We start from the raw sequence: 114190 nt of genomic DNA on the forward strand, positions 1-114190 counted from the left end.
GCACCCCCAACCCACCACGGATCCAGCGCAATGCCGCAGGCGAGCCGATCGGCCCCATGAAGCGCTCTGCTCCACGACGGGTCCGGAGCGCGAGCCGATCGGCCCTATCAAGCGCTCTGCTCCACGACGGGTCCGGAGCGCGAGCCGATCGGCCCTATCAAGCGCTCTGCTCCACGACGGGTCCGGAGCGCGAGCCCGACCGCGCCCCATCAAGCGCTCCGCTCCACCACGGACCGGGTCGCAATGCCGCAGGCGAGCCGAAATCCCGCTACTCCACCAACGCAGCCCTCGTAATCCGATGCAACGGAATCCGCGTAACCCCCTCCGTATCCGGATCCGTCCCCTCCAACACCCCACCCCCGATCCGCTGCGGCCGCAACAACCGCTCACTAGCAACCCCGTTCGCGTCCACCATCCCCACCCACACCGTCTGCTGCGCCCGCACCGCCCCCTGCAACAACGCCAACGTGTCCGCCGTGTTCGCAGGCACAGTCGGCCGACTCCGCTTGCTGTCAGCCGCCCGGTCCCCAGCCCGCATGCTCTGCACGATGTCGATCAACTGGTCGTCATCCGGCCCCTTAGGCGCCACCCGCCGCACCGCCCGGACCGCCGCCTGCACCCGCCGCCCACTAGGCCGTAGATCGACAACCTGCCCTTCACTGTCCTCAGCAGCAGGCGTGAACCCAGCCGCCCGCAGTTCGTCGAGGATCTCCACCAGTGCCACCGGACTCACCAACACCGTCGGCGCGATCTTCCGCAACCGCAATGCAGCCGCGACCGGGCTAGCAGCGACCTCAGCGATCAACGCCGGGTCGTCGCACCGCAAGAACGCCGCAGTGGCGCCGCCGCGCAACCGACCGTGCCGCCGCGCGACGTCGTCGATCATGTAGGTCAGGGATTGCGGCACGGGCGTTCGGGAGCTGGTCCGGAACAGCTCGTGCAGGTCGCTGGCCGACTGCCCGCCGTCTAGTGCGCGGCGCAGCGAGGTTTCGCTCACCCGGTACACCGTGGCGCTGCCCGCCGATTCCACGTCCGCCACTTCGTTGATCTGCATGGCCAGGTGCGGTTCGAGCGGGCCGGGCGCGACCACGGTCAGGTCTGCCTGCACCAGCACGTGGTCGATCGGCTCGGGCATCACCTCGGCCATGCGCTTCGCCGCGGCCGCGGTGCCCTCCTCGAGCAGCGTGCGACCGGGCCCGGTCAGGGCTCCGTGGGCCACGATCCCCAGCGCCGTCGCCTCCTGCAGCGTCCAGCGGACGATCTCGTCGCGCAGCCGTCCACCCCGCCGAGGCGCGCGCCACGCCAGCAGGGCCGCCAGCTCGTCCGGGTCGACGATTCCGGTGCTGGCCTTCAGGTCCGCCAGCGCGCGCAGTACCCGCACCCGCTCCAACGGCGCGACCGGGCGGCGGAGGTCTTCGGACAGCGGCGCCAGCAACCGCTCCTTGGCGTCGCGCATCCCGCCGATGCCTGGGAGCCGCGGCAGGTCCAGCCAGGCGGCGGCCAGGGTGGCCCACTGGTTGGCGGGGCTCGCGGTCAGCCAGGTGTCGCTGTGGTGGGTCGGTACGTACTCCGGGGTCGCGGCCTCGTTGTCCACCACGAGCGACGCGGCGACCGCCACCTCGACGAGCAGCACCCCGTCGCGCTCGCCGATGTCGAGCACCTTGGTGAGTTTGCGCAGGTCCCGGCTGCCGAGCCCGCCTGCCTTCAGCACCGGCACCGGTTCTTCCGACCACGACCGCAGCAGGGTCTTGGTGTACCGCAAGAACTCCAGCGCAGCCCCGGCCGCGGTCGAGTCGACGGCCTTGTGCGCCTTGGTCTTCGGCTTCGGCTCGTCGACGACGACCGCCGATTCCGGCCGCACGACCAGCCCGACCTGCCTGGGCAGCTCGACGGTGGTGGCGTCGACGCGGGTCAGCAGTCCCCGCGCCAGCAACCGCTGGATCGGGGTCTTGGCCTGCTCCAACGCAACGATGGCCGCAGCGTCCCGAGTGCTGCCTATAGGCCCGTTGCTCGCCAACCGGGTCAGGACGTCCTGTTCGTCAGTAGGCAGCTCTGCCACTGCCTTGGCGATGTCGACGTCCTCCAGCGCGGGGGAGGGGCGACCCAAGCCGGTCGGGAACAGCCCACCGGCCTCCCGAGCCGCGGGCACCAACGAGATCCCGTCGTCGTCGCCCCAGGCCACGGCGAGTTCGCGCAGCTGCTTCGCGGCCGCCCGCACCCGCTGCGCCGACACGTCGAGGTCGACCACGGTCAGCGGTACCGGCTCCCGATCGGCCCCCGCCGCGAGCAGCGCGTCGAGCACCGCGAGGGTGAAGGTGTCGAGCCCTTCGGCGACCCGGGTGACCGAGGCCCTCGTGGCCGCGCGGGCGGCGAGCACCCCGGTATTGGCCGGTCGCGGCGTGGCCAGGTCGGGCCTGGCCCGCAACACGGCCGCGAGCGCCTCGTCGCCCCGCGCGCGGAGCCAGTCGGTGAGCGTGGTGCCGGACACCCTGACCACGGTATACGCCACCGCCGTCCAGTAGCCTCAGCAGGCGAGCACTTCGTTGAGAAGAGGAGTCCCACCGTGGCCAAAGCAGCCAAGCCCGCCCGCGTAGACCCCACTTGGGCGGGCGACGACGACAACGGCTCGCACCCCGTCACCGAGCTGACCTCCGACCGCCAGGGTGCCCTCTCGCCCTTCGGCGACGTGACCTTCCCGCTCGACACCATCCCCTACGTCCACCCGGTCACCGAGATCAACCGGTAGACCGAGGACCCCTCGCCGGAGGGGGTCTCCTGCGGGCAACTCCTGTCCCCCGGACGAGCGAACCCGATCCGGGTGCGGACAACCCTCGACGAACGAAGCACAGGCCCAGGGCTAGGCTCACCCCGATTCTGTGAATGTCGTCGCACCTGGAGTGAGCTCATGCCCGTCCCCGGCCCCGGCTACTCGATCACCGTCCGGGTCGAAGCGCCACCGAGCGCGAGCGCGGCGGGGGACCTGACCAGCGCGGTCGGCCGGGTGGGCGGCGTGATCACGGCGTTCGACGTGGTCGAGTCGCACAGCGACCGGGTCGTGGTGGACATCACCTGCAACGCGATGTCGGCCAACCACGCCAGGGACATCACCGACGCGATCGAGGCGCTGCCGGGGGTGGCGGTCCGCAAGGTCAGCGACCGGACCTTCCTGATGCACCTCGGCGGCAAGATCGAGGTCACCGCCAAGGTCGCGCTGCGCAACCGCGACGACCTCTCCCGCGCCTACACCCCCGGTGTCGCGCGGATCTGCCAGGCCATCGCCGAGAACCCCGACGACGCGCGGCGGTTGACCATCAAGCGCAACACCGTGGCCGTGGTGACCGACGGGTCGGCGGTGCTCGGGTTGGGCAACCTGGGGCCCGCGGCGGCGCTGCCGGTGATGGAGGGCAAGGCGGCGCTGTTCAAGAAGTTCGCCGGGGTCGACGCGTGGCCGGTGTGCCTGGACACCCAGGACACCGAGGAGATCATCCGGGCGGTCGAGCTCATCGCGCCCGTCTACGGCGGCATCAACCTGGAGGACATCGCCGCGCCGAGGTGCTTCGAGATCGAGGCCCGGCTGCGCGACAAGCTCGACATCCCCGTGTTCCACGACGACCAGCACGGCACGGCGATCTGCGTGGTCGCGGCGTTGCGCAACGCGCTGCGCGTTGTCGGCAAGGACCTCGCGGACTGCAAGGTCGTCGTGTGCGGCGTCGGTGCGGCGGGTTCGGCGATCATCCGGCTCCTGTTGCAGCGCGGACCGCGGGACGTGGTCGCCGTCGACATCGCGGGCATCGTCACCCGGGAGCGGCCCGACATGGACGCGAACCTCGCGTGGGTCGCCCAGAACACCAACAAGGCCGACCAGTCCGGCACGTTGCATGACGCCCTCGTCGACGCCGACGTGTTCATCGGCGTGTCCGCGCCCAACCTGTTCGGCGCCGAGCAGGTCGCCACCATGGCCAAGGGCGCTGTCGTGTTCGCGCTGGCCAACCCGGACCCGGAGATCGACCCGGTCGAGGCGCACCAGCACGCCGCCGTGGTGGCCACCGGCCGCTCCGACTACCCGAACCAGATCAACAACGTGCTCGCCTTCCCCGGCGTGTTCCGCGGCCTGCTCGACGCCCAGGCGAAGACGATCACCGACGCGATGCTGCTCGCCGCGGCCGACGCGATCGCCGACACCGTCGACGGCGACCGGCTCAACCCGTCGTTCATCGTGCCGAGCGTGTTCGACGCGGCCGTGGCACCCACGGTGGCCGACGCGGTCCGCAAGGCGGCCCAGGCTTAGTCGCCGCGGGCTGACTAGCATCGGCCAGGTGGGCGAACTCAGCCATGTTGATTCCTCGGGTGCCGCGCGGATGGTCGACGTCTCCGCCAAACCGGTGACCGCGCGCACTGCGGTGGCCAGCGGCGTGGTCCGCACGACCGAGGAGGTCATCGCCCTGCTGCGCCGCGACGGCCTGCCCAAGGGCGACGCGCTGGCCACCGCGCGCATCGCGGGCATCATGGGCGCCAAGCGCACCCCGGAGTTGATCCCGCTGTGCCACCCGCTGCCGCTCTCCGGTGTCCGCGTGGACCTCGACCTCGGCGACCGCGAGGTCACCATCACCGCCACCGTGCGCACCACCGGCCGCACCGGCGTGGAGATGGAGGCGCTGACCGCGGTCGCGGTGACGGGCCTGACCCTGCACGACATGATCAAGGCCGTCGACCCGTCCGCCGTGCTCGACGCGGTCCGCCTCGACCACAAGGACGGCGGCAAGTCCGGCACCTGGAACAGGGGGACGCCATGACCGACCGCACGGCCCGGGTGATCACCGCCTCCAACCGCGCCTCGGCCGGGGTCTACGAGGACCGCACCGGCCCGCTCATCGCGACCTGGCTGCGCGAACACGGCTACCAAACCCCCGCCCCGGTCGTCGTCCCCGACGGCGACCCGGTCGAGCAGGCGTTGCGCGCCGCCATCGGCGAGGTCGACGTAGTGATCACCACCGGCGGCACCGGCATCAGCCCCACCGACCGCACCCCCGAGGCCACCCGCGCCGTCATCGACCACGAGGTCCCCGGCCTAGCCGACGCCATCCGCGCCGCAGGCCTGCCGAAGGTGCCAACCGCCGTCCTGTCCCGGGGCATCGCAGGCGTTGCAGGCCGCACCCTGATCATCAACCTCCCCGGCTCCCCCGGCGGCACCCGCGACGGCCTAGCCGTCCTGGAGCCCGTCCTCAACCACGCCATAGACCAACTCCACGGCAGCGACCACCCCCGCCCAGCCGCCCAGGGCCCCGGCGTGCACAGCCACGCCGCCGATCAACCCCACGGCGGCGACCACCCCCGCCCGGCCCCCCAGGCCCCCGGTGCCAAGGTCCTGCGCGCCGACATCTCCGACGCTGAGATCTCTGTCGCCGAGCACGGTGACCTGGTGGCCCACGACGCGGCGGGGGCGGTCGTCACCTTCGGCGGTGTGGTGCGCGACCACGACGGTGGCCGGAGTGTGCGCAGCCTTGCCTACGAGGGCCACCCCAGCGCCAAGGAGATCATCGCCGAGGTTGCCGCCGAGGTCGCGCGCGCCGAGGGTGTGCACGCCGTCGCCGTGACGCATCGGGTTGGCGAGCTCGGCATCGGGGATGTCGCGCTGGCCTGCGCGGTTGCCGCTGAGCACCGGGCGCAGGCGTTCGGCGCGTGCGCGCGGTTGGTCGACGAGGTGAAGGCGCGGTTGCCGATCTGGAAGCACCAGCGGTTCACCGACGGCACAGACGAGTGGGTCAACTGTCCTTAGTGGACTACCTGGCCCACAGGCAGAACGGGTGCCCCGCCGGGTCGAGGTAGATCCGGACGTCGGGCTGCGGTTGGACTCCGGCGAGCACCGCGCCAGCGGCCACGGCGTGTGCCCCAGCTGAAGCCAAGTCGGCCACCTCGATGTCCAGGTGCGACATCATCTGCTGCGCGCCGGGCCGCGACGGCCAGGTGGGGCGCTGGTAGTGCGGTTCGCTCTGGAACGACAGGCCGGTGCCGCCGCCGGGTGGCCGCAGCGTCACCCACTCCGACTCGTCGGCGCCCTTGGGCCAGCCGAGCAGCCGCTGGTAGAACGCCGCCAGTTCCCGGGCGTCCGGCGCGTCGAGCACGGTCGCGGTCACGGTCATCCACGGTCTTGATCCCATGAGACCAGGCTAGGCCGACTCACGCGGTCGGGCCCCCGTCGCGCGTGGCGGCGGGGGCCCGTACCGGGTACAGCGGACTTACTTGGTGGCGATCTTCTGGCCGACCAGGATCAGGTCGGGGTCGCCGATGAAGTCCTTGTTCTTCTCGTGCAGCGCCTGCCAGCCGCCGCTCACGCCCTGCGTGGTGGCGATCTTCGACAGGGTGTCGCCCGCGACGACGGTGTAGTCGCCGTTGGGGTTGGACGCGGTCACGGCCGCGGCCGCCGGGGCGGCGGTGGTCACCGGCGCGGTCGCCTTGGGGGCGGCCTTCGGCGCGGTCTTGGTGACCTTCTTGGCGGTGCTCTTCGGCGCGGCGGCCTTCGGTGCGGCGGCGGACTTGGCGCCCGACTTCTTGCCGCACACCGGCCACGCGCCGATGCCCTGGGACTTGAGCACGTTCTCGGCCACGCGGATCTGCTCCTCGCGGCTGGCGTTGTGGGCGCTGCCGGAGCCGCCGTTGGCGCGCCACGTGCTCGGGGAGAACTGCAAGCCGCCGTAGTACCCGTTGCCGGTGTTGATGCTCCAGTTGCCGCCGCTCTCGCACTGGGCGATCGCGTCCCAGTTGACCGGGTCGGCAGAGGCGGGTGACGCGGCGATCGCCATCGGGGCGCCGACCGCGACTCCTGCGACGAGGACGCGGGCGATGGTGCGCTGGGTGGCGGTCTGCTTGCGGTGCTTGCCTCGGTACGACATGTGGGTCTCTCCTCCCGCGCCTGCGCTCGTCGCGCTGCGGGTGCGGGTCCTGGTGGACCCGACCGGGCCTTGGTGGGCCTGGCCGCCACGCCTGGCGCTTGTCGCGCTCGTCGTGGCCCCTCGCCCCTGTCCGGGAGTTCGCTTTCGCTCGGGGTTGGTTCCCAAGAGCCCGCCGGACAGGGTTCGGCACTACGAACTCTCGGGTCATGCACGGCTGGTCGGGGCCAGCCGGAAGCGACGGTACGTAACCGCGAGACGAATCGAAAACTCCAAGGTGCGTGACCGTCGTCACAGTAACGCCCCGCTACCTCGGGCGATCATCGCGTTTTCGCTGGTCAGCGCCGCGAACCTGGGCGTTACTTGGCCGTGTCCTGGCCGAGATAATTCACCGTCGGTGAGGTCTGCCTCACGTTGAAAACCGCCGCTGGGCCATCCGGGAGCGGTCGGTCAGCCGCCCGCGAAGGGCGGGAGGACGTCGAGGGCGGCGCCCTCGGGGAGCCGGGCGGCCCTGTCCCGGACGGCTACCCCGTCGAGCAAGAAGCTCGCCGATCGCAAGACCCGCGCCAGCGCCTCCCCGCGAAGAGCCTCGATGGCCGTAAGAGCGTCTTGGACGCTCGCGCCCTCCGGCAGCTCCACCTTCTCTTCGTGCACGCCCGCGGACGCGCGCGCGCCCGCGAAATACCGCACGGTCACCAAACCCATTCGAGCTACCCCCCGATCGCACTCATCGGCCGCAGCGGCTGCGCGAACCCGGCCTCGTTGATGGCGTGGCCGGCGAGCTTGGTCCACATCGCCCCGCGCCACAAGTCGGCGATCTCCTCGTCGCCCGCGCCCGCGCGCACCGGGGCGCGCAGGTCGGTCTCCGTCTGGCTGAACAGGCACGAGCGGAGCTGGCCGTCGGCGGTGAGCCGGGTGCGGTCGCAATCACCGCAAAAGGGACGCGTGACCGACGCGATGACACCAACTTCCCCCGGCCCGCCGTCGACCCGCCACCGCTCGGCAGGCGCCGCGCCACGCGGTACGGGACTTGGAGTTAGGTCGAACTCCGCCCGCAGCGCGGTGAGGATCTCTTGCGCGGTAACCATGTCCGCCCGGTTCCAGCCGTGTTGCGCGTCGAGCGGCATCTGCTCGATGAACCGCAACTGGTACCCCTGCGCCAGGCAGTACCGCAGCAGCGCGGCCGCTTCGTCGTCGTTGCGCCCGCGGACGAGCACCGCGTTGACCTTCACCGGGGTCAACCCGGCATCCCGTGCCGCGGCAAGGCCTTCGAGCACGTCGTCGAGCCGGTCGCGGCGGGTGAGCGCGGTGAACCTGTCCGGCACCAGGGTGTCGAGCGAGACGTTGATCCGGTCAAGTCCGGCGTCCTTGAGCCGCCGCGCGCGGGTGGCGAGCCCGATCGCGTTGGTGGTCATGGAGATCCGCGGCCGCGGGTCGAGCGCGGCGGTCTCCGCGATGATCGATTCGAGGCCCTTGCGCAGCGTCGGCTCACCGCCGGTGAACCGCACGTTGGTCACCCCGAGGTGCTCGACCGCGATCCGGATGACCCGCGCCAGCTCCCCGTCCGAGAGCATCTGCCCGCGCGGCATCCAGTCCAGGCCCTCGGCGGGCATGCAGTAGGTGCAGCGCAGGTTGCAGCGGTCGGTCAGCGAGACCCGCAGATCGGTCGCGACCCGGCCGAACCGGTCGATGAGCCGGGCGTCGTCGGGGCGGTCCGCGCCGGGGTCGGCCACCCGGAGCCGGGGGAAGCCCAGGTGGACCGGTGGGGAATCCCGTGCCGCCGTCACCCGTTCCAGGGTAGTCGCTGTCACCGGACCGGGGGCCATTCGGCGCAGCCGTCACCACACTGTCGCCGATCTGTCCACATCGGGCGACATCGTCCGGCGGACCCGCAGCCGCGGCTGCGGGGATATCGTCGGTGCCATGCCGTATTTCAGGGTCGTCGAGGCGGCCAGGCTGCTCGGGGTCAGCGATGACACCGTCCGCCGCTGGATCGACCAGGGCCACCTCCCCGCCGATGCCGACACCGCGGGCCGCAAGGTCGTCGACGGTGTCGTGCTCGCCGCGTTCGCCAAGGCCCAGGCCACCGAGATCCCCGACCCCAGCGACATCGCCCGCTCCGCCCGCAACCGCTTCGTCGGCCTGGTCACCGACGTCGTCACCGACACCGTGATGGCCCAGGTCGAGCTCCAGTGCGGCCCGCACAGGGTGGTGTCGCTGATGAGCGCCGAGGCGGTGCGCGAGATGGGCCTGACCCCGGGCGTGCTCGCGGTCGCCCTGGTCAAGGCGACCCAGGTCATCGTCGAGACGCCTGGGTAGCCTCTCGCCATGACCGTGCTTGTGCTGACGAACAAGTCGATCTACGATCCGGGTGATCTGCGGCCCCTCGCCGCGCACCGGCCTCGACGTGCCGGAAAGCGCCATGCCTCCCACAGCCACCCCCGCGCTCGGCGCGCCGCTGGCACCGCGTACATCATCCGCAAGGCCGGTGTTACCCCCGCGCTGCACGAGGTCGGCCACGTGCCCACCGACCGCGCCCCGGACCGCGTGGCACTGGGCGAGACCCGCACCTACCCCCATCGACCGACCCGGGTGATCGGGTCGGTCGCCGACCTGGTCGGCCGCACAGCCGATCCGTTTCCAGAGCTCTAGCTCGTGAGAGTGGAAGGTGGTCACGGTGAGCCGTCGTCGCCGGTCACGGTTACCGATCGCTGCGCGTCGCCGGGGTGGCTCCCCTAGGGTCGTGGCTGTGGAGAAGGAGAGGGCGACCTACGTCGTCGGCGACATCCACGGCCACCGCGCGGAGCTGACCGCCGCCCTGCGCGCCGAGGGCCTCGTCACCGCCGCTGGTGACTGGTCGGGCGGCCACGACCACCTGTGGTTCCTCGGCGACTTCGTCGACCGCGGCCCCGACGGCATCGGCGTCATCGACCTGGTCCGCACCCTGGCCGAGCAGGCCGCGGCGGCGGGCGGTCGGGTCGAGACGCTGCTGGGCAACCACGAGATCCTGCTGCTGGGCATGCACCGCTTCGGCGACGAGCCGATCCCCTCGGAGTTCGGGCCGCGCAGCTTCGCCCGCAGCTGGAGCATGAACGGCGGCGTGGACACCGACCAGGAGGCCATCACCGACGAGCACATCGAGTGGCTCACCACCCGGCCGGTCGTCGAGCTGGTCGACGACCACCTGCTCATGCACTCCGACACCACGCAGTACCTCTTGTGGGGCGAGGACATCCCCACCATCAACGAGGCCGTCCAGGATGTCCTGCACTCCGACGACGCCGCCGAGTGGTGGGAGGTGTGGCGGCGCATGACCACCCGATACGCCTTCCGCGGCCCCGAGGGCGAGCTGGCCGCGGACGAGCTGCTGACCACCCTGGGCGGCAAGCAGGTCGTACACGGCCACAGCGTCATCGCCGACCAGCTAGGCGTCCTCCCGACGCAGATCGAAGGCCCGCACCTCTACGCGAACGGCAAAGCCCTAGGCGTGGACGCGGGCCTCTTCGTCGGCGGCCCCTGCTTGGTCGTGCGGCTGCCTTGGAGCGGCACAGCGGACTAAGAGGTCGGCACGATCCTGGAGCCGAGGGGGATCAGGGACACCGGGATCATCTTGAAGTTGGCGATGCCCAGCGGGATGCCGATGATCGTGACGCACAGGGCGATGCCGGTGACGATGTGGCCGATGGCCAGCCACCAGCCCGCGAAGACGATCCAGATGACGTTGCCGATCGCGGACGCCGCCCCCGCATCGCGGCGCGGCTCGATGGTGCGGCCGAACGGCCAGAGCGCGTAGTTGGCGATGCGGAACGAGGCCAGGCCGAACGGGATCGTGATGATCAGGATGCAGCAGATGATGCCCGCGATCACGTACCCGATGGCCATCCAGAAGCCGCAGAGCACCAACCAGATCAGGTTCAGCAGAAGTCGCACACCACCCAGTCTGTCGTACGGATCGATCAGCGGGTGTCCGGATCGGGCCCACCGGGGCAAGATGGTGACCTTGCCCACAGCGCGGAGGAGTGTCATGGCATTGCCGAGCTACACGTCCGGGACCTCGACCGCGCCCCTGCTCGGCGACACCATCGGCGAGAACCTGGCTTGCACCGTCGCTGCTCATGGTGCCCGGGACGCCCTGGTCGACAGAGCCTCCGGCAGACGGTGGACCTACCGCGAACTGGCCGCGGAGGTGGACGCCGTCGCGCGGGGCCTAGCGGCGCTCGGCGTGGTCAAGGGCGACCGGGTGGGGATCTGGGCGCCGAACTGCGCCGAGTGGGTCTTCGTGCAGTACGCCACCGCGCAGCTCGGGGCCGTTCTCGTGAACATCAACCCCGCGTACCGGGTCCACGAACTGAAGTACGTCCTCGACCACGCGGGTGTGCGCACTTTGGTCGCCGCGCCCAGCTTCAAGACGTCCGACTACGCGGCCATGATCGAGGAGGTCGGCCCGCAGTGCTCCGCGCTGCGTGACGTCATCCTCATCGGTCGCCAGTCCTGGACCGACCTCGTCTCCTCCGACCACGCCTTGCCCGTAGTGGCGTTGTCGCCGGATGACCCCATCAACATCCAGTACACCTCTGGGACCACAGGCTTCCCTAAAGGCGCCACGTTGTCCCACCACAACATCCTCAACAACGGCTTCTTCGTAGGCGAGTTGTGCTCTTACACCGAGCAGGACCGCATATGCCTGCCCGTGCCCCTGTACCACTGCTTTGGCCTAGTGATGGGAAATCTCGCTGCTACCTCGCACGGCGCTTGCATCGTTCTCCCGGCACCTGGGTTCGATCCGGTGGCGACTCTTAGCGCGGTAGTAGAGGAGCGGTGCACGTCCCTCTATGGCGTGCCAACGATGTTCATCGCGATGCTCGCCGAGGCAGGCGACCTGGACCTGAGCTCTTTGCGCACCGGCATCATGGCCGGGTCGCCGTGCCCGGTCGAGGTCATGAAGCAGGTCATCGACCGACTCGGCATGGAGGAGGTCACCATCTGCTACGGCATGACCGAGACCTCCCCGGTCTCAACACAAACCCGCGCCGACGACTCCCTGGACCTACGCGTGTCCACGGTCGGCCGAGTACACCCGCACCTGGAGATCAAGGTCGTCGACCCGGACACCGGGCTCACGGTCCCGCGCGGCACACCCGGCGAGTTCTGCACCAGGGGCTACTCGGTGATGCTGGGGTACTGGAACGAGCCGGACAAGACGACGGAGGTCATCGACAGCGCGCGGTGGATGCACACCGGCGACCTGGCGGTGATGACCGACGACGGCTACCTGATGATCACCGGCCGGATCAAGGACATGGTCATCCGCGGCGGCGAGAACATCTACCCGCGGGAGGTGGAGGAGTTCCTCTACACCCACCCCGACATCCTCGACGCGCAGGTCATCGGCGTGCCGGACGAGCGGTACGGGGAGGAGTTGATGGCGTGGATCCGGATGCGCGAGGGCGCGCCCCCGCTCGACGCCGACGCCATCCGCCTCTTCTGCACCGGCAAGCTCGCCCACTACAAGATCCCCCGCTACGTCCACGTGGTCGCCGAGTTCCCCATGACGGTGACCGGCAAGGTCCGCAAGGTAGAGATGCGCGCCGCTGCGCGAGAGCTCCTCAAGTAGCGTGACCCTGTGCCTTTAGCGGTTGGCTTCGACCTGGACATGACCCTCATAGACCCCCGCCCCGGCATGGTCGCCGCAATGACCGCCCTAGCCGACGAAACCGGCTTAGCGTTGGACGGCGAGTACTTCGCCGCCAACCTCGGCCCACCCCTCGACATGATCTTCCGCGGCTTCGAGGCCCCGGAAGAGCGCATCCCCTGGCTGGTCGACCGCTTCCGCGCCCTCTACCCAGAGATAGTCATCCCCGCCACCGTCGCCCTCCCCGGCGCAGGCGAGGCGTTGGAAGCGGTCCGCGAAGCAGGCGGCCGCACCCTGGTAGTCACCGGCAAGTACGGCCCCAACGCCGCCAAACACCTAGCCCAATTCGGCTGGACCGTGGACGCCTTGGTGGGCGAACTCTGGTCCACCGCCAAGGCCGAAGCGTTGCTGGAGTACGGCGCCACCATCTACGTAGGCGACCACGAGGGCGACGTGAAGGGGGCTCACGCGGCCGGAGCACTGGCTGTTGGCGTACCCACAGGCCCCCGCACAGCGGAGGAACTAACGGCCGCAGGCGCGGATGTCGTCCTAGCCGACCTAACCGAGTTCCCCGCCTGGCTCAAGTCCCACTTGGCCCGCTGACACTCGGCCTGGTTGTCCACAACTTCCCCACCAGTCCACAGCCTTTTCGCGCCCCTTCCCCCACCTCTGAGGGCCGATAGAATGGCATCGGGGCGACCCCCCGGAGAGGGTGGGGGCTGGGCCGCGCGTGGGGGTGCGCACATGCGGGCGCGATCTGTCCTGCCCACTCTGAGTGCCCTCGCGAGCTGCTCCAGCCCTGCTCGCGCGCTCCGCGAGCGGAGATCCGCCCTGCCCATGAGCCAGTTCCCGACCCGCCCGTCGACTGTGTCTCCCGTGCCCCACATCAGCTGACGCCCGTTGTGCCCGCCATCCACTACGAACAGGCGACCCATTCCGATCCGGCCTCTCAGAAGCCGCCCCCCGAGCCCCCAGTTGTCATGGCCACCGCGCGCCCACTGAGGGCTACCTCCGTCCAGCGCGAGCTGCCCCTGCCCGCGAGTCCTTAGCCCGCCAGTTCCCGGCACGCTGGCGTCGCCTTCGCCGGGCTGTCCGCTTTGCGTGATCGCTCTGCGCGAACTGCCTCTGCTCGCGAGTCCTTAGCGCGTCCGTTCTGGCCTGCTGGTGTCGCCTTCGCGGGCTGCCCGCTTTACTCGATTGCTTTGCGGGAACTGCTCCCTGCTCGCACGCCCTGAGTGACCTGGTATCCGGCCCGCGCACTCACCCACTCGCGAGCCCACACCCGGCCCGACTATCCACAACCTCCCCGCCGGTCCACAGCTTCTTCGCGCCCCTTCCCCCGCCTCTGAGGGCCGATAGAATGGCATCGGGGCGACCCCCGGAGAGGGTGGGGGCTGGCCCGCGCGTGTGTGCGCGATAAGAGGGCGAGAGTTAGCGCCTGCGGATCACGTGGACCACGGCGAGCGCCAGGCCCGCGGGGAAAGCCATGGACACGGCCCACAGCCACGGGGCAGTGTGTCCCAGCGCGGCCAGGACGAAGATGGCGACTACCGCGAGTAGCCCCACGCCGAACAGCAGGAACGCGACGTGGAGGGTGCGGGTGGGGTGGGATCGGGCCGCCATGGGAACAGGATAGGTGGTCCATCCGTTGGGTCCTCAGCAGTAACGCTCGGGCGGGGCTGGGGCGACCTAACGGCTGGCTTAGGCTTGGGGGACGCGTCCAGGGTGAGCCCGGGGCGCGTTCGTCTTGCGCGGACCCGGACGAGATCCGACGGGGCGCGCTGGGGCGGACTGACGAACTAGGGAACGGTGAGATCTGTGCCGACCGGCAAGGTCAAGTGGTACGACTCGGAGAAGGGCTTCGGGTTCGTCACGCAGGACGGCGGTGAGGACGTGTACGTCCGCGCTTCCGCCCTGCCCGCTGGCGTCCCCGGCCTCAAGGCCGGGCAGCGCATCGAGTTCGGCGTGGCGGACGGGCGGCGCGGGCCGCAGGCCCTGTCGGTCCGGCTCATCGATGCGCCGCCGTCGGTGGTCGAGGCCAGGCGCAGGCCTGCCGAGGAGCTGCACGGGCTGGTCGAGGACATGATCAAGATGCTGGAGTCGACCGTCCAGCCGGACCTGCAGCGCGGCCGCTACCCCGACCGCAAGGTCACCAAGCGCATCGCCGAGGTCGTCCGGGCGGTGGCGCGGGAACTCGACCCGTAGGTCACTGCCGCGCTTCGGTGCCAAGTGCCCACACCCCGGACTGGACCAGTTTTCCCCGCACGACCTGCAGCTTCTGCACTTCGACGTAGACCAGCCGCTCGGCTTCGGGTGGCGGCGTCAGCGTGTACGACAGGTCCTTCGTGATCAGCGTGCTGCTCGCCGCCATCTGCTTGCCGTCTTTGTCGATGTAGGAGAACACCACGCCCCACGGGCTGTCGGCGACGCCGGACGACACGGAGATCTGCACGGTCTGGCCCTTGCGCGTCGGCAGGGTCGCCACCGCGTGCAGGTCTTGGAGGCATTTCTCCTTGCCGACCTCGCACAGCCAGATCGGGCCCGCGTTGACGCTCGAGCCGTCGGTGTAGAAGGTGACGTCGGGCGGCGGGGGTGCTGAGCAACCGGCGAGGACGATGGTGGCACCGGCGAGTGTCGCGGTGATGGCTCTGCGCACGCCAGCGACCCTACGTGTCGTGCCTGCTCGACCTCGGCGCGGGGCGGAACCGGCGTACCGCGGCGGCCATCTTCTCGCTGGCGCGCTGCCCGGCGAACCCGGGGATGAGGCTGCCGCCCTTGCGGGTGAGCAGGGTTTGCGCGAGGCCCAGGGCCAGCATCACCGACACGACCAGGAAGCCGACCCACCAGATCGGCGGTAGGAGCACCCCGACCGCGCCGCCGAAGACCCAGCCCAACTGGAGGACGGTCTCGGACCGGCCGAAGGCGGACGCGCGGGACTCCTCGGGCAGGTCGTCTTGGATGACCGCGTCGAGGCTGTTCTTAGCCAGCGCGCTGGCTATAGCGCCGACAAGACCCACGATCGTCGCCGCGAAGATGCTCGCTGTGAGGGTGGCCACCACGGTCGTCGCCAAGGCGGCGATCAGGCACCCCAGCACCACCTGCTCGTGGTTACCGATGTGGATGCGCGCGCCTACGGCGTTCCCGGCGAAGCTGCCAATACCCGCCGCGCCCGCGATCAGGCCCAAGAGCAGCAACTGCTGGAATGGCTCGGCTTCGTTCTGGGCTCGCACGGCGAAAGCCGCGAACATCATCAGGAAGCCCGTAAGCACGCGGATTGACCCGTTGCCCCACAGCGACACCACCACGTGTCGGCCCATAGGCGTTCGTTTTGTGGTCGGCAGCGGCATCTTGGCGCTGATAGAGGCCGGAACTTCGCCCTCGGTCACCTCTACCCACGCCGGGATCCGTAGTGCCTGCGCGGCACCCACTGCGCAGATCAACACCGTGAACCACAACGCGCCTGGTGACCCGAAGAGGTTCGCGAAGAGGGCGGCAAGCCCTCCGGCCACCGCGCCTGCCGCTAGGCCGAAGACGGTCAACCGCGCGTTGGTCTTCGCGAGCGTGATCTCCGGCGGTAGGACTCTTGGTGTGATCGCGGCTTTGAGCACGGTGAACGACTTGGACAGGACCATCTTCCCCAGCGCCGCCGGGTAGAGCATCCAGTCGTCGAAGTGCATCGCCATGATCACGCACATCAGGGCCTGACCGGCCGACGCGACGCACATGGCCAGCCTGCGGCCGCGCTGCAGCCGGTCCAGCATCGGCCCGATGACCGGCGCGAGCAGGGCGAACGGGGCCACGGTGATCAGCAGGTACAGGGCGACCTTGCCCTTGCTCTCCCCGCTCGCCGCGGAGAAGAACAGCGTGTTCGCCAGGGCGACCGCCATCGCCGCGTCGCCCGCGTAGTTGAGCATCGTGGCGTAGGTCAGCGACGTTAGGCCGGACTTGTCGGCACCGTCGGCGTTCGCGGCCTTACGGAAAGCGGTCATCGCCTGTGCCGTCAGCTGTCTACTGCGCATCGCGGCGACCCGGGTCACGGTCAGCTTCTTCGGGTACCCGGGCGGAGGGCCTTCTCGGCGCTCTATCTCCGTCGGCGGCTCTTCCTCGTACCGCGTGCCGGTGTCCCTATAGCGCGGCTGCGGCGGGTAGTCGTCCCGGTACTCGGGCTCCCTGTGTGGCGGGCGGCCGTACCTCTCGGGGTCGCGATCGCCGTAGGTCTCGTACCTCGGCTCCTCCGGCTCTATAGGCCGAGTGGTGCGCGGCGGAGGCAGTGGATCGCGGCGGTGCGGTGCGTGTGGGGGCAGCTGTGGGTTCTGCCGGGGGATGCCGGTGGTGGGCGGTTCGGGGGTCCGCCAGCTCGGCTGTTGGACATCCGCCCAGCCCCGCTTCGCCTTCCGGCCCGAGCGGCGGCCGGACGGCGGCTGATCAGCGGGGCCGTTGCGAATCACGTGTTCCATCCTGCCGTACCGGGGGCTGATCCGGGGCACGGTTGGCCTGCCGGTTCATGGTCAAGTGGACAGTCTCGGGCACCTAGCCCGCGGCCGCGAACCGGACCCGGAACAGCTTCGGCCACAGCTTGCCCGTCACGAGGAACTCATCGGTCCCCGGCACCGCGGCGATACCGTTGAGCACGTCCGCGCCGGTGCGTTCACCCTCAGGCAGTAACCCCGTGAGGTCCACAACCGCGGTGACCGCGCCGGTGGCCGGGTCGATCCGCACGATCCGGTCGGTCTCCCAGACGTTCGCGTAGACGGCCCCGTCGACGCACTCGAGCTCGTTGAGCTTGACCACGGGCCCCTGGGAGTCGCGGACCCGCACCTCGCCCGTCGCCGCGAAGGTCGCCGGATCGCGGAAGGTGAGCTTGTCGGTCCCGTCGCTCATCACGAGCCTGCTGCCGTCGTGGCAGATGCCCCAACCTTCACCCTCATAGGTGACCTGGCGCTTCTCGGCGAGGGTGTCGCGGTCGCGCTCTATGGCCACGCCGTTCTGCCAGGTGATCTGCCAGATCCGGTCGCCGACGACCGTGATCCCCTCACCGAAGAACTCGTCCGGCAGCTCCACCCGCTCCCGCACGGACCCGGTAGCCGGATCCGTCGCCCGCATCTGCGACCGCCCCTCCAGGCCGGTGCCCTCGTAGAGGACCCCGTCGACCAACTCCAGGCCCTGGGTGAACGCGGTCCCGTCGTGGGGGACCTCGGCGAGCACCTGCGGCTTGAGCGTCGGGACCCCGGAATTGGTCGGGATCGCGGCGGTCGTCGACGGCCGGGGCTCTGACGTGCCGGAACAGCCTGTGGCGAGGCAGGCGACGACAGCGACGAGGGCGGTCAGACGGGCGCGCACCCCACTAGCGTGACACGGCTGTGTCACCCGCTTCGGGCGTGGGGCACAATCACCGGTGATGACCTCGACGCCTGCACCAGAAGCCGTGACCGACCCCGCGCTGCTCGCGGCGGTCGAGTTCGCGCGCGCCGCCGCGCGGGAGCAGGCCGGGTCCGAAGTCGGCGCGCACGTTGCGGTGCGGGCCGAGGACTCGGCGTCGGCGACCCACCTCTTCGAGGCGGACAAACCCGGATACCGGGGCTGGCGGTGGGCGGTCACCGTCGCCGCCGCGACCTCGGGGGACGAGGTGACCGTCAGCGAGGTCGTGCTGCTGCCCGGTCCCGACGCCCTCGTGGCCCCCGCCTGGATCCCCTGGCAGGACCGCGTCCGCGCCGGTGACCTCGGCGTCGGCGACCTCCTGCCGGTCGACCCGGACGACCCCCGCCTGGTCCCGGCCTACGTCGAGTCGGACGACCCCGAGGTCGAGGCGCTGGCGATGGAGGTCGGCCTCGGCCGGGTCCGCGTCCTGTCGCGCTTCGGTCGCGTCGACGCCGCCGACCGCTGGAAGGTCGGCGAGTTCGGCCCGGGTTCGGACATGGCGCGCGGCGCCCCTGCGGCTTGCGGCACCTGTGGCTTCTACCTGCCCGTCGCGGGCTCTCTCGGCGCTGCCTTCGGTGTGTGCGGCAACGAGATCTCGCCCGCGGACGGCCGGGCTGTGCACGCGGGCTACGGCTGCGGTGCGCACTCCGAGAACGAGGTCGAGCAGATCTCCCCGGTGCTCGTGGCGGACCTGATCTACGACGACGCCCGCCTCGACATCGAGGTCACCCCCGTGGCCGAGGAGCCCGCTGGCGAACCTGAGACCGATGAGCCTGCCGCCGACGAGGCGCAGGCGTCGGTGGACGAGCCGCCCGCGGTCGAGCAGCCCAGCCCGGAGTCGGTCGAGCAGGCAGTTGACGCTGTGGCCCAGGGTGAGCAGGTAGCCGAACCGTCCGGTCAGCCCGAGTCCGACTCGCGCGGGTGAGCACCGCCGATCCCTTCGGCACTGCCGCGCTGCGTGCAGCGGTGCTCAGTGCCTGGACCGCGTCCCCGACCCGGTTCCGCGAAGACGCCAACGCCGAGGAAGACCTCTACCTAGGTGGTTACCGCGACCGCCTATTGGTCGAACTCGCGCAGAACGCCGCGGACGCCGCCGACGGCACAGGAACGCTGCGACTGTCATTGGTCGACGGCGAACTGCGCGCCGCCAACACCGGCCGACCGCTAGATGCCGACGGGGTCGCCGCGCTGGCCTCCTTACGCGCCTCGGCTAAGAGCGCCGCACAGGGCGTTGGCCAGTTCGGTGTTGGTTTCGCCGCTGTGCTTGCTGTGACTGACTCCCCGCGCGTGCTGTCGCTCAACGGCGGTGTTGCCTTCTCCGCCGAGGACACTCGCGCTGCTCTTGCCGATCACCCCGATCTAGCCGCTAGAGCCGCTAAGCGTGGCGGGCGTGTTCCCGTCCTGCGCATGGTCTGGCCCGTTGACGCTGAGGTCCCGGCCGGGTTCGCCACCGAGGTGCGCCTACCGCTGCGCGCGGACGTCGATGGCCGCAAGCTGCTGGCCGACTTCGCCGCGCAGGCCGCTGATCTGCTTCTTGCTCTACCCGGCCTGGACCGCATAGAGATCGGTGACGACGCCTGGTGGCGTGTCGACCAGGGATCCCGCGTTGAGGTGCACGGCCCGGACGGTGTCGTGTCCTGGCTCGTGCATCGCGTTGACGGCAGCCTCGCCGACGACTTGGTCGAGCACCTAGGCGTCGAAGCTCGCCAACGGCGGCAGTGGAGTGTCTGCTGGGCCGCGCGCGTCGACTCTGACGGCGTTCCGCTCCCTCTAGGCGACGACGTCCTGCACGCTCCTACGCCGACAGACGAGCGGCTGTCGCTACCGGCCCGCTTGATCGCGACCCTGCCTATAGAGCCGAGCAGGCGCAGGCTGCACTCCAGTGCTGCCGCCGAGGCTGTGCTGGCTGAAGCGGCCCGCGTGTACCCGGAACTGATCCGCCTGGCACCCGAGGAGCACCGGACCGCGTTGGTCCCGCTGGCCGGGTTCCCGCTCTCCGAGGTCGACGAGCGGCTGCGTGAACTGCTGGTCAGCGCCCTGCGCAAGGACACCTGGCTGCCTGCGGCCGAGGGTGACGACCTGGCCCCCGCCCGCACTCAGGTCCTCGACGCCGAGGCCGAGGGCTTGGCGGAGTTGCTGGCCGAGATCGTGCCGAACCTGGGCGCCGGGTGGCTGTCGGCGCAGCGGCACGCGGGCGCGCTGGCCGCGCTGGACGTGCCCCGCCTCGGCCTTGCCGATGTGGTCGAGATGATCACCGGTCGCGCCCGCCCGCCGCAGTGGTGGCACGACCTGTACACGACGCTCGCCCCGGTCGTGGAGACCGACGGGACCGCCCGGCTGGAGCTGGGTGCCCTGCCGGTCCCGCTCGCCGACGGCCGCACGCTGCCCGGTCCGGCCGGGGTCGTGCTGGTCGAGGACGCCGAGCTGTTGGAACTGCTCGCGCACGCCGAGGTCGGGGTGCTGCACGTGGTGCACGCCGAGGCCGCGCACCCGGTGCTGGAGCGGCTCGGCGCGCACCGGGGTGGACCGGTCGACCTGCTCGACGCGGGTGGCCTGCAGGACGCGGTCGAGCGCAGTCTGGACGACGTCGAGTCCGGTGTGGACATCAGCGGTCTCGTGTCGGTCGTGCTGCGGCTGGCCAGGGACGCCGGGGTGCGCACGGGGGAGCGGCCGTGGCTGGGCGCGTTGGCGCTCAAGGATTCCGTGGGGGACTGGCGGCGCGCCGACGAGTTGGCGCTGCCCGGTTCGCCGTTGCTGGATGTGCTCGACGAGGACGCGCCGGTTGGCGTGCTCTCTGCCGAGGTCGCCGCCGAGTGGCCGGACCACGTGCTGGCCGCTGTGGGCGTGTTGGACGCGTTCGCCCTGGTCGCGGATGAGGCCCCGACCGGCCCGGACCACGCGCTCGCCGACGAGGCGGAGTGGTGGGACAGCCGGGTCGAGCCGCCTGCCAGGGTCTTGGCCGTCCGCGACCTCGATCTGGTCACCGACGACGCCTGGCCCCGCGCGCTGGCCCTGCTGGCGGCCGACCCGGACACCTGGCGGGCCCTGCTGGAGCCCGACGGGTACACGGGCTGGTGGATCGCCCGCCACGCCGTCATCGCGGGTGCCGCCCCGTCGGACTGGCGCCTCCCGGACGCTGATGACCTGGAAGGTCTCTACGACATCGTCCCCGACATCGGCGTGGACCTGCGGGTCCTGGCCGCGATCGGTGTGCGCTCCGGCCTGCGGGTCGAGAACGCGGATGACGCGGAAGACCTGCTGATCCGCCTGGGTGACCCGGATCGTGGTCTGCACCCCGGCGCGGTCCTGCGCACCCACGCGGTGCTCGCCGAAGCGGCGGCCGACGAGCTGTTCGACCCGGCCGACGTTCGGCTCCCGGAAACGACGCGGACGTTGGCGGGCACGGTCGCGCCTGACTGCGTCGTGCTGGATGCCCCCTGGTTGTTGACTGTCTTGCCCGAAGACCAGGTTGTGTCCGCGGGGCCTGATTTCGCGCTTGCTGAGCCATTGGCCGAACTGTTGGACCTACCGCTGGCGACAGAGGAAACCGGTGGGGAGATCGTTTCCGCTGCTGAGCCTGTGCCGTGGTCTGAGCTCGGTGCCGTCGCTGCGGCCTGTGAGTTGTTGGACGTGCCGATCCCGTTCGGCAGCCTCTTGGTGCACGACAAGCTGTTGGTGCGCACGCCCACCGGTGACCACAACGTGCCGTGGTGGGTCATCGATGGCGTAGTGCACTGCGAGGACACCCCGGAGGCTTTGGCCCGGGCACTCGCGTGGACTACGGACTGCTGGACGGATCGCCACACGTTCACGGCTCTTATCGAAGAGCCCGCGCACTACCTGACCTAGTCGATGCGCTGCGCGGCCTTAGAGCCGCGCTTACCCGCCTGTCGCTGCCACACCATGATGAGCGCGCCGATGATCCCGAGCCCACCGCCGGACCAGGCCGTCCACATGTAGATGGACCCCCGGTCGACGAACGTCAGCACCACCGCGACGACGAACCAGATCGCCGTGCCGATGTAGACGATCGGCCCCATGGCCAGAAGCGAAGGCGGCAGGGGCGGGGTCTGGCGCTGGGACATGCCCGCAAGGCTAGCGCGCCCCCGCGAACTCCTCCCGAGCCTGCTTGATCAGCCGCTCGAGGGCGCCGAGCGCGTCTTCGTCGACCACGAGCCGCAGGGGCGCGGTCGGGTCGCCGAGCTTGAGGGCCACCTGGTGCGGGTCGAGCCGGTCGACCTCGGCGGTGGGGTTGCGGTCGATCCACACCCAGACCTCCGGGGTGATGCCGCCGTTGTTGACGTAGGTCATGTGAGGTGCCTCCGAGCTGTTGTGGGATAAATGCGGCCTCAGGAAGGGATGATAATGGCCGTTGAGTCGCACAGTAGCGAGCGCGCAGCGCGAGTCGCAATACGCGTTCGGGTGATGGTCGTTGGTCCGTTCGGATCGCTAGGGTGACCGCCATGCCGCCCGAGCAGACCCGACGCAAGCGCATGGTGGGCCGCTACATGGAGGCCCTCCGCAAGCGGCACGACCCGACCCTGATCCCCGAACGAGCCGCCGCCCTGGCGGACACCTCGAGGACGACGATCTCCAGACTGGAGAACGGCCAGCAGCTACCGAACAAGCACCTGTTCGCCGCCCTGTTGACGGTCTACGGCGCCACGGACGAGGAGCGCGCCGAGGCCATGGCCCTCTGGACCCACGCCAGACAGGCCACCTTGGCGATCAAGGATGTCGACGACACGCCCGCGAAGTACATCGCCTTCCGGCGGGACGAAGCCGATGCGGTTGCCGAGTTGACAATCAACTACATCGCGCTGCCCGGTCTGCTGCAGACGAATGCCTACGCCAGGGCGGCATCCAGTGGCGACCCGTTCGACACCATTGACGAGGTTCTTCGCGAACGTCGAGCAGCCGAGCGCGAGAGGCGTCGCCAGCTGCTGGAAATGGACAAGCCCCTGGCCCTGCACGCCATTGTCAGCGAGGCCGTGCTGCGCATGCACGTGGGGGGCCCGGGCATCATGGCGGACCAGCTTCGCCACCTGCTTGTCATGGCCGCCAAGGACAATGTCACCATTCAGGTGATGCCGTTCGCCGCCGGATCGTTCGGGCCGATGAACGGCCCGGTTGTGCTACTCCGCTTCGATGACGACCCGGTTCACTCGCACACGGTGTATCTCGAGTACCCCCTTGGGGGAGAGACAGTCGATCGAAAGGCGACTGTCGCTGTCTTCCTCGAAATTTTCGAGGCAATCTGCGTGCGAGCGATGTCGCCCGAGGATTCGATATCGTTCATGCGTAGCGTGTTGAGCGACCTTGAGGAGATGCTGTGATCTCTGGGATCTGGCGCAAGAGTTCCCGCAGCGGGAACATGAACGCTTGCGTTGAGCTTGCCGTGCGTGTCGAGGTGGTCGGAGTTCGCGACTCCAAGAACCCCGCCGCCAGTGCCCTTGGCTTCAGCCGGGGCGCCTTCGACGCGATGCTCATCGCGATCAAGGCCCGGTAGGGCCGCCATGAACAGCACTGCATGGCGCAAGAGTTCCCGCAGCACGCCCGACAACGCCTGTGTTGAGCTGCGGGTTCAGGTCGAGGCGGTGGGTGTGCGGGACTCCAAGAACCCGGCCGCCGGAGCCCTCGGCTTCGACCGCCCGGCCTTCGGCACCTTCCTCTCCGCCGTCAAAGCCCGCTAGAGCTCCCGCACGTACCGCAACTCCCGCAGCGGCGGCGACTCCCGCTCGTCGTCCATGACCTCGCCGTCCGGTGACCAGCCGCGGTTGGCGTAGAACCTGATCGCGCGCTGGTTGCCGTCGGCGACCCACAGGTACGCCTGCGCGTACCCCAACGTCCGCAGCTCGTCCTGCAGCCGCTCCAGCATCGCCGTGCCCGCGCCGGTGCCCCAGGCGTCCGGGTGCACGTTGATCATGTGCACCTCTCCGGCCGCCACCGGCTGCCTGGGCGGTCCGGCCGAGCCGATCGCCACGATCTGCCGGTCGCGCTCGACCACGAAGTTGCGGACCTCGCCGGGGCTGGTCACGATCGACTCCCAGCGCCGCCCGAAGGTGCGCTCCGAGAGCCCGGCCAACCGGTCGTCGCCCATGATCCCCTGGTAGCCGGCCCGCCAGGCGGCGACGTGCACCCGGCCCATCCCGTGGCCGTCCCCCGGTCGCGCGCGGCGCACCTGCATAGATCAACAGTAGCGCGGGTCCAAGTTCGTCGACCGACGATTGCTTAGTAAGGTATGCTAAACATTATGTCCGAGTCCGAGCGCGCGTTGACCAGCCGGTTGCGGCTGGCGGTGGTGCGGCTCAACCGCAGGCTCCGGGCGCAGCGCACCAACGCCGCGATCACCCTCACCCAGCTGTCCGCCCTGTCCTGCGTGCACAAGTGCGGCCCGCTGACCCCGGGGGAGCTCGCCGCCAAGGAGGGCGTCCAGCCGCCGTCGATGACCAGGGTCATCACGGCGCTGGAGGAGTTGGGGTACGTGACCCGCAGCCCGCACCCGAGCGACGGCAGGCAGGCCATCGTGGCGCTGACCGACGAGGGCCGGGTCTACATCCAGGCGGACATCTCCGCCAGGGAGGCGTGGCTGGACAAGCGACTGGCGGAGCTGACCGACGAGGAACGGACCGTCCTCGCCAGGGCCGCCGAGATCATCGACAGGATGGCGGGGAACCAGAACTAGGATGCCGACGTACGCGGGTGGTACCCGAGAGCAGCTGACCGAACGCACCTCGACGACCCCGCCGCCGCCGTCCCCGCCGGATCCCAAGCCCGGCATGTTCTCCTCGCTGCGGGTGCGCAACTACCGCCTGTTCGCGACCGGGCAGGTCGTGTCCAATGTGGGCACCTGGATGCAGCGGATCGCCCAGGACTGGCTGGTCCTGGTGCTCACCGACAACAACCCGGTCGCCCTCGGCATCGCCGCGGCGCTGCAGTTCCTCCCGACGTTGATCTTCTCGCTGTGGGCCGGGGTGCTGGCCGACCGGCTGGACAAGCGCAAGCTGCTGATCGGCGTCCAAATAGGACTCGCGTTGTGCGCGCTCGTGCTCGGTGTGCTCGACGTGACCGGGATCGTGCAGGTGTGGCACGTCTACGCGCTGTGCTTCGTGCTCGGCGCGTTCGCCGCGGTCGAGGTGCCGGTCCGCCAGTCGTTCGTCGCCGAGATCGTCGGGCGCGACCAGGTGGCCAACGCGGTCGCGATCAACTCGACCAGCTTCAACCTGGCGCGCATCGTCGGCCCGGCCATCGCCGGCGTCATGATCATCCTGATCGGCACCGGCTGGCTGTTCCTCGGCAACGCCGTGTGCACGGTCGCGGTGATCGTCGGCCTGCTGCGGATGGACCCGGCGAAGCTGATCCGCGGCCCCAAGGTCCCGCGCGCCAAGGGCCAACTGCGCGAGGGCCTGCGCTACGTCCGCCGCCGCGCCGACATCCTCACCGTCATGGTCCTGGTGTTCTTCGTCAGCACCTTCGGCATGACCTTCTTCGTCACCCTCGCCGTAGTAGCCGCCACCGTCTTCCACCGCGACGCCGACGGCTACGGCCTCCTGTCCACCACCCTCGCCATCGGCACCCTCGCCGGCTCGGTCCTCGCCGTCCGCCGCAGCTCCCGCGGCCGCCCCCGCACCCGGCTGCTACTGGGTTCGGCGCTCGCCTTCGGCATCCTCGAAGTCGTAGTCGGCCTGATGCCGTCCTACTCGACCTTCGCCATAGCCCTGATCCCGGTGGGCCTGTGCCTCATGACCTTCATGACCACAGCCAACTCCACCGTCCAACTGGCCGTCAGCCCCGAGATGCGAGGCCGCGTAATGGGCCTCTACATGCTCGTCTTCGTAGGCGGCAACCCACTGGGCGCCCCCATGGTCGGCTGGATGGCGGACCAGTGGGGAGCCCGCTCCCCCTTCATCATCGGCGGTGCGGTGGCCGCCCTAACCGCCATCCTCTGCGGTGCAGTGCTCCTGGTGCGCGGCGGCATCAAACGCCCCACCACCGGCTGGAGCCGTCTGCTGCTGCGCAAACCAGGCTTCGAGCGCTAGCCCTCCTCAGCCACCCGCCACTCAACACAGGTGGGCCGGGCCCGCGTAGCGAGAAACTCCGCCAGCGCCTGGTAAGCGACCTCCACCGGCACCTCCGCCCCCGGCGGCACTGAAGTCTCGTCGAGGCCAGCCAGGAAATACGACTTCCAGTCGGCGTTGGTCCCGTTGCGGGGAACCGACCTCTGGTCACCCGCGATCCAGTCCAGCACGCCGGTGTCGCCGTTCACCCCGACTCCCAGTTCGGCGTGTTCGCCCGACACGAAGTCGGTGGAGCCCGTTGCGATCACCCAGAGGCTGGGGATGTCGAAATCCACTTCGCGCAGTGCCGCCACCAGGTCGAAGCCGGGTGGGAGTTGGTCCACGTGCAGCCAACCGTGGCGCAGGAGATCGTCCGTCATCGCGTTGCCTTGCCCTTGTAGGTGCGGGAGAAGGGTTCGCCTCGCGCATCGGTGCCCAGCACGGTGAGGCTGCTGCCCTCGGGGATGAAGTCCGGCAGAACAGAGTGGCACCCTATCCACGCACCCGGCTCGGAGCCGCACGGCGCGTGGTTGATGATGACTCTCGCCTGCCTGCCGCGTGTGCGCACCATGACTGCCACGGCCTTCATCTCGACGTGGTTGGCCACGCGGTCGGCCCGCCTTGCCAGGCCGAGTTGGCGGATCCTTGCCCGCGACTCCGCCGTCCAGTCGTCCTGCGGTGTCGCGGTCAGTTCGCCGAAGGACTGGCCGTCGACCTCGAGGATGGCGACGATCGGCGCGTTGCGGCGGCCTTGACGGACCCGGGGCGGCAAGACGTCCTGGTAGGGCGTCGCTTCTGGCGGGTACCGGTCGCCGTGTCGGTTGGTGACGCCTGGTTGGGGAGTCGACGCCGGTGCAGGCGGATCCGCGCGGGCCAGCACCACGGCGAGCAGGGCCTCGATCTCACCTATCGTCGCCGCCAAGCGCAGCAGGTAGTCGTTGGCGGCGACCACGGCGAGGGCAGGGGCGGTGAAGGTGTTCGTGCCCCACAGCACCTGGTGCACGGTCCGGCGCACATCGTCGAGCTGGGATTGCACGGCCAGCACCGCGAACTTCAGCCGACTGAGCCGTTCGGTCGCGGCCCTGAGCTGCCGATACTTCTCGTCGAGGGGCACGGATCAAGTCGTACACCGTACCCACGACAAGCCGGGAAGACAGGGCTTGCGGGGTCTGAGAGGTTAGGCTAACCTAACTCTCGTCCGCTTCGTGGTGGGAGCGGCAGTCAGTTCGGGAACGGCGAGACCCCCCGCACCAAGCGTCCGGTGCGGGGGGTCTCGCTTTTGTTCGGCGGGAGGCTTGTCGGAGCATCCTGCCGAAGTTCCTCAGCCCTGGGGGGCGGGCGGCCGCAGGCCGTTGACGCCTGCGAGGGCGGCCTCGAACCGGGCGGTGACGTCGGCCCAGTTGACGATGTTCCAGAGCTTGTCGATGTAGTCGACCTTCACGTTCTTGTACTGCAGGTAGTACGCGTGCTCCCAGGTGTCGAACACCAGCAGCGGCGTGGTGGCGATCGACAGGTTCGAGTGGTGGTCCTTGATCTGCTGGGTGATCAGCCGCGAGCCGATCGGGTCCCACGCGAGCACGCCCCAGCCGGAGCCCTGGATGGTGCCGGACACGGCGTTGAGCTGGGCGCGCAGACCGTCGAACGAGCCGAAGTGCTCGTCGATGGCGGCGGCGAGCTCGCCGGTCGGCTTGTCGCCGCCATCCGGGCTGAGGTTCTTCCACCACTGGTTGTGCAGCGTGTGGCCCGCGAGGTTGAAGGCCAGCGTGGTCTCCAGGCCGACGATCGAGCCGAAGTCACCGGCGTCGCGGGCGGCGGCGATCTTCTCCAACGTGTCGTTGGTGCCCTTGACGTACGCGGCGTGGTGCTTGCTGTGGTGGAGTTCGTTGATGTCGCCGATGATCACCGGCGTGAGTTGCCCGTAGTCGTAGTCGAGGTCGGGCAGGACGTACGGAGCCACGTGCTCTCCTCGTGTTGATGCCAGTCAGTTCTAACTGCAACATACTGGCAACTGGACCGGTGCGTTGGACGGGTCCACCCTTCGGTCAGACCTCCCAGGTGTGAACCGGCTCACCCGCCGCGCTCAGTTCGATGTACCGCCGCAGCATCGCCACCAGCGCCGCGTCCCGGTCCAACCCCCGTGACTCCAGGTCGGACACGACCGCCCGCTGCCAGGTCGACCCGGTGCGCCGCGCCACGCACCGCTCCTCGATCACGCCGAGGTACCGCTCGCGCGACTCGTCGGACACCCCGCAGTCGCGCAGGCCCTCGTGCGCCATCGGCAGCAGTACCCGCAGCACCAGTTCGTCCGGCGGCACCCAGCCGATCCCGGGCCAGTACAACTGCGCGTCGAACGCGTGCCGTGCGCCCGCGTGCAGGTTCTCCTCCGCCGCCTGGAACGACATGCGCGTCCACAGTGGACGCTCCTCGGCGGTCAACGCCCTTTGCGCGCCGTAGAAGAAGGCGGCGTTGGCGATCAGGTCGACCACCGTCGGACCCGCTGGCAGCACCCGGTTCTCCACCCGCAGGTGCGGCACGTCGTCGGCGATGTCGTAGACCGGCCGGTTCCAGCGCCAGATGGTTCCGTTGTGCAGCCGCAATTCCGCCAACCGCGGCGCCCGGCCGGAGTCGAGGGCCTCGAACGGGTCCTCGTCGTCGACCTCGGGCAGCAGGCCGGGGAAGTAGCGCACGTTCTCCTCGAACAGGTCGAAGATCGAGGTGATCCACCGCTCGCCGAACCACACCCTCGGCCGCACGCCCTGGTTCTTCAGCTCCTGCGGGCGGGTGTCGGTCGCCTGCAGGAACAACGGGATCCTGGTCTCGTGCCACAACGCCTTGCGCAGCAGGAACGGCGAGTTGGCCGCGATCGCGACCTGCACGCCTGCCAGGCACTGCGCGGCGTTCCAGTTCGCGGCGAACTTCTCCGGCGGCACCTGCAGGTGCAGTTGCGCCGAGGTGCACGCCGACTCGGCCAGGATCGAGTTCTGCAGGCAGCGCAACCGTTCCGCGCGCTGACCGGGCAGCGGGATGCCCTCCATGTGCAACAGCATCTCCTCGCCGCGGATGGCGAAGATCTGGTCGTTGAGCTTCTGGTAGCGCGGGTTCTGCGTCAGCCAGCGGATGTCGAAGTGCTCGCTGCGCAGCGTCGGCAGCGACCCGATCATCACCAGCGTCGCGCCAGCGTCCTGCGCCTTGTGGCCCGCGTGGGCCAGCGAGTGGCGCAGTTCGTGCTCCAGGTCTATGGACTGCTCGTCGCGCAGCGGCCGGGGTCGCACGTTGAGCTCGAGGTTGTGCTGGCCCAGTTCGGTCGTGTAGCACGGGTCATCGATCTTCTCCAGGACCGTGCGGTTGAGCATGGCGGGTGCCAGCGCGTCGTCGACCAGGTTGAGTTCGATCTCCAGGCCCATTCTCGGGTGCTCGTCGGCGAAACCACCCTCGGCCAGCATGCGCTCGAGCGCGTCCAGGCACCGGCGCACCTTCTGGCGGTAGCGTTGCCGGTCTTCTCGGCTGAAAGCGTCGATTTTCACGTCTTGCCCCATGCCGCCCTCCCGTCTGGCCGGATCGGCGTCCGGCGCACGCGCGGGAGGCCAACGTTCGCACAGCCAACCCGGTTGGGCTAGCGCCCAAACTGGTGCAGCGCGTTATCGCCCCGTGACACAGAGCGAGCGGCGGGTCGTGGCGCTACCCGTTCGCCGCAGACGTGCGAGACTGCCCCCGTGGCGCAGGTGATCGAGGTGAGCGACCCGGCGGACCCACGGCTGGACGACTTCCGCGACCTGTCGACCGCCGACCGCCGCCCGGACCGTCCGGGTGGCCGTGGCCTGGTCATCGCCGAGGGAGTGGTGGTCGTGCGGCGGCTGCTCGCCTCCGCGTACCCGGTCCGCGCCCTGCTCGGGGTTCGTCGACGCGTGGAGGAACTCCAACCCGAGCTCGCCGGTCTCGACGTGCCCGCCTACGTGGCCTCCGCCGAGGTCATGGCCGAGGCCGTGGGGTTCCACCTCAACCGCGGGATCCTGGCGACCGCCGACCGCGCACCCGCGCCGTCCCCCCAGGACCTCGCCGAGAACGCCCGCACGCTGGCGGTATTGGAAGGTGTCGGCGACCACGAGAACCTCGGCGCGCTGTTCCGCAACGCCGCCGCACTGGGGGTTGACGGTGTTCTCCTAGGCCCCGGCTGCAGTGATCCGCTGTACCGGCGCAGCGTCCGGGTGTCGATGGGCCACGTGCTCGCCGTGCCGTTCACCGAGGTCGAGCCCTGGCCGGACGGGCTGAAGTGGTTGCGCGACAGCGGGTTCCGGGTGCTCGCACTCACCCCGGCCGCCGATGCGGTACCGCTGTCCGAGGCCGTGCGCGCCGACGAACGGGTGGCGGTGCTGCTCGGCTCGGAGGGGCCGGGGCTCACCGACGAGGCGATCGCCGCGGCCGATGCCGCCGTGCGCATCCCGATGTCGCGCGCGGTCGACTCGCTCAACGTGGCCACCGCCGCCGCGGTCGCCTTCTACGCGCTCGCGGAAAGGGGTTCCGGTGCAACTGCGCGCCAAGGATGACCGCGCCGTCCTCATCGGTGACGACGGGACGGGGGAGCGCGAGGTCGACCCGCACACCCTCGCCATCGGCGGCGACCTGTCGACCGCGCTGCACGAGTGGGCCAAGGTCGTCTCGGCCGTGCGCCGCGGCGACCAGGACGACCAAGCGGCGGACCTGGTGAGCAGGCGCGGGCACCAGCTCGCCGAACGCCTCGCCGCCGTCATGGGCACGCCTGTCAGCTACGTGGATCCGCTCTCCGGAGAGGTGTCGATCGTGCAACCACCCGAGGTCGTCGAAGCCCCGGTCGCCGAGGACGTTGTCGTGGAGCCGACCCCGTGGGGGGTCGGCCTGCTGGTCGCGGGCTTCACCGGGGCGCTGGTGCTGTTCGCGATCATCACCCTGGCGGTGACCCTGTACGAGACGACGCCGCTGCTGGCCGTCGCGTCGAACCTGGTCGTCAGCGCGGGATTGCTGCCGTCGGTGTGGTTGGCGCGCAAGGTGCCGACCTGGCGTTGGGTGGCTGTGGGGGTCGCGGGCGGCATCGCGCTCGGTTGGCTGACACTGCCCTTCATCGTCTTCAGCTGAGCCGTTTCCCGGCTCAGGCGAGCGAGTCGCGCCAGGCGGTGTGCAGCGCGGCGAAGTGGCCGTCCCCGCAGATCAGCTCCTGGGGGTGGCCGTCCTCGGTGACCCGGCCATCGGTGACCACCAAGACCCGGTCGGCGATCAGCACCGTGGACAGCCGGTGCGCGATGATCAGCGCCGTCCGGTCGGCGAGCACCGACTCCAACGCCCGCTGCACCACGCGTTCCGTTGGCAGGTCGAGGCTCGAGGTCGCCTCGTCCAGCACCAGCACGGCCGGGTCGGCGAGGAACGCGCGGGCGAAGGCGATCACCTGGCGCTGACCTGCCGAGAGCCTGCCGCCGCGCTTGCGGACGTCGGTGTCGTAGCCCTCCGGCAGCGCGGTGATGAACTCGTGCGCGCCCACCGCGCGAGCGGCCGACTCGACCTCGGCGCGGGTCGCCCCCGGTTTGCCCAGCAGGATGTTGTCCGCGACCGACCCGGAGAACAGGAAGTTCTCCTGCGTCACCATCACAACCGATCCGCGCAGCTCCACATCGGACACATCGCGGACGTCGACGCCCGCGAGCCGGACCGTGCCGCCGGTCGGGTCGTAGAAGCGCGCCACGAGCTTCGCGATCGTCGACTTGCCCGCTCCGGTCGGGCCGACCAGCGCGACCGTCTGCCCCGCCGGGATCGTCAAGTCCAGTGGCGGCAGCACGACCGGGGTGTCCGGTCGGTACCGGAACTCGGTGTCCCGGAACTCGATCGGCAGGCCGCCGTAGTGGCGCGGCAGCGGTGTCGGCCGCTGCGGCTCGGGGACGTCCGGCTCCTCTTCGAGAAGTCCGGAGATCTTCTCCAGTGCGGCGATCGCCGACGAGTACGAGTTGGCGAACATCGCGATGTCGTCGAGCGGCTCGTAGAACCGGCGCAGGTACAGGGTGAACGCGGTCAGCACACCCAGCTCCAGCGTCCCGTCAGCGACCCGGAAAGCACCGAATGCCAACACGATCGCCAGCGACAGGTTGCCGACCATGCGCACCGACATGGTGAACGTCGCGACCACGTCGAGCGAGTCGCGCGCCGCCGAGCGCAGCCGGGTGTTCAAACCGTCCATGATGGACCGGTTGCGGCCCTCGCGCCGGTACGCCTGCACCGCGCGCATGCCGTTCATGGTCTCGACGTAGTGCACGATCACCGTCGCCGTCCGACCGCTGACGCCCCGGTACGCCTGGTTGGAGGTGCGCAGGAACCAGCGGGTCACGAAGAACAGCGGCAGCGCGGTGGCCAGTGTCAGCGCGGCGAGGTCGAGATCGAGCGTCAGCAACAGGATCGTGATACCCACAATGGACAGCGCGGAGGTCAGCAGGTCGTCGATGCCGCCTTCGAGCAGCTCGGTGAACGAGTCGATGTCGCTGGTCTGCCGCGAGATCACCTTGCCGGAGGTGTAGGACTCGTGGAAGGACAACGACAACCGCTGCGAGTGCCGGAACATCCGCTGGCGCAGGTCGAGCACCAGGTCCTGCCCGATGCGACCGGAGAGGTTGAGGAACGTCGCCCACAGTCCCGCCGAGGCGACACTGCACGCCGCGTACGCGACCACGCACCACGCCACCACGGTCAGGTCGCCGCGGATCGCGTTCGGGATGCCGGTGTCGATCACCACCGCGATCAGCAGCGGCCCGGCCAGCCGGGCCGCGTTCTCCAAGAGGACCAGGACCAGCCCGGCGACGGCCCAGCGCAGGTGCGGTCGCAGCAAGGTGCCGAGCAGTGCCCGCGACCGGCGCTTGAGCTTGAGCCCGACCTGCCGGTCGATGTCCTCGGTGTCCTCGGCGGCGACCCCGCGCCACTGCTCGTCCGAAACCGTACTCACGACGCCACCTCAGCGGGCTCATCGTCCAGAGTGGATAGTTGATCGCGGTAGGCGGCGCTGGTCTTGAGCAGCTGCTCGTGCGTGCCGATCGCCACGATCCGACCCCCGTCGAGCAGCGCGACCCGGTCCGCGAGCCGTACCGTGCTGGGCCGGTGCGCCACGACCAGCGCGGTGACGTCCGACAGCACGCTGCGCAGGGCCCGTTCCACCTCCGCCTCGGTGTGCACGTCCAACGCCGACAACGGGTCGTCGAGCACCAGCACCTTCGGCTTGCCGACCACCGCGCGCGCGAGGGCCAAGCGCTGCCGTTGCCCGCCGGACAGCGACAGGCCCTCCTCGCCGATCCGGGTGTCGAGCCCCCACGGCAACCGGTCCACGAACTCCTCCGCCTGCGCCACCCGCAACGCCTCGCGCACCTGCTCGTCGGTGACCCCCTCGGCACCGAGCGCGACGTTCTCCCGCACACTGGCCGAGAACAGCACCGGGTCCTCGAACGCCATCGCGACCACCGAACGCAGGTCCGCCAACCGCAGGTCCCGCACGTCAACGCCGTCAACGGTGACCCGACCGCCGGTGATGTCGGCCAAGCGGGGAACCAGCATCGTCAAGGTCGACTTGCCGGACCCGGTCGCACCGACGAGCGCCACCGTTTCGCCCGGCCGCAGGTCGATGTCCACACCGGACAAGATCTCCCGATCGCTTCCCTGGTGGGCGAACCGAACCCCTTCGAACCGAACCGCGCCAACACCATCGGCAGGCAAGTCCTTGGGCCGCACCGGATCGGTGATGGTCACCTCGGCGTCGCGCACCTCCCAGTACCGCGCAGCCGCCGTCGCGGCCTGGTTCGTCTCGGCCAGCAACCAGCCGATCGAATCGGTCGGCCAGCGCAGGTAGGTCGCCACGGTGACGCCCGCGACCAATGTGCCGACGGTCAGCGAACCGTCCGCGACCCCGAGCGAGCCGAACAGCAGTTGGGCGGAGATGCCCAACTCGGGCAGCAGGATGATCGCGCCCCAGAGCAGTGCCAGCAGTCGCATCTTGGCCAGCTCGGTCGTGCGCAGCTCCCTGGCCTGCCTGGCGAACCGCTTCGCCAGGTGCGGGCCGCGGCCGAACGCCTTGAGCACCCGGATCCCGAGCACCGACTCCTCGACGACGGTCGCCAGGTCCCCCACCTGGTCCTGCGACCGCCGGGTCAAACCCGCGTACTTCGACTCGTACTGCGTCGAGATGAACACCAGCGGGGCCGCGCAGATCAGCGTGATCACGCCGAGCACCGGCGCCAGGAAGAACAGCAGGACCAGCCCCATGACCAGGGTCAGGACGTTCACGACCAGGAAGATCCCCGCGAACGCGATGAACCGGCGCAACGTGGCCAGGTCGCCGACCGCCCGCGAGAGGAGCTGGCCCGACTGCCATCGGTCGTGGAAGGAGATCGGCAACCGCTGCAGGTGGCTGAAGAGGTCGGCCCGCATCCGAGCCTCAACCAACGTGCACGGCCCGGCGACGAGCTTGCGCCGCACGTAGAACATCAGCGCTTCGACCACGCCGAGCACCGCCACCGCGATGATCAGCAGCGGGAGCGGCCCGGTCTCCTTGCGCGCAATGGGCCCGTCGAGGATCTGCTGGAGGACCAGCGGGATCGTCAGCCCGCAGATCATGGAACACAGCACAGCCGCCCCGGCCAGGACAAGCCTGCCCCGGACCGGTTTGAGATAGGGGAGCAGCCTGCGCAGCGCCCCCAAAGTCGATGTCTGGTCCATCCCGCCCCCCAAAGTCGCGCCCGACGGTAGCGACCAGAAGCCCCCCGAGCACCCGAGTTTCCCGCCGCTCTCTGTTGAGAGCACCGCTCCCAAAAGAGAGCACCGCTCTCCTTTGTGGGCAGTGCTCGCGACACAGACGGCCACATTGAGCACTGCTCCGAAACGAGAGCACCGCTCTCCCTTGCCTGGGCATCCGCCAGAGAGCACTGCTCTCGCTTGCGAGCGGCGCTCGCGACACCGGGCGGTCGCAACACCAGGTAGGGGTCAAAGTTGAGCAGTGCTCTAAAGAGAGAGCACTGCTCACAACAGGGTGCAGTGCTCTCCTCCGCCTGCGGACTCGCCAGAGAGCGCTGCTCTCGCCCGCGAGCGACGCTTGCGACACCGGGCATCGCTCTCGATGCCGAGCGGTCACGGCCGCGAGCGGGCTGGGACCGCTGCCGCGCTGAGGCTCGCCCTAGGTGAGAGCGCTGCTCGCAAAGGAGAGCACTGCTCTCTGCCGCTGGCAAGCTCGCGAGAGAGCACTGCTCTCGCCTATGAGCGGCGCTCTTGCTTGTGGGTGGTGGTCGCAAGGCTGAGGGCGCTCCGAAGTGAGAGCGGTGCTCTCGTTTGCGAGCAGTGCGCGCGACGCGGGTGCTCATCGCCGAGGCGATGTCCGAGGCGAGAGCACTGCTCGCGCTGGAGAGCGCTGCTCTTTGTTGCTGGCGGGCCCATGGGAGAGCGGTGTTCTCGTTTGCGGGCGGTGCTCTCGACGCCAGGTGGCTGCGGCCGTGGTGGTGTCCTAAAGCGAGAGCGCTGCTCTTTGTTGCTGGCGGGCTCACGAGAGAGCAGTGCTCTCGAAGTGGAGCACCGCTCTTCAGTGCACATGCGAGAGTGGTGCACCCCGTGCTGGGGTGCACCGCTCTGGCGGACTGCTGTGGCGGGGTTAGCCGCGGTTGGAGCGGGTGCCCAGGAGCACGTCTTCCCACGACGGGACGATGGGGCGGGCCTTTTTCGCCTTGGTGGGGCGTCGGGCGGGTTCTGGTTTGCGGGCGGGTTCCTCGATCAGGGCGTCCTGCTCGGGGACCTCCGCCACCGGCTCGTCCGCTGCCGTCTCCAGGTCTTCGACCTCTACCTCGACCTCCGGCTCCGGGGTCAGCTCGAAGTCCGCCACGAAGTCCGGCTCCTCAACGACCGGCGCGGGCGCAGGCGCGGGCACCGGCGCTACCGGCGGTGCGAACACCGCCGCGTCCAGCTCCGGGTCCGGCTCGGCCTCCGCGACCTCCACCGCCCGCGGCTGCTCCAGGTTCAGCGCCGCCTGGGCCAGTTCCGTCACCGGCCGCACCGTGCGCAGGGGCCGGTTGGGCTGCGGGTCGAGCAGGTCGTGCGCGTGTTCGTCCATCGGCGACACCGTGCCGCCGTGGGCGCCGGGGTGGAAGGACCAGTGGGCGCGGTTGAGGGAGCGGCCCGCGGTCCACGACAGCTGGACCACCCACTTGCCGTCCTCGCCGCGCCACGAGTCCCAGGCCGCGGCCGCGTAGTCCTGGCCGCGCAGGCCGAAGGCGTGCGCGACGACCTCGCCGAGGGTTTGCAGGTCCGGCCCGTCCTCGCGCACCGGGTGCGCCCGTTGCGCGAGTTCCGCGGTGCGCGAGCGCTCCAGCAGCACCGGGTAGGCGAAGCGCTCCACCTTGTGCGCGGGGATGCCCGCTGCCTCGCTCACCTGCTCGACGGACTCACCCGCGCGGATGCGGGTCTGGATCTCCCGAGGACGCATCTGGCTCTCCAGCTCGATCTCGATCTGGCCGAGTCGGGTGACGTCACCGCGCGCGGCCGCGCGCAGGCGCTCGTCGGCGGGGAGCGTGAAGCGCTCGCCACGTGCCGGGTCCTCGCAGATGACGGTCTTGCCGTCATCCGAGAGCCCGACGACCCGCAGCGCGCGCATCGCGAACCTCCCCTGCGACCTGAGCGGACTTCACTCGCCAGCGTCCCACGGTAGATCGGCGGTGCCGCGAAACGCGCTAGGCGCGCCGCGATCCCCGTGACATCTGACCGTGATCTTGCCGTATCCACCGCACCGCGCGCGACCGAGTTGGTACAGCGTTCACCCATTCGCGCAAATGTGGACCCTCGAAAGTGACGCTGCCGAAGCGAACGATTACGCAGCGGGTGCGTTCACGGAGAACGCACCCGCCACCGCGATCAAAGTCGCTCGACGATCCAGTCAATCGCGCCGGTCAGCGCGGTCACGTCCGACGGCTCGATGGCCGGGAACATCGCCACCCGCAGCTGGTTGCGGCCCAGCTTGCGGTAGGGCTCCACGTCGACGATGCCGTTCGCGCGCAGCGCCTTGGCCACCGCGGCCGCGTCCACGTCGTCGCTGAAGTCGATCGTGCCGACGACCTGGGAGCGGTGCGCCGGGTCGGCGACGAACGGCGAGGTGTAGGCCGTCTTCTCCGCCCACGAGTACAGCCGGTCCGAGGAGTCCTTCGTGCGCGCGACAGTCCACTCCAGACCGCCGTTGCCGTTCATCCAGTCGAGCTGCTCGGCGAGCAGGACCAGCGTGGAGATCGCGGGCGTGTTGTAGGTCTGGTCCTTGAGCGAGTTGTCCAGCGCGGTCGGCAGCGACAGGAACTCCGGCACCCACCGGTCCGACGCGCCGATCTCGTTGATCCGCTCCACCGCCGCCGGGCTCACCAGCGCCAGCCACAGCCCGCCCTCAGCGGCGAACGACTTCTGCGGCGCGAAGTAGTACACGTCGAAGTCCTCGGCGCGCACCGGCAGGCCGCCGGCACCCGAGGTCGCGTCGATCGCCACCAGTGCGCCCTCGGACCCGGCTGGCCGGACCACCGGTACCGCGACACCGGTCGAGGTCTCGTTGTGCGCCCAGCCCACGAGGTCGGCGCCCGCCTGGTAGGCGATCTCCGGCGCGCTGCCCGGCTCGGCCGTGACCACGATCGGGTCTTCGAGGAACGGGGCCTTCTTGTTCACCGTGGCGAACTTCGCGGAGAACTCGCCGTAGGTGAACAGCTGCGCGCGCGAGCGCACCAGGCCGAACGCAGCGGCGTCCCAGAACGCGGTGGTTCCGCCGTTGCCGAGCATGACCTCGTAGCCCTCGGGTAGCGAGAACAGCTCGCGCAGACCAGAGCGGACCCGGCCGACCAGGGACTTGACCGGCTTCTGCCGGTGCGAGGTGCCCAGCAGCGCGGCACCCGGTCCGGCCAGCGCGGCGACCTGCTCGGCCCGCACCTTGGACGGTCCACAACCGAAGCGGCCGTCGGAGGGCTTGAGGGCGGCGGGCAGTTCCAGCGTGCTCGGATCGGCGGTCTGCGTCATGTCGTGGGGCGCCTTTCTCCGGGAGGGGTGACTGGGGACGACACCGGCGGCGTTGGCGGGGCGTGCGTCCCCAGTCTGGCACCCGTCAGCTCCCGGCGGTGCGCCAACCCCGCTCGTCGACCCCACCTGGGATCGATTCAGGTACACCGTACGGCTCGCGTGTGAAGACGAACGTCGCGAGGTCCAGGTGGGTCACCGCGCCGGTCGTGTCGCGGTGCGCGCGCAGCGTCTCGCCCGAGTAGTACCCGTCGAGGCCGGTCCAGCAGTCCTGGCCGTCCGGGCGGAACCGGGACTGCCGCCCGCGCCCGCTCACCGGCGTCAGGCTGACCCAGCTGTCGGGCAGCAGCTTGAGCACGTACGGGGTCGGACCCCAGTGCCACTGACCGGTCAGCGCCAGCAGGACCGGGTCGGCCTCGCCCATCGGCTCCCACTCGCCGGGCAGCGCGGGCTCGTGCTGCTCGGTCAGCTCGATCAGGTCCGCGGCCACCCCGCCGATGTTCACCCCGCCGGTCGAGTTGGCCATGATCACCCCGCCGGTGCCGGTCTTCGGGTCGACCAGGTTCATCGCCAGGAAGCCGGGCATCGACCCGCCGTGGCCGACCAGCCTGCGGCCGTTGATCTTCAGCACCTGCAGGCCCAGGCCGTAGGCCGACGCCCAGTGCGCGTCGTCGTCGATGTGCGCCGGTTCGCGCATCTCGGCGACGGTGTCGGGGTTGAGCACGTCGCCGGTGTCGCCGCCGACGAACCGGTTCCACCGCGCCAGGTCCAGCACGCTGCACCAGAGCTGTCCGGCGGGCGCCATCGCCACCGCGTCCGGGGTCGGCTCGTACATCAGCACGTCGGCGTAGGGGTGCACGGCCCAGCCGGTCGCCGCCGGGGTCACCGGGTGCGGCGTGGTCCGGTTGAGCTCCAGCGGCTTGAGGATCTCGGCCTCCAGCACCTGCAGCCAGCTCGCCCCGCGCAGCCGGGCGACCAGCTCGCCGAGCACGCCGTAGCCGACGTTGCTGTAGTGGAACCGGGCGCCGGGCCGGTGCCGCAGCGCGTCGGTGGCCAGGCTCTTGTCGAGCGCGGCGAAGTCGGCGCCCTCCGCGCGCTCCCACCAGGTGCCCGGCGACTCCGAGGTCAGGCCGCTGGTGTGCGCGAGCAGCTGGGCGATGGTGACCGCGCCGATCGCGGTGCCCGGCACGTGCTTGTCCAGCGGGTCGTTGAGGTCGAGCCTGCCCTCGTCGCGCAGGCGCATGACGAGCGCGGCGACGAAGCTCTTGGTGATCGACCCGATTCGGTACTGGGTCTCGGTCGTGGGGGTCGTCCCGTCGACCTTGCCCCGCGCGCCGGTCCAGCCGAGCTCGTTGCCCCGGACGACGGCCGCCACGAGCGATGGCGCCCGGCTCTCGGCCTGTTCGACCGCGATCCGGCGCAGCAGCGCGTTCTCAGTGGTGTGCAGCATGAAGGAAATTGTGCGTCATAACTCAACCCAATAAGCCTCGGGCCATGGCCGTCGTGACCGCCGCCGTGCGGTCGGATACGTCGAGTTTCGTGAATGCACGCAACAGGTGGGTTTTCACCGTTGCCTCGCTGATGTGCAGGGATGCCCCGATCTCGGCGTTGGTACGGCCTTTTGCCACCAATCCGAGTACCTCGATCTCCCTACCGGAAAGCGCCTGTTTGGCGGGTTGACGAACCTGTCGGACCAATCTTCCGGCTACGGAGGGTGCGAGAACCGTCTCGCCCCGGTTCGCCGCCCGAACCGCACCGGCCAATTCCGCACGGGAGGCGTCTTTCAGCAAATAGCCCGAAGCGCCCGCTTCGACCGCGCGCAGGATGTCCGAGTCGGTCTCGTAGGTCGTGAGCACCACGACCTTGCTGGCCGCCCCACCCCCCACGATCCGCGCGGTGGCCCCCACCCCGTCGAGCCCCGGCATCCGCAGATCCATCAACACCACATCCGGCGCCAGCGCCGCCACCACCGCGACCGCCTCATCCCCGGACCCGGCCTCGCCGACGACCCGCAGATCCGGCTCGGCCTCGAGCATCCCCCGCAGTCCTTCCCGGACCACCGGGTGGTCATCCACCAGCACGATGCTGATCACGCCAACCTCCACGATCAACCCCCTCCGGCCGGGCCGCGGGCTGAGGTGCCGACCCACTTCGCTGGGCCCGGCGACCCGCAGATCCGAGCATCCCCACTGTCCCTCACGGACCACCGGGCAGGCGTTCAGCACGGTGCTGATCACGTCGGCACCTCCACCGTCACCGTCGTCCCCCGGCCCACAGCGCTGCGGACATCCACCGTTCCCGCCACCTGTTCCGCCCGCGCCCGCATCCCCCGCAAACCGTAGCCGCGCGCCGGAGCGGCCGGGTCGAACCCGACCCCGTCGTCGGTCACTGTCAGCGTGACCCCGGTCGGCGCGTGGCACAGGTCCACGGTCACCGACGAGGCGCCAGCGTGTTTGCCGACGTTCGCCAGGGCCTCCTGGGCCGCGCGCAGCAGCACCACCTCAACCCCGGTCGGCAGCCCCGACGGATCGCCGACCGTGTGGAAGGTGGTGTCCACTCCGGTCTCGGCGCTGTGTCGTTCGACCAGGCGTTGCAGGGCTTCGGTCAGCGTCGCCTCGTCTAAGGCGCTCGGTGTGAGCGCGGCGACCAGGGCCCGTGCCTCGGCGAGGTTCTCCCGCGCGGTGCGCGCGGCCAAGTCCAGTGCGTGCCGCACTTTCGCGCTGTCGCGGTCCACTTCGGACTCGGCGGCTTGTACGAGGGTCACGATGCTGGTGAACCCCTGGGCGAGCGTGTCGTGGATCTCGCCTGCCAGCCTGGCCCGTTCCTGGGCCACGCCCGCCTCGTGCGACAGTGCCGCGACCCTGGCTCGGCTGGCCTCCAGTTCGGTGATCAACGCGGCCCGCTCGTGGCTCTGCGCCACCACCCGGTGCACGTAGGTCCCGATCAACAGTGACAGCGCCACCCCGAGGAAGGAGGTCGGCAGCTGCGCGTACCAGCCCTCCATCGACCCGTCGTGCAGGCTGCCCAGTACCGGCGGCACGATGTTGAGCAGCACCACCAGCGGCGCCGAGATCGGCAGCGGCAGCGCCATGAAGATCAACGGGCACATGACGAACAGCAGGTAGGTGCTGTTGCCGACGAACCAGACGGCGGTCAGGAACAGCGCCGTCGCGCCAACGGCGAACACGGCGGTGTGCGTGCGGCGCTCCCGCAGGATCGCGTGCCGCCTGCCGTAGCAGGCGTAGAACACCGCGAGCGCCGCCATGGCGAGCACGGCGGCGATCCGGTCGTTGAGCGGGACGCGGGAGAGCAGGACCAGCACCGTGACGAACACGTACCCGATGGCGAAGTACAGGTCCCAGGTCCAGTAGTTCTTGATGGAGGCCTCCGCCTCCCGCGCCGCGCTCACCGCGCTCAGCCCGCCTTGCGCTCGGTCCACCGGAACGTCGCCAGGCACAGCACCAGGCCGACCACGCACCACGCGCCCAGCACCAGCGCCACCACCGGCAGTTCCCACGATCCCGCCACCTCTCCCGCGGCCATGCCGTCCGGCAGGAACACCGAGCGGAAGCCCTGCCCCATCCAGCGGACCGGGAAGAACGCCGCCACCTTGACCATGGCCTCCGGCAGCGAGCTTATGGCGACGAAGACGCCCGAGGTGAACTGCAGTGCGATCACCGGGAGGTTGAGCACGGTCGCGGCGTTCTTGCCGGATTTCGCCAACCCGCTCGCGGCGATCCCGACCAGGGTGCAGGCCACGACCGACAGCAGCAGGATCCAGGCCAGCGTCAGCCACTTCGCCGGGTCGGTGGGCAGCTGCAGGTCGAACACGACCACGCCGACGGCCAGCAGCAGCGCGACCTCGGCCAGGGTGGCCACCGCGACCAGGATGATCTTGCCGATGAAGTACGCGCTCGCGGTGATCGGCGTGCCGCGCAGGCGCTTGAGGGTGCCGTCCTCGCGGTCGGCCGCGATGCCGACGCCCACGCTGGTGAACGCGGTGTTGAGGATGCCGTAGGCGATCATGCTCGCCGCGAAGACCTGGCTCATCGACGCCCCGCCGGGCATGTCCTCGCCGGTGTCGAAGATGGACCCGAGCAGCAGCAGCACGAACGCGGGGAAGGAGAAGGTGAAGATCACCGCTTCCTTGGAGCGGAAGAACATCTTGAGCTCCGCGGCACCCCTGGCCAGGCCGTTGCTCAGCGTCGAGGGCAGCGGGGCCTGCGGGCGGGACGGGATCGCCCGGCGGGCGGCACCCTGGGTCGTGGTGGTCATGCCTTCGCTCCGATCAGGTCCAGGTAGACGTCCTCCAGGCTGGGTTGGCGCACCTGCAGCTCGCTGACCCGGCCGCGGGCGGCGAGCTCGGTCACCGCGCGCACCGGGTCGGTGGTGCGCAGCTCGTGCGGGCCGCCCGCGTCCACCCAGGACACCGTCGCCGGTGCCCGGTCGCGGCCGCCGACCGTGCGCGGCGTCCCCTCGGCCACGATCCGGCCCGCGGCGATCACGGCCAGCCGGTCCGCCAAGGCCTCCGCCTCGTCCAGGTAGTGGGTGGTGAGCAGGATCGTGGTGCCCTCGTTCGCCAGCGACCGGACCAGGTCCCAGAACTGCCTGCGCACCTCGGGGTCGAAGCCGGTGGTCGGCTCGTCCAGGAACAGCAGCCGGGGGCGGCCGATGATGCCCAGCGCCACGTCCACCCGGCGCCGCTGCCCACCGGAGAGCGAGCTGATCCGCGCGCCCGCCTTGGCGGTCAGCCCGCACACGTCGATGACCTCCTCGACGCCGCGCGGGTCCGGGTAGTAGCCGGCGAACTGGCCGATCGTCTCCCGCACGGTCAGGTCGGCCGCGTCGGTGGCGGTCTGCAGGACGATCCCGATGTCGGCGCGCCACCGCCTGCCCGCGGCGGCCGGGTCGACCCCGAGCACCGCCACCTCGCCGCCGTCGCGGTCCCGGTAGCCCTCCAGGATCTCCGTCGTCGTGGTCTTGCCCGCCCCGTTGGGGCCCAGCAGGGCGAACACCTCGCCCTCGCCGACCGCCAGGTCGACCCCGGCGACGGCGTGGTTGGCGCCGTAGCTCTTGCGCAATCCGCGCACTTCGATCGCGTTCATGCCAGTAATGCTGCGCTGACCTGGGCGCGCGCACGACGATCGAGCAGTTGAACCCGGGTGTCCACCGAACGGTGGACCCGGTGTCCTACGACTGGGTGTTCGCCGCCGGTGACGTGCTGGTCTCAGCGGGCTCGGGCTCGGGCTTGGGCTCGAACCGGAACCGCCAGAACGAGGGCACCCAGGCGACCGTAGCCACGGTCAGCACGATGACCAGCAGCCCGCCGACCGTCGCCGCCGCCGCGGTGCCGAACGCCGCCGCGCCCCAGCCGTGCGCCAGGTCGGCGATGCGCGGCCCACCGGCCACCACCACGGTGAACACGCCCTGCATCCGGCCGCGCATCTCGTCGGTCGCCTCGGTCTGCAGCATGGAGCTGCGGTGCACGGCGCTGATCAGGTCGGCCCCGCCGCCGATGGCCAGGAAGACCACCGCCAGCGTGAGCGAGCCGGTCAGCCCGAACGCGGCCATCGCCAGGCCCCAGCCGATGATCGACATCGTGATCACCGCGCCCTGCCTGCGGATGCGCGCGAAGGCCCCGGAGAACAGGCCGAACACCGCCGACCCGATCGGGATCGCCGCGTACAGCCAGCCCAGCGCGACCCCGCCGCCGGGCGGGTCGCCGAAGGTGCGCTCGGCCATCTCCGGGAACAGCGCGCGCGGCATCCCGGCCACCATCGCGATGATGTCGACGAGGAAGGACACCAGCAGCAGCTTCTTGAGCGACAGGTAGCGGAACCCGTCGGCGATGTCGCGCAGCCCCGCCGTGCGCGAGGACCCGGCGCCCGGCGCGATCGGCGGCAGGAACCACACCGAGGTGAACGCCACGAACAGCGCCACGGTGTCGATCAGGTACAAAGTGGACAGACCGAGCACCGGGATCAGCGCCCCGGCCATCAGCGGCCCGAACACCATGCCGAAGGTGAACGTGGTGAAGCTGAGCGCGTTGGCAGGCGGCAGCAGCTCAGGCGGCACGACCCTGGCGACGGCGGCGCTGCGCGCGGGCATGTTCACCGCGACGAACGCCTGCTGCAACCCGAGCAGCACCAGCACCACGGCGACCGACTTGAGGCCGGTGAACGCCTGCAGCCACAGCAGCCCGGAGGTCACCGCGACGCCCAGGTTGCTGTAGAGCATGACCTTGCGCCGGTCGATGGCGTCGGCGATCGCCCCGCCCCACAGGCCGAACACCAGCAGCGGGACCAGCCCGACCGCGCCGGTCAGGCCGACGTAGCCGGAGGACCCGGTCAGGTCGTACACCTGCTTGGGCACCGCGACCGCCGTGAGCTGGCTGCCCACCGCGGTGACCACGGTGGACACCCACAGCCTGCGGTAGTCGCGGATGCGCAGCGGCCGGGTGTCGATGACGACCTTGCCGAGCAGGCCGCGGACCCGTCCGCGCGGCGGCTCGGTACTGCTCGGGGTCTCGGTGCTCACGAGTCGTTAGCTTAGGCTTGCTAAGGACCTGTCTGCCTGTGATTTACCACGGCCTCACGGGCCGAGCCGCTCGACCTTCCAGCCGTCGCGGCCGAGCTTGAACCGCAGCCGGTCGTGCATCCGGTCCCGGCGCCCCTGCCAGAACTCCACGACCTCCGGCTGGATCCGCCAGCCACCCCAGTGCGGCGGTACCGGCACCGTCTCCGCGTCGGCGAACTGGCGCTCCACATTGGCCAGTGCCGACTCCAGCGTGTTGCGCCCGCTCACCACGATCGACTGCGGCGAGGCCCACGCCCCCAGTTGCGACCCGCGCGGGCGCTTGGCCCAGTACGCGGCGGTCTCGGCCTGGCTCACCTTCTCCACGGTCCCGCGCACGGTCGCCTGCCGGTGCAGCCCGTACCAGGGGAAGGTCGCTGAGGCGGCCCTGGTCGCCATCAGGTCGTGGCTCTTGGCCGAGGTGTAGTTGGTGAAGAAGACCAGCCCCCGCGCGTCGAGGCCCTTGGCCAGGACGGTCCGCGACGACGGGTAGCCGTCGGCGCCCGCGGTGGCCAGCACCATGGCGTTGGGCTCGGCGAGACCGGCGCTCTTGGCCTCGTCGAGCCAGATCTGCAGCTGGTCGTGCCAGGTCGCGGCGAGGTCGCTCTCATGCAGGTCGCCGTGCTCGTAGGACACCCGCATGGTCGGAAGGTCCAAGACGATCTCGCCGTCAGCCATACCGCATCTCTCCTCACCGAGGGCGTGGGGGCCACTTGACGGTACGGGGAATCCAGGTGAACGGAAACCGCCCGCACGGTGACAGCCGACACCCGGGAGAGCGCAATGGAGTCCACCGACAATCTGGATCGTTTCACTGGATCGTGACCGAAGACACCGGGGTGAACGATTGCTAACCCCCGGCGGCAGGAGCATCGTGTGCGAAAAGCCGTGCGGTGGTGCCCGGCGTGGGCGATCTGCCTCGAAAGTGCCGCTGCCGACGCGAAACCCGCGAGACCCGTCGTGGACATGGCGTGAAAGGCGAGGCACATGCACAACGCGGTGCAGGACATCCAGCAGAGCTCACCGGTCGCCGAACCGGACGACGGGTTCCGACCGGGGTTGGAAGGCGTCGTCGCGTTCCGCACCGAGATCGCCGAGCCCGACCGCGACGGGGGTGCGTTGCGCTACCGCGGGGTGGACATCGAAGACCTCGTCGGCCGCGTCACCTTCGGCGACGTCTGGGCCCTGTTGGTCGACGGCCGCTTCGGCTCCGGCCTGCCGCCCGCCGAGCCCTTCCCGCTGCCCGTGCACTCCGGTGACGTCCGGGTGGACGTGCAGGCCGGTCTCGCCATGCTCGCCCCCATCTGGGGCTACCGCCCGCTGCTCGACATCTCCGACGACGAGGCCCGCGAGCAGTTGGCCCGCGCCTCGGTCATGGCGCTGTCCTATGTGGCCCAGTCCGCGCGCGGCATCCACCAGCCCGCCGTGCCGCAGCGCCGCATCGACGAGTGCGGCACCATCACCGAGCGCTTCATGACCCGCTGGCGCGGCGAACCCGACCCCGCCCACGTCGCCGCCGTCGACGCCTACTGGGTCTCGGCCGCCGAACACGGCCTCAACGCCTCCACCTTCACCGCCAGGGTCATCGCCTCCACCGGCGCCGACGTGGCCGCCTCCCTCTCCGGCGCCATCGGCGCGATGTCCGGCCCCCTGCACGGCGGCGCGCCCGCCCGGGTGCTCCCGATGATCGCCGAGGTCGAGCGCACCGGCGACGCTGCGGGCGTGGTGCGCGGGATCCTGGACCGCAAGGAACGCCTGATGGGCTTCGGCCACCGGGTCTACCGAGCCGAAGACCCCCGCGCCCGAGTCCTCCGCCGCACGTGCAAGGCCCTCGGCGCCGAGCGCTACGAGGTGGCCGCGGCCCTGGAACAGGCCGCGTTGGCCGAACTGCGCGAACGCCGCCCCGACCGCGCGATCGAAACCAACGTCGAGTTCTGGGCGGCCGTGATCCTGGACTTCGCCCAGGTACCGCCGCACATGATGCCCGCCATGTTCACCTGCGCCAGGACCGCAGGCTGGTGCGCCCACGTCATGGAACAGAAGCGCACCGGCCGCCTGGTCCGCCCCGCCGCCAAGTACATCGGCCCCGCCCCCCGCAAGCCGGAGGACGTCGAGGGCTGGTCTCTGATCGCCTGAGTCTCGCTTCGGAAGGTGGGTCCGCGCTTCGCGGGCCCACCTTTCTCATGTCTACTGGCCGACCATCCACATCAGACTGATCATTTCTTCAGCAGGTCTTGTCGCCCAACACTTGCGCGGCAACATCTTCGCCGCTACCAGTACTCCAGCACGAACCGCGTCCGCTGGTGGCACCGCCGGTCTCGCCGTGCTCATGCCCACGACATCACTACTCGGGCTGATCATGGTTGCCGGAATCCGCAGCAGCAGAACGGTCTTCCGCTTCTTCCGTGTCGCCGAGCCCGGCCTTCTGTCGCCACCGGGCGATCGCCTTGCGAGTCATCTCAGTGTCGGGGTGGTCGACCCCGAGTACCCGGATCGTGTCGACCAGGAGTTCGGCATGTGCGTGAGCTGCTGCTGCGGGTTCGCCTGCTTCGCCGATCCATTCGGCCAGATTGCTGCGGGTGCGGAGTGTGTCGGGGTGGTCGGGTCCGAGGATGCGGATTCGGTCGGCTAGAAGTTGGGTGTATTCCTGTGCTGCTGTCGATGGCTCACCGGTTTCGCCGGTCGAGTGGGCGAGGTTGTTGCGGGTGGTGAGTGTGTCGGGGTGGTCGGGTCCGAGGGTGCGGAGTTGGTCTTCGAGTAGTTGGGTGTAGGCCTGTTTTGCTGCTGCGGCGTCGCCGGTTTGGCCGGTCCAGCGGGCGAGGTTGTTGCGGGTGATGAGTGTGTTGGGGTGGTCGGGTCCGAGGGTGCGGAGTTGGTCTTCGAGTAGTTGGGTGTAGGCCTGTTTTGCTGCTGCGGCGTCGCCGGTTTCGCCGGTCCAGTGGGCGAGGTTGCTGCGGGTGCGGAGTGTGTCGGGGTGGTCGGGTCCGAGGATGCGGATTCGGTCGGCTAGAAGTTGGGTGTATTCCTGTGCTGCTGTCGATGGCTCACCGGTTTCGCCGGTCCAGTGGGCGAGGTTGTTGCGGGTGATGAGTGTGTTGGGGTGGTCGGGTCCGAGGGTGCGGAGTTGGTCTTCGAGTAGTTGGGTGTAGGCCTGTTTTGCTGCTGCAGCGTCGCCGTTATGGCCGGTCCAGTGGGCGAGGTTGCTGCGGGTGCGGAGTGTGTCGGGATGGTCGGGTCCGAGGTGTCGATTCGCGGAGGCAAGAAACGCGTGGTGGTAGGTGACTGCTGCGTGTACCTGTCCAGCTTCGCCAAGGCTGGTGCCTGCGCGGAAAAGCATGGAATGACAATCTGGGTGCCAGAGATGTGCGCCAGCGTGGCCCGCTAGAACACCAGCGTTGAATCTCAACATTGCCCCAAGAGCGGTGTCCCGTTCTACTTCTGGCCAGGCGCGCCTCAGCGCATCTGCGGCTACGTGGCTCAATACGGGAAGTCGGTCGCCGGATAGTTGGTCCCGGGTTACCTTCTGCACCAACGAGTGCACATAGACCTGATCTGCGTCGAAGGCGATCAGGTTCAGTCGACTTAGGTTCGCCAGCGCTTCTGCCGCATCGTCTTCCTCCACCTCCTGGGAGCAACCAGAAGACAGGTAGTCCAAGACCGGCTCCGAGGTGAGCACCGACAACGGAATGCCGTTGGGATCCAGCAACGACATCACCGCGAGCATCGGCCGGGCCAGACCGGCCGGTTCCAGGAGGTCGGCGGCCTCAATGGAGATCCCCCATGTGGTCGCCACAGTGTCGCGCCGACCGTCGACGCCAGCCCAGGCCGGGAACATCTTCGTGAGGGAACTCCGCTGCCACTTGGCCGCGTACTTGAAGCAGTCCATGCCGGGGGTCCGCTTCACGTACGCCGCAGCCTGGCTGATCGCCAGCGGCAGGTACCCGAGCAGCGCAGCCAACTCCGGGATCCCCTCTACCTCCCCCAACACCCCACGCAGGTAAGCGTGCGACTCCGAAGCCGTGAACACCCCCACCTGTGCCAGCTCACTGGTATCCGACGCCAACGCCCACGGCTCGTTCCGCCGCGTGGTGACCACCAACCGCCCATCCGGACCCTGCGGCCACAGCCCCGCCAACTCGCCCGGATCCGCTACGTCGTCGAACACGACTAACCACGAATGGGTGGTGCACCAGGTCAGGAACTGGCGGGCCGCGTCCTCATCATCTCCAGCGTCGGACACCACGCGGCCCAAAGCAGCCAGGCCGCTGACCACGCTGGTCTGGGTCGAAGCGGTGACCCATCCGACCAGGTCCACTGACCACTGCCGTCGGGCGTACTCGGCGGCTGCCTGGGTCTTGCCGACACCCCCCAGGCCCGACAGCACGACACCGCCGCTGACCAGCGATTCCAGCTCGGGAACCGACCGGGGCTGGAAGTCCCGCACCACCGGCGGCACTCCGCCGGACCGGAACGGCAGCCGCTTCGGCGGACCGCCGCCCACCGTCACCGGCCCGTACACCGCCCCGATCTGTGCGGCCGCCCCCGACACGTCGCCGGTCAGTCGGTTGTCGCTCATGGGGACATCATCCCGTACGGGTTACCGCCGAGAGGTCTGATGTTTCGAACTCCCCACCTGAGGAAACGTGAGCGGGCATGACCACCCAGGAGAGTGCGCAGCCCGAGTTGAAGCGGGTCATCGGGCCCGGGCTGTTGCTGCTGTTCGTCGTCGGGGACATCATCGGGACGGGGGTTTACGCGCTCACCGGGACGGTCGCGGGCAAGATCGGGGGTGCGCTGTGGTTGCCGTTCCTGCTGGCGTTCGCCGTGGCCTTCCTGACCGCGTTCAGCTACCTGGAGCTGGTCGGCAAGTACCCGAGGGCGGCGGGGGCCGCGCTGTACGCCAACCGGGCGTTCAAGATCCAGTTCTTGACCTTCATGGTCGCCTTCGCGGTGATGTCGTCCGGCATCACCTCGGCCGCCTCCGCCGCGCAGGCGTTCGGCAACACCTACCTCAAGAAGCTGATGGGGGACTCGCTGGTCGTGCCGACCGTGTGGATCGCGGTCGCGTTCATCGTGCTGCTGGCCGCGGTGAACTTCCGCGGGGTCGCGGAATCCTTGTGGGCCAACGTGGTGCTGACCGCGATCGAGCTGTCCGGGTTGCTCATCATCATCGTGGTCGGCGTCTACGCCATCGGGTCGGGGCAGGGTGACCCGGGCAGGCTCGTCGAGATCGACACCACCGGGCAGAGCCCGCTCATCGCCATCAGCTCCGCGACCGCGCTGGCCTTCTTCGCGATGGTCGGCTTCGAGGACTCGGTGAACATGGCCGAGGAGTGCCGCGAGCCGGTCAAGATCTTCCCTCGGGCCATGCTCATCGGCATGGGCATCGCTGCGGTGATCTACGTGCTCGTGGCGGTCACGTCGTCGCTGCTGGTGCCCGCGCACGACCTCGCGGGCGCCAAGAGCGACGCGTTGCTCAAGGTGCTTTCCGTTGGCGCACCTGGCTTTCCGCTGTGGGTGTTCGCGCTCATCGGGCTGCTCGCGGTCATCAACTCGGCGCTGATCAACATGCTGATGGCGAGTCGGCTCGTCTACGGCATGGCCAACGAGAAGATCATCCCGAAGGTGTTCGGCGCCGTGCACCCGCTGCGCCGCACGCCCTGGGTGTCCATTGTGTTCACCAGTGTGATCGCGGTCGTTCTGGTGGCCACTGTGGACATCAACCTGCTCGGTGGCACCACGTCGCTACTGCTGCTCATCGTGTTCACCGTGGTCAACATCGCGGTTCTGGTGCTGCGCAAGGACAAGGTCGACCACGAGCACTTTCGCGCCCCGACAGCGCTGCCGGTCATCGGCGCCATCACCTGCGCCTACCTGGCCAGCCCGCTGTCGGGGCGCCCCGCGCGCGAGTACGGGATCGCCGCGATCCTGCTCGGCGTCGGTGTCGTCCTGTGGCTGCTCAACCGGTTCGCGCACGGCCGGGTCGAGGTCGACGCGGAGAAGCTTAGCGCGTGAACGGGGCGAGTTCCGCCGCGTCGTGCGCCGAGAAGATCTTCACCTCGTCGCGGTGGGAGCGGAGCATGGTCCGCAGGCGCTCCTGGTTGGCCTTGCGGGCCTTGCCCTCCACCTGCATCAACGACTGGAACACGCGCAACCCCGGCGGGCACGACGGCGTCGGCGCCATCTCGGCGGCGTTGAAGTAGGAGTCACCGGCGTGCAGCAGCCAGCCGTCGTCGGAGTGCACCGCGACGCCGACGTGGCCGCGGGTGTGGCCGGCCAGCGGCACCAACCGGAAGTCGTCAGACAGGCCCGTCAACCCGCGCACGGACTCCAGGCCCATCCACCGGTCCCCGCCGCCGCTCTCGTGCACCTCCCACTTCGGCCCGTGCGCCCAGTGCGCCTTCCGGTAGCGCTGCCGCTCGGCTGAGGTCGCGGGCGTGAGGGCCGCACGCAGCTCCGGTCCGTGGACGTGCACCCGCGCGTCCGGGAAGTCGACCAGACCGCCCGCGTGGTCGAGGTCCAGGTGGGTCAGGATGATGTGCCGCACATCGGCCGGGTTGTACCCGAGCGCGGCGACCTGGCGCACCGCCGCCTGCGCCACGTCGAACTCCGGCCGCACCAGGGCCACGAACGGGCCGGGCAGGGTGGCCTTGGGCGTGGTGAGGTCTCGCACCCCGAAACCGGTGTCCACCAGCACAAGGCCGTCGTCGGACTCCACCAGCAGCACGTGGCACACCATGTGCGCGAACCGCAGCAGCCCCGGCGCGCCGTCGACGAACCCGCCGCCCGGCGGGTGCATCGAACCGCAGTCCAAGTGGTGAACCCGCATGGTCATGCTCCTTTCAACAGCGGCGCGAGCATCGTGGCGACCGTGTGCAGCGGGGCGACGTCCCGCTGGCTGCGGGCGACGAGTTGCGCGCCTTCGAGTGCGGCCAACACCGCTGTGGCCAATGAGTCCGGTTCGGACAGTCCGTGTCGCGCGAGGTGCCCGCTGATCGTGGCGTGCCACGAGGAGAACGCGGCCGCGCAGGCCTCGCGGACGCGCTCCGAGTCGCCTGCGTCGTGCGCGACCGTACCAATAGGACAGCCGAGCCGGTAGTCGGAGTCGACCAGGCCCGCCGCCAGCGTCTCGGTGATCACCGACAGCGCGGTGGCCGGGTTCGGCGTCTGGCTGAACGCGACGTCCACCCAGCCGCACACCTCGGCCGCGGCCAGCTCCACCGCTTCCGCTGCCAGTTGTTCCTTGCCCTCGGGGAAGTGGAAGTACAGGGATCCCTTGGGCAGCTTGCCCTCGCTGATCACCTGGTTCATGCCGGTGCCGTGGTAGCCGCGGGCGCGGAAGAGGTCGACCGCGGTGCGCAGCGTGCGGTCGCGGGTGTCGGTTCGACGGGGCATGACGGTTACTATACAGACCGGTCTACAAAAAGCCAGGACCGCCGATCCGCCGTAGGCTCGCGTCATGGAGATCCAGATCAGCTCCGGCGCCACCACCGCGGCCATCACCACGACCGGTGCCACCCTGCGCGCCTTCGAGGTCGACGGCGTCCCCTACCTGGAGACATTCCCCGCGGGCGAGCCCGCGCCGATGGGCTCCGGCGCGATCCTGGTGCCTTGGCCCAACCGGGTCGCCGGTGCGAAGTGGACCCACGGCGGCCAGGTGCTCGAACTCGACGTCACCGAACCCGCGCGCGGCAACGCCAGCCACGGCCTGGTCCGCCGCGAGACCTGGGACGTCGTCGAGACCTCGGACGCCTCCGCCACCCTCGCGGTCACCATCGACGGCCGCCCCGGCTGGCCCTTCCCCTTCCGCGCCACCATGACCTACGCCGTCAGCGCCGACGGCCTCACCGTCACCCACGGCGTCACCAACCTGGGCACCGAACCCATGCCCTTCGGCGTCGGCGCCCACCCGTACCCGCGCCCCGGCCGCGCCGAGGTCGACGACTGCGTGCTCACCCTCGCCGCCACCACCCACCTCCCGCTCGACCCGGAGCGCATGGTCCCGTCCGGCCCGCCGACCCCGATCGCCCGCTTCGCCCGCCTGGTCCGGGAAGTCACCCTCGACGACGCCTTCGGCGGCTGCGAACCCGGTGACGACGGCCTGGTCCACCACACCCTGCGCGGCCCCGGCGGCGGCGTCGACCTGTGGGCCGACCCGGTGTTCCGCTGGGTGCAGGTCTACACGCCGGACTCGTTCCCGGGCCGCGAAGGCGGCGCGATCGCCGTCGAACCCATGACCTGCCCGCCGGACGCGCTGAACTCGGGCGTGGACCTGCTCACCGTCGACCCCGGCCGGCAGTGGACCGCGTCCTGGGGCATTACACCGATGGCGAAGACCCGCTGACCGTCGCCCTTACCTTGGACCCACCCGCCCGCCCCAAAACTGGACTGTGTTCACCAAGCCGAGTACCTATCCCGCGGATAGGGTTCGCGGCGTGAGAATCGCGGTCACTGGTGGGTATGTCGTCCCGGTAGAAGGTCCCCCGATCGAGGGTGGCACGGTCCTGTTCGAGAACGGGAAGATCCTCGCGGTCGGGTCGCCGCACGAGGTCGAGATCCCCGACGGCACCGAGGTCGTCGACGCGTCCGGGTCCTGGGTGCTGCCCGGTTTCGTCGAGGCGCACGGCCACCTCGGCGTGCACGAGGAGGCCGAGGGCTGGGCTGGCCAGGACACCAACGAGATGACCGACCCGAACACGGCCAGGGTCAAGGCGATCGACGCCATCAACCCGGCCGACGAGGCGTTCCGCGACGCGCTCGCTGGCGGTGTCACCACCGTGGTGATCAAGCCCGGCTCGGGTAACGTCATCGGCGGCCAGACGGTCGCGGTGAAGGTCTGGGGCCGCACGGTCGACGAGATGCTGCTGCGCGACCCGGTGTCGATGAAGAGCGCGCTCGGCGAGAACCCCAAGCGGGTCTACGGCGACAAGAAGGTCATGCCCTCGACCAGACTCGGTGTCGCCGCGATCATCCGCGAGGCGCTGACCAAGGCGCAGGACTACCGGGCCCGCCGCGACCACGCCCGCGCCGAGGGCCAGCCCTTCGAGCGCGACCTCACCAACGAGGCACTAGCCAAGGTGCTCGACGGCGAGCTGCCCTGGTGCCAGCACGCGCACCGCGCCGACGACATCGCCACCGCGCTGCGGCTGGCCGACGAGTTCGGCTACCAGTTGGTGCTCAACCACGGCACCGAGGCGCACCTGCTGGCCGACCTGATCGCCGAGCGGGACGTTCCCGTGGTCATCGGCCCGCTGTTCACCAGCCGGGTGAAGGTCGAGCTGCGCCAGCGGACCCTGCGCAACCCGGGCATCCTCGCCCGCGCAGGCGTGCGGATCGCGATCACCACCGACCACCCGGTCGTGCCGATCAACTTCCTGGTGCACCAGGTCACCCTGGCGGTCAAGGAGGGCCTGGACGCCGAGACCGGACTGCGGTCCATCACGGTGAACCCGGCGGAGATGATGGGGCTCGGCGACCGGGTCGGCGCCCTCAAGCCCGGCCTCGACGCCGATGTCGTGATCTGGTCGGGCGATCCGCTCGACGTGATGAGCCGGGCGACCCGGGTGTTCGTCAACGGCCGCCAGGTCTACGCGTTCAACGAGGCGACCGGGCTCGGCGAGACCGAGAACCCGTACTACCAGGGGTAGTCCGCGCGGGTACCGGCCACCGCGCGGTGGCCGGTATCACGGCATCGCCGACGCGGAGAGGATGTCGTCGACCGTGCTTTCCGGGTTTTGTCCACAAGCGTAGAGGGTGCGCGCCACGATATACGGCTCGTCGGCGCGCCGCGTTTCGCCGCGCTTTTCATAGGCGCGGGCCAGTAAATCGCGCTGCTCCGGTTCTTGCAGCGCCCAGAATGTGCGGCACGGCGTGGTGCCGTCCAGTTCCGCTTCTTCGGCCAGGGCCAGGAACAGCGCCCGGCCGCCGAGCACCAGCGCGATCGCCGCCACCGCGGCGCCCGCCCCGATCAGCACCCGCTTGGACGGCCTCGGGTCCCTCGGTGCGACCTTCTCCGGCACCGGGGGTGCCCCGGCTGCCGCCGCGAGCGAGGCCACCGCGTCGCGGAACCCGACATCGGTGGCGAACTCGTGGTTGAGCAGGTCGACCAGGGTGCGCCGGTGCGCGGGGGCGTTCGGGTCGGCCTCGAACACCTCGAACGCCGAGGCGCGCCGGATCCGGCGCAGCCTGCCGACGACCGCGTCGAGCAGGGTGTCGGCCGCGCGCCGGTCCGCGCCGTCGACGCGGTGGGTCACCAGCCGGGCGAGGATGTCCGCGACGTGCTCGGCAAGGATCGGCTGGCTCATCGATCACCCTCGTCCACGCGGTCGGCTGCGGTTCCCCACTGAGGGGGAATCGTCCGCAGACGGTAAAGCGTGATGGGGTGATCCGCGCGGGTTTTCGCCGTTTTCCCACCGGACGTTATTCCCACCCGGTGGTTTCCCACCGGGTGGGCGATTCAGGCGTCGCGCAGTTGCCTGGCGATCACCACGCGTTGGATCTGGTTGGTCCCTTCGAAGATTTGCGGGACTTTGGCCTCTCGCAGGTACCGCTCGACCGGGAAGTCCCTGGTGTACCCGGCGCCGCCGAGGACCTGCACCGCGTCGGTGGTCACCTTCATCGCCGCGTCGGTGGCCACCAGCTTGGCGATCGAGGCCTGCCGGACGAACGGCAACCCCCGGTCCCGCCGCCGCGCCGCCTCCAGGTACGTCGCCCGCGCCGACTCGACCGCGGCGGCCATGTCGGCCAGCAGGAACTCCACGCCCTGGAACTCAACGATCGACCTGCCGAACTGGACCCGCTGCTTGGCGTAGGCCACCGCCTCGTCCAGCGCCGCCTGGGCCAGGCCCACCGCGCACGCGGCGATGCCGAGCCTGCCCGAGTTCAGCGCGGTCAACGCGATCTTGAGGCCCTGGCCCTCGGTGCCGAGCAGCCGGTCGGCGCCGACCCTGGCGCCCTCGAACAGGACCTGGGTCGTGGTCGACCCGGTGAGCCCCATCTTCCGCTCCGGCGCCGCGAACCCCAGGCCGGGCGTGTCCGCGTCCACCAGCAGGCAGCTGATGCCCCTGCCGCCGTCGTCGGAGGTGCGCACCATCGTGGTGTAGAAGTCCGCCTGGCCGCCGTGTGTGATCCACGCCTTTGTGCCGTTCACCACGTAGTCGTCGCCGTCGCGGCGGGCGCGGGTGCTCAGCGCGGCCGCGTCCGACCCGGCGTGGCTCTCCGAGAGCGCGTAGGCACCCAGCAGCTCACCGCCGAGCATGTCCGGCAGCCAGCGCCCGCGCTGCTCGTCGGTGCCGTGCTCGGCGAGCGCGTAGCAGGACATCGTGTGCACCGACAGGCCGACGCCGACCGACATCCACGCGGTCGCCACCTCCTCCAGTACCTGCAGGTACACCTCGTACGGCAGCGCGGCGCCACCCCAGCGCTCCGGGTACGGCAGCCCCAGCAGGCCGCTGCGGCCCAGCAGCCGGAACTGCTCCCTCGGGAACCTCTCCTGCTCCTCGTACTCCGAGGCCAGCGGCGCGAGCTCGTCGCGGGCGATTTCGCGGGTCAGCTTGAGCAGGTCCTCGGCCTCGGTCGAGGGCAGCAGGCGCTCGGCAGGCATGGTCAGACCCTCCGGTGTACCAGAACCAGTACTACAGGACGGCTCAGAGTACTGCTTTGGGTCCTGAGCTGTCGATACGCTGAGTAGGTACACCGGGAACGTGCCCAGGCCGGGCGCCGAGAGCAGGGGGTGAGCGCGTGGTACGGCGTAACCCCACGGCGCGGCAGGCGGCACTGCTGGAACAGCTGCTGGCGATCTTCCTCGCCGACGGCTTCGCCGAATCCACCCTCGACGACTTCGCCGCCCGGCTGCGCTGCTCCAAGTCCACCTTGTACGCGTTGGCGCCGAGCAAGGAGCAATTGGCCCGCAAGGTCGTCGGGCACTTCTTCCGCGGCGCCACCGAACGGGTCGAGAAACGCGTGGCGCTGGCCACCGACGCCCGCGCCAGCATCGCCGCCTACCTCGAGGGCGCCGCGGCCGAAATGGCCGTCGCCTCGCCGGTGTTCATCGCCGACGTCGCCGCGTTCGCCCCCACCAGGGCGGTCTACGAGCGCAACGCCAAAGCCGCCGCCGAGCGGATCCGCGAGTTCATCCGGGAGGGTGTCGCCGAGGGCCTCTTCCGCGACGTGCACGCCCAGTTGGTCGCCGAGATGGCCGGGTGGCTCATCGAGGGCATCCAGACGGGGGTGCTCGGGCAGCGCGCCGGGGTGTCCGACGGGGAGGCCTTCACCGCGCTCGCCGACCTGCTGCTCGACGGTCTCAACCGGCCGTCGATTCGGTGAAAAGCCAGCTGCGCCTGTGATACGTGTCCCAACCGCGCTGGCGGCCCCCGGCCACGGCTGTCCGTAATGCGCCCGGAGCACTAGCGTAGGGGGCTCAGGACCCCAATGGGGCGGTGCTGCGCATGATCGCACTCCGACCAGGGCCGTTCCGGCTCGGCCGTACCGCCGCCCTGCCCGAGTGTGAGAGGTACTTGCATGCCCGACGGGACCGCTGTGCCCACCGGCACCGAGCAGACCGCCGCCCTCCGTTACCCCGGCGGCGAGCACGAGATGGCGATCGAGGCCGCAACCGAAGGCACATCAGGCGTCGACCTGGGCAAGCTGCTGGCCAAGACCGGGTTGGTCACCCTCGACCCCGGCTTCGTCAACACCGCTTCGTGCTCGTCGGCCATCACCTACATCGACGGTGACGCGGGCATCCTGCGCTACCGCGGCTACCCGATCGAGCAGCTCGCCGAACGCTCCACCTTCATCGAGGTCAGCTACCTGCTCATCTACGGCGAGCTGCCCAGCCAGGCCGAGCTCGACGACTTCGCGCACAAGATCAGCAGGCACACGCTGCTGCACGAGGACCTCAAGCGCTTCTTCGACGGCTTCCCGCGCGACGCGCACCCGATGCCGGTGCTGTCGTCGGCGGTGTCGGCGCTGTCCACCTTCTACCAGGACAGCCTCAAGCCCTTCGACTCCCACCACGTGGAGATCTCGACCATCCGCCTGCTGGCCAAGCTGCCGACCATCGCGGCCTACGCCTACAAGAAGTCCGTGGGCCAGCCGTTCCTCTACCCGGACAACTCCCTTGGCCTGGTGGAGAACTTCCTGCGGATGACCTTCGGGTTCCCCGCCGAGAACTACGACCTCGACCCGGCACTGGTACGCGCGCTCGACCTGCTGTTCATCCTGCACGCCGACCACGAGCAGAACTGCTCCACCTCCACGGTCCGCCTCGTCGGCTCCTCCGAGGCCAACCTGTTCGCCAGCGTGTCGGCGGGCATCAACGCCCTGTTCGGCCCGCTGCACGGCGGCGCCAACAGCGCGGTGCTGGAGATGCTCGAGGGCATCCGCGACTCCGGCGGCGACGTCGACTCGTTCGTCAAGAAGGTCAAGAACAAAGAAGACGGCGTGAAGCTCATGGGCTTCGGGCACCGGGTCTACAAGAACTACGACCCGCGCGCCGCCATCATCAAGAAGACCGCCGACGAGATCCTCGGCAAACTCGGCGGCGACGACTCGCTGCTCGACATCGCCAAGCAACTCGAAGAGCACGCCCTGGCCGACGACTACTTCATCCAGCGCAAGCTCTACCCGAACGTGGACTTCTACACCGGCCTGATCTACCGGGCGATGGGCTTCCCCACCAAGTTCTTCACCGTGCTGTTCGCCCTCGGCCGTCTCCCCGGCTGGATCGCCCACTGGCGCGAGATGATGAACGACCCCGCCACCAAGATCGGCCGCCCCCGCCAGGTGTACACCGGCCACACCGAGCGCGAGTACAAGTCCGTCACCGAACGCTGATCCCGCAGTAGGTCCCACCACCAGAGGCGCCAAGAACTTCCCGTTCGACTGGCCTGCTCGACGGCCCTTGGCCGACGGCCTTTGCCTGATGGTCCCTGCTCGATGGGGTGGACTTGTTTCGTGTGGGGGGACGACACCCGTAGCCTGACCGGCGGCTGGCTGGGCCGTCCCTTTGGCCCCCAGCTTTTCAGGCCCAGCACGGGTGTCGTAGGGGCCCCGCACGAAACACGTCCACCCCATCGAGCCCCCCGCACAGTCGTCCCCCACGCAGCCCCACCGCGCAGCCTTCGCCCGCGCGGCCACCACATGAAGCGGCGCCCCCCAAGGCGCCGCTTCGCCGTTCCCAGGCTTGATCACCCGAGCACAATGGGCCCATGGGTGATGCCCGGAACTCGCTGCCCGGCAAGGCGCGGGACGTGGTGCAGGCACACGAGGTCGGCGACGTCGTCTTCCGCTCGCACGACCGGCGCGGGGTGTACGCGCTGGCCGCTCTCGCAGTGGTGTTGGTCGCGGCGATTGTGGTGATCGTTCTCCAGCCCACGCAGGCACCACCGGTCGCCGAGCGGGGGCCGCTGGTCGCCGCGGTCACCGGGAACACCGGGCAGGACTCGGGGTGGTGCACCTCGGGCTGGATCATCCCGGACCGGGGCGACGCGCCGATCCCGTACAGCGGCGGCCCACCACCCGGGGCCGTCGAGGGCGGTGGCACGGTGGTCGCCGTCACGGTGCAGGGACTGACCGGGAAAGCGGTGGTGCTGCAGGGGATGTCGGTCGACGTGGTGCGCCGTTCGCCCGCCCCGACCGGGGTCTACCTGCCTCCCGTCTGCCCGGCCCACATCGTCCCGAGGAAGTACGGGGTGGCCCTCGACAACGTCGTGCCCCGGGTCGTCGCCGACGTAGGGACGCGTGGATTCCCTTACCGGGTAAGCGAAACCGAGCCGGAGGTGTTCGTGATCCACGCCGGGGTCGATTCGGGTGACGTGCAGTGGCGCCTCGTGCTGGCGTGGACGTCCGGGGCCGAGAAGGGCGAACTCGTGGTGGACGACAACGGGCGCCCGTTCCACACTGTGGCCTTGTCGTCATCGCGGCCGTTCTGCGTCTCCAAGGTGGAGACCTGGCAGCCTGCCTGCTAGCGAGCGTGCCCTGATCGAGTGGCCGTTCGGCGGGGGCGCGGTGTCCTGGGTAGCGTTGCGCGCCGTGACTTCGGTGGTGTGGTTTCGACGTGACCTGCGGACCGGGGATCACCCGGCGCTGCTCGCGGCGGCTGAGCGCGGGTCGAGTGCGCTCGGCTTGTTCGTGCTCGACGAGCGGTTGGGTGGGCCGTCGGGGGATTCGCGGTTGGCGTTCATGTACCGGTGCCTGCGCGACCTCGACGAGCAGTTGGGCGGCAGGCTGATGGTGGTGCGCGGGGACCCGGTCGACGTGGTGCCTCGGGTGGTGGCGGCGGTCGGGGCGGAGTCGGTGCACGTGTCGGCGGATTATGGGCCGTACGGGCGGGAGCGGGACGACGCGGTCGAGAAGGCTCTGGATGTCGACTTCGTGCGCACCGGGTCGCCGTACGCGGTGGCGCCGGGGCGGGTGCTGAAGGGGGACGGGCAGCCGTACCGGGTGTTCACGCCGTTCAGCCGGGCTTGGCTCGACCACGGGTGGCGCAAGCCCGCCGACACTTCGGCATCCACAGTGGACTGGGTGGATCCGTCTGAAAAGGACGGTGGACCCCGGCGCGTGCGGATCCCGGACGACCCGGCGGTGTCGGCGTCGCTGCCCGCGGCGGGGGAGAAGGCCGCGCACGAGGCCTGGGCCGACTTCGACGCGACGCACTACAAGCGCGACCGCGACCGCCCGGACGTCGACGGGACCAGCCGCATGTCTGCGTACCTGCGATGGGGCTGCGTGCACCCGCGCACCCTGCTCGCCGACCTCGGCCACTCCGAAGGCGCCCAGACCTACCGCACCGAACTCGCCTGGCGGGACTTCTACGCCGACGTGCTGTGGCACCGGCCCGAGACCGCCCGCGAGAACTACAACCCCAAGTTCAACGCCATGCCGCACGACACCGACGAGGACCTCTTCGACGCCTGGTGCCGCGGCGAGACCGGCTACCCCGTCGTCGACGCCGGGATGCGGCAGTTGCAGGCGGAGGGCTGGATGCACAACCGGGTCCGCATGATCGTCGCCAGCTTCTTGGTCAAGGACCTGCACGTCCCCTGGTGGTGGGGCGCCCGCCACTTCATGACCCACCTCGTCGACGGCGACCTGGCCTCCAACCAGCACGGCTGGCAGTGGACAGCGGGCACCGGAACCGACGCCGCCCCCTACTTCCGCGTCTTCAACCCCACCACCCAAGGCGAGAAGTTCGACCCCAACGGCGACTACGTCCGCCGCTACGTCCCCGAACTGCGCGGCATCCAGGGCAAGAAGGTCCACCAACCCCCGCCCACCCCCGGCTACCCCACCCCGATCGTCGACCACAAGCACGAACGGGAGATAGCCCTGGAGCGCTACGGCAACCTCAAGTGAGGTGGCTCAGCGAGTGCCGAGGATGAGCTGCTCGATGTGCTCGAAGACCTCGGCGTAGGCATCCCGCTGCCACGCGGGGAGTCGTTCCCAATCGGCGACCGGGGCGGCGTTGTGCCGGTGGGCCTGGGCCGACCAGCACAGCGCCGCAAACCGTCCCTTGTGGACCCGCGACAGCCCGTCCGTCCCGCCCGCCTCGACGAACGCCCGGACCAGGTCGTACACCGCGTTGGCGCTCGCCCGCTCCCACGCGGGCAGCGCCGACCACTCCGCCTCCCGTACGTCGGCGCGGTTCTTGCGCGCCGAGGCCACCCACGCCCGCAGGAACACCTGACCGCCTTCGATCACCGCTCGGCTCCCAACTCGCGCATTCCGCCCGCTGCCACGCTACGCCCGCCACGAGGCGAAACGGGTCACGCTTTGCGCAGTGCTTCGCGCAGCGGCAACCGGGGCCCGGTCCGCAGAACCGCCCTGGCGTAGATGCGGCCTGCCAGCCAGGTGAGGGCCGCGATCGAGAGCAGCATCAGCACGACCGCGAGGGTCACGTCCCACGCTGTCGCGGTGCCGAGGGCGAGGCGGCCGGGCATGAGGATCGGGGCGAAGGGGGGCAGGATCGACAGCACCGTTGTGGCGCTGGAGTTGGGGATGCGCGAGAGCAAGCCGAAGCCGAGCACGAAGGCCAGTACCAGCACCGAGGTGACCGGGAGCAGCACCGACTGCGTTTCCTCTTGGCGGGACACCAGCGAGCCCGCGGCGGCGAAGACCGTGGCGTAGAACAGGTAGCCGAGCAGGTACCAGAGCACGCCCCACAGCAGGGTCCCGGCCGCGACGCCGGGGATGGTGATCACGTCGGTGACCACGGCCAGCACCACGCCGACCCCGCCGACCACGGTGAGCTGGGCCAGGCCGACCAGCCCCAGCCCGACGACCTTGCCCGCCAGCAGTTCCCACGGGCGCACGGTCGCGAGCAGGATTTCCACGACCCGGCTGGACTTCTCCTCCACCACGCCCTGGGCGACCATCGTCCCGTACAGCAGCAGCGACAGGTACAGCAGCGCGACGATCACCAGCGCCATCGCCAGCCGCTCGTCGTGGGTCGGGTCCGGGGCGCGCAGCGACCGCACGTCCACCGTGGCGTCGGCGACCGTCCCGAGGACCTGGTCTGGGTCCAGTTCCTCGATCGCGGCCAGTTGGGCGCGCAGGACCTCCTCCTGGACCAGGATGTTCAGCGCCCGCCGCAGGTTCTCGTCGAGGGTCTCGTCCACCACCACGTGCAGCGCCGCGGGCGTACCGGTCACCAGGGCGTCGAGGTCGCCGTCGAGCACCGCGGCCTCACCGGCTGCGGCGTCGCGGACCGTGCTGACCTGGACGTCGAGGCCGAGTGAGCGGGCTTGTGCCGACAGCGGTGCCGAGATCGCCGCCGCCTGACCGGAGAGGCCGACGCGGGTGATCCGCTCGCCGCCGAAGAGGGTGCTCTGCATCAGCACGAAGCCGACCAGGATGGCGATCGAGACCGCCGTGCCGACGAGGAAGGACCTGGCCCGCAGCCTGGTGCGCAGTTCCCGTCGCGCCACCAGCCACACGGTGCGCTGCGCGGTCACCGGCTGCCCACTCCCACCGCACCACGGTACAACTCCGCCAGCGACGGGTGGTGGTGGGTGAACCCGCGCACCCGCCCGGTGGCCAGCGCCGCGGCCAGGATCGGCTGGTCGTCGACACCGGGCGCGACCCGCAGCCGCGTCTGTCCGCTGTGGACGCCCAGCACCGTGACCCCGGGCAGCCCGCGCGCCCAGTCCGCTGGCGCGTCCGGCGCGTCGACCACCAGGGTGCTCCCGCTGCCCTCGCGCAGCTGCTCGACCGTCCCGCAGGCCACCACCCGACCGGCCTGGATGATCCCCACCTGGTCGCACAGCCGCTCGACGAGGTCGAGCTGGTGGCTGGAGAACACCACCGGCACCCCGGCCGCCGCCTGCTCGCGCAGCACCGCCACCAGCACGTCCACCGCCAGCGGGTCCAGCCCGGAGAACGGTTCGTCGAGCACCAGCAGCAGCGGGTCGTGCACCAGCGCCGCCGCCAGCTGCACCCGCTGCTGGTTGCCCAGGCTCAGCCGCTGCAGCTCGGAGTCGCGGTGCTCGCGCAGGCCGAGCCTGCTGATCCAGTGCTCCGCGGCCCGGTGCGCGGCGTTGACCTCGGCGCCGTGCAGCTCGGCGAGGTAGACCAGCTGCTCGAGCACCCGCATCCTCGGGTAGAGGCCGCGCTCCTCGGGCAGGTAGCCGAACCGGCGGCGGGCCGCGTGCTCGACCGGGGCGCCCGCGAACCGCACCGACCCGGCGTCCTGGGCCAGCACGCCGAGCACGATCCGCATCGTGGTGGTCTTGCCTGCCCCGTTGCCGCCGACGAAGCCGAACAGCTCACCGGCGGCCACGTCGAAGCTCACGCGGTCGCAGGCCAGCACGTCGCCGTAGCGCTTGGTGACGCCGTCGACCTCGAGCATCGCCCACCTCCACGGCCCAGTATTACCGGTCGGCCGACCCCGGTTACCCGCTGGTCGGGTGCGCCTGCAAACGAGTTGGCCGATTGCCACCCGGGGCGGAACCGAACACGCGATGCTCCGTCCAACGACAGGCGGATGCTCCAGGCAGGACCAGGGAAGTGGTGTGGCGATGAACCCTGAACAGTGGCTCGCGCAGTACGACGAGACGCTGCAGAAGGCCGCGGCCGGTGCGCAGAAGGCGGAGAAGGCCCTGCGCGAGGTGGGTGGGACCGCGACCTCGTCGGACGGCGAGGTGACCGTGCGGGTGTCCGCCGCCGGGGTGACCACGGACCTGGTGCTGCGGCCCGGCGTGCGCGAACTGGAGCCCGAGCAGTTGGCGAGGGTCATCCTCGACGTCACCAGGCAGGCCCAGCGGGACGCGGGCGCCAGGGTGGTGGCGGCGATGGAGGAACTGGTCGGCGACTCCTCCGCGCTCGACGTCGTCAAGTCCTACCTGCCCCAGGGCTACACCGGGGACGCGGCGGACGGCCCGGCGGCGGCCAAGCCGCGCGACCGGCGCTCCGACGACGAGTACTTCGACAACCCCCCCGAAGTCGTCCACTAGACAGCAAGGCGGATCTCATGGGTACAGGGTTCAACGTCAACGTGGCGGAGCTGCGGGCACACGCGGGCACCGTCGCGACGTGCGCCGCGCAGGTGCACTCGGCGACCTCGCTGACGCAGCAGGTCTCCGCCGCCGCGTACGGGGTGATCGGCCAGTTCTTCGCCAGCGCGGTCCTGGCCGCCTGCGGGGACGTGCTGCAGGGCATCCAGAAGGTGGCGACCGCGATCGACGACGTCCGCAAGGGGATCGAGGACGTCGCGCGCGACTACGAGCGCATCGACATGGGCAACGCGGCGACTTTCGGCGGGAGGCTGTAAGTGACCACGACGGCGACGACCACGGCTGGGCAGTCCACGGGTGGGCAGGCGGCCACCGCGCTCAACAACGACATCAAGGGCGCGAAGGCGGCCATCGAGCGCGGTGACTGGCTCGACGCGGGCCTGCAGATCACCAACGTCGCGATGGACGTCATCAACATCGCGGGCGACCCGCTCGGCGCCTGCGCCAGCGCCGGGTTCGGCTGGATCATCAACCACATCAAGTTCCTCAAGGAGCCCTTCGACAAGCTCCTCGGCGACGCGAACTCGATCATCAACAGCGCCCAGGGCTGGGTCAAGGCAGGCGACCAGCTGATCCAGTCGGCGCAGAAGTACCGCGACGCGGTGCGCACCCAGACCTGCAACTGGCACGGCAAGGCGGGCGACTCCTACCGCCGCGCCGCCGCCACCCAGGCCGAGGGCCTCGACGCGCTCGCCGAGGTCAGCAAGGGTGTCGGCCAGGCCATCAACGGCGCAGGCAAGCTGCTGGCCGAGGTGCGCAAGACCGTGCTGGAGTTCATCAACCAGTGCGTGCAGAAGGTCATCCAGATCATCATCGAGGCGCTGGCCAAGGCGTGGCTGAGCTTCGGCGCCAGCATCGCCGAGGGCATCGCCCGCTCGGTGGTGCAGGCGGTGCAGACCGCGCAGAAGATCCTCGGCAAGATCCAGAAGTTCGTCTCGTCGCTGCAGAAGATCATGCAGACGGTGCAGAAGATCGTGCAGCTCGCCAAGGCCGTCAAGCAGCTGCTGGCGACCATCGGCGGCAAGGCGAACACCTCGCCGAGCGCGACCACCACCCAGGCGCCGACGGTCAACACCGGCACCCTGGACACCGCGTCGGGGGCGCACTACACCAACCCCAACGGCACGACGAACACCGCGAACTACGGCCAGGGCCAGGTCCCCGGGTACGGCGGCTACCAGCCGTTGCCCGGTTCGACCACCAACACCGCCAACTACGGCCAAGGGCAGGTCCCCGGCTACGGCGGCTACCAGCCACTGCCCGGCAACGGCACCAACGCGGCCAACTACGGCCAGGGCTCCGTGCCGAACTACGGCGGCTACCAGCCGCTGCCCGGCGGCACCCAGGGCCAGCCCGGCACGTACACCCCCGGTGTCGTGCCCGGCCAGACCAGCGGGGTGAAGCCGCCGACCGGCACGCCGAACTGGGGCCCCAGCGGCCCGCCCCCCACCACCGGCTCCCCGGCGTCCCTGGTGGACCGCGCCCGCTGGATCGGCGCCGCCGTCGAGGTCCTGATCAACCACGGCGTGGACCCCGCCAAGATCAACCCCGAGCAGATCGCCCAGATCGTCGACCGAACCTCCGGCGGCAACCCGCACGCGGTCAACCTGCAGGACCCCAACGCGGCCAACGGATTCCCGCCCAAGGGCATCTGCCAGCTGCCCGACCCGGTGTTCGACCAGCACAAGCTGCCCGGCTACGACGACATCTGGCAGCCGGTGGACAACATGCTGGCCGGGATCAGGTACTTCCTGTCGGAGTGGGGATCGCTGCTCACCGCCCTGCAGGGCCTCACCGGCCAGCCCGGCACCCCGGTGGTCATCACGCCGCAGTAGGCCCAGCCCCAGTGGCTCGGCCGCTGTGGCTTGGCCGCTGTGGCTCGGCCGCTGTGCCCAACTGCAGTAAGGCCCACCGCGGTAGCTCGACCGCGGTGGGCCCGGCCGCTGTGGCTCAACCGCTGTGGCTTGGCCGCGTTGGGCCCAGCCGCTGTGGCTCGGCTGCAGTGAGGCCAACTGCAGTAGCCCGGCTGCGGTGGGCCCGGCTGCGGTGGCTCAGCCGCGGTGGCTCGGCCGCGGCGGGCCCAGCCGCGGTGGCTCGGCCGCAGTAAGGCCCACCGCGGTGGCTCAACCGCAGTGGGCTCGGCTGCTGTGGCCCAAGCGCGGTGGCTCGGTCGCGTTGGGCTCAGCCGCTGTGGCTCGGCCGCAGTAAGGCCAACCGCTGTGGCTCAACCGCGATGGCTCGGCCACGGTGGGCTCGGCTGCTGTGGCCCAACCGCAGTAAGGCCCACCGCGGTAGCTCGACTGCGGTGGGCCTAGCTGCTGTTGCTCGGCCGCAGTAAGGCCAACCGCGTAGCCCAACCACGGTGGGCTCGGCCGTGGTGGGCTCGGCCCGGTGGGCCCAACCGCGGTGGGCTCGACCCGGTTGGCTCGACCCGGTTGGCTCGACCGCAGTGGCTTAACCGCAGTGGCTCGGCGTGGTGGGCTTGGCTGCGTTGGCTCGGCCCTGGTGGGCTTGGCCTCTGTGGCTCAACCGCGTTGGCATGGCCGCGTTGGGCTCGGCTGCTGTGGCTCAACCGCAGTAGCCCAACCGCGGTGGGCCCAACCGCACCAATGCTCGATGGGGTGGACTTCCTTTGCGTGGGGTGGCGCCGTCCGTAAGCTCCTGCGCGAGGGAGGGCCGTCTTTTCAGGCCCCGCCTTTGTGCTCTTCCGAGGACGGCGCAGGGGCCCCGCGCAAAGGAAGTCCACCGCATCGAGCACCCACACCGGTTGCGCGTTCAGCGGGCAACAAGCCCGAGCAGCGCGCGGGCAACCAGAGACTCAACCGCAGGCCGGGCAGCAGCGGCATCGCGGTCCACCAGACCGATCCGCGTGCGTCGGTGCAGCACGTCCTCGACGTCCAGCGCCCCTTCGTGCCGCACCGCCCAAATGACCTCCGCCGCCGTAACCCCAGCGGCGACTTCCCGGCCCAGGTCCGGATCCAGCAGCCCCATCGCCGCGACCGTCGGCGCCTCCGTCCCATAACGCGCGACCAGCCGACGCGGCGCATCCAAAGTGGACAGACGAGAGCGCGGCGCCGCGCCGACCAGTGGCAGCGCCTTGGTGCGGGACGGCCCTGCGGGCAGGCCCGCCAGATCAACGGCGGCGTCGACGGCGTCGGCGGCCATTCGGCGGTAGGTGGTGAGCTTGCCGCCCACCACCGTGACCACCTTGTCCTCGGTCAGCACGGCGTGGTGGCGCGACAGGTCGGCGCTGCGCCCCGAGGCCCCCGGTAGATCCACCAGCGGCCGCAGCCCCGCGAAAGATCCCAGGACGTCGGCGCGGGTCAGTCGGGTCTCCAGCACCGAGGAGGCGACATCGAGCAGGAAGTCCACGTCTGCTTCGGGAACGGTGGGCACTTCGGGGATCTCGTCGACCGGCTCGTCTGTGAGTCCGATGTAGACACGGCCGTCGTCCTGCGGGAGGACGAGGGCGAAGCGGCCGAAGGAGCCGGGGATCGGCACGGTCAACGACGTCGTGCCGCAGCCGACCGCGCCCGCGTCGAGCACCAAGTGCGACCCGCGAGAAGGGCGCAGCCGCACCGACGGGACGAGGGTGCCCGCCCACACGCCGGTGGCGTTGACCACCACGCGGGACCGGATCCGCGCCGCCATCCCGGTGCGCCCGTCGACCACCTCGACGGCGTCCGGTGCCACCGCGCTCACCCTGGCCCTGGTGACGATCCGCGCGCCGAGCCCGGCCGCGGTGCGGGCCAGGGCGACGACAAGGCGGGCGTCGTCGACGAGTTGGCCGTCGAAGGACAGCAGGCCGCCGCGCAGCCCGGCGGCGCGCAGACCGGGGGCGAGGGCGCGCGATTCGGCGGCGGAGATCCGGCGCGGGCCGGGGAGCAGGTCGGTCGGGGTGCGCGCGGCGCGGCGCAGGCCGTCCCCGGCGACCAGGCCCGCGAAGGTCAGCGCGGCGTCGCGGGCGGAGACCGGCGGGTGCAGCGGGACGAGTTGGGGGAGCGTGCGGGTGAGGTGCGGGGCGGTGGTCGTCATCAGCACACCGCGTTCGACGGCACTCTCGGCCGCCAGGCCGACATCGCCCTTGGCCAGGTAGCGCAGGCCGCCGTGGACCAGTTTGCTCGACCAGCGCGAGGTGCCTGCCGCCAGGTCGTTGGCCTCCAGCAGCGCCACGGTCAAGCCGCGGGAGGCGGCGTCGAGGGCGACCCCCGCGCCGGTGACCCCGCCGCCGATGACCAGGACGTCGACCACCTCGCCCGAGGTGAGCGCGGCCAGGTCCGCCGATCGGCGTTCGGCGTTGAGGGAGGTGCTCATGTCGGCTCCGGTCTCAGGCTGGCGTCGAGCAGGTGGGTCAACTCGCCGAGGAGGTCGGCTGGGGCGACGTCGGTCGTGGCGGGGCCGTGCGAGAGCACGAACGACTGGACCACGAGTAAGAGGGCTCTGGCCTGGGTGTTCGCGTCGCCCGCGCGCACCGAGCCGTCTTCGTGGCCCGCCAGCAGTTGGGCGAGCAGGAACTGCTCGGCGATGTGCTGGGTGCTGCCGAGCCTGCGCACCACGTAGGGCAGGACCAGTTCGCCGTCGCGGTCGAGGATCGTGCGCATGAGCGGGTCGGCCACGATCGCCCGCACGCCCGCGACCGCACCCGCGACCAGCCGGGCCCTGGCGTGCTCGCCGTCGGCCGTGCGGTTCGTGCGGGCGAGCAGCGCGCCGAACTCCCTGGTCATCAGGGCCGCGAGCAGGCTGCGGACGTCCGGGAAGCGCCGGTAGAGCGTCATCCGGCTCACGCCAGCGCCGCGGGCGACGTCGGTCAGCGTCGTGCGCCGCACCCCCTGGGCCAGCACGCAGTCGCGGGCGGCGTCCAGAAGGACGTCGTCGTCCACCCGACTGGGCGAAGCCATGTGACGTTTCAACGTCATGTGTCACACTCTATTCGTGAACGTGCCTGTGGACCACCTCGACCACCGGGTCCGCGGCGGCTGGACCACCTCGGGTGCCGCCGACGCCGACCTGCCCGCGCACGCGCGCCGGTGGCTGGGCGCGAGAACCGGGCTGACCCCCACGGACACGCCCGTCGCGCCCGACTCCGGGCTCGCGGTGCCCGACTCGGTGCTGCCCGCGCCGGTGCGGGCCGTCTTGGCCGACATTGTCGGGGCAGAGCACGTGCTGGTCGAGCGGGATGAGCGGCTCGGCAGGTCGGGTGGACTGTCCTATGTGGATCTCCTGGCGCGCAGGGGGGCCGGTGAGCTGCCGGTACCCGACGCCGTGGTGCTCCCCGGGAATCCCGAACAGGTGCGCGAGGTCGTCGCGGCGTGCGCGTCACACGGGGTCGGGATCGTCCCGTTCGGCGGCGGGACCTCGGTCGTGGGCGGGGTCGCGGCGCTGCGCGGGGACAAGGCGGCGGTTGTCGTGCTGGACCTGTCGCGGCTGGACAAGCTCGTGTCGGTCGACCCGGTTTCGCGGCTCGCGGTCTTCCAGGCTGGCGTGGTCGCCCCCGAAGCGGAGCGGATGCTCGCGGCGCACGGCTTCACCCTCGGGCACTTCCCGCAGTCCTACGAGCGGGCGACCCTCGGCGGGTTCGCCGCGACGCGGTCTTCGGGTCAGGCCTCCGCCGGGTACGGCCGGTTCGAGGACATGGTCGAGGGCGTCCGCATCGCGACACCGCGCGGCGAGTGGCGGTTGGGCGTTTCGCCCGCCTCCGCCGCGGGCCCCGACCTGCGGCAGTTGGCGATGGGCAGCGAGGGCCTGTTCGGGGTGATCACCGAGGTCACCGTGCGCGTCCGGCCTGCGCCCGCGTGGGAGCGGTACGAGGGGTTCGTCGTCGACGGGTTCGCGGCGGGTGCGGAGATCGTGCGGGCGTTGGCCCAGGCCGGTGTGCTCGGGACGGTCACCAGGCTGTCCGACCCGCAGGAGACCGAGGTGGCGCTCACGCTCTCGGGCGGGTGGAAGACGGCGGGGGTGAAGGGCTACCTGCGGGTGCGGGGGATCTCGGAGCCCAGCCTGCTGGTGATCGGTTGGGAAGGGCAGACCAAGGACGAGCTGAACGCCCGTCGTCGTGCCACGTTGCGGCTGGTCACCGGGGCTGTGCGCCTGGGTACCCGGGCAGGGGAGGCGTGGCTGCACGGCCGGTTCGCGGGTCCTCGGCAGCGGGACGCGCTGATGGACATCGGCATGTGCGTGGAGACCCTGGAGACCGCGACCTACTGGTCCAAGCTCGGCGAGCTCCGCGAGGCGGTTCGCGATGCGCTGCTGGGATCCCTGGCCACGGCCGGGCGGCGGCCTGTGGTGGCCTGCCACATCTCGCACTCCTACGAGACCGGCGCATCCCTGTACTTCACGACTCTTGTTCCCCGAGACCGCGACGACCCGGTGGGCCAATGGCGCCGCGCGAAGCAGGCCGCCAGTGAGGCGATCGTCGGCCTAGGGACCATCACGCACCACCACGCCGTCGGGGTCGACCACGCGCCTTATCTAGCCGAGGAGATCGGCACCCTGGGGGTGGGCGTCTTGCGCGCGATCAAGGCTGAGTTGGATCCGTCGGGTGTGCTGAACCCTGGGAAGCTGGTTTAGTCCGCCGCACGACGCCTAACGCGAGACCGGCGATCATCCCGCCAAAGAAGAGGAACACGGCGTAGTCACCCCGGTTGCCGATCGCCCGGTCGCACATGTCGATGTACTGCACCAACTCCTGGCGCTCGGGCTTGCCCAGGGCCTCGTTCAAGGCGGGGCTCTCCACCCCGCCGAAGGTGTTTCCGCAGCTCACAGAACTGTTGTTGGCCGGGTGGGCGACGCTGACCGGCACGATCGCCAGCACCAGCCCGGTGATGAGCGCGATGACGGCCAACACGGCGGCGAAGCCGCGAGGGGTCAGCGTGATCTGGGCCAACGGGTCGGGCTGCGCGCTCATGCAGTGGAGCTTCGCTGATCGAAGCGCGTCCGGCTAGACCCGATCGGCGAGACCGGGGAGTTTGTCCGTGATGTCAGGCTGAGCGCCACGGACCGGTCAGCACCGGCATGCCGTCGACCGGCGAGATCCACACGTAGGTCCACGCGTGCGTGCCGTCCGCCAGAACGACCCGCACTCGCGCGTAGTGCTCGCCCTCGTACTCGTCGACCTCGGCGAGGTCGGCGTCTTCCCGGAGCGGCACGACGCTTCCCAGAACGCCGGGGCCATCGCCCAGCGTCAAAGCCGGGTAGCCAAAGCCGGTGTCGTAGAGGGAGCCCGCGAGCATGGCATCCCTTGTGGGACCGTCGCACAAGGGCGCTAAGAGGTGCCAGTGGGAGTCCCCAGGGCGGAGCGTGCCGTAGACGAACAGCAACGGGTTCACCGGCCGGCCTTGCGGTCGTCGTAGTCGGCTTGCGCGGCGAGGATGGCTTCCGTGCTGGACTCGATGAGCCGGTAGAGGCCCCGGACCTGTTCGGCCATGGGGACGCCGAGGTCGGTGAGGGAGTAGTCGACGTGCGGTGGGATGACCGGGCGCACCTCGCGGTGCACCAGCCCGTCCCGCTCCAGCGCCTGCAGCGTCTGGGCCAGCATCTTCTCGCTCACGCCGCCGACGGCCCGGCGGAGCTCGCTGAACCGGTGCGTCCCGCTGAGCAGGACCCCGAGCACCAGCACACCCCAGCGGCTCGCGATGTGCTCCATGACCGCGCGCCCGGGGCAGTTGCGGTCGAACACGTCGAAGGATGTGTCCTGCACCATCTCGCTCATCCGGCACACGCTCCTCAACAGGACTCTTTCGTCCACGTAAGTATAGGACTTCAAGGTAGGTACTTACGAGAAGTTAGTACAGTCCCTACGGTGAGTTTCACCATCGCTTGAGGGAGAAACCACCATGACCTACCTGGTGACCGGGGCAACCGGACAGCTCGGCGGCCTCGCCGTGCGCCACCTGCTCGACCGCGTTCCCGCCGCCGACGTCGCCGTCTCCGTCCGCGACGTGAGCAAGGCCGCCGACCTCGCCGACCGCGGCGTCGACGTCCGCCAAGGCGACTTCTCCGAGCCCGACACGCTGCGCTTCGCGGGCGTCGACACCCTGCTGCTGGTCTCCACCAACGGCCCGGACGAGATCCGGGTCGGCCAGCAGAACGCGGCCGTGGACGCCGCGGTCCGCGCCGGGGTCAGCCGGATCGTCTACACCAGCGTCAGCGACGCGACGGGCTCGCCGCTGGGCCTGGCCAAGGTGCACGCCGCGACCGAGGAGCACATCAAGGCCAGCGGCGTGCCGTACACCTTCCTGCGCAACGCCATGTACCACGAGAACTACCTCGGTGGTCTGCCGCAGTCGCTCGAGAGCGGCACGCACGTCACGGCCACCGGCACCGGCCGGGTCGCGTCGGTCAGCCGTGACGACCTGGCGCTCGCCGCCGCGATTGTGGTCACCGGCGAGGGCCACGAGGGCGCGGTCTACGAGTTGACCGGGCCGCGGGCCTGGAGCTTCGACGAGCTCGCCGCGATCGCCTCGGACGTCACGGGCAAGCCGCTGGCGCACGTGAGCGTCTCGGGTGAGGACTACCTGGCCAACCTGCTCAAGGCGGGTCTGCCGCCGTTCCTGGCCGAGCTGTTCACCGACATCCAGGTCAACATCGGCCGTGGCGCGCTCAGCGAGGTCCGCCCGGACCTCGGCAAGCTGATCGGCCGCGAGCCCAAGACCATCGAGGAAGCTGTTCGCGCTGCCCTATAGGCAGGATCCACTAAGAGGAGAGCCGAACGGCCTCTACGGCCAAGAGCAGTTCCGCACCTTCACGTGGTCGTGCCGGATCCCGCCCAGTCAGCTCCTGCACTCGGCGGATCCGGTACCGCACTGTGTTCGGGTGGACGAACAACCGCTCCGCTGCTTCCTTGGCCGAACCAGCGACCTCGAACCACGCCACCAGAGTCCGGATCAACACGTCCCGCTCGCTGGTCGGTAGCGCCAAGAGGCCGCCCAGCACGATGCGGGACAACTCGGCCGCGATCTTCGGTGACCCCGCGACGAGGCTCGTCACCGCGCGGTCGCCGAACACGACCACACCACATTCCCCCGGGCCCAAGCAGCGCAGGGCGATCCGGGCGCGCTGCAACGCCCATGGCAAGTGCCGTAACGAAACCACCGGGCTCACCCCGACCGTGCCGGACAGCTGCCGCACGACGCTGAGATCACCCCTTGGCACCAACACGATCGTCGCCAACGGGTGCGCCACCGAGCGCAACTGTGGCGGGACAACAGTTGCGCCTACTGCCACCACGAACTGACCGTTTTCCGGCAGACCCAACGCACGCGCAGCCTCTTCGTACTCGCTGTCCTGAGACAGCTGCCCGACCAACAACGCCTCTGCCACGGCATCCTTGTCGTGCCGAGCGGAGTCCGCAGCGAAGTCGCTGTACGCCGTGGCTATCGCGTCGGAGTAAGAGTCGATGATGCGCCACACGGTCGCGCTTATCGGAAGAAGCTGTTCTGGGGTAAGAAGTCCGGGCGGGATGGCTCGTTCCATCAACGCTTCGTAGGTGAACGTGCCCGCGATCCGGAACGCCCTCAACACCGCGGGGAGCGGGATTCCCTGCCTGGCCTGCGCGCGACCCGTCTTGCGCGCCGCCTCGAGGGAAACCTCGCTGCCCTCGATGAACGCCAGGAAAGCGTGCCGCAGGTTCACCTCGCACACCTTGCGCAGCTCCGCGGGCGCGACCTCGTTGACCCTGCGGTACGACTCTTCCTTCGCGGTCAGCTCGTCGGCCAGCTCATCCGCGAGCTCGACCACCCTCGCGAGCTGGGCTCTGGCCAGGTCCCGCAGCTCGGGAGGCAGCGGCGACATGATCGTCGGAGCGGCCACCGCTCGACTCTAACCGGAAATGAACCCGTTTCCCACCGGCCGTTGGGTCCGCGGCCCGTTCACAGCCCGAGCGCCTGCAACAAGGTGCGCAACTTGGCCTCGGTCTCGGCGAACTCGGCGGCCGGGTCGGAATCCGGCATGATCCCCGCGCCCGCGAACAGCCGCATCTCCCGCTCGCGCACCTGCGCGCAGCGGATGGCCAGCACCCACTGGCCGTCGCCGTCGGCGGAGCACCAGCCGACCGCACCGCTGTAGAAGCCCCGGTCGAACGGCTCCAGTTCCGCGATCGCCGAGCGCGCGGCCGCCGTCGGCGTCCCGCAGACCGCCGGGGTGGGGTGCAGCGCGGCGGCCAACCGCAGCGACGACACGTCCTGGTCGCGCAGTTGCCCGGTGACCCGGGTGGACAGGTGCCACATCGTCGGCGTGGCGACCAACGACGGCCCGGTCACCGCCAGGTCCCGGCAGAACGGCCGCAGCACCTCGACCACGGACTCGACGACCACCGCGTGCTCGGCCTGGTTCTTCGTCGAGGCGAGCAGCGCCTCGGCATTAGCCCGATCGTGTGAGGGATCACCCCCGCGGGGGAGGGATCCGGCGAGCGGATTCGACACCACCTCGGCCCCGCGGCGCTCCAGCAGCAGCTCCGGACTGGCCCCGAGCAGGGTCGACCCGTCGGGCAGTGCAGTGGCGAAGGTGTAACCGAGCGGATTCGCCGCGGCGAGTCCCGGCAGCAGCGCGCCGACCCGCACCGGCTCGTCGAACACCAACCGCGTCGACCGGGCGAGCACGACCTTGCGCAGGTCGTCGTCGGCCCGCAACGCGCTCACCGCGGCCGCGACTGCCCGCCGGTACCCAGGCCCGTCGGGCACGTGGGTCGCGGTGGGTCGCGATGGCGCCCACGGCGTCGCCCGGGGCTGGTACGGGTGGATGCTGCCCGCCCGCTGCACGGACCGGGGGATCACCAGGTGAGCGGGGGTTTCGGGGGCGAAGGGGAGGGCGCCGGTGGCCACGGGGGCGCCGGTGTCGACCAGCAGCTTGGTGACCTGGGTGGCCAGCTCGTCCGGGTCGGTCTCCGCGACCACCGCGCGCGTCCCGGAGGCCGCCGTGGTGGCCTCGGGCGCGGCGAGCAGGAACGAGCCGGGCGCATAGCCCTCGACGAGCGCAGCGGCCCGATCACCGTCCATCGCTCCATCATGCCCAGCGGTGCTGCCTCGCACCGCCCGGTGGCGCTGTGCCGTTGGCCACGAAAAACCGCAGGTGGGCGCCGTGTCCGGCACCCACCTGCGGCGTAGAGCGACTTAGTTGAGCGCGTCGATGAGCGCGGAGCGCTGGCGGTCGCCAAGGCCCGCCGCCCGGCGGTCCGGGTCGATCCCGGCCTGCTCGAGCAGGGCGGCCACCTTCACCGCGCCAAGGCCGGGAACGGCCTTGAGCAGTGCGGCGACCTTGGTCTTGCCGATGGTCTTGTCGTCCTTGGCCTTGCCGAGCACCGACGCGATGGTCCGCTCACCGGACTTGATCTGCGCCAGCAGCTCGGACCGGGCCTTGCGAGCCTCGGCTGCCTTGGCGAGCGCATCGGCGCGCTGCTCGGGAGTCAACGTGGGCAGAGCCAACGTGCTGTTCCTTTCCTTCTTCACCCGCCGCGGCAGCGGCGGGCCAGCTGTGGATCAGGTCATCGCGGCTACCGACGGTCACCGGAGCGGACGGTGAAGCCCGCCCCTGGCTCACCGTGCGACCCGGGGGCCGGATGCCTTTCACCAGTAAACGACACCTCGGAGGGCAACATACCCCCGACACGCGCAAAGGTCTTGTGGAGCGCGCGCCCGACCGTGCGGCGACGCAGCGTGACAGCATGATCAACTAGCCAAATTGGACGGTCCGACCCGTGTCGCGGCGAGCGCGCACGCACTATCGTTTGCCACTACCGGCCAGTAAGTTCGACCGCGCACGTCGGGGCCCCGATCCGCCCAGGGAGTTGTCACCCATGTTCAGCACGATGCAGGACGGCAACCTGTCCATCGCCACCTTGCTGCGCCACGGCGCCAAGGTCCACGCCACCGCCGAGGTCACCACCTGGACCGGCACCGGGGGGCGCAGCGCGACCTTCGCCGAGGTGGGCGTCGAGGCGGCGAAGCTGGCCAACGCGCTGCGCGGCCTCGGGGTGACCGGCGACCAGCGCGTCGCCACGTTCATGTGGAACAACCAGGAGCACCTGACGGCCTACCTCGCCGTCCCCGCGATGGGCGCGGTGCTGCACACCCTCAACGTGCGCCTGTTCCCGGAGCAGTTGACCTTCATCGTCAACCACGCCGAGGACCACGTGATCATCGTGGACGCCTCGATCGCGCCGCTGCTGGCCAGGATCCTGCCCGCGTGCCCCACCGTCGAGCACGTCATCGTCGCCAACGGTCCCGCGGAGTCCCTCGCGGCGCCCGAGCACATCACCGTCCACTCCTACGCGGACCTGCTCGCCAACGCCGCCGGTGACTTTGAGTGGCCGGACGTAGACGAACGCGCGGCGGCCGCCATGTGCTACACCTCCGGCACGACCGGCAACCCCAAGGGCGTCGTCTACTCGCACCGGTCGATCTGGCTGCACTCGATGCAGGTGTGCATGCCCGACGGGATGCAGATCTCGTCGTCGGACCGCACCCTCGTGATCGTGCCCCAGTTCCACGCGATGTCGTGGGGCATCCCGTACGCCGCGTTCATGACCGGCGCCTCGCTGATCATGCCGGACCGGTTCCTGCAGCCGGAGCCGCTGGCGCAGATGATCGCCGAGCTCAAGCCGACCCAGTCGGCCGCCGTTCCCACCATCTGGCAAGGCGTTCTCGCCCACCTGGACCAGAACCCGGCGGACCTGTCGTCGCTGCGCGAGGTCGTCGTCGGTGGTGCCGCCTGCCCGCCCGCGATGATGCACGCGTTCTCGGAGAAGTACGGGCTCTACATCGTGCACGCCTGGGGCATGACCGAGACCTCACCGCTGGGCACGCTCAGCCGCCCCCCGGTCGGCATCTCCGAAGAGGAGACCTGGCGCTACCGCTACACCCAGGGCCGCCTCCCCGCGGGCGTCACCGCGCGCCTCATCGGCGACGACGGCCAAGAAGTCCCGTGGGACGGCGAGAGCGTTGGTGAGCTGGAGGTGCGCGGACCGTGGATCGCGGGCGCCTACTACAAGCCGGAGCCGGAGGACGCGGCGAAGTTCGTCAACGGTTGGCTACGAACCGGTGATGTCGGAACCCTGACCCCCGACGGCTTCCTCACCCTCACCGACCGCTCCAAGGACATCATCAAGTCCGGCGGCGAGTGGATCTCCTCCGTGGAGCTGGAGAACCACGTCATGGCGCACCCCGCCGTCGCCGAGGCCGCCGTTGTCGGCATCCCGGACCCGAGGTGGGACGAGCGGCCGCTGGTCGCCGTCGTGCTCCGCCCCGGTGCCACCGCGGGCGCCGAGGAGCTGCGCGACTTCCTCGACACCAAGGTCGCCAAGTGGCAGCTGCCCGAGTACTGGACCTTCGTCGAGGAGGTCCCCAAGACCAGCGTCGGCAAGTTCGACAAGAAGGTGATCCGGGCCGCCCACGCACAAGGCACCCTCGACGTCAAGCACCTCGGCTGAGCCGGTCGGCGCCCCGGGACGCCCACCCGGCGTCCCGGGTACCGCCGAATGGGGACATCGGTTCACCCTGCTAGGTAGGGTATTCGGCAGTTCCGTCGCTCTTGGAGGTGCCGCCCTGCCCCGCGAGTCCCGCGACCGCAAGCTCAACGCCACCTCGTTCGTGGTGCTGGGCATGCTCGCCCAAGGCCCGGCCACCAGCTACGACCTCAAGCAGCGGGTCGCGCTCACCATCGGCAACTTCTGGGCCTTCGCCCACTCCCAGCTCTACGACGAGCCGGTTCGCCTGGTGGAGGCGGGCCTGCTCAGCGCGACCGAGGAGGAGGGCGGCAGGCGCCGCCGCACCTACTCGATCACCGAGGACGGCCGGACCGCGCTGCGCGAGTGGCTGGCGTCGCCGACCCCGGACGAGACCGAGGTCCGCGACCTCGGCCTGCTCAAGCTGTTCTTCTCCACCTTCGCCGAACCGGCGGACCTGGCCACGTTGGCCCGCACCCGGCGCGACTCGCACAAGGCCCGCGCCGACGGGTACATGGCGATGTACAACCAGATCGCGGGCTTCGCCGACCGGTGGCAGGTGAAGTCGCTGGAGCTCGGCATCCGCATCGAGCGCTGCGTGGAGCGGTTCTGGACCGAGTTCACCGAGGAACTCGACGCCGAGGCGCGCAAGCCGCCGCGGCAGTAGCTACTTGTTGCAGCCGGGGGGCTGGCACAGCACCCCGCTGAGCGCCTTGTAGAAGATCGCCCCGATCTTGGTGGGGTCCGGTGTGACGAACGCCTGGCCCCCGGTCGGTCCGGTGATCGCCTCGAGTTCCTTGAGGTCGGCGTCGGGGCCGATCCCGATGCCGATCAGCTGCAGCGGCCGCCTGGGGTCCTGCAGCTTGGCCAGCTCCTCCAGCAGTTGCGAGCGGCTGATGCCGTCCGGGTCCTCGTTCTTCCCGTCGGTCAGCACCACCACCAGGTTGATCCGCCCGGGCTCCCAGTTCTCCCGCGCCGACTGGTAGGCGGCCAGCACGCTGTCGTAGAGCCCGGTGGCCCCGCCCTTGATCGCCTTGACCGACCGCAGCTTCTCCAGCGCGCCGGTGTTGAGCTGCTCGGCCACCGGCAGCACCGGCAGCAGCTCCCGGTAGTCCTTGCTCCCGTCCAGGTTCGTGGAGAACAGCCACATCCCGAACTTCGTGGTGGGCCGGAACAACCCGATCCCCAGCTCCGCCGCCTTGACCGTCACCGCCATCCGGTCCGCCCCGGTCCCCGGCACCGGCTCGGCCATCGACCCCGACACGTCCAGCAGCACCTGCATCCGCGAGCTCAGGTTCACGCCCGCCCACTGGTTCAGCAGCTGGTCGACCTCGTCGGTTGACGGCAGCGGCACCGGGGCGACCTGGTCGATCGAGGTGCGCCCGTCGGCGGACCTGTCGCGCAGCACAGCGCCATCCGGCCCGCGGAAGCCGGCGTCGCCAAGTGCCGTCAACGACGACGGAGTGCCTAGCTCAGCGAGGAGTCGCTGCGACACCGACAGAGAAGCCTGTGATGCGGTGGGCAGAACCGTGTACGGGAAGTCCAACGACGGAACGGCGGCGTACGAGGCGATCAGGGGGAAGGCCGTGTTGGTCGCGTTGTGGCGCAAGAGAGAGCTCTCCGGAGTCGGGAAGACACTCAGGGGAGCGGACGGGCTGTTGGTGCCGGGTAAGCGGGCGTAGAGGTCCGCGGTCTGCGGCAAGGTGTTGAGGGCCAGCTTGCGCAAGGACGCGGTCGCCGCGGCGGGCGGATCCGGGGTGGCCGCGGTCGCCGTGTTGATGCCGAGCAGCGTCGACAGACCGGACGGATCCCGTGCGGGGTCGGAGATCCCGATGGAGGTGGCCTCCAGGGCCTGCGCCCACGTGGGTTTGGTGCCCGGCCAGCCCAAGCCCGCGGCGATCTCCTCGGTCATCGCGAGGACTACGGGTGTTGACGCCACCGGGGTTCCGGTCAGCTCCACGCTCCAGGCGCCCTTCTGGTGGGCGCGGCGCAGCCAGAGGGTGGACTCCGGGATCCACACGTCCGGGGCCTGCGTGCCGTCGGAGACGATCAGGGATTCGGCGGCCGCGCCGGATTCCAGCGGGTTGACCTGGACCCGGGTGCACCCGTCGGTGATCCGGGCACCCGCCGCCTGCACGATCGGGGCCAGGTCGGGGGCGGCGACGACGGTGAGGGTGGCGGGTTCGCAGCTCGCGGTGGTCGGTCGGTCGCTGATCGTGTCCAGGGCGAACCAGCCGCCCACCACGAGTGCCAGCAGGACGACCAGGAGCAGCGCCGTCGAGCGGAAGCCCCATTTCGGCCGCCTGGGCGACGAGTGTCGTCCCATGGCCCACCTCTCGCGGGAAGGTGGCGCCATGCTAGACGCCGCGCACCCTTACGAGTAGAGCTTGTCGACCTCGGATCCGAAGTCGCGCATGATGATCCGGCGCTTGAGCTTGAGCGACGGGGTGAGGTGGCCGGTCTCGGGGGTGAACTCGGTGGCCAGCACCCGGAACTTGCGCACCGACTCCGCCGTCGACACCGCCGTGTTGCCCTCGTCGACCGCCTTCTGCACCTCGGCGAGCAGGTCGGGGTCGTCGATCAGGTCGGCGACCGTGGCCCCGGCGGGCTTGCCCGCGGTGGACTTCCAGTAGCTGAAGTAGTCCGGGTCGATGGTGATCAGCGCGGCGATGTACTTCTGCCCGTCGCCGACCACCATGGCCTGCCCGACCAGCGGGTGCGCGGAGATGCGGTCCTCGATGACCGCGGGCGCGACGTTCTTGCCGCCGCTGGTCACCAGGATCTCCTTCTTCCGCCCGGTGATCTTCAGGTAGCCGTCGGCGTCGAGCTCGCCGAGGTCGCCGGTGTGGAACCAGCCGTCGCCGTCGATCACCTCGGCGGTGCCCGCGTCGTTGTTCCAGTAGCGGCGGAACACCTGCTCGCCCTTGAGCAGGACCTCCCCGTCCTCGTCGATGCGCACCGTCGTCCCCGGCAGCGGCCGCCCGACCGTGCCCGGCCGCAGGTGCTGGGGCGTGTTGACCGCCGAGGCCGCGGTGGTCTCGGTCAGGCCGTAGCCCTCCAGCACGATCAGGCCGACTCCGCGGAAGAAGTGCGTCAGCCGGGCGCCGAGCGCGGCACCACCGGAGATGGCGAACTTCGTCTTGCCGCCCATGGCCGCGCGCAGCTTGCTGTAGACCAGCTTGTCGAACACCAGGTGCTTGAGCTTGAGGCCCAGACCCGCCTTGCCGTCCGCCTCGCTGAAGGCGATCGCGGTCGCCGCCGCGGCGTCGAAGATCTTGCCCTTGCCGCCCGCGTGCGCCTTCTGCCGCGCTCCGTTGTAGACCTTCTCGAACACGTACGGCACCGACAGGATGAAGGTCGGCTGGAACGAGGCCAGGTCCACCATGACCTGCTTGACGTCGGCCGTGTGGCCCATGGTGCAGCGCGCGTAGACGCAGCCCACCTCGACCATCCGGCCGAACACGTGCGCCACCGGCAGGAACAGCAGCGTCGAGGGCGCCTCGGCCATGCCGCGGCCGTGGAAGAGCTCGGCGAGCACCTCGGCGCCGTAGCCGCACTCGGCGAAGAAGTTCTCGTGGGTCAGCACGCAGCCCTTGGGCTGACCGGTGGTCCCGGAGGTGTAGATGATGGTGGCGACGTCCTCGGCGGTGACCGCCGCGCGTCGCGAGTGGATCTCCGCTTCGGCCACGTCGGCGCCCGCGGCGGTGATCGAGGCGATGTCGTCGACCCGCCACACCTGGCGCAGGTCCGGCAGCAGCTCGCGGACGCTGCCCAGCCGGGCGGCGTGCTCGTCGGTCTCCACCACCACGGCGACCGCGCCCGAGTCGGACAGGATCCACTGGATCTGCTCGGCGGAGGAGGTCACGTAGATCGGCACCGACACCGCGCCAGCGGCCCAGATGGCGAAGTCGAGCAGTGTCCACTCGTACCTGGTCGCGGCCAGGATGGCCACCCGGTCGCCAGGTCCGATGCCCGATCCCGCCAGGCCCCTGGCGACCTCGGTGACCTCCTCGGCGAAGCGGGTCGCGGTGATGTCCTCCCAGCCAGCGCCCGCCTTGCGCCGGAACGCGACGTCGGCCGGGCCGAGCTCCGCGTTGTCGTACACCAGGTCGGCGAGTCCACCCGCAACCTCACGCTTGGCGACTGGGGGTACGGCGAACTCGCGCATGGCTCTCCTCCGGCACACGTCAGGCAGCGTGGTGCGGGTGACCCCTACCGTCTACCTAGCGGTAACTTGGCCCGTATCTTGCCGCCAACCTCGGCCGCGGGGCCAGGGGCTTGGCGTAACTGATATCTGGCAATTGTGACAAATGAGTCCGCCCCGGGTGAACAGCGCACCCGGGGCGGAAACCAAAAGTTGACCTTACTGGTCGGTCATCAGACCCGCAGCTCGCGGGCCTTGGCGGCGATCGCGGTCGACAGCGCGCTCACCTGGGCGTACACGCCCGGGTAGTTCGGTCGGGCGCAGCCGCGGCCGTAGGACACGATGCCGACCTGCACCCAGGCGTTGTTGTTGTCCCGGCGGACCATGGGGCCGCCCGAGTCGCCCTGGCAGGTGTCGGTGCCGCCCTGGGTGTAGCCCGCGCAGATCTCCACCGCGGTCTTCATGCTCGGGTAGGAGCTCTTGCAGGTCGTGTCGGACACGAACGGGACCTGGGCCTTGAGCAGGTACCGCTGCTGCGCGCCGCCCTCGGACGCCGCGCCCCAGCCGATGATGGTGAAGGTGCCCGAGTCGTAGGCCGTCGACGTCGCGATCGGGAGCTTCGCGGCGTTGGTGATCGGGCTCGACAGCTGGATCAGCGCCCAGTCACCGCCAGCGGACCCGGAGTAGCCGGGGTTGCGGTAGACGTACTTCGAGGTGCGGGTCACCCGCGACGAGCTCTGCAGGTCGACCGCGCCGTAGGTGGCGGTGATGCTGGTGTTGTTGCCGGTGGAGCTGACGCAGTGCGCGGCGGTCAGGACCAGGTTGTCGGCGTACATCGCGCCGCCACAGCCCATCGACAGCCGGACCATCCAGGGGAACTCGCCCTGGGTGGCGCGGGTGCCGCCGACCACGGCGGGACCCATCTCACCGGTGGGGCCCGGCTGCGCCGCCGAGGCCGGGACGGCGATGGCCGCCGCCGCCACCGTCCCGATCGCGACCGCCAAGACCTTGCGCAGTGTGCTGAGCTTCTTCACGAAGTGTCCTCTCGTGTCCACACGACACCGGGTTGTGCCGCTGCAGGGGTGTGGAGCAGTCCGTCCACTGTGGAGCGCTGGCGCTCCGCCGTTGACGGACGACGGGGGCTCAGAAGGTGAGCTTCCAGCTGTTGATGTAGCCGGTGTCCTGGGCGTAGGTGTCCTGGACCTTGAGCTTCCAGGTGCCGTTGGCGACCTCGGTCGAGGCGTTGACCGTGTACGTGGCGATCACGTTGTCGGCCGAGTCGCTGGTGGAGGAGTTCTTCACCCGGTACGCGGAGCCGTCCGGGGCGAGCAGGTCGATGACGAGGTCGCCGCGGTAGGTGTGCACGATGTTGACGTCGACCTTGAGGGTCGCCGGGGCGTTGCCGCTCACGCCGGTCACCGCGATGTCGCTGGTCACCGCGCCCGCGTTGTCCGGGATCTGCACGTCGTTGGGGTTCTCGAAGACCGTGCCCTGCGGGTTCGTGGTGGAGGTGGGCGGGTGCCCCAGTTCGGCCGCCTTAGCCGCGATGGCCGAGGACAGCGCGCTCACCTCGGCGTACACGCCCGGGTAGTTCGGTCGGGCGCAGCCGCGGCCGTAGGACACGATGCCGACCTGGACCCAGGCGTTGTTGTTGTCCCGCCGGAACATCGGGCCGCCGGAGTCGCCCTGGCAGGTGTCGGTGCCGCCCTGGGTGAACCCGGCGCAGATCTCGACGGCGGTCTTCATGCTGGGGTACGCGGACTTGCACGAGGTGTCGGAGACGAAGGGCACCTCTGCCTTGAGCAGGTAGCGCTCCTGCGCTCCGCCCTCGGACGCGGCACCCCACCCGGCGATGGTGAACGTGCCGGAGTCGTAGGCGGTCGTGGTGGCGATGGGCAGCTTGGCCGCGCCGGTGATCGGGCTCGACAGCTGGATCAGCGCCCAGTCGCCGCCCGCCGAGGTCGAGTAGCCCGGGTTTCGGTAGACGTACTTGGACGTGCGCGTGACCCGGTTGGCGTCCTGCAGGTCCACCGCGCCGTAGGTGGCGGTGATCCCGGTGTTGTTGCCGGTGCTGTCCACGCAGTGCGCGGCGGTCAGCACGAGGTCGTCGGCGTACATGGCCCCGCCGCAGCCCATCGACAGCCGGACCATCCAGGGGAACTCGCCCTGGGCGGCGCGGGTGCCGCCGACGACCTGCGGGCCCATGTCGGTCGGCGGCGGTGCGGCCGTCGCCTGACCCGCGACCACACCGACCGCGGCCACCGCGGCGATCGATGCCGCTGCCAACGCCAATGCCTGCTGGAGCTTGCTGAGTTTCCTCACCTGAGCGTCCTCTCGGTCCACCGGCACACCGGGTGCCGTCGCTGGGCGTGGATGGGTCATCAACTGTCCGTAGTGGACAGCGGGCAGGGTGCGCCGCTCTCGGCGGCGGTGGGACGGGTGCGCCCCGGGCCGTGGCGGGTGCCGCGGCCCGGGGCGTCGGTCAGCTCTGCCGGGTCACGTGGCTCAGAAGGTCAGCTTCCAGCTGTTGATGTAGCCCGTGTCCGACCGGTAGGTGTCCTGGACCTTGAGCTTCCAGGTCCCGTTGGCCACCTCGGTCGAGGCGTTCACCGTGTACGTGGCGATCACGTTGTCCGCCGAGTCGCTGGTCGACGAGTTCTTCAACCGGTAGGTCGACCCGTCCGGTGCCACCAGGTCGATGACCAGGTCACCGCGGTAGGTGTGCACGATGTTGACGTCGACCTTGAGGGTCGCCGGGGCGTTGCCGGTCACGCCGGTGACCGCGATGTCGCTGGTGACAGCGGCACCGAGGTCCGGGATCTGCACGTCGTTGGTGTTCTCGAAGACCTTGCCGCCCGGGTCGGGCGGGTTGGTGTCGCCGCAGGTGCCGCCGATCGAGCGCTTGGGGCAGTCGGCGTAGTCGAGCAGCAGGAGGACGGCCTCCTTGTTGCGCGCGGTCTCCCTGGCGATGACCTCGTCGGGCGGGTAGAAGCCGCCACCGGCGGTGCCGGTCGGGTACATCTCGAAGGTGTAGCCGTAGATCTTGTGCACGCCCCACAGGTAGTCGTCGATCGACCCGTCGGTGATGTAGAGGTCCGACGACTGCTCGGGGGTGTAGTTGTTCTTCGCCGCCATGGCCCGGCCGATGGTGGAGAACACCCGCTGGTCCTCGGTGGTCAGGCCGGGGGCGGTGTCGTCGTAGGTCCAGCCGTAGGGCCAGAGCACCAGCTCGGAGTAGGTGTGGAAGTCGATGCCCACGGAGATCTGCTGCTTGCCGCCGACGATCCGGCTGCTGACGAAGTTCTGCAGCGCGCGGACCTCGGGCGCCGACGCCGCGGACGGGCCGCGGTAGGTCTCGCTGCTGGTGGACCCCGAGGAGCCGTTGCAGCAGCCCCACTTGTAGTCCCAGTTGCGGTTGAGGTCGGTACCGACGTTGGACGACCCGGAGTTGGGCTGGCGGTTCTTGCGCCAGCTGCGGTAGGAGCCCGAGGAGATGTCGAACTCGCCGCCGTCGGGGTTGACGTCCGGGATGATCCAGATCTCCCGGCTGTCCACCAGGCCCTTGATCCGCGAGTCGGTGGTGTAGCCGTCGGTGAGCAGGTTGATCAGGTACACCGCCATCTCGACGGTCAGGTGCTCGCGCGCGTGCTGGTGCGCGGTGAACAGCACCTCGGGCTCGTTCTCGTCGGTCGCGGCGTTGTCCGAGATCTTGATCGCGAAGATGTCGCGGTTCTCGTAGGTCTTGCCGACGACCTGCTTGGTGATGATGCCGGGGTGGTCGGTGACCGCCTTGTTGATGACCGCGGTCATCTCGGCGTAGTTGTGGTAGTTCGCGTCGGCGCTGGGGAAGTCGGCCGGTGCCGCCGCGCCCCGGTCGGCGGTGATCGCGGCGGTGTCCTGGGCGTCCACCCGGTAGCCGAGCTTGCGGATCTTGGCGACCTCGTCCGGGGTCGCGGTGATCATGAGCCTGCTGTCCTCGACGCCGTTGACGGCGGCGCCGGTCTTGGCGATGGAGGTCCGCTCCTGGTGGGTCTTCACCCCGATCACCGCGTACTCGGCCGAGGTGCGGCTCGCGGCCGCCTCGGGCCCGGCCGTCGCGCCGGGGGAGGATGACAGGACCACGGCCAGGGCGGCTACCGCCCCGACCGCGACCGATAGGCGTTTGCGTTTCACGCGTTGCCTCCTGCAAGGAGTGCCCGGGGGCACTGGAGGTGAGTTATGGGGTTGTCCGCCCCGGACGAACCCGAAGGTGCCCTCACGACCAGGACGCACAGTGGTGCAGATGGATGGTGACGTGGCCGCTTCGCGCGCCACAAGGCTGCGGAGGTGGTTCTCCGTTACCGTTTATTTCCCATTCCATAACCATCGGCCCAGGTCAATAGATACGTATCCCTACCTACCGGTGCCTCGATTGTTCCGAGCGGGTTGGCCGGGCACGCTTGCGTCCAAGCACGAAGGGCCCACCGGCCCGACGGGCGAACCTCGGGAAGTCGGGGGAGCGGCGCCCACGCCCTCGTCTCTCCCCCGCCCGGGGTTGTTCCGGCTCCGTGGCCACTCGAGCCACGCACCCCGGGACCACGGCGCCCACCCGGCGCTCGGCACCGCCTGGTGTGGTTCGGCGAACGTCCTTTGATGCAGGGGGCCGCTCGCCAGCCGCTGGTTCCGACGAGAAGGACCGTCCATCCCCGGACGGTCCTTCTCGTGTTCCAAGGGCTTTAGCCCAAATCCTCGGCTTGCAGCTCGGCTCGGGACGACACGCCGAGTTTGCGCAGGACCCGGGCGGCGTGCTGCTCGACGGTGCGCGGGGACAGGAACAGCACGTCGGCGATCTCCCGGTTGGTGTGGCCCGCGGCCAGCAGCCGGGCCACCTCGTGCTCGCGCGGGGACAGCTCGTTGCCGTAGCCGCGGCGACCCCGGCGCGAGGGCTTGCCGCCGCCCATGCCGCGCAGCAGGTGCCTGCACCTGGCGGCGTCGCGGGTCGCGCCGAGCGAGTCGAACGCGTCCACCAGCGCGGAGAGGATCTCGGTCGCCTTGTCGTTCTCGCTCGGCAGCAGGCAGATCGCCTCCCGCTCGGCCACCAGCGCGGCGAAGTACGGCGCGGGCAGCCGCTCGTAGCGGTCCACCGACTCGCGGTAGTGCTGCACCGCCACGTCCAGCTGACCCCGGGCCTCGGCCAGTCGCCCGCGGCACTGCGCGAGCGCGGCCACCGCCATCGGCGCGTCGCGGCCCTCGATGCCCGCCGCGATGTCCTCGATCAGGTTCTCGGCGTCCATCTCCCGGCCCGCGGCCAGGAACGTCGCCACCGCCACCGGTCCGAGCTCGGTCGCCCACACCCAGACGCCCTTGGCCCGGATGATGTCGATGCCCCGGTCCACGTCGACGCAGGCTCGGGTGACCTCGTCCTGCGACAGCATCGTCCAGGCCAGCGCCGCGCAGCCCGCGATGGCCACCGGCGCGATCGACTCCTCCGGCACGAACGCCCCGGTCTCGGTCAGGTAGCTGGTCGCCTCGGCCCACTCGCCGCGGGCCATCGCCAGCGACCCCAGCACCAGGCACAGCTCGCTGGCCACCGGGAACAGGTCGCGGTACTCGTCGAGCAGCCTGCCCGCGCGTTCGGCGAGCCCGTCCCACTCGCCGGTCAGCCAGTCCAGCCGCGCTTTGGTCGCCCGCGCGGTGCTCACGATGAACGGCGCGCCGCACTCGGCGGCGAACCGCAGACCGCTGCGCAGCAGGTCGCCGCAGAGCTTGAAGTGCCCGGTCGAGGTGCACGCGTCGGCCAGGTTGCAGTGCGCGCGGGCCAGTTGCCGCTGCTCACCGGGGGTGGCCGCGCTGTCGGGCAGCCGGTCGAGGTTGGCCAGCACCGACGGGTCGCCGGTGTGCAGCTTGGAGCCCATCTCGTTGGCCTGCAGCGAGATCTTCAGCTCGACGTCGTCGGTGGCCTCGCGGTAGCGGTCGGTGCGGTCGAGCCAGGGCATGAACTCGCTCATCGGGGTCATCCCCATGAACGGCTGCCCCAGCACCGCGGCGCCCTTGGCGGCCAGGTCCGGCCGCTCGACCAGGTCCCCGATCGCCATCTCGATCTCCGAGCGGGCCTCCTCGACCCCGCCCGCCTGGCGGATCAGCAGCAGCCCGCGGTAGAGCCGGACCTCGCCGCGCGCGGAGATCGACAGCCGCCGGTCCGACAGCAGCCGCTCCAGCGCCTCGGTCGGGTCGTGCTGGTCGAGGCCCAGGTGCGCGACCTGGCCCAGCTTGATCGCCAGCCGGTCCACGTCCGCGGCGGGCACGGTCGGTTCGACCAGCAGCCGCTGCAGCAGCGCGGTGGCCGTCGCGGCGTCGCCGACCTCGGCGGCCCGGTCGGCCGCCGCCTCGCCGTAGTGCAGCCACGCCGCCGTGCGCCCGGCCCGCTCGCTGTGCTCGGCCAGTTGCACCAGCGGTCGCGGCTCGACTTGGTCCAGCGCCTCGATGGCCCGGTTGTGCAGCTGCTGGCGGTCCGGGCCGCTGAGCGTGTCGTAGACGGCTTGTTGGGCCAGCGCGTGCCGGAACCCGTACCGACCGGAGTCGACCTCGTGCAGCACGTGTCCGCTCAGCGCGTGCGTCAATGCCGCGCGCAGCCGGGACTCGCCGATCGCGGCGACCTCGCCGAGCAGCTCAGCCGGGGCGGGCACACCGAGCACGGCCGCCGCTTGGGCCAGCCGGGTCGCGGTCGTCGGCAGCGCGGCCAACCGCTCCGCCATGGCGTCGCGCAGCAGCACCGGGACGTCCACGTTGTCCAGCAGCCGCCTTGCCGTCGCGCCGTCGGCGTGCACCGCGCCAGCCGGGTTGCGCAGCGCCCGCAGCGTCTCCTCGACGACGAACGGGATGCCCGCGGTGCGCTCGTGCAGTTTGGCGGCGAACTCCGCGGAGACCGCCTCCTCGTCCAGGATCGCCGACGTCAGCGCCCGCACCTCGTCGACGTCGAGCGGACCGAGTTCGAGCAGCACGCTGGTGATCCCGCTCGGCGGCCGGTACGCCGATCCCAAGGGGACACCGCCCGGCACGTCCTCGCGCCGGTAGGTGACCACAATGGACAGGTTGTTGGGCGGGTCGCCCATCAGGAACCGCAGCAGCTGGCGGGATCCGTCGTCGGCCCAGTGCAGGTCCTCCACGACCAGCAGCACCGGCCCGAGCACGCTGATCACCTCGCGCATGGCGCGGAACAGCCGGTGCCGCTCGGTGCGCGGGTCCCCGGTCGGCGCGGGCGGCGGCGGCAGGTACTCGGCGAGCTCGGGCAGCAGCGGGCCGAGCACGCCAGCCACCGGGCTCAGCTTCGGGTGGCCCTTGGCGAGCCGGTTGGTGGTGTCGCGCAGCGCTTCGAGCACCGCGCCGTAGGGGAACGGCTCGCCAACCGGCTGGCAGTAGCCCATGAGGACGGCCATCGGGCCGAGTTCGGCGTCGAGCAGCTCGCGCAGCAGCCGCGATTTCCCGACACCGGCCTCGCCCTCGATCATGACGACGGCTGGCTGCCTCGGCACCGCCGCGACGAGGGCGCCGAGCTGGTCGCCGCGCCCGACCAGCACCGGCGAGCTGGTCCGCATCAGTCCGGTGGCGTCGGGGCGCCGCGGGTTCGGCCTCGGTGTCCGGCTCATCCACACCCTCCCAACCGACGTGTCCGCTAGCGCACCCGATGGGGTTTTGGCGAGCCTAGGCGGCTTGGCGGTGATCTGAAACTCCAGGATGTCACGGACTGAGAAGTTGATCTTAGGTGAAAGACGGGTATCCCTACGTACCGATATCCGGATTGTTCGTCCCGCCGCGCCCCTCGATGGTGATCCGCAAGTGGCTGTCAGTTACCAACCCTGCCAGGCAGCCACACCCCCGGGTGGTGCCCACCACCCGGAGGAGCGGAAATGGAGAAGCCCAGATGCGACTTGATCGCAAGACCCGGCGAGTCGTCGCGGCCGGGGTGGCCGCTGGCGCGACCGCGGTGGCCATCGTGGCCGCGGTGACCAGCCCAGCGGCGGCCCAGCAGGCGACCGGCTCGATCCTGAGCAGCGCGCAGCCCATCGCGGGCAGCTACATCGTGGTGTTCAAGGACGGCGCCTCCGACGCCCCGACCACCAACGCCAAGGCGCTCGACCTCGCCCGCAAGCACGGCGGCAAGGTCAGCAACACCTACGTCGCGTCCCTGCGCGGCTTCGCGGTGAAGATGGACGAGGCGGCGGCCAAGCGGCTCGCGGCCGACCCGTCGGTGGCCTACGTCCAGCAGGACGGCGTCGCCAGGATGTCGGACACCCAGACCAACCCGACGTGGGGCCTGGACCGCATCGACCAGACGAACCTGCCGCTGGACCAGAAGTACACCTACGGCAACACCGCCTCCAACGTGACCGCGTACATCCTGGACACGGGCATCTACAAGGCGCACACGGAGTTCGAGGGCCGGGCCAAGGACGGCTACGACTTCATCGACAACGACGCCGACGCCTCGGACTGCCAGGGCCACGGCACGCACGTCGCGGGCACCGTCGGCTCCAAGACCTACGGCGTGGCCAAGAAGGTCAACCTGGTCGCGGTCCGCGTGCTCGACTGCTCCGGCAACGGCGCGTACTCGGTGATCATCAAGGGCATCGACTGGGTCGCCCAGAACGCCAAGAAGCCCGCTGTCGCCAACATGAGCCTCGGCGGTGGCGCGGACACCTCGGTGGACAACGCGATCAAGCGCGGCATCTCCGCGGGCGTCACCTTCGCCCTCGCCGCGGGCAACAACGCGGGCGACGCCTGCAACACCAGCCCGGCCCGCGTGCCGGAGGCGATCACCGTTGGCGCCTCCGACAACGCTGACAAGCGCTCCATCTGGACCGCGGGCTCGCTGGAGTCCAACTACGGCACCTGCCTGGACATCTTCGCGCCCGGTTCGGCGATCCTGTCCACCAAGAACGGCGGCAGCACGGCCACCATGAACGGCACCTCGATGGCCACCCCGCACGTGGCCGGTGCCGCCGCGCTCTACCTGTCGGCCAACCCGTCTGCCACCCCGCAGCAGGTCCGCGACGCGCTGGTGAACAACGCCACCTCCGGCAAGGTCACCGACCTCAAGGGCTCGCCGAACAAGCTGCTCAACGTCAGCTTCATCGGCGGCGGCGGTCCCGACCCGGACCCGACCTGCGACGCGGCCACCAACGGCACCGATGTGTCCATCCCGGACACCAGCACCGCGGTGAACTCCCCGGTGACCGTCAGCAACTGCACCGGCAAGGCCTCGACCGCCACCAAGGTCAAGGTCGACATCAACCACACCTACACCGGTGACCTGGTCGTCGACCTGATCGGCCCGTCCGGCGCGACCTACAACCTGAAGAAGGCCCGTGGCGCCAGCTCCGCCGCCGGTATCCACGAGACCTTCACCGTCGACGCGTCCGCGGAGAACCGCAACGGGACCTGGAAGCTGCAGGTCACCGACGTGCTGACCTACGACGTCGGCACCATCGACACCTGGACCCTGACCTTCTAGGGCTCCGGTTGACCGCCCCTCCCAGGCGGTAGCAGACCCCGGGCACCCGGCGCGCGGTGCGACCCGTTCGCGCCGGGTGCCCGGTCCATGAAGGGCGAACACCCTGTTCGGCCGTGCGCGCACGGCTGTCGACCATCGTGGAAGGACCTCCTCTCATGCAACGATCCACTCGCGGGCGAGTCGTGCTCGCGGCCTTCGGCGCGGCGTCCATCGCCGCCGCCCTGGTGGCCATCGCCACCCCGGCGACCGCCGCCGAAGCCGACTTCGTGCGGGCCAAGCAGCCCGCCGCGGGCGGCAGCTTCATCGTGTCGCTCAAGCCGACCGCGTCGATGACCGCCGCGAGCATCCAGGCCGCCTCGTCCGGCTTGGTCCAGAAGTACGGCGGCAACCTCGACTACGTGTTCTCCAAGTCGATGCAGGGCTTCCAGGTCAAGGGCCTCACCGACGCCAAGGCCCGCCAGCTGGCGGCCGACCCGACGGTCAAGAAGGTCTACCAGGACGGCACCGCCAAGGCCCTCGACGTGCAGGACAACCCCACCTGGGGCCTGGACCGCATCGACCAGGCGAACCTGCCGGTCGACAAGAAGTACAACTACCCCAGCGGCAGCGCGTCGAACGTGACGGTCTACGTCACCGACACCGGCATCAAGACCTCGCTGGCCGAGTTCGAGGGCCGCGCCTCGGTCGGCGCCGACTTCGTCGGTGACAACCAGAACGGCATCGACTGCTCCGGCCACGGCACCCACGTCGCGGGCACCATCGGCTCCAAGACCTACGGCGTGGCCAAGAAGGCCAAGCTGGTCTCGGTCCGCATGCTCGGCGAGAGCTGCGGCACCAGCGCCCCCGACTCCGCGGGCGTCAAGTCCATCGAGTGGGTCACCGCCAACGCGGTGAAGCCCGCCGTGGTCAACGCCTCGTGGACCTTCGACACCGCCAACATCGGTGACGACGCCCTCGCGGGCATGATCAACGCGGGCATCCAGATGGCCGTCGCCTCCGGCAACAGCGGTGCCGACGCCTGCTCCACCGGCCCCGCGAAGTACTCGGCGCTGATCACGGTCAACGCGACCTCGGCCAACGACGCGCGCGCCTCGTTCTCCAACTACGGCACGTGCACCGACATCTTCGCCCCCGGTGACAACATCACCTCGCTGAGCCTCACCGGCTCCGCCACCAACATGTCCGGCACCTCGATGGCCACCCCGCACGTCGCGGGCGTCGCGGCGCTGTACCTGTCGGCCAACCCGTCCGCCAGCCCGCAGGCGCTGCGCGACGCACTGGTGAACGGCGCTACCAGCGGCAAGGTCACCAACCCGGGTTCCGGTTCGCCGAACAAGCTGCTCTACAGCGGCTTCATCACCGGCGGCCCCGGCCCCGACCCGGACCCCACCTGCGGCCCCGGCACCAACGGCGACGACGTCACCATCCCCGACGGCGGCTCCGCGGTCTCCTCCTCGGTGACCATCGCCAACTGCACCGGCAAGGCGCCGACCACGACCTCGGTCAAGGTCGACATCAACCACACCTACACCGGTGACCTGAACGTCCTGCTGATCGGCCCGTCCGGCCAGGCGTACAGCCTGCAGCGCGCGGGCGGCGCCAGCTCCCCCTCCGGCATCCACCAGACCTTCACGGTGGACGCCTCGGCGGAGAACCGCAACGGCACCTGGAAGCTGCAGGTGACCGACATCTTCACCTACGACACCGGCAACATCGACACCTGGACCCTGACGGTCTAGTCGTCCGCTGAACCGAGAGAGGCCCCGGAGGCTAAGGCTCCGGGGCCTTTCCGTATGTGCTCCACCGCGCTCGCGACACACCCCAGCGAGATCGCACGGGAAGTCCTGTTACCGCAACAGCGCCGATGGCGTCCTGAGGAGGCTCAAGCCCGGGACGCCATCGGCGCTGTGGTCACCACGTCCACCGGATGCCGTGGATGGCCGCTTCCGAGCTCTGCACCGAGGTGTGCACACCGCCGTAGGAGCCCGGCTCCAGCGTCTCCCGGTGCACCTCCGGCTCGTCCGCCGCTTCCTGCGCGTAGGCGAAGCAGGACGTGGGCAGCGCCGACGGGTGGAAGGTGACTTCGGCCAGGTAGTCCCGGAAGGCCCGCCGCGAGCCGCGCGAGAAGCGGTTCGACCGGCCCTGCGCGAACCACCGCACCTCGTACTCGAAGATCGCCGTCTGCCCGGCCGACAGCGACCGGTCGAACAGCACCTCCGCCACGGTGAACCGGCTCGACGGCACCGGGCGCACCCGGCCGACCGCACAGCCGGACCCGGTGAGCACCGCGGGCAGCGCCCGGTCGTGCTCCTCGGCGCGGTGCAGCACCACCATGGACCGCAGCCGGTCCACTTCGGACCGGACGAGCATCCGCACCTTGGTCCGCACGTCCCTGCCGTTGTGGTCGAGGTAGTGCTGGTCGTGCACGTGCAGGTAGGTCAGTTCACCCGGCGCGGGCTCGGCGAGCTCCGAGAGCACCGGGGCCAGCCCCGAAGTGCTGTCCCACAACGTCTCGTGCGGCCGCACGAGGCCGCCCCTGGCAACCCACCGCCCGCGGGGCTTGCGGGGCCCCAGGAGGGCGACCAGGTACCCGTGCGGCAGCTTCAGCACCTCTTCGATGACCTCCACCGCCCGCAGCGACTCCGGGCGCTCGGGGCGGGTCCTGCCCCTGCGCCAGTAGCTGAGGGTGGAGAGGCTGACCCGGATGCCCTCGTTGGCGAGCTTGCGCTGCAGGTGTTCCAGGCTCAGCCCGCTGCGCTCGATCGCGCCGGAGAGCACCGTCGGGAACGTCTCCAGCGGCACGGGGTCGCTCATCCGGAATGGCTGCATTGGTCCTCCACTCAAACGGCGAAAACGGCAAGAACGGCAGGCCCCCGGTCGGGGGCCTGCCGTCCGTGCCGGTCAGGTGATCAGCTGGGGATCCTTGCGGTGCCCGCGTTGAACGCCCCGAAACGGGTGACGGTCAGCGTGAACGTGGTCTTGCCGGTCTTCCCGTCGGCCGAGGTGGCCGTGATGGTGATCGGGTAGGTGCCGACCGGGGTCTGGAAGTTGGTGAAGAACCAGACGTTGCTGGTGCCGTTCTGGGCGACGGTCGCCGGGTTGAACGTGACCTGGGTGCCGGTGGGGGCGCCGGTCGCGGTCAGCCGCAGGCTGCCGGTGCCGCCGCTGGCCTTGACCGTGGTCTGCACCAGGCTGCCCGCCCAGCCGCTACCCGAGGACGGGGTGGCGGTGACGGTGACGTCGCCGGTCGGCGGCTCGGTGGTGCCCTCGACGGTCAGCGCGACGGTCGTGGTGGCCGTCTTGCCGTTGGCGTCGGTGCCGGTGACCGTGATGTTCGAGGTGCCTGCGGTGGCGGTGCTCGAGACGTCCAGGGTCAGCTTCGACGAACCACCGGCGGTGACCGAGGTCGGCTGGAAGACCGCCTTCACACCGGAGGGCACGCCCGACGCGGTGAGGTTGATGGTCTGGCCGCGGCTGCCACCGGCCGAGGTGATGGTGGTGGAGATGTACTTGCCCTTGGCGGACTTCACGCTGCTCGGCGAGGCCGAGAGGGTGAAGTCACCGGTCGGCGGCTCGCCGCCACCGGTGACGGTGAGCGAGTACTTGCCCGCTGCGGTCTTGCCGCTGGAGGTCGACGCCGTGATGGTGACCTCGTAGGTGCCGTTGGGCGCCGAGGCGGACGCGTCGAAGGTGAGCTTGGCCGAACCGCCGGTGGTGACCGAGGTCGGCTGGAACACCGCCTGGACGCCGCTGGGCAGGCCGGAGGCCGACAGGGTGGCGTTCTCGGCTCCGCCGGAGCCCGCGGTGGTGTTGACGGTCGCGGACAGGTACTTGCCCGCGGCGACGGAACCGCTGCTCGGGGTCACGCTGAGGGTGAAGTCACCGGTCGGCGGGTCGACGGTGCCGACCTCCGACTTGACCCAGTCGCCCATCTCGTTGTCGAGGCGGCCGTAGACGCTGTACCACTTGAAGTCCGAGCGGCTCCACGACGCGACGCCGTAGATCTTGTTGTTGACGATCAGCGGGCCACCGCTGTCGCCGGGCAGGATCGTGATGCGGCCGTCGGAGTAGCCCGCGCAGATCATGTACGCCGACTTGAAGCCCGCGCCGACGCCCTGGCACACCGAGTCGCCGTTGACGATCGGCAGGCTCGCCTTGTCGAGGGTGACGTCGGCGGAGTTGTCGTTGAAGTCCTTCTTGCCGTAGCCGAAGCCCTGCGCGGTCTTGCCGGGGCCCGCACCGCCGGAGTCGGCCGAGGTGGCGAACGCCGGGTACGCCGCACCACCCTTGAGCGCGATGTCCTTGTCCACGGTCACGACGGCGACGTCGTAGCCCTGGTCGAAGTTGACGTACTTCGGGTGCTTCTTGTAGCTGACGGCCTTCACGGCGAACCCGGTGCCGGATCCGTTGTTGTAGTCCTTGAGGTCGTCGAGGCCGTAGACGAACGACTTGTCGCCCGCGGCGTCGGCGCAGTGCGCGGCGATGAGGATCTTGCGCGGGGCGACGACTGTTCCGGTGCAGGTCTGGCCCTGGGGACGAGTGCCACCTGCGCGGATGCCAGCGATGATGCCCGGGAACTCGCTCACGGTGGCGTCCGTGCCGCCAACGAACGAGGGGGTGGCATCGCCGATGTTGGCGGGGACGTTGTCACCCAGGTAGCTCGCGGCAGGGGCGTTCGCCGGGGCACCGGCGGTCGACTGCGCCGCGTTCGCGATGGTGGCGCCCACGGGCACCAACACCGTGGCCGCGGCCAGAGCCATCAGACCCCAGGACCGTGGTGTTCGTTTCACGATGGTTCCTTTCCGGATCAGGAACGCTCGCCTCTAGGCAGGGACGGCGGCGGTTCGCTGCAGGTCACTTTCGAGTGACGCCCGGTGAGGAACAATCAGGGTCGGTATCCGTAGGGGTACGGAACTTTATCCGTACCTGCGGAAATAGGTGCGAGAGGCGGGGTTTCGGTGGAGTCGACAGCGGCCGTGCGGCAGCGGATGAGCAGGCAGCGGGCCCGTGACACCGAGATCGAGATGGCTCTCCGTAGAGCATTGCACGCCCTCGGGCTGCGCTACAGGGTGCATCGGCGACCCGTGCGCACAGTCCGTAGGGAGGCGGATGTCGTCTTCACCCGCGCCAGGGTCGCGGTGTTCGTCGACGGCTGCTTCTGGCACGGCTGCCCCGAGCACGCCACGTGGCCCAAGCGCAACGCGCAGTTCTGGCGGGACAAGATCGAGGGCAACCGGCGCCGTGACCGCGACACCGACGACCGGCTCGCCGCCGAGGGCTGGCGGGTGGTGCGGGTCTGGGAGCACGAGGACCCGCTGGCCGCCGCGGACCGCGTCCGGGCGCTGGTCGCGCTCAGCCCGCCGAGTCCCGCCGCAGTGCCGCGCTGACCTCGTCGTACCAGGCGACCAGGCCGCGCTCGGTGGTGATCCCGCCGCGCAGCGTGAGGTACTGGTGCAGTCGCGCGCCGGTCAGCGCGTGCCGCTCGGGGAACTCGGTGCGCTCGATGACCTCGTAGACCGCCAGCCGCTGCGCGTGGTGCTCCCGGTGCCGTTCCACCTCGGCGAGCACCGCCCCCGCGTCGCCCATGCCAGCGCCGCGGATCTTCACGGCCAGGTCGTCGCGCAGCTGGGCGGGTTGTGCCTGCTCACCGAGCCACCTGGCCAACTCCGCGCGACCGGCGTCGACGACCGAGTACACCTTCTTGTCCGGCCGCCCGCTCTGCACGACGTGCCGCGAGCTCACCCAGCCGTCCTCGGCCATCCGGTTGAGGACCCGGTAGATCTGCTGGTGGGTGGCCTGCCAGAAGTAACCGACCGACCGGTCGAACCGGCGGGCCAGCTCGTAGCCGGTACCCGCCTGTTCGCTCAACGCGACCAGGATCGCGTGCTCCAACGCCATGTACCGGACAGTAGGTAGGCGCTTTGTCGCACTACAACGAGATGAGCGTCTCAGAGGTCGGCCAGGAACCGGGCCACGGCGGCGTTGAACTCGTCCGGCCGCTCGAGGTTGGGCAGGTGGGCGGCCCCTCGGATCTCGACCAGCCGGGTGGCCGGGATGAGCGCGACCTCGTCGAGCGGGGTGTAGACGTCTTCGCTGCCCACGATGACCAAGGTGGGGACCGGGTGAGCGCTCAGCGACTCGCGGTAGTCCGGCCTGTCGGCGCGGCCCCTCTGCGCGGCAGCCGCGCCCTCCGGCGGCGCCGACAGCATCATCTTCAACACGTGCTCGGCCGCTTCATCGGCTCCGGGCGCGACCATCTTCCACAGAACCTCGCGCGCGTAAGGCTCCATGCCTTCGCGACTAAGGCGATCAGCCATGTCTAGGCGCTCTTGCCGCGATAGCGGCGTTTCGGCGCGCGCGGTGGTGTCGCACAGGATGAGCGCGCGAACGCGCTCCGGGTACTTCCGGTGGAACTCCATGGCAATCTGCCCGCCCATCGACAGACCACAAAGGATCACGCCCCGTTCCGGCGCGACCGCGGCGAGGTCATCGGCGAAGGTGTCCATCGCGGTCACGCCGGACGCGGGCTCAGCGGTGCCGTAGCCGCGCAGGTCTGGGGCGACGGCGTTGAAGGCGGCCAGTTGTGGTTCCCACATCGTGCGGTCGAACGGGTGGCCGTGGACGAGCAGCAGCATGGCGTCCTCCCTTGTCGGGACCACGCTAACCGGGGCAGAATGTCGGTGCAATCAAAACAATGCCCTCGGAGCAATGATGGACTTTCGCACGGTCGCGGATCGGATCGCCCAGGACATCGCCAGCGGGCGGCTCGGCGCGGGGACCCGGCTGCCCACCCAGCGGCAGTTCGCCCGCCAGCACCGGATAGCGGTGTCCACGGCATCGCGCGTGTACGCCGAACTCGTCCGCCGCGGGCTGGTCGTCGGCGAGGTCGGCCGGGGGACGTTCGTGCGGGCGGCACCCGCCGTCGCCGAGTCGGCGCTGGCCGAACCGGGTGGCGCCCGGGTGGACCTGGAGCTGAACTTCCCGGTCCTGCCCGAGCACATCGGCGTGATCGCCGACAGCATGCGGGCGGTCCTGCGCCAGGACGTGCTCGCCTCGGCACTGCGGTCGGTCGGGGTGGCGGGCACCCCGGCGGCCCGGGAGGCGGCGGCCGGATTGCTCGCGCGCGGCGGGTGGTCGCCCCGACCGGCCGACGTGATCTTCGCGGGCAACGGTCGGCAGGCGATCGCGGGCGCGGTCGCCGCGCTGGTCGCGCCGGGGGAGCGGCTGGGGGTGGAACACGTGACCTACGCGGTGGTCAAGGGCATCGCCGCGCGCCTGGGCGTCGTGCTGGTCCCGCTCGCCACCGATGAGTGGGGAGTGACCCCCGACGCGGTGCGGTCGGCGGGCCCGCTCGGTGCGGTCTACCTGCAACCCGCGCTGCACAACCCCTTGGGCGTGTCCATGAGCGCGACCAGGCGGACCGAGATCGCCGAGGTGTTGCGCGCCAAGGGAATCCCGCTGATCGAAGACGCGATCTACGGCTTCCTGCACGACGACCCACCACTGTGGTCCCTCGTCGAACACGGCGTGCTGGTGGACAGCCTCTCCAAGCGCATCGCCCCCGGCCTGAGCGTCGGCTTCGCGGTCGTGACCCCGTCCCTGCGCACCCACGTGATCAACACCATCCGCTCCGGCGGCTGGGCGCCCCAACACCTGGCCCTGGCCGCCATGACCGGCTGGTCGGCGGACGGGACCGCCGCCCGCCTCCTCGCCGACAAACGCGCCGACGCCCGCACCCGCCAAGCCCTGGCCGCCCAACACCTGGCGGGCTTCGACATCCAATCCGACCCCCGCGCCTACCACCTCTGGTGGCGACTCCCAGACCCCTGGCGCGCAGACACCTTCGTAGCCGCCGCGGCCCGCGCGGGCATAGCCATCACCCCCGGCGCCTCGTTCGCGGTGCCTCCCACCCAAGCCCCCCAAGCGGTCCGCCTGGCCCTGGCCTCACCCCCACTACCCGCCCTGGCAGCAGCCCTGACCCACCTGGCCGACCTGGCAGCCACCCAAGAACCAGGCCTGGACTGACCGGGCCCTAGCTGCACAGCACCACGCCCGCCGACAGTCGCGGGGCCTCGATGCGCACCTTGCAGATCGGGATCTTCCAGCCGGTCGGTGTGGATCGCGATCTTCGCCGCCCCTTCCGCCCGGAGCGGTCGGTGGGGCAGCCGCCGACTTGTTCGGCCTGCCAGTTAGCCGGTGTGGATCGCGATCTTCAGCCCGCGACCAGGCGGAGGGCTTCGATCAGCACGGCTCCCGGGATGCGCACCTGCAGGTCGGGGGCGGCGTGCAGCAGCAGGTCCGGTGGTCCGCCGAACTGGTCGGCCAGGCGGTCGATGTGGATGGCGACCTCGACGCCGCTGAAGGTTTGCCAGTGGGGTGGCCAGTCCGGGGGGACGGCCTCTTCGGTGGCGAACGCGTCGACGACCCGGCCTCGGACCACCAGTCGGGTTCGAGGCGGCCGGGTCGGGTCGGCGGGCAGTACCAGCGTTGCCGCGAGGACGGCGATCACGGCTTCGCGGTACTCGATCTGCCCGGTGTGCGCGAGCTGCAGCACCGCCTCCGCCTCCGACCGGGGTTCGGGCCAGCCGAGGGCCACCGGGGACGGGCGGTAGTGCGGGTTGGGTTCGAAGGCGGGGATGACGCCGCCCCGGGCGTTGACCGGGTATCGGCCGACCAACGCCCAATCGGGTGTATCCGGTCCTGGGTGCGAAGGGTCGTACACCTCGACCCAGCCGCCGGGGCGGCCCAGGGCGTAGGAGCGCATTTCCTGCGTGATCGGCGGGGACCACTGTGGCCTATAGGCCGGGTTGGGCACGAACTCGTCGGTGATCTCGCCGTCGGCGTCCACCAGGTACCGCCCCGCGACCTGCCCGTCCTCGGCCACGGCGGGCAGCCAGCTGCTGGGGGCCGCCTTGGCCTCCGCCCGAAGGGCCGGGGTGATCGGGGGTCGGTGCGGTGTCGACATCGGTGGAGCACCCTCCTCGGTCCGCGGTGGATCCTTACCCCTCACTCGCAGAGTACGAGAATTGGTTGCCGGGGACGCAGTGACGGGCCCGCGCGCGCGTCGCGTTCACCAGGCCGGATGGTGTGCGGGCGTCACTCCGATGGCCGAGCCGGGCCACCCCGTCCGGCTCCGTGGACCGCGGCGGTGACACGTTCGGCCCAGTCCGGTGCTCGGGGGTCCGGGTGCCTGCGCCGGGTTTGGCGGTCCGCAGCGGTGTGATCAGCCGATCTTTCTGTCCACAGTAGACACAACGCCTGCCTACATTTACGAAACAATAGGCAACACATCCGGAAGGGCGTTTCGCTGTCGTGTTGCGGCTTGGCATGCGGGATCATCTGCGCCATGACCGGTCGGGACGGCGAAGACCCCAATTCTTGGCCACTCGGGGAATTGCTGCGGCGAGCGCGGGACGAAAAGGGCTGGTCGCAGGAGGACGCGGCCCAGAAGGCCCGGTTCTCGCGCACCTCGTGGCAGCAGTTGGAGAGCGGGCGGCGCGCCGACCGCAAGCCGTTCCGGCCCAAGGCGGACACGGTGATCAACGCGGCGCTCGCGGTGGACATCGACCCGTCAGAGGCGCTGGAGCTGGCCAACCTCGACCCCACCAAGTACGAGCCGGCCCGCGCCGGGCGGCCGACGGCGACGGTGACCGAGGTCCGCGAGTTGGTGATGCGGTTGACCGAGGAGCAGCGGCAGGCGGTGGTCAACCTGATCCGCTCGTTCACCGAGCCGGTCCCGTCGAACTCGCCGACCACCGCCGAGGCGTACCGGCACAGCGCCGTGCTCAACGCCAAGAAGCGCGGCAAGGACTAGCCACCGGTTCCGCCACGGCTCCCACTGGCGCGCCCGCGCGGTTGTCCGCTGTGCCAACCGAACCGCCGCGTCACCCGGAGGAACCAGGACGACCGGCGGGTTCGCGGTCGATCACCGGACCTGCGCCGAACCTCCACCGATTCCCACCACCTCGCCCGGCAAGCTCGGTGGCGACCCCGCCCAGTCGAGGGCGGGTCGTGGAAGGGGAGTCATGGGAATCGTTCTGGGGGCCGTAGCCGTGGCGGTCGCGAGCATCCTGCCCGCCGGGGGAGACCCGGGGGCGAGCCTCAGCTTCGCCGCTGAGCCGGGTGCCTTCCCGGTCAGCGCAACCAGCGGCGAGTGGGCCACCCCGGTGCAAGAGGTCCGCGCCTGGGAACACGACAACGTCATCACGGTCGACGGCGAGACGGACAACGGCTTCACCTGGCTGGTGGTCGAACTGGCTGGCGCGGACGGCGCCCCGCTCGCGCCGGGGACCTACACCGGTGTCACCAACCGGTACCTGCACCCGGAGAACGCGGGCATCACCGTCATCAGCAACGGCCTTGCCTGCGGCGAGGACCACGCCGAGTTCACCATCGGCACCCTGGAGCGCGACGCCAGCACCGGCCGCCTCACCGCTCTGGACGTCGCCATCACCCACCGCTGCGGTGCTCCGACCGCTCCGGCGCTCACCGCCACCGCCCACTTCCGCGCCTGAGCCCGCCCCGGGGCGGGGAACATAGGTCTAGACCAAATCGGCTGTTGTCGCTACCGTCACGCGGCATGAGGTCCCGTTTGGCTGGTTTGTTTCTCGCCCTGGTGTGCGCGCAGACCCTGCTCGCCGTCCCGGCCACCGCCGCGCCCGCCGTCCGCCTGCCGAGTCCCACCGGGCTGTTCCCCGTCGGGACCAAGGCGTTGCACGTCGTCGATCAGTCCAGAGTGGATACCTGGGCGCCGACGCCTCGGCCGCGTGAGGTGATGGTGCAACTCTGGTACCCCACCTGGACAACGCGAGGTGCGCGGGCGGAGTACGCGCCCACAGAGGTCACCAGATCTCTTGAAGCGGCGCTAGGCGCACCCCAAGACTCCTTGCGCGCCATCACTTCCAACGCGTTGCGCGACGCTCCCACGCTCTCCAACCGGCTGCCTCTGGTCCTGTTCAGTCACGGCTACGCCGGCTCGCGCCTCACGACCACGGCTCTCGCGGAAGACCTGGCCAGCCACGGTTACCTTGTAGCTTCCGTAGATCACACCTACGAAGCCGCCGCGGTGAAGTTCCCCGACGGTCGCGTCATCTACCACAGCGTGCCCCCCGAGCAGTCCCCCGAAGACGTGGCCGCCGCCATCCGCGTTCGCGCCGCCGACCTGTCCTCGGTCCTCACCGAACTCCTCCGCCGCCGCCTGGCCGACCCCCACCGGGTCGCCGCGATCGGCCACTCCGCGGGTGGCGCCACCGCCTTCGAAGCCGCCCGCACCGACCCCAGAATCCAAGCCGCGGCCAACCTCGACGGCGGCCTCCCGTCCCCGGTGACCCCCGTGCCGGTTCCGGCACTACTGCTCACCGGCGAATGGCAGTTCGACTCGTGGACAGAATGGGCCAACACCCAACACACCTGGTCCCGCCACCTAGCCACGTCCACCATGGGCCACTACAGCTTCACCGACGCCCCCCACTACATCGCCCCCGGAAACCTGCGGGATCTTCCCGCCGACATCTTCACCGAACTCTTCGGCACAGCCACCCCCACTCGGGCCACTGAGCTCCAACGCACCTACACCCGGGCTTTCCTTGACCGCCACCTCCGAGGCATCCCCACCGCCATCCTGGACCGCCCCTCCGCCAGGTACCCAGAGGTCACAATCCGCTGGCGGAGATAGCCCTGTTCACACCCGCAGCAACGTGCAGAACCAGTGCAAACCCGACGACATGCCCGCGAGCGCGACCACATCGCCCGGCGTCAGCGTCCCGTTCCCGGTGTAGATGTCCAGCGCGACCAAGGGGTCCATTCCGCCGAAGTGCCCGAGCACGCTCGCGAGATCCGCGTTGGTCTTGGTCAGCGGGATTCCGAGCACCTCGGCGTACTTGCCCATCGCGACCTGGTTCGCGTTGAGCAGGATGACCTTGGCCAGGTCCGCCCTGGCCAGGCCCACCCGCTCGCAGGCGAGGTCAACCACGTCGGCGACCCTGGCGTCGGTGCTCTTGGCGTACTCGGAGAACCGGGCGGCGTCGCCGTCGAAGTGGCGGAAGATCGCGTGCGCCGGGTCGATCGAGCGGTTGTCCCGGCCGGGTGGTGCGGTGGGCCTGGCGTTGCCGCCGTACTCCAGGCGGAAGAAGTCGGCGTAGCGGGCGTCGGTGATCTGCTCGGTCGCCAGCCAGCGCAGGCCGGGGTGGTCGCGCCGCAGGACGGCGGCGACGGCCCCGTCGCTGATCGCGGTGGTGCCGTTGCCCAACCGGTGGGCGTGCTCGGCGGCGTTGCGCTCGGTCGACACCAGCAGGACCGTCCGCAGTTCGGCCCGGATCGCGAACTGCCCGGCGATGTACTGGAACGCGTGCACCGCTGAGAGGCAGGACTGGGTGAGCACCAGGGTCGGGACCTCGGGAGTCCCGAGGTCCCGCGCGACGGCGGCCGAGAGGTCCCAGTCGTGGTACTCGGGGACGGCCCCGGACGCGACCACGATGTGGTCGACGTCCGCGGCGGGCACGCCTGCCTTGGTCAGCGCCGCCCGGGCGGCCGCGACCGCGAGGTCGGTCGTGAGCACGCCCGCCGGGGCCTGGTGGTACGTGCGGAACCCCATCGTCGCCACCAGCGCCGGGTTCAACCCGGCCCGCCGCGCCGCAGTGGGCACGTCCCGCGGTTCACCGAGGCTGGTGCCCAGCCCCACGATGCCGAAGTCGTGCGGCATCGACCCACCCCCTCCGCCAACGGATGATCAGGCGCCCGCCGCCTCGGCGGACGCGGGGACCGGCTGCCCCCAGTGGTCCCGGTAGAGCGTTCTGGCGTAGCAGACGACGATCACCGTCGAGGCCACGATGCCGCCGAGCGCGATCGCCCAGAACGCCGAGCCGAGCACGAACACGGCGAACCAGGCCAGCGGGATGGTGAACAGGTAGGTGGCCGTCGTCGAGATGGTCGACATCAGGGCGCCCCGCTGGTGCACGGTCAGGACCGCGGTGTAGGTGTACTCCAGGACGTAGAGCGGGATGGTGACCATGAACGCGACCAGCATCATCACCGCCGCGCCCGTGTCGATCTCCGGGCCGCCGCCGAAGAGGCGCACCAGCCACGGCGAGCAGGCCAGCACCAGCACCGTGCCGATCGCGGTCGGCACCGCCGTGTAGAGCAGCAGCGTGCGCCCGTGCGCCTTGAGCTGCGGCGCGGACGAGCCCCGACCGACCTGGTAGCCGTAGAACACCGACGTGCCCGCCACACAGGCCTGTGGGAGGCGGCAGAACAACGTGTAGATCTTCGCGCCGACCACCGACGCCGCCACGGCCTGCGGGCCGAGGGTGCCGATGAAGATGAACGGCAGGATCGCGCCCATGTAGTCGTTGAGGTTGCGCACACCGACGCCCTGCGAAACCCAGACCATGGACCGGAACTCGGTCACCACCTCGGCCCGGTCCGCGCGCGGCGCCAGGTTCGTGCGGGCCCGCATCAGCCGCGCGAAGACCACGATGCCGGTGATCGCGATCGCCGTGTAGACCACCACCGACACCACCGCGACCGCCTGGGCGGGCGAGGCGAACAGCGACGCCACCGGGGTGTAGAGCGCGACGTAGTCGAGCGCGGCGTTGGCGACGAAACCGCACGCGAGCACGACGAACGAGATGTTCTTCATCCCGCAGATCCGCAGCGCCTCGTTGGTGGCCGCCCACACCACCGTGACCACCATGCCCGCCAGGCCGACTGTCGCGTAGTCGACCGCGAGCGGGATGAGCTCCACGGGTTGGTTGGCCACCCGCAACAACCACCCCATGGCCAACGACAGCCCCACCGCCACCGCCTCGAACACCAGCGCGCACAGCAGGAACGACCCCGCCAGCACCGGCAGCCTGCGCGGTGTGGTGCCCTCGCCCTCGGCGATGGCCAGCCTGCTCGCGAACACCGCGACCAGACCGCCCGCGTAGGAGGTGATGCCGATGACGATGAGGTCGGCCAGCCCGACGGCCGCGACGTACCGCACGCCGAACGGGGCGATCATCGCCAGGTCGATCGCGCCGTAGCCGACGCCGACCGACGAGGTCACCAGCACCACGAAGGCGAAGCTCGAGTAGTTGCGCCTGGTCAGCTCGGTGTGCGCGGCGGGCCCGCGGAGCGCGTTCACCGCGCCCGGCCGGGGTTCGGATCAGCCCGTTTCGCCGCTTTCAACACCAATCCCCGATCCTTCCCGAGTGTGTCGATATCGCGCACGCGGCCACGCCGCCGGGGCGCCTATTGGTGTTCCCCCCGGTGAAACGGGCGCGGCATTGCACGCGCGATTACCCGTCTACGCCACCCTACCGCGACGCCGATCCGTCGCAACTCACTTGCCGGGCGTTCACGAGATCAGCGCAATTGCGGCCGTCGGGGCGACGGTCCGTGACCGGCGCGCGCGATCGTAACCCCCTTTCCGGTGTTCCGCTTGGTGGCTGCGGCACCTAGGAATTCGTTGACATATAAGGAGTGTGAACTCCCGGGAATCGATGAATCGCGTTGTGGGTGTTGTCTGGGGCGGCGACTGCGGGTAGCGTCGGTTGGTGTTCGGCGCTGGTTCGCCGGACCGTCCTGGGGATCGGCAAGGCTGGGGTAGTGATTCATTTCAGGCGCCGTGGTCGCGCCATGTTCCCCTGTGTTCGAATGACAAGAATCGGGGTGTGTTATGTCCAACTACTCGCTCGCGAAGAAGACGGCGTTCTTCCCCGCCGTCACAGCTGAGGTGTTCTTCGAGGCGGAGGCCAGTGGCACCGGCGCGGGAGTCCTGTTCAGCAGCGAGATCGACGCCGAACTGGACGCCATCCTGAACGCGACCGAGGTCACCACGGCCTAACGCGGTCTGTGCGTGGCCGTGCGGGCAGGGCCCTGCCCGCACGGCCACGTCGACCCGCGGTGCCACCCGAGCCTGGAGGTCCGAGGTGCGACTGGACACGTTGACGCCGCTCGACCAGGAAACCCTCGCCGAGACCCGCGCCATCCTGCGGGGCATGCGCGACCGGCTCGGGGAGATCCTCGCCGCGCCGGAGTTGACCGAGGACACCTTCGTCGAGGTGGCCGCGATCTACGACAACGCCGCATACGTGTTCCTCTACCTCGAGTCGAACGAGGAGCACGTGGACCACAGCGCGCTGCTGCCCTTCCGGCAGGCGTTCTTCGGCGACGAGGAGCTCGACCGGCGGCTGCTCGACCTGTGCGGGCGGTTGCGGTGCGCGGACCCGGAGGTGGCCGTGTGCCTGGACGCCTACGTCCGGCACCTCACCGAGCGGCTGGCCGCCGACCACGACCGCGCCGCCGAGCTCGACCAGTTGCAGCAGCGGGCGAAGGAGATCGTCTCGGCCGGTCAGCGCGATCAGCTCGCGCTGCTGTCGCGGCTCGGGGTCGAGCCGGGCACCGGCACGCCCGAGACCGCGAGCTACGCGCTGATCAGCGCGACACCCGACGCCGCCCGCCGCTCGAAGCTGTCCGCGGCGATGACCGCGTTGCGCGACAAGCGCCTCGGCGATCTGGTCGAGACGGTCGACCAACTGGTGGCCACCCGGCAGGAGATCAGCCGGGCCGCCGGTTTCCCGAGTGCGCTCGCGCAGACCATGAGCCGGTGCGACCTGTCCGAACAGGACGCTCGCTCACTCGTCGACGGCTACGTCGCCGCGGCTGTCGCCAGGCACGAGTCACTGCTCGACGACATCCGTGCGGCGCTGGGCGACCTCGACTCGCCCATCGACCACTTCGGACACTACGTCCGGCAGCTGCAGCGCGGTGTGGTGGTCCCGCTGTTCGACCTGCACCACTGCCTCGACTTCGTCTACCAGGTCGTCGCCAGGACCTTCGGGCTCGACATGCGGCCGGTGGCCGACTCCGGGCCGCACGTGCTCACGGTGGCCGTGCGGCGCGGCGACGAGGTGGTCGGCTACGTCAACTTCGACCTGTGGGACTCCGGCCGCGACCGGGCGGCCAACTCCACCAGCGGCATCCGCGGCCGGGTCGAGTGGGGCGAGGTCGTGCAGCTGCCGATCGCTTACGTCTCCTGCCGCTTCCACCGGCGGCCGGGCGGCCGGGAGCTGATCACGTTCCAGAACGTGCACAGCCTCTTCCACGAGACCGGCCACGCCATCAACCACATCCTGCTGCGCAAGCGGTTGCCGACCGTGTCCGGGCTGGACTACGTGCCGCTCGAGCGCATCGAGGACCTGAGCATGTGGACCGAGAAGTGGGTCTACCACCCGGATTTCGTCGACCACCTGGGGTTGTCCGAGCCGGAACTGGCCGGGGTGGCCTTCTGCCAGCGGGTGAAGGTGCTCGAGTACCGCAGGACCCACGTCGACCGCGCGGTCACCGCGGCCCTCGACTTCGAGGTGCACAGCGGCGCGGCCGGTGGGCTGCGCGGCGCGTTCCAGCGGCTGGACGACCGGTTCGGTGTCGCGGCGCACTGCTCGCTCGGCGACTTCCCGGTCTACTTCAGCAGGCCGATGATCAACGCCAACCCCGGCGCCACCTTCGCCTACACCCGCAGCTTCGCCGCCAGCGCCGAGCAGTTCGGTCCGATCATGGACCGCCACCTCGCCGACCTGGACCCCGCCGAGTTCGACGGCGCGTTCGACGCCTGCTTCGACTACGACGAGCCGTCCAGCAAACCGGACATCGAGTCGATGTTCACCTTCTACGACGACGTGCTGAGGAGGTTGGGCCGGTGAGCCCCACGACGAGCCCCGACAGCTACATCCGCTCCAGGCTGGGGTCCAGGGACGCCGTGCTCGACGGTGTCCTGCGCGACGCCCTGCTCGAGCAGCGGTTGCCCGCCATCCAGGTCGACGACAACGGCGCCAGGGTGCTGCAACTGCTCACGATGCTGCACCGCCCGCGGTTGGTGGTCGAGGTGGGCACCCTGTTCGGCTACTCGGCGATCCACATCGCCAGGGGGCTGCCGCCCGGCGGGAAGCTGATCACCATCGACGTCGACGCGGAGAGCACCGCGCTCGCCGAGCGGTACCTGCGGGAGGCGGGCGTCGCCGACCGGGTCGAGGTGGTGACCGCCGACGCCACGACCTACCTCGCGGGCCTCGAACCGGACAGCGTCGACATGGTGTTCATCGACGCGGACAAGAAGTCCTACCCCCAGTACCTGAAGGCGTGCTTCCCCCTCCTGCGCCCGGGCGGGCTGCTGGTGGCCGACGACGTCGCGCCGGGTGGCGACTTCAGCGGCGAGTCGCAGCCGGGTGTCGACCCCGACCGGGAGGCCGCCGCCATCGACACCTACGTGCGCGCGGTGGGCCGCGGCGCACGCCTGTTCTCGGCGTTCGTGGGCACCGGCCACGGCCTCCTGGTGAGCTACAAGGACTGGGACCGTGCGTAAAACCTTCGAGGTCGTCGACGACTTCCACCCCAACCCGACCGCTGTCCGCGCTCGCGCGCTCGCTGGCGACCCGGCGGGCGTCGACGCCGACTCGCTCTCCCGCGTCGCGGCGGTGCTCGGTGCGGCGCCGGACCGGATCGCGCTGGGACCGGACGCGGGCCGGGTGGTCCACCGGGGTGCCGACGTGCCCGCCGACGAGCGGCCGCGCACCGACCCCGCCGAGTGGGTCGCCGTCGTGTGCCTGTCCGCGACCCCGCCGCCGGGCGCGGGGATCTCGCTCTGGCGGGCCCACCCGGAATCGGGTGACTGGTTCGAGAGCGCGTTCGTGCCGCTGCGCTTCAACCGGGCGGTGCTGTTGCGGGCCGCCTCGGTGCGGCGCGGCCTCACCGCTGGGTTCGGCCTGGAACCCGCCGACGGCTGGCTGTGCCAGGAGTACGACTTCGACCTCCGCCCGGTGGCGGAGCGAGCCGAGGAGGGGAACGGCCGTGCGAAGTAGGGTCATCGTCGTCGACGACTTCTACCCCAAGCCCGAGGTCATCCGCCGCCGCGCGCTGGAGTCCGAGTACGCCGACATCACCGCGTCGCGCTACCCCGGCTACCAGACCAGGGTCAACGTCGAGAGCGACGCGATCAAGCGCACCTTCGAGGCGCTGATCGGCGCGCACGTGCAGGTCGACCGGTCCCGCTTCACCTGGGGCGGGTTCCGGTTCATCACCAGCGAGTCCGGCCGCCGGAGCCGGGTGCACGCCGACATCAACATCGACTGGGCCGGGATGGTCTACCTGACCGAGAACGCGGGCAGCGCGGGCACCGGCTTCTTCCGGCACCGGGAAACCGGGGTCGAGCGGCCGCCGACCGACCGCGAGGCCAGGGCGCTGGGGTTCGCCGACGCCCACGAGTTCCAGCAGCGGGTCGTCGCGCGCGATGACGCGGACTTCGCCAAGTGGGAGCTGACGACGTCGATCGCCCCGGTCTACAACCGGCTGATCCTGTTCCGGGGCTGCGAGTTCTACCACGCCCCGCTCGGCGGCAGCGGCGACGACTTCGCCACCTCGCGGCTGACCCACAGCTTCTTCTTCAACGAGCGGGCGAAGGTGGGCCAACCCGCCTACGCGCTCGCCGACCGGTAGCCCATCCACGAGAGGGGACAGCGACATGCGCTCACTGCTGGGCCTCGCGGCCATCGCGTGTACCGGCGTGCCTGCGACAGCTGACTGCGCGCTCGTCGCGGTCGACCCCGTCACGGCGCTGGTGATCGACCCACGGGAACACGTCGCCGCCGAGCTCGCGGCGCTGCGATCGGGGACGAGCGCGGCGGAGCTGTCAACGGCCGGGCACGGCCTGCACGTGCTGCTGTTCGCCCGCGGAGACGGCGCGGTGTGGGTGGTGGACGGGTGGCGATTGCTGCGCGAAGCCGACACGGAGGTCGACCTGTCGTACGCCGATCTGCGCGGCGCACGGCTGCCCGGTGCCCGCCTCGCGGGCGCCGACCTGCGCGAAACGGATCTGCGGGGCGCCGACCTGGTGGCGGCCGACCTCTCCGGCGCCGACCTGTCGGGTGCGGACCTGTCCGGGGCCGACCTGCGTCGGGCCAGCCTGCTCGGCGCGGACCTGACCGAGGCGGACCTGCGCCGCACCGCACTGGTGCACGCCGACCTGCAACGCACGACCTGCGTGCGCACCGCGTTGCGCGGCGCCGATCTCGCCGACTCGTACTTCTGGGACGTCGACGTCTCGCACACGTTCCTCGACGGGGTCGAGCTGGACCGGGCCAGCGACCTGGAGGGCAAGCGGGTGACCACGGCGACCGCGAAGGCGGCGCCACAGCCCCGGACGACGGGAGTGTCGTGATGGCCACCGAACCGCGTTCCCACGCAGAACCGTTCCAGCGCAACGCGTTCCAGGAGACCGTCCTGGGCCTCGAGTACACCCGGGTACCGGGGCGCGAACCGGACATCTTCTCCCGCGCCTGCGTGACCTCGTTCGCCGAGGCGGACTGGACCCGCTACGGCTACGAGTTCACCCAGGTTTTCGAAACCCCCGTGCTCCAAGAGATCGCGGTGCTCGAGGGACTGCCCTACGACGACCTCGCCCTGCTGCGCCACCGGCCGACCGCCGCCACCCGTGAACTCGGTGACGCGCTCGACCACCGCGCCGACCTGCCGCTGGTCGGGTTGGTGACCCTCGCCTCGGCGCTGGTCAGCATTGTCCGCCTCGAGTTGGCCACCGACGTGCTCGCCCTGGCCGCCGGTCGGGTCCGCGACGACCGGGACCGGTTCGAGGTCGCCTGGTTGGACTTCATCGTCGCCAACCGCTTCGACGAGCTGGACCGGTCGGCCGCGGCGTTCGCGACCATGCGGGCCGCGATCACCGCGGGCGCGGTGCCGCCCGGTCGCGCGCTCGACGCCTGCACGCAGGCGGTCGTGTGGTACCTCAAGCGCAAGGAGGTCTCCGTCGACGACTTCCGCTGGAGCGTCAAGGTCGGCAGCGCCATCACCGACCGGCTCGGCGCGGACGGTCTCGCCGGGATCTCGTCGTGGTACCGGGGACTGGCCATGCTGCCCGCAGCCAAGGGCATGCCCGCGAAGACCCGGGAGTACATGGAACAGGCTCGATCCGCGGCCGAGGAGACGGTCCGCGTGCGGCCGAGGGCCTACGAGCTCAACACGATCAAGACCTACCACGAGTCATCGCTCAAGGAGCACATGTACGTGACCGGGGACTTCGACGCCGCCGTCGCCGCGGGTCGCGCCCTGATCGAACTCGACCCGGCGTGGTCGGTCAGCTACGGCGAGCTCGCCGAGGCCTACGTGCGGTTCGGCCACCCCAGGGAGGCGGCGGAACTCTACGACGCGGCCGTCGCGGTCGGCCAGCCCTACATCGGTCACCACCTGCTGAAGTCCGCTTCCTGCTGGGAGAAGGTGGGGGAGCCCGGCGCGGCACTCGCCGCGTACGAGCGCCTCGCGGGGCTTGTGCCCGGCAACGTCGAGGTGCTCAGCGCCGGGCTGCGCTGCGCTCGACACACCGCGCACCCTTCCGCCGCTTCCTTCGAGCGGGCCCTGGAGCGCGCCGAACAGGCACAGGCAGTGTCGTGAGTGGACAGACCAGTGTCGCCACTGACGTGGCCGTGACAGGGCCAGCGTTCCGGCACGACCCGGTGCGCACGGTGCTGCCGCTGTCCCCGAGCCCCACACCGCAGGTGAGGTGGACAACCGAACCCGCGGTCTGCGGCTACGTCCAACTGGCGCACCGGGACACGCGCACCGGGGCGGACATCCCGGTGCCGGTCTGCGCGTCACCGGTCGCGGTCCCCGGGGTGGGGGTGGTCGTCGGCACCTACGACGGCCGGGTCCGCTTCTACGAGCGCTCACTGGCGAAGGTGTACTGGGAGCGCCAGGTCGGCGGTCCGGTCTACGCCCCGCTGGTCGCCGACCACGTCAGGCGCCGCGTTGTGGTGTCCACGACCTACGGCCACGTCGCCGCCCTCGACCTGCGCGGCCTGTTCGCCTGGCAGGTCGAGACGGGGTCGGCGGTCCACGCCGCGCCCGCCGTCGTACCCGCGGCCGACCTGCTGGTGGTCGCCACCTTCGGCAGCCGGTGCCTCGGGCTCGACCTCGCGACCGGCGAGGTGCGCTTCACCCGAGACCTCCCGCGACCGTGGCACGCCGCGTACGGCGGCTCGGCCGCGGCCAGGGACGCGTACGCCAGCCCTGTGTCCACTGAGGATGGTGGGGTCGTCGTCGCTTGCGCCGAGCACGTGCTGTGCCTGGAGCCGGACGGCTCTGTGCGGTGGCAGCACGAGATCGGGCACGCGGTGAAGGCATCACCCGCGGTGCTCGGCGGACGCGGGCTGGTCGCGGTGTGCTCGGTCAACGGGCAGTGCCTGCTGCTGGACACCGCGAGCGGTCAACCGCGCGGCGCGGTGGACCTCGGCGGCAAGGTGGTCGCCAGTCCCGCTGTGTCAGGGGACTTCCTCGTGGTCGGCACGCAAGACGGCACCGCGCACGGCATCGACGTCACCGCGCCCCGCCTCGCCTGGCGGGCAGCCGGGTACGCGCCGCGCGAGTACACCTCGTTCACCGTGCTGCCCGACGGCGACTTCGCCGCCGTGACCGCCGGTGGCAACGCGGTCGGCTTGCGGCGCGCGGACGGCCGGTTCCTCTGGGAAACCAGCCAACTGCTCGGGTTGGCCGAGCACGACCCCGCCATGGACGTCACACCGGTGGTGTCCCCGGACGGCAGCATGTACTGCGGCTCGTACTCCGGGGTGCTCTACCACCACCGGTTCCGCCCCACCGCCGACGAGGAGCAACGGTGAAACGAGCCCTGGTGATCGGTGCCAGCCACAGCCTCGGCGCGCACGTGGCCTGCCGCCTGGCGGCCTCGGGCTGGTCGGTGGTCGGCACCGGCCGCAGGCCCGCCGACGAGGTGCCGCACGCGGGCGAGATCGACTACCGCCGCTTGGACCTGGCCGACCTGGACGCGGTCGACCGGTTCGTGGCCGACGCGCCCGGCTACGACCTGATCGTGCACAACGCCGTCAGCTACGGTCCGGCACACGGCGACCCGATGCCCGATCCCGCCGCGCTGGAGGCCATGTTCCGGGTGAACGCCGTGGCGCCCTACCGGCTGCTGCACGGACTGCTCACCCGCGCGACCGACCGGTTCACCTCGTGCGTGGTGATCAACTCGGACTCGATCTACCGCGCGGGCAAGCACGCGGGCTGCTACGCCGCGACCAAGGCAGCGCTGCGGGTGCTGACCACGTCGCTCGCCGACATCCACCGGTCCACCGACACCAGCGTGGCCACGCTCCTGCTCGGCCCGCTGCCCGACCCGGGCAAGCTGGCCGAGTTCGAGCGGGTCGCCCAGCGCCTCGGCGTCGACACCGCTGAGGTGACCCGCCGGTACCTGCGCAAGTCGAACCCGTCCTACGTCATCGACGACCTGATCGACTTCGACAGCTGCCACCGCAGCGTCGAGTACCTCGCCGAACTCGGCCCCGCGGCCAACGGCATGGTCTGCAGGCTCGACGGCGGCTCGGCGGGCTCCCTCATCTGACCGGCGGCCCACCCACCCTGACCCGTGACGAAGGAGGACGCGATGACCGCACGACCCCAAGCGCTGTGGCCGCACATGACGCCGGTCCGCAACCAGGGCGACGACCGGTACTGCACGGTGTCGGCCAACGGCACCCGGATCACCTTCGCCGACGGCCGCACCCTGCTGTGCGCCACGAGCGGGCTGTGGAACTGCGTCCTGGGCTACGGCAACGAGGTGATCGCGGGCGCCGTCCACGACGCGCTGCTCGACGCCTCGTACCTGAGCGTGTGGCGCTACGAGAACACCTACGCTCGCCGGGCCGCCGACGCGTTGGTCACGGCCGCGGGCGCCGAGCAGTTCGGCCGGGTGCTGTTCTCCACCTCGGGCGGAGCCGCGAACGACCTGGCGATGAAGGTGGTCCGGCACTTCTTCGCGCTGCGCGGCGAGCACTCGCGCAAGGGCATCATCGGTCTGCACGGCGCCTGGCACGGCCTGACCTTCGGCGCTGCCGCGCTCACCAGCGGCGACCTGGGCCATCGGGTCTACGGCATCGATCGCAGGCTCGTCACCCACGTCAGCCCCAACGACACCGGGGAACTGACCCGACTGCTGCAGCAGCACCCCGGGCGCATCGGCGC

General features: G+C 70.3%; 108 protein-coding genes and 1 pseudogene (1 of these 109 only partly in view). 51 read left to right on the forward strand and 58 right to left on the reverse strand.

Annotation, left to right across the window (positions count from 1 at the left end; translation table 11 throughout):
• Window positions 1–268 precede the first annotated feature (268 nt).
• Window positions 269–2488 (reverse strand): helicase-associated domain-containing protein, encoded by a 2220-nt coding sequence (locus JOD54_RS09170; RefSeq protein ID WP_204450113.1) that lies wholly within the window; start codon window positions 2486–2488, stop codon window positions 269–271.
• Between the two features lie 75 nt (window positions 2489–2563).
• On the opposite strand from JOD54_RS09170, the gene JOD54_RS09175 reads away from it, so the two are divergent.
• The 4 genes from JOD54_RS09175 (at window position 2564) to JOD54_RS09190 (ending at window position 5776) form a co-directional block, all read left to right on the forward strand.
• Window positions 2564–2746 carry a hypothetical protein gene (locus JOD54_RS09175; RefSeq protein ID WP_204450114.1) on the forward strand — a complete coding sequence of 61 codons (183 nt, stop codon included), beginning with the start codon at window positions 2564–2566 and terminating at the stop codon, window positions 2744–2746.
• A 159-nt stretch (window positions 2747–2905) separates the two neighbouring features.
• On the forward strand, window positions 2906–4288 hold the full coding sequence (locus JOD54_RS09180) for an NAD-dependent malic enzyme (RefSeq protein WP_204450115.1): 1383 nt from the start codon (window positions 2906–2908) through the stop codon (window positions 4286–4288).
• A gap of 28 nt (window positions 4289–4316) precedes the next feature.
• Window positions 4317–4793: a cyclic pyranopterin monophosphate synthase MoaC gene (moaC, locus tag JOD54_RS09185; protein ID WP_204450116.1), complete on the forward strand. Its 477-nt coding sequence runs from the start codon at window positions 4317–4319 to the stop codon at window positions 4791–4793.
• Window positions 4790–5776, forward strand: coding sequence for a molybdenum cofactor synthesis domain-containing protein (locus tag JOD54_RS09190; RefSeq protein WP_204450117.1), 987 nt, complete (start codon window positions 4790–4792; stop codon window positions 5774–5776). Before moaC ends, JOD54_RS09190 begins: the two co-directional genes overlap by 4 nt.
• A gap of 4 nt (window positions 5777–5780) precedes the next feature.
• Here the strand turns inward: JOD54_RS09190 and JOD54_RS09195 are convergent, their stop codons facing one another.
• From JOD54_RS09195 to moaA, 4 genes are all read right to left on the reverse strand, one after another.
• The gene (locus JOD54_RS09195; RefSeq protein WP_204456170.1) at window positions 5781–6140 is read right to left on the reverse strand and encodes a VOC family protein; all 360 of its coding nucleotides are present in this window, start codon (window positions 6138–6140) and stop codon (window positions 5781–5783) included.
• A gap of 96 nt (window positions 6141–6236) precedes the next feature.
• Window positions 6237–6890: a LysM peptidoglycan-binding domain-containing protein gene (locus tag JOD54_RS09200; RefSeq protein WP_204450118.1), complete on the reverse strand. Its 654-nt coding sequence runs from the start codon at window positions 6888–6890 to the stop codon at window positions 6237–6239.
• Window positions 6891–7337: 447 nt separating this feature from the next.
• A complete protein-coding gene (locus JOD54_RS09205) occupies window positions 7338–7592 on the reverse strand; it encodes a MoaD/ThiS family protein (protein ID WP_204450119.1) in 255 nt (84 codons plus the stop codon).
• A gap of 5 nt (window positions 7593–7597) precedes the next feature.
• Window positions 7598–8674, reverse strand: a complete 1077-nt coding sequence (moaA, locus tag JOD54_RS09210; RefSeq protein ID WP_372440283.1) for a GTP 3',8-cyclase MoaA — start codon at window positions 8672–8674, stop codon at window positions 7598–7600.
• Between the two features lie 136 nt (window positions 8675–8810).
• Between moaA and JOD54_RS09215 the strand changes: the two genes are divergently transcribed.
• From JOD54_RS09215 to JOD54_RS09225, 3 genes are all read left to right on the forward strand, one after another.
• Window positions 8811–9206, forward strand: coding sequence for a TOBE domain-containing protein (locus JOD54_RS09215; protein WP_204450121.1), 396 nt, complete (start codon window positions 8811–8813; stop codon window positions 9204–9206).
• A 9-nt stretch (window positions 9207–9215) separates the two neighbouring features.
• Window positions 9216–9539, forward strand: coding sequence for an HAD family hydrolase (locus tag JOD54_RS09220; RefSeq protein WP_204450122.1), 324 nt, complete (start codon window positions 9216–9218; stop codon window positions 9537–9539).
• A gap of 97 nt (window positions 9540–9636) precedes the next feature.
• Window positions 9637–10446 (forward strand): metallophosphoesterase family protein, encoded by an 810-nt coding sequence (locus JOD54_RS09225; protein ID WP_204450123.1) that lies wholly within the window; start codon window positions 9637–9639, stop codon window positions 10444–10446.
• Here JOD54_RS09225 and JOD54_RS09230 read toward each other — a convergent pair.
• Window positions 10443–10817: a YccF domain-containing protein gene (locus tag JOD54_RS09230; protein ID WP_204450124.1), complete on the reverse strand. Its 375-nt coding sequence runs from the start codon at window positions 10815–10817 to the stop codon at window positions 10443–10445. The two genes, JOD54_RS09225 and JOD54_RS09230, sit on opposite strands and share 4 nt — an antisense overlap.
• Before the next feature lie 94 nt (window positions 10818–10911).
• On the opposite strand from JOD54_RS09230, the gene JOD54_RS09235 reads away from it, so the two are divergent.
• Both JOD54_RS09235 and JOD54_RS09240 read left to right on the forward strand, forming a co-directional pair.
• Window positions 10912–12501: an AMP-binding protein gene (locus tag JOD54_RS09235; protein ID WP_204450125.1), complete on the forward strand. Its 1590-nt coding sequence runs from the start codon at window positions 10912–10914 to the stop codon at window positions 12499–12501.
• 9 nt (window positions 12502–12510) lie between these two features.
• Entirely contained in the window at window positions 12511–13122 is a 612-nt protein-coding gene (locus JOD54_RS09240; protein ID WP_204450126.1) for an HAD family hydrolase, read from the forward strand.
• Window positions 13123–13950: 828 nt separating this feature from the next.
• Here the strand turns inward: JOD54_RS09240 and JOD54_RS09245 are convergent.
• On the reverse strand, window positions 13951–14142 hold the full coding sequence (locus JOD54_RS09245; RefSeq protein ID WP_204450127.1) for a hypothetical protein: 192 nt from the start codon (window positions 14140–14142) through the stop codon (window positions 13951–13953).
• A 195-nt stretch (window positions 14143–14337) separates the two neighbouring features.
• On the opposite strand from JOD54_RS09245, the gene JOD54_RS09250 reads away from it, so the two are divergent.
• A complete protein-coding gene (locus tag JOD54_RS09250; protein WP_204456171.1) occupies window positions 14338–14724 on the forward strand; it encodes a cold-shock protein in 387 nt (128 codons plus the stop codon).
• Between the two features lies 1 nt (window position 14725).
• Here the strand turns inward: JOD54_RS09250 and JOD54_RS09255 are convergent, their stop codons facing one another.
• The 3 genes from JOD54_RS09255 to JOD54_RS09265 all read right to left on the reverse strand — a co-directional run bounded on the left by JOD54_RS09255 (window position 14726) and on the right by JOD54_RS09265 (window position 17859).
• Window positions 14726–15175 carry a DUF2771 family protein gene (locus JOD54_RS09255; RefSeq protein WP_204450128.1) on the reverse strand — a complete coding sequence of 150 codons (450 nt, stop codon included), beginning with the start codon at window positions 15173–15175 and terminating at the stop codon, window positions 14726–14728.
• Window positions 15176–15185: 10 nt separating this feature from the next.
• Window positions 15186–16976 carry an MFS transporter gene (locus JOD54_RS09260; protein ID WP_204450129.1) on the reverse strand — a complete coding sequence of 597 codons (1791 nt, stop codon included), beginning with the start codon at window positions 16974–16976 and terminating at the stop codon, window positions 15186–15188.
• Window positions 16977–17049: 73 nt separating this feature from the next.
• On the reverse strand, window positions 17050–17859 hold the full coding sequence (locus JOD54_RS09265; RefSeq protein ID WP_204450130.1) for a glutaminyl-peptide cyclotransferase: 810 nt from the start codon (window positions 17857–17859) through the stop codon (window positions 17050–17052).
• A 58-nt stretch (window positions 17860–17917) separates the two neighbouring features.
• Here JOD54_RS09265 and JOD54_RS09270 point away from each other — a divergent pair, with 58 nt between their 5' ends.
• The gene (locus tag JOD54_RS09270) at window positions 17918–18862 is read left to right on the forward strand and encodes a DUF3027 domain-containing protein (RefSeq protein WP_204450131.1); all 945 of its coding nucleotides are present in this window, start codon (window positions 17918–17920) and stop codon (window positions 18860–18862) included.
• A complete protein-coding gene (locus JOD54_RS09275) occupies window positions 18859–21786 on the forward strand; it encodes a sacsin N-terminal ATP-binding-like domain-containing protein (protein WP_204450132.1) in 2928 nt (975 codons plus the stop codon). Before JOD54_RS09270 ends, JOD54_RS09275 begins: the two co-directional genes overlap by 4 nt.
• Here the strand turns inward: JOD54_RS09275 and JOD54_RS09280 are convergent.
• Both JOD54_RS09280 and JOD54_RS09285 read right to left on the reverse strand, forming a co-directional pair.
• Window positions 21783–22022 (reverse strand): DUF2530 domain-containing protein, encoded by a 240-nt coding sequence (locus JOD54_RS09280; RefSeq protein WP_204450133.1) that lies wholly within the window; start codon window positions 22020–22022, stop codon window positions 21783–21785. The two genes, JOD54_RS09275 and JOD54_RS09280, sit on opposite strands and share 4 nt — an antisense overlap.
• A gap of 10 nt (window positions 22023–22032) precedes the next feature.
• Entirely contained in the window at window positions 22033–22248 is a 216-nt protein-coding gene (locus JOD54_RS09285; protein WP_204450134.1) for a hypothetical protein, read from the reverse strand.
• Window positions 22249–22400: 152 nt separating this feature from the next.
• On the opposite strand from JOD54_RS09285, the gene JOD54_RS09290 reads away from it, so the two are divergent.
• From JOD54_RS09290 to JOD54_RS09300, 3 genes are read left to right on the forward strand one after another with little or no spacing between them, the layout of a single operon-like run.
• Window positions 22401–23273 (forward strand): helix-turn-helix domain-containing protein, encoded by an 873-nt coding sequence (locus JOD54_RS09290; RefSeq protein WP_204450135.1) that lies wholly within the window; start codon window positions 22401–22403, stop codon window positions 23271–23273.
• A complete protein-coding gene (locus tag JOD54_RS09295) occupies window positions 23270–23446 on the forward strand; it encodes a DUF397 domain-containing protein (protein ID WP_307859909.1) in 177 nt (58 codons plus the stop codon). The genes JOD54_RS09290 and JOD54_RS09295 overlap by 4 nt, the downstream gene beginning before the upstream one ends.
• A gap of 7 nt (window positions 23447–23453) precedes the next feature.
• A complete protein-coding gene (locus JOD54_RS09300) occupies window positions 23454–23630 on the forward strand; it encodes a DUF397 domain-containing protein (RefSeq protein WP_204450136.1) in 177 nt (58 codons plus the stop codon).
• On the opposite strand, the gene JOD54_RS09305 is transcribed toward JOD54_RS09300, so the two are convergent.
• A complete protein-coding gene (locus JOD54_RS09305) occupies window positions 23627–24124 on the reverse strand; it encodes a GNAT family N-acetyltransferase (RefSeq protein WP_204450137.1) in 498 nt (165 codons plus the stop codon). The two genes, JOD54_RS09300 and JOD54_RS09305, sit on opposite strands and share 4 nt — an antisense overlap.
• Before the next feature lie 66 nt (window positions 24125–24190).
• Here JOD54_RS09305 and JOD54_RS09310 point away from each other — a divergent pair, with 66 nt between their 5' ends.
• Window positions 24191–24622 carry a MarR family winged helix-turn-helix transcriptional regulator gene (locus JOD54_RS09310; RefSeq protein WP_204450138.1) on the forward strand — a complete coding sequence of 144 codons (432 nt, stop codon included), beginning with the start codon at window positions 24191–24193 and terminating at the stop codon, window positions 24620–24622.
• A 94-nt stretch (window positions 24623–24716) separates the two neighbouring features.
• Complete coding sequence (locus JOD54_RS09315) at window positions 24717–25976, forward strand: MFS transporter (protein ID WP_204456173.1); 1260 nt, start codon at window positions 24717–24719, stop codon at window positions 25974–25976.
• Here JOD54_RS09315 and JOD54_RS09320 read toward each other — a convergent pair.
• The 4 genes from JOD54_RS09320 to JOD54_RS09335 form a co-directional block, all read right to left on the reverse strand.
• Window positions 25973–26374, reverse strand: coding sequence for an Imm1 family immunity protein (locus tag JOD54_RS09320; protein WP_204450139.1), 402 nt, complete (start codon window positions 26372–26374; stop codon window positions 25973–25975). The genes JOD54_RS09315 and JOD54_RS09320 overlap by 4 nt on opposite strands.
• Complete coding sequence (locus JOD54_RS35480; protein WP_204450140.1) at window positions 26371–27108, reverse strand: DddA-like double-stranded DNA deaminase toxin; 738 nt, start codon at window positions 27106–27108, stop codon at window positions 26371–26373. The genes JOD54_RS09320 and JOD54_RS35480 overlap by 4 nt, the downstream gene beginning before the upstream one ends.
• Before the next feature lie 207 nt (window positions 27109–27315).
• Entirely contained in the window at window positions 27316–27951 is a 636-nt protein-coding gene (locus JOD54_RS09330; RefSeq protein WP_204450141.1) for a superoxide dismutase, read from the reverse strand.
• Between the two features lie 85 nt (window positions 27952–28036).
• Window positions 28037–29530: a glutamate-cysteine ligase family protein gene (locus JOD54_RS09335; protein WP_204450142.1), complete on the reverse strand. Its 1494-nt coding sequence runs from the start codon at window positions 29528–29530 to the stop codon at window positions 28037–28039.
• A 177-nt stretch (window positions 29531–29707) separates the two neighbouring features.
• On the opposite strand from JOD54_RS09335, the gene JOD54_RS09340 reads away from it, so the two are divergent.
• Window positions 29708–30538 (forward strand): TrmH family RNA methyltransferase, encoded by an 831-nt coding sequence (locus tag JOD54_RS09340; protein WP_204450143.1) that lies wholly within the window; start codon window positions 29708–29710, stop codon window positions 30536–30538.
• The gene (locus JOD54_RS09345; RefSeq protein ID WP_204450144.1) at window positions 30516–31103 is read left to right on the forward strand and encodes a DUF2537 domain-containing protein; all 588 of its coding nucleotides are present in this window, start codon (window positions 30516–30518) and stop codon (window positions 31101–31103) included. Before JOD54_RS09340 ends, JOD54_RS09345 begins: the two co-directional genes overlap by 23 nt.
• A 13-nt stretch (window positions 31104–31116) precedes the next feature.
• Here JOD54_RS09345 and JOD54_RS09350 read toward each other — a convergent pair whose 3' ends face one another.
• The 11 genes from JOD54_RS09350 to pdxH form a co-directional block, all read right to left on the reverse strand.
• Window positions 31117–32949 carry an ABC transporter ATP-binding protein gene (locus JOD54_RS09350; protein ID WP_204450145.1) on the reverse strand — a complete coding sequence of 611 codons (1833 nt, stop codon included), beginning with the start codon at window positions 32947–32949 and terminating at the stop codon, window positions 31117–31119.
• The gene (locus JOD54_RS09355) at window positions 32946–34709 is read right to left on the reverse strand and encodes an ABC transporter ATP-binding protein (protein WP_204450146.1); all 1764 of its coding nucleotides are present in this window, start codon (window positions 34707–34709) and stop codon (window positions 32946–32948) included. The genes JOD54_RS09350 and JOD54_RS09355 overlap by 4 nt, the downstream gene beginning before the upstream one ends.
• Before the next feature lie 922 nt (window positions 34710–35631).
• A complete protein-coding gene (gene sepH, locus JOD54_RS09360) occupies window positions 35632–36627 on the reverse strand; it encodes a septation protein SepH (protein ID WP_204450147.1) in 996 nt (331 codons plus the stop codon).
• Window positions 36628–36884: 257 nt separating this feature from the next.
• On the reverse strand, window positions 36885–38018 hold the full coding sequence (gene serC, locus JOD54_RS09365) for a phosphoserine transaminase (RefSeq protein WP_204450148.1): 1134 nt from the start codon (window positions 38016–38018) through the stop codon (window positions 36885–36887).
• 85 nt (window positions 38019–38103) lie between these two features.
• On the reverse strand, window positions 38104–39465 hold the full coding sequence (locus tag JOD54_RS09370) for a serine hydrolase domain-containing protein (protein ID WP_204450149.1): 1362 nt from the start codon (window positions 39463–39465) through the stop codon (window positions 38104–38106).
• A gap of 22 nt (window positions 39466–39487) precedes the next feature.
• On the reverse strand, window positions 39488–40108 hold the full coding sequence (locus tag JOD54_RS09375; RefSeq protein ID WP_204456174.1) for a response regulator: 621 nt from the start codon (window positions 40106–40108) through the stop codon (window positions 39488–39490).
• Between the two features lie 140 nt (window positions 40109–40248).
• Window positions 40249–41454 carry a sensor histidine kinase gene (locus JOD54_RS09380; protein ID WP_307859911.1) on the reverse strand — a complete coding sequence of 402 codons (1206 nt, stop codon included), beginning with the start codon at window positions 41452–41454 and terminating at the stop codon, window positions 40249–40251.
• A complete protein-coding gene (locus JOD54_RS09385) occupies window positions 41430–42290 on the reverse strand; it encodes an ABC transporter permease (protein WP_204450150.1) in 861 nt (286 codons plus the stop codon). The genes JOD54_RS09380 and JOD54_RS09385 overlap by 25 nt, the downstream gene beginning before the upstream one ends.
• Window positions 42287–43120: an ABC transporter ATP-binding protein gene (locus tag JOD54_RS09390; RefSeq protein ID WP_204450151.1), complete on the reverse strand. Its 834-nt coding sequence runs from the start codon at window positions 43118–43120 to the stop codon at window positions 42287–42289. The genes JOD54_RS09385 and JOD54_RS09390 overlap by 4 nt, the downstream gene beginning before the upstream one ends.
• Before the next feature lie 85 nt (window positions 43121–43205).
• A complete protein-coding gene (locus tag JOD54_RS09395) occupies window positions 43206–44552 on the reverse strand; it encodes an MFS transporter (protein ID WP_204450152.1) in 1347 nt (448 codons plus the stop codon).
• 54 nt (window positions 44553–44606) lie between these two features.
• A complete protein-coding gene (gene pdxH / locus JOD54_RS09400) occupies window positions 44607–45266 on the reverse strand; it encodes a pyridoxamine 5'-phosphate oxidase (RefSeq protein ID WP_204450153.1) in 660 nt (219 codons plus the stop codon).
• A gap of 309 nt (window positions 45267–45575) precedes the next feature.
• On the opposite strand from pdxH, the gene JOD54_RS09405 reads away from it, so the two are divergent.
• Window positions 45576–46724, forward strand: a complete 1149-nt coding sequence (locus JOD54_RS09405; protein WP_204450154.1) for a citrate synthase 2 — start codon at window positions 45576–45578, stop codon at window positions 46722–46724.
• 208 nt (window positions 46725–46932) lie between these two features.
• On the opposite strand, the gene fxsT is transcribed toward JOD54_RS09405, so the two are convergent.
• Window positions 46933–49095: an FxSxx-COOH system tetratricopeptide repeat protein gene (gene fxsT, locus JOD54_RS09410; protein ID WP_204450155.1), complete on the reverse strand. Its 2163-nt coding sequence runs from the start codon at window positions 49093–49095 to the stop codon at window positions 46933–46935.
• A 146-nt stretch (window positions 49096–49241) separates the two neighbouring features.
• Between fxsT and JOD54_RS09415 the strand changes: the two genes are divergently transcribed.
• Window positions 49242–50603: an APC family permease gene (locus JOD54_RS09415; RefSeq protein ID WP_204450156.1), complete on the forward strand. Its 1362-nt coding sequence runs from the start codon at window positions 49242–49244 to the stop codon at window positions 50601–50603.
• Here the strand turns inward: JOD54_RS09415 and JOD54_RS09420 are convergent.
• Both JOD54_RS09420 and JOD54_RS09425 read right to left on the reverse strand, forming a co-directional pair.
• A complete protein-coding gene (locus tag JOD54_RS09420; RefSeq protein ID WP_204450157.1) occupies window positions 50593–51417 on the reverse strand; it encodes an MBL fold metallo-hydrolase in 825 nt (274 codons plus the stop codon). The genes JOD54_RS09415 and JOD54_RS09420 overlap by 11 nt on opposite strands.
• A 2-nt stretch (window positions 51418–51419) precedes the next feature.
• On the reverse strand, window positions 51420–51983 hold the full coding sequence (locus JOD54_RS09425) for a TetR/AcrR family transcriptional regulator (RefSeq protein WP_204450158.1): 564 nt from the start codon (window positions 51981–51983) through the stop codon (window positions 51420–51422).
• 64 nt (window positions 51984–52047) lie between these two features.
• Between JOD54_RS09425 and JOD54_RS09430 the strand changes: the two genes are divergently transcribed.
• The gene (locus tag JOD54_RS09430; protein WP_204450159.1) at window positions 52048–52932 is read left to right on the forward strand and encodes an aldose 1-epimerase family protein; all 885 of its coding nucleotides are present in this window, start codon (window positions 52048–52050) and stop codon (window positions 52930–52932) included.
• Between the two features lie 91 nt (window positions 52933–53023).
• A complete protein-coding gene (locus tag JOD54_RS09435; RefSeq protein WP_204450160.1) occupies window positions 53024–54235 on the forward strand; it encodes an amidohydrolase in 1212 nt (403 codons plus the stop codon).
• Window positions 54236–54271: 36 nt separating this feature from the next.
• On the opposite strand, the gene JOD54_RS09440 is transcribed toward JOD54_RS09435, so the two are convergent.
• Entirely contained in the window at window positions 54272–54892 is a 621-nt protein-coding gene (locus tag JOD54_RS09440) for a hypothetical protein (RefSeq protein WP_204450161.1), read from the reverse strand.
• Between the two features lie 152 nt (window positions 54893–55044).
• Window positions 55045–56190 (reverse strand): acyl-CoA dehydrogenase family protein, encoded by a 1146-nt coding sequence (locus JOD54_RS09445; RefSeq protein WP_204450162.1) that lies wholly within the window; start codon window positions 56188–56190, stop codon window positions 55045–55047.
• 137 nt (window positions 56191–56327) lie between these two features.
• Between JOD54_RS09445 and JOD54_RS09450 the strand changes: the two genes are divergently transcribed.
• The 4 genes from JOD54_RS09450 (at window position 56328) to JOD54_RS09465 (ending at window position 60944) form a co-directional block, all read left to right on the forward strand.
• Window positions 56328–56912, forward strand: a complete 585-nt coding sequence (locus tag JOD54_RS09450) for a TetR/AcrR family transcriptional regulator (RefSeq protein ID WP_307859913.1) — start codon at window positions 56328–56330, stop codon at window positions 56910–56912.
• Between the two features lie 195 nt (window positions 56913–57107).
• Window positions 57108–58424 (forward strand): citrate synthase, encoded by a 1317-nt coding sequence (locus JOD54_RS09455; RefSeq protein ID WP_204450163.1) that lies wholly within the window; start codon window positions 57108–57110, stop codon window positions 58422–58424.
• A gap of 374 nt (window positions 58425–58798) precedes the next feature.
• Window positions 58799–59557 (forward strand): hypothetical protein, encoded by a 759-nt coding sequence (locus JOD54_RS09460; protein WP_204450164.1) that lies wholly within the window; start codon window positions 58799–58801, stop codon window positions 59555–59557.
• A 73-nt stretch (window positions 59558–59630) separates the two neighbouring features.
• Window positions 59631–60944 (forward strand): cryptochrome/photolyase family protein, encoded by a 1314-nt coding sequence (locus JOD54_RS09465; protein ID WP_204456177.1) that lies wholly within the window; start codon window positions 59631–59633, stop codon window positions 60942–60944.
• A gap of 6 nt (window positions 60945–60950) precedes the next feature.
• On the opposite strand, the gene JOD54_RS09470 is transcribed toward JOD54_RS09465, so the two are convergent.
• The 3 genes from JOD54_RS09470 to JOD54_RS09480 form a co-directional block, all read right to left on the reverse strand.
• Complete coding sequence (locus tag JOD54_RS09470; protein ID WP_204450165.1) at window positions 60951–61289, reverse strand: hypothetical protein; 339 nt, start codon at window positions 61287–61289, stop codon at window positions 60951–60953.
• 65 nt (window positions 61290–61354) lie between these two features.
• On the reverse strand, window positions 61355–62542 hold the full coding sequence (locus tag JOD54_RS09475) for an ABC transporter permease (RefSeq protein ID WP_204450166.1): 1188 nt from the start codon (window positions 62540–62542) through the stop codon (window positions 61355–61357).
• Window positions 62539–63435, reverse strand: coding sequence for an ABC transporter ATP-binding protein (locus JOD54_RS09480; RefSeq protein ID WP_204450167.1), 897 nt, complete (start codon window positions 63433–63435; stop codon window positions 62539–62541). The genes JOD54_RS09475 and JOD54_RS09480 overlap by 4 nt, the downstream gene beginning before the upstream one ends.
• A gap of 169 nt (window positions 63436–63604) precedes the next feature.
• On the opposite strand from JOD54_RS09480, the gene JOD54_RS09485 reads away from it, so the two are divergent.
• The 3 genes from JOD54_RS09485 to JOD54_RS09495 are packed head-to-tail and all read left to right on the forward strand — an operon-like array spanning window position 63605 to window position 65934.
• Window positions 63605–64039, forward strand: coding sequence for a YbaB/EbfC family nucleoid-associated protein (locus JOD54_RS09485; RefSeq protein WP_204450168.1), 435 nt, complete (start codon window positions 63605–63607; stop codon window positions 64037–64039).
• A gap of 17 nt (window positions 64040–64056) precedes the next feature.
• Window positions 64057–64356: a WXG100 family type VII secretion target gene (locus JOD54_RS09490; protein WP_204450169.1), complete on the forward strand. Its 300-nt coding sequence runs from the start codon at window positions 64057–64059 to the stop codon at window positions 64354–64356.
• A complete protein-coding gene (locus tag JOD54_RS09495; RefSeq protein WP_204450170.1) occupies window positions 64357–65934 on the forward strand; it encodes a hypothetical protein in 1578 nt (525 codons plus the stop codon).
• A gap of 940 nt (window positions 65935–66874) precedes the next feature.
• On the opposite strand, the gene JOD54_RS09500 is transcribed toward JOD54_RS09495, so the two are convergent.
• Complete coding sequence (locus JOD54_RS09500) at window positions 66875–68413, reverse strand: glycerol-3-phosphate dehydrogenase/oxidase (RefSeq protein ID WP_204450171.1); 1539 nt, start codon at window positions 68411–68413, stop codon at window positions 66875–66877.
• Window positions 68410–69015 carry a TetR/AcrR family transcriptional regulator gene (locus tag JOD54_RS09505; RefSeq protein WP_204450172.1) on the reverse strand — a complete coding sequence of 202 codons (606 nt, stop codon included), beginning with the start codon at window positions 69013–69015 and terminating at the stop codon, window positions 68410–68412. Before JOD54_RS09505 ends, JOD54_RS09500 begins: the two co-directional genes overlap by 4 nt.
• Between JOD54_RS09505 and JOD54_RS09510 the strand changes: the two genes are divergently transcribed.
• Window positions 69014–70666, forward strand: coding sequence for an FAD-binding oxidoreductase (locus tag JOD54_RS09510; RefSeq protein WP_204450173.1), 1653 nt, complete (start codon window positions 69014–69016; stop codon window positions 70664–70666). The genes JOD54_RS09505 and JOD54_RS09510 overlap by 2 nt on opposite strands.
• Here the strand turns inward: JOD54_RS09510 and JOD54_RS09515 are convergent.
• The 3 genes from JOD54_RS09515 to JOD54_RS09525 form a co-directional block, all read right to left on the reverse strand.
• A complete protein-coding gene (locus tag JOD54_RS09515; RefSeq protein ID WP_204450174.1) occupies window positions 70614–71003 on the reverse strand; it encodes a hypothetical protein in 390 nt (129 codons plus the stop codon). The two genes, JOD54_RS09510 and JOD54_RS09515, sit on opposite strands and share 53 nt — an antisense overlap.
• 73 nt (window positions 71004–71076) lie before the next feature.
• Window positions 71077–71424 carry a gamma-glutamylcyclotransferase family protein gene (locus JOD54_RS09520; protein ID WP_204450175.1) on the reverse strand — a complete coding sequence of 116 codons (348 nt, stop codon included), beginning with the start codon at window positions 71422–71424 and terminating at the stop codon, window positions 71077–71079.
• Window positions 71421–71807 carry a winged helix-turn-helix transcriptional regulator gene (locus tag JOD54_RS09525; RefSeq protein WP_204450176.1) on the reverse strand — a complete coding sequence of 129 codons (387 nt, stop codon included), beginning with the start codon at window positions 71805–71807 and terminating at the stop codon, window positions 71421–71423. The genes JOD54_RS09520 and JOD54_RS09525 overlap by 4 nt, the downstream gene beginning before the upstream one ends.
• A gap of 124 nt (window positions 71808–71931) precedes the next feature.
• Here JOD54_RS09525 and JOD54_RS09530 point away from each other — a divergent pair, with 124 nt between their 5' ends.
• Window positions 71932–72780, forward strand: coding sequence for an SDR family oxidoreductase (locus tag JOD54_RS09530; RefSeq protein ID WP_204450177.1), 849 nt, complete (start codon window positions 71932–71934; stop codon window positions 72778–72780).
• Between the two features lie 10 nt (window positions 72781–72790).
• Here the strand turns inward: JOD54_RS09530 and JOD54_RS09535 are convergent, their stop codons facing one another.
• The 3 genes from JOD54_RS09535 to mihF all read right to left on the reverse strand — a co-directional run bounded on the left by JOD54_RS09535 (window position 72791) and on the right by mihF (window position 75516).
• Window positions 72791–73906 (reverse strand): PucR family transcriptional regulator, encoded by a 1116-nt coding sequence (locus JOD54_RS09535; protein WP_307859915.1) that lies wholly within the window; start codon window positions 73904–73906, stop codon window positions 72791–72793.
• Between the two features lie 59 nt (window positions 73907–73965).
• On the reverse strand, window positions 73966–75090 hold the full coding sequence (locus tag JOD54_RS09540) for an isochorismate synthase (protein WP_204450178.1): 1125 nt from the start codon (window positions 75088–75090) through the stop codon (window positions 73966–73968).
• A 114-nt stretch (window positions 75091–75204) separates the two neighbouring features.
• Window positions 75205–75516, reverse strand: a complete 312-nt coding sequence (mihF, locus tag JOD54_RS09545) for an integration host factor, actinobacterial type (protein ID WP_177215623.1) — start codon at window positions 75514–75516, stop codon at window positions 75205–75207.
• A gap of 371 nt (window positions 75517–75887) precedes the next feature.
• Here mihF and JOD54_RS09550 point away from each other — a divergent pair, with 371 nt between their 5' ends.
• Together JOD54_RS09550 and JOD54_RS09555 are read left to right on the forward strand one after the other, a co-directional pair.
• Window positions 75888–77519, forward strand: a complete 1632-nt coding sequence (locus JOD54_RS09550; RefSeq protein WP_204450179.1) for a long-chain fatty acid--CoA ligase — start codon at window positions 75888–75890, stop codon at window positions 77517–77519.
• A 172-nt stretch (window positions 77520–77691) separates the two neighbouring features.
• A complete protein-coding gene (locus JOD54_RS09555; protein WP_204450180.1) occupies window positions 77692–78201 on the forward strand; it encodes a PadR family transcriptional regulator in 510 nt (169 codons plus the stop codon).
• Here the strand turns inward: JOD54_RS09555 and JOD54_RS09560 are convergent, their stop codons facing one another.
• The 7 genes and pseudogenes from JOD54_RS09560 to JOD54_RS09585 form a co-directional block, all read right to left on the reverse strand.
• Window positions 78202–79860, reverse strand: a complete 1659-nt coding sequence (locus JOD54_RS09560) for a substrate-binding and VWA domain-containing protein (protein ID WP_204450181.1) — start codon at window positions 79858–79860, stop codon at window positions 78202–78204.
• 48 nt (window positions 79861–79908) lie between these two features.
• Window positions 79909–81702, reverse strand: coding sequence for an AMP-dependent synthetase/ligase (locus JOD54_RS09565; RefSeq protein WP_204450182.1), 1794 nt, complete (start codon window positions 81700–81702; stop codon window positions 79909–79911).
• 209 nt (window positions 81703–81911) lie between these two features.
• Complete coding sequence (locus JOD54_RS09570; RefSeq protein WP_204450183.1) at window positions 81912–82712, reverse strand: S1 family peptidase; 801 nt, start codon at window positions 82710–82712, stop codon at window positions 81912–81914.
• A gap of 109 nt (window positions 82713–82821) precedes the next feature.
• On the reverse strand, window positions 82822–83142 hold the full coding sequence (locus JOD54_RS35965; RefSeq protein ID WP_372440397.1) for a proprotein convertase P-domain-containing protein: 321 nt from the start codon (window positions 83140–83142) through the stop codon (window positions 82822–82824).
• 60 nt (window positions 83143–83202) lie between these two features.
• A pseudogene (locus JOD54_RS09575) lies at window positions 83203–84000 on the reverse strand (S1 family peptidase); the annotation flags it as partial.
• A 183-nt stretch (window positions 84001–84183) separates the two neighbouring features.
• On the reverse strand, window positions 84184–85851 hold the full coding sequence (locus JOD54_RS09580; protein ID WP_307859918.1) for a M14 family metallopeptidase: 1668 nt from the start codon (window positions 85849–85851) through the stop codon (window positions 84184–84186).
• Between the two features lie 542 nt (window positions 85852–86393).
• The gene (locus tag JOD54_RS09585; protein WP_239573324.1) at window positions 86394–89303 is read right to left on the reverse strand and encodes an ATP-binding protein; all 2910 of its coding nucleotides are present in this window, start codon (window positions 89301–89303) and stop codon (window positions 86394–86396) included.
• Between the two features lie 275 nt (window positions 89304–89578).
• Here JOD54_RS09585 and JOD54_RS09590 point away from each other — a divergent pair, with 275 nt between their 5' ends.
• Both JOD54_RS09590 and JOD54_RS09595 read left to right on the forward strand, forming a co-directional pair.
• The gene (locus JOD54_RS09590) at window positions 89579–91168 is read left to right on the forward strand and encodes a S8 family peptidase (protein ID WP_204450185.1); all 1590 of its coding nucleotides are present in this window, start codon (window positions 89579–89581) and stop codon (window positions 91166–91168) included.
• A gap of 155 nt (window positions 91169–91323) precedes the next feature.
• A complete protein-coding gene (locus tag JOD54_RS09595; protein ID WP_204450186.1) occupies window positions 91324–92907 on the forward strand; it encodes a S8 family serine peptidase in 1584 nt (527 codons plus the stop codon).
• Window positions 92908–93079: 172 nt separating this feature from the next.
• Here JOD54_RS09595 and JOD54_RS09600 read toward each other — a convergent pair whose 3' ends face one another.
• Window positions 93080–93982: a hypothetical protein gene (locus JOD54_RS09600; protein ID WP_204450187.1), complete on the reverse strand. Its 903-nt coding sequence runs from the start codon at window positions 93980–93982 to the stop codon at window positions 93080–93082.
• A 95-nt stretch (window positions 93983–94077) separates the two neighbouring features.
• Window positions 94078–95958: a trypsin-like serine protease gene (locus JOD54_RS09605; RefSeq protein ID WP_307859920.1), complete on the reverse strand. Its 1881-nt coding sequence runs from the start codon at window positions 95956–95958 to the stop codon at window positions 94078–94080.
• Window positions 95959–96126: 168 nt separating this feature from the next.
• On the opposite strand from JOD54_RS09605, the gene JOD54_RS09610 reads away from it, so the two are divergent.
• Window positions 96127–96555, forward strand: a complete 429-nt coding sequence (locus JOD54_RS09610) for a very short patch repair endonuclease (protein WP_204450188.1) — start codon at window positions 96127–96129, stop codon at window positions 96553–96555.
• Here the strand turns inward: JOD54_RS09610 and JOD54_RS09615 are convergent.
• Entirely contained in the window at window positions 96521–97066 is a 546-nt protein-coding gene (locus JOD54_RS09615; protein WP_204450189.1) for a PadR family transcriptional regulator, read from the reverse strand. The two genes, JOD54_RS09610 and JOD54_RS09615, sit on opposite strands and share 35 nt — an antisense overlap.
• Before the next feature lie 50 nt (window positions 97067–97116).
• Complete coding sequence (locus JOD54_RS09620; protein WP_204450190.1) at window positions 97117–97803, reverse strand: alpha/beta fold hydrolase; 687 nt, start codon at window positions 97801–97803, stop codon at window positions 97117–97119.
• A 76-nt stretch (window positions 97804–97879) separates the two neighbouring features.
• Here JOD54_RS09620 and JOD54_RS09625 point away from each other — a divergent pair, with 76 nt between their 5' ends.
• A complete protein-coding gene (locus JOD54_RS09625; RefSeq protein ID WP_204450191.1) occupies window positions 97880–99193 on the forward strand; it encodes an aminotransferase-like domain-containing protein in 1314 nt (437 codons plus the stop codon).
• Window positions 99194–99380: 187 nt separating this feature from the next.
• Here the strand turns inward: JOD54_RS09625 and JOD54_RS09630 are convergent, their stop codons facing one another.
• Window positions 99381–100133 carry a type VII secretion system-associated protein gene (locus JOD54_RS09630; RefSeq protein ID WP_204450192.1) on the reverse strand — a complete coding sequence of 251 codons (753 nt, stop codon included), beginning with the start codon at window positions 100131–100133 and terminating at the stop codon, window positions 99381–99383.
• Window positions 100134–100514: 381 nt separating this feature from the next.
• Here JOD54_RS09630 and JOD54_RS09635 point away from each other — a divergent pair, with 381 nt between their 5' ends.
• From JOD54_RS09635 to JOD54_RS09645, 3 genes are all read left to right on the forward strand, one after another.
• A complete protein-coding gene (locus JOD54_RS09635) occupies window positions 100515–100982 on the forward strand; it encodes a helix-turn-helix domain-containing protein (RefSeq protein WP_204450193.1) in 468 nt (155 codons plus the stop codon).
• Window positions 100983–101193: 211 nt separating this feature from the next.
• Window positions 101194–101682 (forward strand): hypothetical protein, encoded by a 489-nt coding sequence (locus JOD54_RS09640; RefSeq protein WP_204450194.1) that lies wholly within the window; start codon window positions 101194–101196, stop codon window positions 101680–101682.
• 65 nt (window positions 101683–101747) lie between these two features.
• A complete protein-coding gene (locus tag JOD54_RS09645) occupies window positions 101748–102842 on the forward strand; it encodes an alpha/beta hydrolase family protein (RefSeq protein ID WP_204450195.1) in 1095 nt (364 codons plus the stop codon).
• Between the two features lie 6 nt (window positions 102843–102848).
• On the opposite strand, the gene JOD54_RS09650 is transcribed toward JOD54_RS09645, so the two are convergent.
• Both JOD54_RS09650 and JOD54_RS09655 read right to left on the reverse strand, forming a co-directional pair.
• Window positions 102849–103868, reverse strand: a complete 1020-nt coding sequence (locus tag JOD54_RS09650) for a 3-oxoacyl-ACP synthase III family protein (RefSeq protein WP_204450196.1) — start codon at window positions 103866–103868, stop codon at window positions 102849–102851.
• Between the two features lie 27 nt (window positions 103869–103895).
• Window positions 103896–105290 carry an MATE family efflux transporter gene (locus JOD54_RS09655; protein ID WP_204450197.1) on the reverse strand — a complete coding sequence of 465 codons (1395 nt, stop codon included), beginning with the start codon at window positions 105288–105290 and terminating at the stop codon, window positions 103896–103898.
• A gap of 534 nt (window positions 105291–105824) precedes the next feature.
• Here JOD54_RS09655 and JOD54_RS09660 point away from each other — a divergent pair.
• From JOD54_RS09660 to mpaD, 10 genes are all read left to right on the forward strand, one after another.
• Window positions 105825–105992 (forward strand): hypothetical protein, encoded by a 168-nt coding sequence (locus tag JOD54_RS09660; protein WP_204450198.1) that lies wholly within the window; start codon window positions 105825–105827, stop codon window positions 105990–105992.
• A gap of 85 nt (window positions 105993–106077) precedes the next feature.
• Window positions 106078–107850 (forward strand): M3 family metallopeptidase, encoded by a 1773-nt coding sequence (locus tag JOD54_RS09665; protein WP_204450199.1) that lies wholly within the window; start codon window positions 106078–106080, stop codon window positions 107848–107850.
• Complete coding sequence (locus JOD54_RS09670; protein WP_204450200.1) at window positions 107847–108509, forward strand: O-methyltransferase; 663 nt, start codon at window positions 107847–107849, stop codon at window positions 108507–108509. Before JOD54_RS09665 ends, JOD54_RS09670 begins: the two co-directional genes overlap by 4 nt.
• The gene (locus JOD54_RS09675; protein WP_204450201.1) at window positions 108502–109005 is read left to right on the forward strand and encodes a hypothetical protein; all 504 of its coding nucleotides are present in this window, start codon (window positions 108502–108504) and stop codon (window positions 109003–109005) included. The genes JOD54_RS09670 and JOD54_RS09675 overlap by 8 nt, the downstream gene beginning before the upstream one ends.
• A complete protein-coding gene (locus JOD54_RS09680; RefSeq protein WP_204450202.1) occupies window positions 108995–109639 on the forward strand; it encodes a DUF6445 family protein in 645 nt (214 codons plus the stop codon). The genes JOD54_RS09675 and JOD54_RS09680 overlap by 11 nt, the downstream gene beginning before the upstream one ends.
• 25 nt (window positions 109640–109664) lie before the next feature.
• Entirely contained in the window at window positions 109665–110360 is a 696-nt protein-coding gene (locus JOD54_RS09685; protein ID WP_204450203.1) for a pentapeptide repeat-containing protein, read from the forward strand.
• The gene (locus tag JOD54_RS09690) at window positions 110360–111604 is read left to right on the forward strand and encodes a hypothetical protein (RefSeq protein WP_204450204.1); all 1245 of its coding nucleotides are present in this window, start codon (window positions 110360–110362) and stop codon (window positions 111602–111604) included. The genes JOD54_RS09685 and JOD54_RS09690 overlap by 1 nt, the downstream gene beginning before the upstream one ends.
• A 32-nt stretch (window positions 111605–111636) precedes the next feature.
• Window positions 111637–112827, forward strand: coding sequence for an outer membrane protein assembly factor BamB family protein (locus JOD54_RS09695; RefSeq protein ID WP_204450205.1), 1191 nt, complete (start codon window positions 111637–111639; stop codon window positions 112825–112827).
• Entirely contained in the window at window positions 112824–113570 is a 747-nt protein-coding gene (locus JOD54_RS09700; protein WP_204450206.1) for an SDR family NAD(P)-dependent oxidoreductase, read from the forward strand. The genes JOD54_RS09695 and JOD54_RS09700 overlap by 4 nt, the downstream gene beginning before the upstream one ends.
• 42 nt (window positions 113571–113612) lie before the next feature.
• A protein-coding gene (mpaD, locus tag JOD54_RS09705; RefSeq protein ID WP_204450207.1) for a daptide-type RiPP biosynthesis aminotransferase crosses the window boundary here: on the forward strand, window positions 113613–114190 show its 5' end (the start). It continues 682 nt past the right edge of the window; only the first 578 of its 1260 coding nucleotides appear in the window; it begins with the start codon at window positions 113613–113615; its stop codon lies beyond the right edge, outside the window.

It is taken from the genome of Actinokineospora baliensis (genome assembly GCF_016907695.1).
GTDB classification, from domain to species: domain Bacteria; phylum Actinomycetota; class Actinomycetes; order Mycobacteriales; family Pseudonocardiaceae; genus Actinokineospora; species Actinokineospora baliensis.

Excerpts from the sequence above, each read along its gene's own strand:
- JOD54_RS09180 (WP_204450115.1), top strand. The coding sequence starts at position 2,906 with ATGCCCGTCCCCGGCCCCGGCTACTCGATCACCGTCCGGGTCGAAGCG.
- JOD54_RS09190 (WP_204450117.1), top strand. The coding sequence starts at position 4,790 with ATGACCGACCGCACGGCCCGGGTGATCACCGCCTCCAACCGCGCCTCG.
- JOD54_RS09195 (WP_204456170.1), bottom strand. The coding sequence starts at position 6,140 with ATGACCGTGACCGCGACCGTGCTCGACGCGCCGGACGCCCGGGAACTG.
- JOD54_RS09200 (WP_204450118.1), bottom strand. The coding sequence starts at position 6,890 with ATGTCGTACCGAGGCAAGCACCGCAAGCAGACCGCCACCCAGCGCACC.
- JOD54_RS09205 (WP_204450119.1), bottom strand. The coding sequence starts at position 7,592 with ATGGGTTTGGTGACCGTGCGGTATTTCGCGGGCGCGCGCGCGTCCGCG.
- JOD54_RS09215 (WP_204450121.1), top strand. The coding sequence starts at position 8,811 with ATGCCGTATTTCAGGGTCGTCGAGGCGGCCAGGCTGCTCGGGGTCAGC.
- JOD54_RS09220 (WP_204450122.1), top strand. The coding sequence starts at position 9,216 with ATGACCGTGCTTGTGCTGACGAACAAGTCGATCTACGATCCGGGTGAT.
- JOD54_RS09235 (WP_204450125.1), top strand. The coding sequence starts at position 10,912 with ATGGCATTGCCGAGCTACACGTCCGGGACCTCGACCGCGCCCCTGCTC.
- JOD54_RS09245 (WP_204450127.1), bottom strand. The coding sequence starts at position 14,142 with ATGGCGGCCCGATCCCACCCCACCCGCACCCTCCACGTCGCGTTCCTG.
- JOD54_RS09260 (WP_204450129.1), bottom strand. The coding sequence starts at position 16,976 with ATGGAACACGTGATTCGCAACGGCCCCGCTGATCAGCCGCCGTCCGGC.
- JOD54_RS09270 (WP_204450131.1), top strand. The coding sequence starts at position 17,918 with ATGACCTCGACGCCTGCACCAGAAGCCGTGACCGACCCCGCGCTGCTC.
- JOD54_RS09280 (WP_204450133.1), bottom strand. The coding sequence starts at position 22,022 with ATGTCCCAGCGCCAGACCCCGCCCCTGCCGCCTTCGCTTCTGGCCATG.
- JOD54_RS09285 (WP_204450134.1), bottom strand. The coding sequence starts at position 22,248 with ATGACCTACGTCAACAACGGCGGCATCACCCCGGAGGTCTGGGTGTGG.
- JOD54_RS09290 (WP_204450135.1), top strand. The coding sequence starts at position 22,401 with ATGCCGCCCGAGCAGACCCGACGCAAGCGCATGGTGGGCCGCTACATG.
- JOD54_RS09300 (WP_204450136.1), top strand. The coding sequence starts at position 23,454 with ATGAACAGCACTGCATGGCGCAAGAGTTCCCGCAGCACGCCCGACAAC.
- JOD54_RS09305 (WP_204450137.1), bottom strand. The coding sequence starts at position 24,124 with ATGCAGGTGCGCCGCGCGCGACCGGGGGACGGCCACGGGATGGGCCGG.
- JOD54_RS09310 (WP_204450138.1), top strand. The coding sequence starts at position 24,191 with ATGTCCGAGTCCGAGCGCGCGTTGACCAGCCGGTTGCGGCTGGCGGTG.
- JOD54_RS09315 (WP_204456173.1), top strand. The coding sequence starts at position 24,717 with ATGTTCTCCTCGCTGCGGGTGCGCAACTACCGCCTGTTCGCGACCGGG.
- JOD54_RS09320 (WP_204450139.1), bottom strand. The coding sequence starts at position 26,374 with ATGACGGACGATCTCCTGCGCCACGGTTGGCTGCACGTGGACCAACTC.
- JOD54_RS09335 (WP_204450142.1), bottom strand. The coding sequence starts at position 29,530 with ATGGGGCAAGACGTGAAAATCGACGCTTTCAGCCGAGAAGACCGGCAA.
- JOD54_RS09355 (WP_204450146.1), bottom strand. The coding sequence starts at position 34,709 with ATGGACCAGACATCGACTTTGGGGGCGCTGCGCAGGCTGCTCCCCTAT.
- sepH (WP_204450147.1), bottom strand. The coding sequence starts at position 36,627 with ATGCGCGCGCTGCGGGTCGTCGGGCTCTCGGATGACGGCAAGACCGTC.
- serC (WP_204450148.1), bottom strand. The coding sequence starts at position 38,018 with ATGACGCAGACCGCCGATCCGAGCACGCTGGAACTGCCCGCCGCCCTC.
- JOD54_RS09370 (WP_204450149.1), bottom strand. The coding sequence starts at position 39,465 with ATGCTGCACACCACTGAGAACGCGCTGCTGCGCCGGATCGCGGTCGAA.
- JOD54_RS09385 (WP_204450150.1), bottom strand. The coding sequence starts at position 42,290 with ATGACCACCACGACCCAGGGTGCCGCCCGCCGGGCGATCCCGTCCCGC.
- JOD54_RS09390 (WP_204450151.1), bottom strand. The coding sequence starts at position 43,120 with ATGAACGCGATCGAAGTGCGCGGATTGCGCAAGAGCTACGGCGCCAAC.
- pdxH (WP_204450153.1), bottom strand. The coding sequence starts at position 45,266 with ATGGCTGACGGCGAGATCGTCTTGGACCTTCCGACCATGCGGGTGTCC.
- JOD54_RS09405 (WP_204450154.1), top strand. The coding sequence starts at position 45,576 with ATGCACAACGCGGTGCAGGACATCCAGCAGAGCTCACCGGTCGCCGAA.
- JOD54_RS09415 (WP_204450156.1), top strand. The coding sequence starts at position 49,242 with ATGACCACCCAGGAGAGTGCGCAGCCCGAGTTGAAGCGGGTCATCGGG.
- JOD54_RS09420 (WP_204450157.1), bottom strand. The coding sequence starts at position 51,417 with ATGCGGGTTCACCACTTGGACTGCGGTTCGATGCACCCGCCGGGCGGC.
- JOD54_RS09425 (WP_204450158.1), bottom strand. The coding sequence starts at position 51,983 with ATGCCCCGTCGAACCGACACCCGCGACCGCACGCTGCGCACCGCGGTC.
- JOD54_RS09430 (WP_204450159.1), top strand. The coding sequence starts at position 52,048 with ATGGAGATCCAGATCAGCTCCGGCGCCACCACCGCGGCCATCACCACG.
- JOD54_RS09440 (WP_204450161.1), bottom strand. The coding sequence starts at position 54,892 with ATGAGCCAGCCGATCCTTGCCGAGCACGTCGCGGACATCCTCGCCCGG.
- JOD54_RS09445 (WP_204450162.1), bottom strand. The coding sequence starts at position 56,190 with ATGCCTGCCGAGCGCCTGCTGCCCTCGACCGAGGCCGAGGACCTGCTC.
- JOD54_RS09455 (WP_204450163.1), top strand. The coding sequence starts at position 57,108 with ATGCCCGACGGGACCGCTGTGCCCACCGGCACCGAGCAGACCGCCGCC.
- JOD54_RS09460 (WP_204450164.1), top strand. The coding sequence starts at position 58,799 with ATGGGTGATGCCCGGAACTCGCTGCCCGGCAAGGCGCGGGACGTGGTG.
- JOD54_RS09480 (WP_204450167.1), bottom strand. The coding sequence starts at position 63,435 with ATGCTCGAGGTCGACGGCGTCACCAAGCGCTACGGCGACGTGCTGGCC.
- JOD54_RS09485 (WP_204450168.1), top strand. The coding sequence starts at position 63,605 with ATGAACCCTGAACAGTGGCTCGCGCAGTACGACGAGACGCTGCAGAAG.
- JOD54_RS09490 (WP_204450169.1), top strand. The coding sequence starts at position 64,057 with ATGGGTACAGGGTTCAACGTCAACGTGGCGGAGCTGCGGGCACACGCG.
- JOD54_RS09500 (WP_204450171.1), bottom strand. The coding sequence starts at position 68,413 with ATGAGCACCTCCCTCAACGCCGAACGCCGATCGGCGGACCTGGCCGCG.
- JOD54_RS09510 (WP_204450173.1), top strand. The coding sequence starts at position 69,014 with ATGTGTCACACTCTATTCGTGAACGTGCCTGTGGACCACCTCGACCAC.
- JOD54_RS09505 (WP_204450172.1), bottom strand. The coding sequence starts at position 69,015 with ATGACGTTGAAACGTCACATGGCTTCGCCCAGTCGGGTGGACGACGAC.
- JOD54_RS09515 (WP_204450174.1), bottom strand. The coding sequence starts at position 71,003 with ATGAGCGCGCAGCCCGACCCGTTGGCCCAGATCACGCTGACCCCTCGC.
- JOD54_RS09525 (WP_204450176.1), bottom strand. The coding sequence starts at position 71,807 with ATGAGCGAGATGGTGCAGGACACATCCTTCGACGTGTTCGACCGCAAC.
- JOD54_RS09530 (WP_204450177.1), top strand. The coding sequence starts at position 71,932 with ATGACCTACCTGGTGACCGGGGCAACCGGACAGCTCGGCGGCCTCGCC.
- JOD54_RS09540 (WP_204450178.1), bottom strand. The coding sequence starts at position 75,090 with ATGGACGGTGATCGGGCCGCTGCGCTCGTCGAGGGCTATGCGCCCGGC.
- JOD54_RS09550 (WP_204450179.1), top strand. The coding sequence starts at position 75,888 with ATGTTCAGCACGATGCAGGACGGCAACCTGTCCATCGCCACCTTGCTG.
- JOD54_RS09555 (WP_204450180.1), top strand. The coding sequence starts at position 77,692 with ATGCTCGCCCAAGGCCCGGCCACCAGCTACGACCTCAAGCAGCGGGTC.
- JOD54_RS09560 (WP_204450181.1), bottom strand. The coding sequence starts at position 79,860 with ATGGGACGACACTCGTCGCCCAGGCGGCCGAAATGGGGCTTCCGCTCG.
- JOD54_RS09565 (WP_204450182.1), bottom strand. The coding sequence starts at position 81,702 with ATGCGCGAGTTCGCCGTACCCCCAGTCGCCAAGCGTGAGGTTGCGGGT.
- JOD54_RS09585 (WP_239573324.1), bottom strand. The coding sequence starts at position 89,303 with ATGAGCCGGACACCGAGGCCGAACCCGCGGCGCCCCGACGCCACCGGA.
- JOD54_RS09590 (WP_204450185.1), top strand. The coding sequence starts at position 89,579 with ATGCGACTTGATCGCAAGACCCGGCGAGTCGTCGCGGCCGGGGTGGCC.
- JOD54_RS09595 (WP_204450186.1), top strand. The coding sequence starts at position 91,324 with ATGCAACGATCCACTCGCGGGCGAGTCGTGCTCGCGGCCTTCGGCGCG.
- JOD54_RS09600 (WP_204450187.1), bottom strand. The coding sequence starts at position 93,982 with ATGAGCGACCCCGTGCCGCTGGAGACGTTCCCGACGGTGCTCTCCGGC.
- JOD54_RS09615 (WP_204450189.1), bottom strand. The coding sequence starts at position 97,066 with ATGGCGTTGGAGCACGCGATCCTGGTCGCGTTGAGCGAACAGGCGGGT.
- JOD54_RS09620 (WP_204450190.1), bottom strand. The coding sequence starts at position 97,803 with ATGCTGCTGCTCGTCCACGGCCACCCGTTCGACCGCACGATGTGGGAA.
- JOD54_RS09625 (WP_204450191.1), top strand. The coding sequence starts at position 97,880 with ATGGACTTTCGCACGGTCGCGGATCGGATCGCCCAGGACATCGCCAGC.
- JOD54_RS09630 (WP_204450192.1), bottom strand. The coding sequence starts at position 100,133 with ATGTCGACACCGCACCGACCCCCGATCACCCCGGCCCTTCGGGCGGAG.
- JOD54_RS09635 (WP_204450193.1), top strand. The coding sequence starts at position 100,515 with ATGACCGGTCGGGACGGCGAAGACCCCAATTCTTGGCCACTCGGGGAA.
- JOD54_RS09640 (WP_204450194.1), top strand. The coding sequence starts at position 101,194 with ATGGGAATCGTTCTGGGGGCCGTAGCCGTGGCGGTCGCGAGCATCCTG.
- JOD54_RS09645 (WP_204450195.1), top strand. The coding sequence starts at position 101,748 with ATGAGGTCCCGTTTGGCTGGTTTGTTTCTCGCCCTGGTGTGCGCGCAG.
- JOD54_RS09650 (WP_204450196.1), bottom strand. The coding sequence starts at position 103,868 with ATGCCGCACGACTTCGGCATCGTGGGGCTGGGCACCAGCCTCGGTGAA.
- JOD54_RS09660 (WP_204450198.1), top strand. The coding sequence starts at position 105,825 with ATGTCCAACTACTCGCTCGCGAAGAAGACGGCGTTCTTCCCCGCCGTC.
- JOD54_RS09685 (WP_204450203.1), top strand. The coding sequence starts at position 109,665 with ATGCGCTCACTGCTGGGCCTCGCGGCCATCGCGTGTACCGGCGTGCCT.
- JOD54_RS09690 (WP_204450204.1), top strand. The coding sequence starts at position 110,360 with ATGGCCACCGAACCGCGTTCCCACGCAGAACCGTTCCAGCGCAACGCG.